The 112,840-nt window shown below is 70.9% G+C and carries 106 protein-coding genes, 1 tRNA gene and 2 pseudogenes; 50 read left to right on the top strand and 59 right to left on the bottom strand.

The annotated features are described in order from the left end of the window. Positions 1–646 precede the first annotated feature (646 nt). Complete coding sequence (locus AB0I73_RS06820) at positions 647–973, top strand: HNH endonuclease (protein WP_363034479.1); 327 nt, start codon at positions 647–649, stop codon at positions 971–973. 331 nt (positions 974–1,304) lie between these two features. Continuing rightward, positions 1,305–1,565, top strand: a complete 261-nt coding sequence (locus AB0I73_RS06815; RefSeq protein ID WP_363034477.1) for a hypothetical protein — start codon at positions 1,305–1,307, stop codon at positions 1,563–1,565. Positions 1,566–2,338: 773 nt separating this feature from the next. Here the strand turns inward: AB0I73_RS06815 and AB0I73_RS06810 are convergent. Continuing rightward, complete coding sequence (locus tag AB0I73_RS06810; RefSeq protein WP_363034560.1) at positions 2,339–2,920, bottom strand: DUF5919 domain-containing protein; 582 nt, start codon at positions 2,918–2,920, stop codon at positions 2,339–2,341. A gap of 288 nt (positions 2,921–3,208) precedes the next feature. Here AB0I73_RS06810 and AB0I73_RS06805 point away from each other — a divergent pair, with 288 nt between their 5' ends. Further along, positions 3,209–3,409 carry a hypothetical protein gene (locus AB0I73_RS06805; protein ID WP_363034475.1) on the top strand — a complete coding sequence of 67 codons (201 nt, stop codon included), beginning with the start codon at positions 3,209–3,211 and terminating at the stop codon, positions 3,407–3,409. On the opposite strand, the gene AB0I73_RS06800 is transcribed toward AB0I73_RS06805, so the two are convergent. Continuing rightward, on the bottom strand, positions 3,378–4,691 hold the full coding sequence (locus AB0I73_RS06800) for a TadA family conjugal transfer-associated ATPase (protein ID WP_363034558.1): 1,314 nt from the start codon (positions 4,689–4,691) through the stop codon (positions 3,378–3,380). The genes AB0I73_RS06805 and AB0I73_RS06800 overlap by 32 nt on opposite strands. Before the next feature lie 140 nt (positions 4,692–4,831). Beyond that, positions 4,832–5,938 carry a septum site-determining protein Ssd gene (ssd, locus tag AB0I73_RS06795; RefSeq protein WP_363034473.1) on the bottom strand — a complete coding sequence of 369 codons (1,107 nt, stop codon included), beginning with the start codon at positions 5,936–5,938 and terminating at the stop codon, positions 4,832–4,834. Between the two features lie 568 nt (positions 5,939–6,506). On the opposite strand from ssd, the gene AB0I73_RS06790 reads away from it, so the two are divergent. Then, positions 6,507–7,352 (top strand): HAD family hydrolase, encoded by an 846-nt coding sequence (locus AB0I73_RS06790; protein ID WP_363034471.1) that lies wholly within the window; start codon positions 6,507–6,509, stop codon positions 7,350–7,352. 378 nt (positions 7,353–7,730) lie between these two features. Here AB0I73_RS06790 and AB0I73_RS06785 read toward each other — a convergent pair whose 3' ends face one another. Together AB0I73_RS06785 and AB0I73_RS06780 are read right to left on the bottom strand one after the other, a co-directional pair. Further along, positions 7,731–8,594, bottom strand: a complete 864-nt coding sequence (locus AB0I73_RS06785; protein ID WP_363034469.1) for an oxidoreductase — start codon at positions 8,592–8,594, stop codon at positions 7,731–7,733. 94 nt (positions 8,595–8,688) lie between these two features. Beyond that, positions 8,689–9,954 (bottom strand): hypothetical protein, encoded by a 1,266-nt coding sequence (locus AB0I73_RS06780; RefSeq protein WP_363034467.1) that lies wholly within the window; start codon positions 9,952–9,954, stop codon positions 8,689–8,691. Positions 9,955–10,321: 367 nt separating this feature from the next. On the opposite strand from AB0I73_RS06780, the gene AB0I73_RS06775 reads away from it, so the two are divergent. The 6 genes from AB0I73_RS06775 (at position 10,322) to AB0I73_RS06750 (ending at position 18,705) form a co-directional block, all read left to right on the top strand. Further along, entirely contained in the window at positions 10,322–12,862 is a 2,541-nt protein-coding gene (locus AB0I73_RS06775) for a SulP family inorganic anion transporter (RefSeq protein WP_363034466.1), read from the top strand. A gap of 220 nt (positions 12,863–13,082) precedes the next feature. Beyond that, a complete protein-coding gene (gene acs, locus AB0I73_RS06770) occupies positions 13,083–15,038 on the top strand; it encodes an acetate--CoA ligase (RefSeq protein WP_363034464.1) in 1,956 nt (651 codons plus the stop codon). A gap of 247 nt (positions 15,039–15,285) precedes the next feature. Further along, positions 15,286–16,722 carry a Na+/H+ antiporter NhaA gene (nhaA, locus tag AB0I73_RS06765; protein WP_363034462.1) on the top strand — a complete coding sequence of 479 codons (1,437 nt, stop codon included), beginning with the start codon at positions 15,286–15,288 and terminating at the stop codon, positions 16,720–16,722. 220 nt (positions 16,723–16,942) lie between these two features. Then, positions 16,943–17,437 (top strand): phage holin family protein, encoded by a 495-nt coding sequence (locus AB0I73_RS06760; RefSeq protein WP_363034460.1) that lies wholly within the window; start codon positions 16,943–16,945, stop codon positions 17,435–17,437. Next, positions 17,434–18,399 carry an alpha/beta hydrolase gene (locus AB0I73_RS06755; RefSeq protein WP_363034458.1) on the top strand — a complete coding sequence of 322 codons (966 nt, stop codon included), beginning with the start codon at positions 17,434–17,436 and terminating at the stop codon, positions 18,397–18,399. The genes AB0I73_RS06760 and AB0I73_RS06755 overlap by 4 nt, the downstream gene beginning before the upstream one ends. Before the next feature lie 123 nt (positions 18,400–18,522). Continuing rightward, on the top strand, positions 18,523–18,705 hold the full coding sequence (locus AB0I73_RS06750) for a hypothetical protein (RefSeq protein ID WP_363034456.1): 183 nt from the start codon (positions 18,523–18,525) through the stop codon (positions 18,703–18,705). Positions 18,706–18,840: 135 nt separating this feature from the next. On the opposite strand, the gene AB0I73_RS06745 is transcribed toward AB0I73_RS06750, so the two are convergent. The 3 genes from AB0I73_RS06745 to nth form a co-directional block, all read right to left on the bottom strand. Next, positions 18,841–20,040, bottom strand: a complete 1,200-nt coding sequence (locus tag AB0I73_RS06745) for a MarP family serine protease (protein WP_363034454.1) — start codon at positions 20,038–20,040, stop codon at positions 18,841–18,843. A 117-nt stretch (positions 20,041–20,157) separates the two neighbouring features. After that, complete coding sequence (locus AB0I73_RS06740) at positions 20,158–20,853, bottom strand: CoA pyrophosphatase (RefSeq protein ID WP_363034556.1); 696 nt, start codon at positions 20,851–20,853, stop codon at positions 20,158–20,160. Between the two features lie 118 nt (positions 20,854–20,971). After that, positions 20,972–21,973, bottom strand: coding sequence for an endonuclease III (gene nth, locus AB0I73_RS06735; RefSeq protein WP_363034452.1), 1,002 nt, complete (start codon positions 21,971–21,973; stop codon positions 20,972–20,974). A 249-nt stretch (positions 21,974–22,222) separates the two neighbouring features. Here nth and AB0I73_RS06730 point away from each other — a divergent pair, with 249 nt between their 5' ends. Continuing rightward, complete coding sequence (locus AB0I73_RS06730) at positions 22,223–22,897, top strand: Crp/Fnr family transcriptional regulator (protein ID WP_109377225.1); 675 nt, start codon at positions 22,223–22,225, stop codon at positions 22,895–22,897. Positions 22,898–23,011: 114 nt separating this feature from the next. Here AB0I73_RS06730 and AB0I73_RS06725 read toward each other — a convergent pair whose 3' ends face one another. The 4 genes from AB0I73_RS06725 to AB0I73_RS06710 form a co-directional block, all read right to left on the bottom strand. After that, positions 23,012–23,842: an MBL fold metallo-hydrolase gene (locus tag AB0I73_RS06725; protein ID WP_363034449.1), complete on the bottom strand. Its 831-nt coding sequence runs from the start codon at positions 23,840–23,842 to the stop codon at positions 23,012–23,014. Continuing rightward, on the bottom strand, positions 23,839–24,720 hold the full coding sequence (locus tag AB0I73_RS06720; RefSeq protein ID WP_363034447.1) for an NUDIX hydrolase: 882 nt from the start codon (positions 24,718–24,720) through the stop codon (positions 23,839–23,841). The genes AB0I73_RS06725 and AB0I73_RS06720 overlap by 4 nt, the downstream gene beginning before the upstream one ends. Before the next feature lie 224 nt (positions 24,721–24,944). Further along, complete coding sequence (locus tag AB0I73_RS06715) at positions 24,945–25,415, bottom strand: RidA family protein (protein ID WP_363034445.1); 471 nt, start codon at positions 25,413–25,415, stop codon at positions 24,945–24,947. After that, positions 25,412–25,573, bottom strand: coding sequence for a DUF4177 domain-containing protein (locus AB0I73_RS06710; protein ID WP_019355547.1), 162 nt, complete (start codon positions 25,571–25,573; stop codon positions 25,412–25,414). Before AB0I73_RS06710 ends, AB0I73_RS06715 begins: the two co-directional genes overlap by 4 nt. A 157-nt stretch (positions 25,574–25,730) precedes the next feature. Here AB0I73_RS06710 and AB0I73_RS06705 point away from each other — a divergent pair, with 157 nt between their 5' ends. Both AB0I73_RS06705 and AB0I73_RS06700 read left to right on the top strand, forming a co-directional pair. Continuing rightward, positions 25,731–26,708: an ArsA-related P-loop ATPase gene (locus AB0I73_RS06705; protein WP_363034442.1), complete on the top strand. Its 978-nt coding sequence runs from the start codon at positions 25,731–25,733 to the stop codon at positions 26,706–26,708. A 148-nt stretch (positions 26,709–26,856) separates the two neighbouring features. Continuing rightward, positions 26,857–28,233: an ArsA family ATPase gene (locus AB0I73_RS06700; RefSeq protein ID WP_363034440.1), complete on the top strand. Its 1,377-nt coding sequence runs from the start codon at positions 26,857–26,859 to the stop codon at positions 28,231–28,233. Between the two features lie 96 nt (positions 28,234–28,329). Here the strand turns inward: AB0I73_RS06700 and wblA are convergent, their stop codons facing one another. Beyond that, the gene (gene wblA, locus AB0I73_RS06695; protein ID WP_363034438.1) at positions 28,330–28,668 is read right to left on the bottom strand and encodes a transcriptional regulator WblA; all 339 of its coding nucleotides are present in this window, start codon (positions 28,666–28,668) and stop codon (positions 28,330–28,332) included. A gap of 418 nt (positions 28,669–29,086) precedes the next feature. Here wblA and AB0I73_RS06690 point away from each other — a divergent pair, with 418 nt between their 5' ends. Further along, entirely contained in the window at positions 29,087–31,426 is a 2,340-nt protein-coding gene (locus AB0I73_RS06690; RefSeq protein ID WP_363034436.1) for a transglycosylase domain-containing protein, read from the top strand. A 133-nt stretch (positions 31,427–31,559) separates the two neighbouring features. Here the strand turns inward: AB0I73_RS06690 and AB0I73_RS06685 are convergent, their stop codons facing one another. After that, positions 31,560–32,024 (bottom strand): GatB/YqeY domain-containing protein, encoded by a 465-nt coding sequence (locus tag AB0I73_RS06685; protein WP_109377217.1) that lies wholly within the window; start codon positions 32,022–32,024, stop codon positions 31,560–31,562. Between the two features lie 153 nt (positions 32,025–32,177). On the opposite strand from AB0I73_RS06685, the gene AB0I73_RS06680 reads away from it, so the two are divergent. From AB0I73_RS06680 to AB0I73_RS06665, 4 genes are all read left to right on the top strand, one after another. Then, positions 32,178–33,104 carry a metallophosphoesterase gene (locus tag AB0I73_RS06680; protein ID WP_363034433.1) on the top strand — a complete coding sequence of 309 codons (927 nt, stop codon included), beginning with the start codon at positions 32,178–32,180 and terminating at the stop codon, positions 33,102–33,104. Positions 33,105–33,236: 132 nt separating this feature from the next. After that, positions 33,237–33,310 (top strand) — tRNA-Pro (locus AB0I73_RS06675). 243 nt (positions 33,311–33,553) lie between these two features. Beyond that, complete coding sequence (locus tag AB0I73_RS06670) at positions 33,554–34,234, top strand: DUF488 family protein (protein WP_363034554.1); 681 nt, start codon at positions 33,554–33,556, stop codon at positions 34,232–34,234. Positions 34,235–34,322: 88 nt separating this feature from the next. After that, complete coding sequence (locus tag AB0I73_RS06665; RefSeq protein ID WP_363034431.1) at positions 34,323–35,153, top strand: hypothetical protein; 831 nt, start codon at positions 34,323–34,325, stop codon at positions 35,151–35,153. Between the two features lie 30 nt (positions 35,154–35,183). Here AB0I73_RS06665 and AB0I73_RS06660 read toward each other — a convergent pair whose 3' ends face one another. The 5 genes from AB0I73_RS06660 to AB0I73_RS06640 form a co-directional block, all read right to left on the bottom strand. Next, the gene (locus tag AB0I73_RS06660) at positions 35,184–35,636 is read right to left on the bottom strand and encodes a DUF5615 family PIN-like protein (protein WP_055629466.1); all 453 of its coding nucleotides are present in this window, start codon (positions 35,634–35,636) and stop codon (positions 35,184–35,186) included. Continuing rightward, positions 35,633–36,262 (bottom strand): DUF433 domain-containing protein, encoded by a 630-nt coding sequence (locus tag AB0I73_RS06655; RefSeq protein WP_363034429.1) that lies wholly within the window; start codon positions 36,260–36,262, stop codon positions 35,633–35,635. The genes AB0I73_RS06660 and AB0I73_RS06655 overlap by 4 nt, the downstream gene beginning before the upstream one ends. A 119-nt stretch (positions 36,263–36,381) precedes the next feature. Then, positions 36,382–37,902, bottom strand: a complete 1,521-nt coding sequence (locus AB0I73_RS06650; RefSeq protein WP_363034427.1) for a LacI family DNA-binding transcriptional regulator — start codon at positions 37,900–37,902, stop codon at positions 36,382–36,384. Positions 37,903–37,941: 39 nt separating this feature from the next. Next, positions 37,942–38,319 carry a helix-turn-helix domain-containing protein gene (locus AB0I73_RS06645; protein ID WP_363034552.1) on the bottom strand — a complete coding sequence of 126 codons (378 nt, stop codon included), beginning with the start codon at positions 38,317–38,319 and terminating at the stop codon, positions 37,942–37,944. A 75-nt stretch (positions 38,320–38,394) separates the two neighbouring features. Then, positions 38,395–38,652: a helix-turn-helix transcriptional regulator gene (locus tag AB0I73_RS06640; protein ID WP_363034425.1), complete on the bottom strand. Its 258-nt coding sequence runs from the start codon at positions 38,650–38,652 to the stop codon at positions 38,395–38,397. Positions 38,653–39,156: 504 nt separating this feature from the next. Between AB0I73_RS06640 and AB0I73_RS06635 the strand changes: the two genes are divergently transcribed. The 7 genes from AB0I73_RS06635 (at position 39,157) to AB0I73_RS06605 (ending at position 46,481) form a co-directional block, all read left to right on the top strand. Next, positions 39,157–40,113 (top strand): hypothetical protein, encoded by a 957-nt coding sequence (locus tag AB0I73_RS06635; RefSeq protein ID WP_363034423.1) that lies wholly within the window; start codon positions 39,157–39,159, stop codon positions 40,111–40,113. Then, entirely contained in the window at positions 40,110–40,802 is a 693-nt protein-coding gene (locus AB0I73_RS06630) for an ATP-binding protein (RefSeq protein ID WP_363034550.1), read from the top strand. The genes AB0I73_RS06635 and AB0I73_RS06630 overlap by 4 nt, the downstream gene beginning before the upstream one ends. 682 nt (positions 40,803–41,484) lie before the next feature. Next, complete coding sequence (locus AB0I73_RS06625; RefSeq protein WP_363034421.1) at positions 41,485–41,976, top strand: mobilization protein; 492 nt, start codon at positions 41,485–41,487, stop codon at positions 41,974–41,976. Further along, positions 41,973–43,676, top strand: a complete 1,704-nt coding sequence (locus tag AB0I73_RS06620; protein WP_363034419.1) for a relaxase/mobilization nuclease domain-containing protein — start codon at positions 41,973–41,975, stop codon at positions 43,674–43,676. Before AB0I73_RS06625 ends, AB0I73_RS06620 begins: the two co-directional genes overlap by 4 nt. 847 nt (positions 43,677–44,523) lie before the next feature. After that, positions 44,524–44,766, top strand: coding sequence for a hypothetical protein (locus tag AB0I73_RS06615; protein WP_363034417.1), 243 nt, complete (start codon positions 44,524–44,526; stop codon positions 44,764–44,766). Positions 44,767–45,131: 365 nt separating this feature from the next. Continuing rightward, complete coding sequence (gene rpmF / locus AB0I73_RS06610) at positions 45,132–45,302, top strand: 50S ribosomal protein L32 (RefSeq protein ID WP_261708872.1); 171 nt, start codon at positions 45,132–45,134, stop codon at positions 45,300–45,302. Between the two features lie 6 nt (positions 45,303–45,308). Further along, positions 45,309–46,481 (top strand): GTP-binding protein, encoded by a 1,173-nt coding sequence (locus tag AB0I73_RS06605; protein WP_363034414.1) that lies wholly within the window; start codon positions 45,309–45,311, stop codon positions 46,479–46,481. A 232-nt stretch (positions 46,482–46,713) separates the two neighbouring features. Here AB0I73_RS06605 and AB0I73_RS06600 read toward each other — a convergent pair whose 3' ends face one another. The 11 genes from AB0I73_RS06600 to AB0I73_RS06550 all read right to left on the bottom strand — a co-directional run bounded on the left by AB0I73_RS06600 (position 46,714) and on the right by AB0I73_RS06550 (position 58,959). After that, complete coding sequence (locus AB0I73_RS06600) at positions 46,714–48,444, bottom strand: ABC transporter ATP-binding protein (RefSeq protein WP_363034412.1); 1,731 nt, start codon at positions 48,442–48,444, stop codon at positions 46,714–46,716. Then, on the bottom strand, positions 48,441–50,168 hold the full coding sequence (locus AB0I73_RS06595; RefSeq protein ID WP_363034410.1) for an ABC transporter ATP-binding protein: 1,728 nt from the start codon (positions 50,166–50,168) through the stop codon (positions 48,441–48,443). The genes AB0I73_RS06600 and AB0I73_RS06595 overlap by 4 nt, the downstream gene beginning before the upstream one ends. Then, on the bottom strand, positions 50,165–51,334 hold the full coding sequence (locus AB0I73_RS06590) for a hypothetical protein (protein WP_363034408.1): 1,170 nt from the start codon (positions 51,332–51,334) through the stop codon (positions 50,165–50,167). The genes AB0I73_RS06595 and AB0I73_RS06590 overlap by 4 nt, the downstream gene beginning before the upstream one ends. Further along, positions 51,334–52,683 (bottom strand): YcaO-like family protein, encoded by a 1,350-nt coding sequence (locus AB0I73_RS06585; RefSeq protein ID WP_363034406.1) that lies wholly within the window; start codon positions 52,681–52,683, stop codon positions 51,334–51,336. Before AB0I73_RS06585 ends, AB0I73_RS06590 begins: the two co-directional genes overlap by 1 nt. Next, positions 52,680–54,065, bottom strand: a complete 1,386-nt coding sequence (locus AB0I73_RS06580) for a CocE/NonD family hydrolase (protein WP_363034404.1) — start codon at positions 54,063–54,065, stop codon at positions 52,680–52,682. Before AB0I73_RS06580 ends, AB0I73_RS06585 begins: the two co-directional genes overlap by 4 nt. Further along, complete coding sequence (locus AB0I73_RS06575) at positions 54,062–54,850, bottom strand: hypothetical protein (protein ID WP_363034402.1); 789 nt, start codon at positions 54,848–54,850, stop codon at positions 54,062–54,064. The genes AB0I73_RS06580 and AB0I73_RS06575 overlap by 4 nt, the downstream gene beginning before the upstream one ends. A gap of 92 nt (positions 54,851–54,942) precedes the next feature. Then, positions 54,943–55,071 (bottom strand): streptamidine family RiPP, encoded by a 129-nt coding sequence (amiA, locus tag AB0I73_RS06570; protein WP_267882400.1) that lies wholly within the window; start codon positions 55,069–55,071, stop codon positions 54,943–54,945. 60 nt (positions 55,072–55,131) lie between these two features. Then, positions 55,132–55,947: an ABC transporter ATP-binding protein gene (locus AB0I73_RS06565; protein WP_363034548.1), complete on the bottom strand. Its 816-nt coding sequence runs from the start codon at positions 55,945–55,947 to the stop codon at positions 55,132–55,134. A gap of 29 nt (positions 55,948–55,976) precedes the next feature. Beyond that, entirely contained in the window at positions 55,977–57,002 is a 1,026-nt protein-coding gene (locus AB0I73_RS06560; RefSeq protein WP_363034399.1) for an iron ABC transporter permease, read from the bottom strand. Beyond that, positions 56,999–57,961, bottom strand: coding sequence for an iron ABC transporter permease (locus AB0I73_RS06555; RefSeq protein WP_363034397.1), 963 nt, complete (start codon positions 57,959–57,961; stop codon positions 56,999–57,001). The genes AB0I73_RS06560 and AB0I73_RS06555 overlap by 4 nt, the downstream gene beginning before the upstream one ends. Positions 57,962–57,975: 14 nt before the next feature. Continuing rightward, on the bottom strand, positions 57,976–58,959 hold the full coding sequence (locus AB0I73_RS06550) for an ABC transporter substrate-binding protein (RefSeq protein WP_363034395.1): 984 nt from the start codon (positions 58,957–58,959) through the stop codon (positions 57,976–57,978). A gap of 146 nt (positions 58,960–59,105) precedes the next feature. Here AB0I73_RS06550 and AB0I73_RS06545 point away from each other — a divergent pair, with 146 nt between their 5' ends. Further along, positions 59,106–60,332, top strand: coding sequence for a hypothetical protein (locus AB0I73_RS06545; RefSeq protein WP_363034393.1), 1,227 nt, complete (start codon positions 59,106–59,108; stop codon positions 60,330–60,332). Positions 60,333–60,384: 52 nt separating this feature from the next. Here the strand turns inward: AB0I73_RS06545 and rpsR are convergent, their stop codons facing one another. The 4 genes from rpsR to rpmG form a co-directional block, all read right to left on the bottom strand. After that, a complete protein-coding gene (gene rpsR / locus AB0I73_RS06540; RefSeq protein WP_363034391.1) occupies positions 60,385–60,627 on the bottom strand; it encodes a 30S ribosomal protein S18 in 243 nt (80 codons plus the stop codon). 77 nt (positions 60,628–60,704) lie between these two features. Beyond that, the gene (locus AB0I73_RS06535) at positions 60,705–61,880 is read right to left on the bottom strand and encodes a GTP-binding protein (RefSeq protein ID WP_363034389.1); all 1,176 of its coding nucleotides are present in this window, start codon (positions 61,878–61,880) and stop codon (positions 60,705–60,707) included. Then, a complete protein-coding gene (locus AB0I73_RS06530) occupies positions 61,877–62,134 on the bottom strand; it encodes a type B 50S ribosomal protein L31 (RefSeq protein ID WP_363034387.1) in 258 nt (85 codons plus the stop codon). Before AB0I73_RS06530 ends, AB0I73_RS06535 begins: the two co-directional genes overlap by 4 nt. Positions 62,135–62,139: 5 nt before the next feature. Then, positions 62,140–62,304 carry a 50S ribosomal protein L33 gene (rpmG, locus tag AB0I73_RS06525; protein ID WP_026252351.1) on the bottom strand — a complete coding sequence of 55 codons (165 nt, stop codon included), beginning with the start codon at positions 62,302–62,304 and terminating at the stop codon, positions 62,140–62,142. 127 nt (positions 62,305–62,431) lie between these two features. On the opposite strand from rpmG, the gene rpmB reads away from it, so the two are divergent. From rpmB to AB0I73_RS06480, 9 genes are all read left to right on the top strand, one after another. Further along, the gene (gene rpmB / locus AB0I73_RS06520; protein WP_363034384.1) at positions 62,432–62,668 is read left to right on the top strand and encodes a 50S ribosomal protein L28; all 237 of its coding nucleotides are present in this window, start codon (positions 62,432–62,434) and stop codon (positions 62,666–62,668) included. Next, positions 62,668–62,973 (top strand): 30S ribosomal protein S14, encoded by a 306-nt coding sequence (rpsN, locus tag AB0I73_RS06515; RefSeq protein ID WP_363034382.1) that lies wholly within the window; start codon positions 62,668–62,670, stop codon positions 62,971–62,973. Before rpmB ends, rpsN begins: the two co-directional genes overlap by 1 nt. A 213-nt stretch (positions 62,974–63,186) precedes the next feature. Continuing rightward, a complete protein-coding gene (locus AB0I73_RS06510) occupies positions 63,187–63,429 on the top strand; it encodes a hypothetical protein (RefSeq protein ID WP_363034380.1) in 243 nt (80 codons plus the stop codon). A 153-nt stretch (positions 63,430–63,582) separates the two neighbouring features. Further along, complete coding sequence (locus tag AB0I73_RS06505; RefSeq protein WP_363034378.1) at positions 63,583–64,518, top strand: zinc ABC transporter substrate-binding protein; 936 nt, start codon at positions 63,583–63,585, stop codon at positions 64,516–64,518. An 80-nt stretch (positions 64,519–64,598) separates the two neighbouring features. Continuing rightward, positions 64,599–65,414, top strand: a complete 816-nt coding sequence (locus AB0I73_RS06500) for a metal ABC transporter ATP-binding protein (protein WP_363034546.1) — start codon at positions 64,599–64,601, stop codon at positions 65,412–65,414. Continuing rightward, entirely contained in the window at positions 65,411–66,292 is an 882-nt protein-coding gene (locus AB0I73_RS06495) for a metal ABC transporter permease (RefSeq protein ID WP_363034376.1), read from the top strand. Before AB0I73_RS06500 ends, AB0I73_RS06495 begins: the two co-directional genes overlap by 4 nt. 150 nt (positions 66,293–66,442) lie before the next feature. Then, on the top strand, positions 66,443–66,754 hold the full coding sequence (locus AB0I73_RS06490; RefSeq protein WP_363034374.1) for a DUF1490 family protein: 312 nt from the start codon (positions 66,443–66,445) through the stop codon (positions 66,752–66,754). Between the two features lie 2 nt (positions 66,755–66,756). Next, a complete protein-coding gene (locus AB0I73_RS06485) occupies positions 66,757–68,943 on the top strand; it encodes a cation-translocating P-type ATPase (RefSeq protein ID WP_363034372.1) in 2,187 nt (728 codons plus the stop codon). An 808-nt stretch (positions 68,944–69,751) separates the two neighbouring features. After that, a complete protein-coding gene (locus tag AB0I73_RS06480; RefSeq protein WP_363034370.1) occupies positions 69,752–71,119 on the top strand; it encodes a YibE/F family protein in 1,368 nt (455 codons plus the stop codon). Between the two features lie 107 nt (positions 71,120–71,226). On the opposite strand, the gene AB0I73_RS06475 is transcribed toward AB0I73_RS06480, so the two are convergent. The 4 genes and pseudogenes from AB0I73_RS06475 to AB0I73_RS06460 form a co-directional block, all read right to left on the bottom strand. Then, complete coding sequence (locus AB0I73_RS06475; protein WP_363034368.1) at positions 71,227–71,985, bottom strand: TIGR03943 family protein; 759 nt, start codon at positions 71,983–71,985, stop codon at positions 71,227–71,229. After that, positions 71,982–73,015: pseudogene (locus AB0I73_RS06470) on the bottom strand (permease). Before AB0I73_RS06470 ends, AB0I73_RS06475 begins: the two are co-directional and overlap by 4 nt. 142 nt (positions 73,016–73,157) lie before the next feature. After that, entirely contained in the window at positions 73,158–73,358 is a 201-nt protein-coding gene (locus tag AB0I73_RS06465; RefSeq protein ID WP_363034366.1) for a hypothetical protein, read from the bottom strand. A gap of 610 nt (positions 73,359–73,968) precedes the next feature. Continuing rightward, positions 73,969–74,472, bottom strand: a complete 504-nt coding sequence (locus AB0I73_RS06460) for a YrdB family protein (RefSeq protein WP_363034364.1) — start codon at positions 74,470–74,472, stop codon at positions 73,969–73,971. Positions 74,473–74,699: 227 nt separating this feature from the next. Between AB0I73_RS06460 and AB0I73_RS06455 the strand changes: the two genes are divergently transcribed. Beyond that, positions 74,700–76,004 carry a sodium:proton antiporter gene (locus AB0I73_RS06455; RefSeq protein WP_363034362.1) on the top strand — a complete coding sequence of 435 codons (1,305 nt, stop codon included), beginning with the start codon at positions 74,700–74,702 and terminating at the stop codon, positions 76,002–76,004. 152 nt (positions 76,005–76,156) lie between these two features. Here the strand turns inward: AB0I73_RS06455 and AB0I73_RS06450 are convergent, their stop codons facing one another. After that, positions 76,157–76,435 carry a hypothetical protein gene (locus tag AB0I73_RS06450; RefSeq protein ID WP_363034360.1) on the bottom strand — a complete coding sequence of 93 codons (279 nt, stop codon included), beginning with the start codon at positions 76,433–76,435 and terminating at the stop codon, positions 76,157–76,159. A gap of 323 nt (positions 76,436–76,758) precedes the next feature. Between AB0I73_RS06450 and AB0I73_RS06445 the strand changes: the two genes are divergently transcribed. Next, positions 76,759–78,438, top strand: a complete 1,680-nt coding sequence (locus tag AB0I73_RS06445; RefSeq protein ID WP_363034358.1) for a PA14 domain-containing protein — start codon at positions 76,759–76,761, stop codon at positions 78,436–78,438. 271 nt (positions 78,439–78,709) lie between these two features. Here the strand turns inward: AB0I73_RS06445 and AB0I73_RS06440 are convergent, their stop codons facing one another. Together AB0I73_RS06440 and AB0I73_RS06435 are read right to left on the bottom strand one after the other, a co-directional pair. Then, on the bottom strand, positions 78,710–79,117 hold the full coding sequence (locus tag AB0I73_RS06440) for a PIN domain nuclease (RefSeq protein ID WP_109377210.1): 408 nt from the start codon (positions 79,115–79,117) through the stop codon (positions 78,710–78,712). Continuing rightward, positions 79,114–79,341: a type II toxin-antitoxin system VapB family antitoxin gene (locus tag AB0I73_RS06435; RefSeq protein WP_109377209.1), complete on the bottom strand. Its 228-nt coding sequence runs from the start codon at positions 79,339–79,341 to the stop codon at positions 79,114–79,116. Before AB0I73_RS06435 ends, AB0I73_RS06440 begins: the two co-directional genes overlap by 4 nt. A 566-nt stretch (positions 79,342–79,907) precedes the next feature. Here AB0I73_RS06435 and AB0I73_RS06430 point away from each other — a divergent pair. Beyond that, complete coding sequence (locus tag AB0I73_RS06430; RefSeq protein WP_363034355.1) at positions 79,908–80,318, top strand: DUF4396 domain-containing protein; 411 nt, start codon at positions 79,908–79,910, stop codon at positions 80,316–80,318. Positions 80,319–80,335: 17 nt separating this feature from the next. On the opposite strand, the gene AB0I73_RS06425 is transcribed toward AB0I73_RS06430, so the two are convergent. Then, positions 80,336–81,889 (bottom strand): PH domain-containing protein, encoded by a 1,554-nt coding sequence (locus AB0I73_RS06425; RefSeq protein WP_363034353.1) that lies wholly within the window; start codon positions 81,887–81,889, stop codon positions 80,336–80,338. A gap of 185 nt (positions 81,890–82,074) precedes the next feature. On the opposite strand from AB0I73_RS06425, the gene AB0I73_RS06420 reads away from it, so the two are divergent. Beyond that, positions 82,075–82,377 (top strand): zinc-ribbon domain-containing protein, encoded by a 303-nt coding sequence (locus AB0I73_RS06420; protein ID WP_363034351.1) that lies wholly within the window; start codon positions 82,075–82,077, stop codon positions 82,375–82,377. Between the two features lie 36 nt (positions 82,378–82,413). On the opposite strand, the gene AB0I73_RS06415 is transcribed toward AB0I73_RS06420, so the two are convergent. Then, positions 82,414–83,367 carry a M56 family metallopeptidase gene (locus AB0I73_RS06415; protein WP_109377204.1) on the bottom strand — a complete coding sequence of 318 codons (954 nt, stop codon included), beginning with the start codon at positions 83,365–83,367 and terminating at the stop codon, positions 82,414–82,416. Between the two features lie 6 nt (positions 83,368–83,373). Beyond that, the gene (locus tag AB0I73_RS06410; protein ID WP_363034349.1) at positions 83,374–83,775 is read right to left on the bottom strand and encodes a BlaI/MecI/CopY family transcriptional regulator; all 402 of its coding nucleotides are present in this window, start codon (positions 83,773–83,775) and stop codon (positions 83,374–83,376) included. A gap of 135 nt (positions 83,776–83,910) precedes the next feature. Between AB0I73_RS06410 and AB0I73_RS06405 the strand changes: the two genes are divergently transcribed. Both AB0I73_RS06405 and AB0I73_RS06400 read left to right on the top strand, forming a co-directional pair. Beyond that, positions 83,911–84,171 carry a twin-arginine translocase TatA/TatE family subunit gene (locus AB0I73_RS06405; protein ID WP_363034347.1) on the top strand — a complete coding sequence of 87 codons (261 nt, stop codon included), beginning with the start codon at positions 83,911–83,913 and terminating at the stop codon, positions 84,169–84,171. A 214-nt stretch (positions 84,172–84,385) separates the two neighbouring features. Further along, positions 84,386–86,404 (top strand): NAD(P)-binding protein, encoded by a 2,019-nt coding sequence (locus AB0I73_RS06400; protein WP_363034544.1) that lies wholly within the window; start codon positions 84,386–84,388, stop codon positions 86,402–86,404. Positions 86,405–86,497: 93 nt separating this feature from the next. On the opposite strand, the gene AB0I73_RS06395 is transcribed toward AB0I73_RS06400, so the two are convergent. Next, positions 86,498–88,351, bottom strand: a complete 1,854-nt coding sequence (locus AB0I73_RS06395) for a prolyl oligopeptidase family serine peptidase (RefSeq protein ID WP_363034345.1) — start codon at positions 88,349–88,351, stop codon at positions 86,498–86,500. Between the two features lie 209 nt (positions 88,352–88,560). Here AB0I73_RS06395 and AB0I73_RS06390 point away from each other — a divergent pair, with 209 nt between their 5' ends. After that, positions 88,561–89,379, top strand: coding sequence for an SURF1 family protein (locus tag AB0I73_RS06390; RefSeq protein WP_363034343.1), 819 nt, complete (start codon positions 88,561–88,563; stop codon positions 89,377–89,379). A 52-nt stretch (positions 89,380–89,431) separates the two neighbouring features. Here AB0I73_RS06390 and AB0I73_RS06385 read toward each other — a convergent pair whose 3' ends face one another. The 7 genes from AB0I73_RS06385 to AB0I73_RS06355 all read right to left on the bottom strand — a co-directional run bounded on the left by AB0I73_RS06385 (position 89,432) and on the right by AB0I73_RS06355 (position 96,465). Further along, entirely contained in the window at positions 89,432–91,039 is a 1,608-nt protein-coding gene (locus tag AB0I73_RS06385; protein WP_363034341.1) for a hypothetical protein, read from the bottom strand. Continuing rightward, positions 91,036–91,710, bottom strand: coding sequence for a SigE family RNA polymerase sigma factor (locus tag AB0I73_RS06380; protein ID WP_363034339.1), 675 nt, complete (start codon positions 91,708–91,710; stop codon positions 91,036–91,038). The genes AB0I73_RS06385 and AB0I73_RS06380 overlap by 4 nt, the downstream gene beginning before the upstream one ends. A gap of 392 nt (positions 91,711–92,102) precedes the next feature. Further along, on the bottom strand, positions 92,103–93,158 hold the full coding sequence (locus tag AB0I73_RS06375) for an aspartate-semialdehyde dehydrogenase (protein WP_363034337.1): 1,056 nt from the start codon (positions 93,156–93,158) through the stop codon (positions 92,103–92,105). Then, positions 93,158–94,435 carry an aspartate kinase gene (locus AB0I73_RS06370; RefSeq protein WP_363034335.1) on the bottom strand — a complete coding sequence of 426 codons (1,278 nt, stop codon included), beginning with the start codon at positions 94,433–94,435 and terminating at the stop codon, positions 93,158–93,160. The genes AB0I73_RS06375 and AB0I73_RS06370 overlap by 1 nt, the downstream gene beginning before the upstream one ends. Before the next feature lie 380 nt (positions 94,436–94,815). Next, positions 94,816–95,475, bottom strand: a complete 660-nt coding sequence (locus AB0I73_RS06365; RefSeq protein ID WP_363034333.1) for a DUF5063 domain-containing protein — start codon at positions 95,473–95,475, stop codon at positions 94,816–94,818. Then, positions 95,468–96,067, bottom strand: coding sequence for a recombination mediator RecR (recR, locus tag AB0I73_RS06360; protein ID WP_109377195.1), 600 nt, complete (start codon positions 96,065–96,067; stop codon positions 95,468–95,470). Before recR ends, AB0I73_RS06365 begins: the two co-directional genes overlap by 8 nt. A gap of 59 nt (positions 96,068–96,126) precedes the next feature. Then, a complete protein-coding gene (locus AB0I73_RS06355) occupies positions 96,127–96,465 on the bottom strand; it encodes a YbaB/EbfC family nucleoid-associated protein (protein WP_363034330.1) in 339 nt (112 codons plus the stop codon). A 267-nt stretch (positions 96,466–96,732) separates the two neighbouring features. Here AB0I73_RS06355 and AB0I73_RS06350 point away from each other — a divergent pair, with 267 nt between their 5' ends. Continuing rightward, positions 96,733–97,479: an SLATT domain-containing protein gene (locus AB0I73_RS06350; RefSeq protein ID WP_363034328.1), complete on the top strand. Its 747-nt coding sequence runs from the start codon at positions 96,733–96,735 to the stop codon at positions 97,477–97,479. Positions 97,480–97,506: 27 nt separating this feature from the next. Here the strand turns inward: AB0I73_RS06350 and AB0I73_RS06345 are convergent, their stop codons facing one another. Then, a complete protein-coding gene (locus tag AB0I73_RS06345; RefSeq protein ID WP_363034542.1) occupies positions 97,507–99,525 on the bottom strand; it encodes a serine/threonine-protein kinase in 2,019 nt (672 codons plus the stop codon). Between the two features lie 304 nt (positions 99,526–99,829). Between AB0I73_RS06345 and AB0I73_RS06340 the strand changes: the two genes are divergently transcribed. The 3 genes from AB0I73_RS06340 to AB0I73_RS06330 all read left to right on the top strand — a co-directional run bounded on the left by AB0I73_RS06340 (position 99,830) and on the right by AB0I73_RS06330 (position 102,880). Further along, the gene (locus AB0I73_RS06340; RefSeq protein ID WP_363034326.1) at positions 99,830–101,185 is read left to right on the top strand and encodes an aspartate aminotransferase family protein; all 1,356 of its coding nucleotides are present in this window, start codon (positions 99,830–99,832) and stop codon (positions 101,183–101,185) included. Between the two features lie 150 nt (positions 101,186–101,335). Continuing rightward, positions 101,336–102,070 carry a GntR family transcriptional regulator gene (locus AB0I73_RS06335; RefSeq protein ID WP_363034324.1) on the top strand — a complete coding sequence of 245 codons (735 nt, stop codon included), beginning with the start codon at positions 101,336–101,338 and terminating at the stop codon, positions 102,068–102,070. 159 nt (positions 102,071–102,229) lie between these two features. Then, positions 102,230–102,880 (top strand): hypothetical protein, encoded by a 651-nt coding sequence (locus AB0I73_RS06330; protein WP_363034322.1) that lies wholly within the window; start codon positions 102,230–102,232, stop codon positions 102,878–102,880. 111 nt (positions 102,881–102,991) lie between these two features. Here the strand turns inward: AB0I73_RS06330 and AB0I73_RS06325 are convergent, their stop codons facing one another. Continuing rightward, positions 102,992–104,275 carry an adenylosuccinate synthase gene (locus AB0I73_RS06325; RefSeq protein WP_363034320.1) on the bottom strand — a complete coding sequence of 428 codons (1,284 nt, stop codon included), beginning with the start codon at positions 104,273–104,275 and terminating at the stop codon, positions 102,992–102,994. A gap of 185 nt (positions 104,276–104,460) precedes the next feature. On the opposite strand from AB0I73_RS06325, the gene AB0I73_RS06320 reads away from it, so the two are divergent. Next, the gene (locus AB0I73_RS06320) at positions 104,461–105,318 is read left to right on the top strand and encodes a diacylglycerol kinase family protein (protein ID WP_363034318.1); all 858 of its coding nucleotides are present in this window, start codon (positions 104,461–104,463) and stop codon (positions 105,316–105,318) included. A 9-nt stretch (positions 105,319–105,327) separates the two neighbouring features. Here the strand turns inward: AB0I73_RS06320 and AB0I73_RS06315 are convergent, their stop codons facing one another. After that, positions 105,328–105,918, bottom strand: a complete 591-nt coding sequence (locus AB0I73_RS06315; RefSeq protein WP_363034316.1) for a Uma2 family endonuclease — start codon at positions 105,916–105,918, stop codon at positions 105,328–105,330. Between the two features lie 86 nt (positions 105,919–106,004). Next, on the bottom strand, positions 106,005–106,502 hold the full coding sequence (locus AB0I73_RS06310; RefSeq protein ID WP_363034314.1) for a MarR family transcriptional regulator: 498 nt from the start codon (positions 106,500–106,502) through the stop codon (positions 106,005–106,007). A 103-nt stretch (positions 106,503–106,605) separates the two neighbouring features. Between AB0I73_RS06310 and AB0I73_RS06305 the strand changes: the two genes are divergently transcribed. Continuing rightward, complete coding sequence (locus tag AB0I73_RS06305; protein ID WP_363034312.1) at positions 106,606–107,622, top strand: ABC transporter ATP-binding protein; 1,017 nt, start codon at positions 106,606–106,608, stop codon at positions 107,620–107,622. Beyond that, entirely contained in the window at positions 107,619–109,280 is a 1,662-nt protein-coding gene (locus AB0I73_RS06300) for an ABC transporter permease (RefSeq protein WP_363034310.1), read from the top strand. Before AB0I73_RS06305 ends, AB0I73_RS06300 begins: the two co-directional genes overlap by 4 nt. Positions 109,281–109,774: 494 nt before the next feature. Here the strand turns inward: AB0I73_RS06300 and AB0I73_RS06295 are convergent, their stop codons facing one another. Beyond that, positions 109,775–110,995, bottom strand: a complete 1,221-nt coding sequence (locus AB0I73_RS06295; RefSeq protein ID WP_363034308.1) for a cytochrome P450 — start codon at positions 110,993–110,995, stop codon at positions 109,775–109,777. 100 nt (positions 110,996–111,095) lie between these two features. After that, positions 111,096–111,998 carry an aminoglycoside phosphotransferase family protein gene (locus AB0I73_RS06290; RefSeq protein ID WP_363034306.1) on the bottom strand — a complete coding sequence of 301 codons (903 nt, stop codon included), beginning with the start codon at positions 111,996–111,998 and terminating at the stop codon, positions 111,096–111,098. Between the two features lie 91 nt (positions 111,999–112,089). Between AB0I73_RS06290 and AB0I73_RS06285 the strand changes: the two are divergent. Continuing rightward, positions 112,090–112,482: pseudogene (locus tag AB0I73_RS06285) on the top strand (MOSC domain-containing protein); the annotation flags it as partial. A gap of 82 nt (positions 112,483–112,564) precedes the next feature. Here the strand turns inward: AB0I73_RS06285 and AB0I73_RS06280 are convergent. Then, positions 112,565–112,840 (bottom strand): transposase (locus AB0I73_RS06280; protein WP_363034304.1); only part of this gene is annotated, 276 nt, incomplete at its 5' end.

Here is a 112,840-nt window from a genome sequence, read left to right as displayed (position 1 = left end):
TTTGCCGCCCTTGCCACGAGCGCATGAGACAAAGGATTTGGTTTGATGACTAGCTTTCGTTCCCTCGTCTCTCGCGTTCGCTTTCAATCGTTCGATCCTGCGGCGGACCCAACCCTTAACGAGCTAGCTAAGCGTGCCGTGACCTTTGCCGCCAACGGCCACCTAGTCCGCTGCAATCACTGCGGCGGTCACGGTCCCGTTAACGGTGTGGCAGTTCTTTTTGTGCAGCCTCTCAACGAGGGTGGGCAGCGGGATCTAGACAATGCCGCTGCGTGGTGTGTGGGGTGTGTTCGAGAGTCCGGGCGGACCGATTACCTGATTGTATCCCGGGTCCCGGTTGAGCGGCCCAAGACTCCAATATCTGTCATCGAATGCTAGGGGACACCATGACCGACGAACACGTTACCCGTGCCCTCAGTGTCATAGAGCGGCACGCAATTTGCCCGCGTGATACGAACGAGCGAACCGCGCTGTTTCACGCGCTACACCTACTGCGCAAGCTGGGTAGTCAGCGCAACGAGGACGAGGACTAAGCACCTACTCATTTGAGTAGGTGGGGGTACCCCCTCCCTTGAGGGGAGGGGGGTGTTTCGGGGGGAGGGGGTGTAATCCCTCTGCCCCCTGGTATGGATTGGGGGGTGTCCTCATGGCACTACGCATGCGCTGCCTTGACTGCCGCGCGTTTGCCGAGCCTGGATATAGCAGGTGTGCCGAGCATGACCGCGAGAGACGCGCCGAGAAACGGCAGGGCCGCACCGGGCCAAGCCTTGTGCTGCGTAAGCGGCTCAACGCAAAGGGCTACTCACACTGTCGGGAATGCGGTAAGGACTTCCCCGCTGCACTGCTGAGGGTCGACCACGTGGTGCCCCTCGTCGACGGTGGCAAAGATGAGTGGTCAAACCTCTCTATCGTCTGCACCAATTGCCATAACAAGAAGTCAGCGCGTGAGGCACGCGAACGATCCGGACGGTAGGGGTATCTGGGTCGGAAGTTGGGCCGAAACGATGTCCTGGCGATCCCGCCTAGCTCGGAAAACGCACGCGTGACGCCCTGGTCCCCCGGGGCTGTCCGCCACCTCGTCCACCTCGTCACGCCACCCGACAGGAAGTCCACCCATGCCAATAAGCAAGTGCCAGCACGCCCCCTGCGGCAAGCCGTTCCCGCCGGGCAGCGATAGACGTAAGCGGTTCTGTGATGACCGGTGCCGTAAAGCCCACAATCGCGCCGTGAGGGCCGCTGAGGGTGCACCCCTAGCCCTCGTTCACCCAATCTCGCCTAAGGCGGGAGAGGGGCACTCAAACCCTTTGGCTGAGGACGTCGTGAGCCTTTGGGAAGCGTTCGTAACCACCCTCAAGACCGATGGCCTAATGGTCACCGGTTCAGCCGGCACACCGGTAAGTCACCCGCTGTTGCGCCATTTTTCGGCCCTGTATGGCGCTGCCAAGGATGCCCTAGGCGCTGCCCCCGGGGACGAGGACGAGGACGAGCTTTCCAAGCTCATGGCAGCGGCACGCAAACGCATTGACGCAATCAACAACGAGGAAGCGGCACGCTATGGCGGATGAGTACATTGCAGACCTCGTGTGCATCGTGGTCCGCTCCGGTGGGGACCCCATGGGCCATGAGCTATGGCCCGTGTTTGAGGCTTGGTTTATGGACGTGCACGGCCGTTTCCCGGTTGCCGCTGACTTGTATAACGCTGCCACTTGTCCGTGCCACTACTGAGGCACCTACTCATTTGAGTAGGTGGCCACGCTCGTTGGTCGGTACCCGCTGAAACCCTCAACATCCTTGCCCCTGTGGCTTGTTGGCTCACGCTGACAGGCTGCGGGGGCTTTCTGCGTTTGGGGGGTCCGGGAGGTGGGGGCTCCCTGCACATGTCCGTTTCGTCGCATTGCCAGTCGAGATCAAATGATCTTGCTAGATCTCTTGACTTTATCAATCCTGTGTGATCAGTCAGTTTTTAACGTTCACTCAGATTCATTGACAAACGCAGATCTGACGGAATTGAAGATTTACAATCACTTTGCTTTAGGGATTGTCCGGTTCGGCCGGCAGGGGTCACTAAAGCTCTGACCTGCATGTTTGGCAAAGAGCCACACTTGTGCATCTAGCGTACGCGTGCTTCGCGGAGCAAAGTTGACTCAGCCACCCGACAGTGATAATGGATCACTCTCCGCTGAGGATGCGAGGCGATATGTTACCGTGCGTGAGTATCGAGTTTATTAACGACGAAACGGACATTAGCCACTCCCGCCCTCGTCGCCGTCCCGCCTCGCTGCGGGCCCCCTAGGTGCTATCCGCCCTCGTGTTCGCCTAGCCCTCGTCTGCCTCGTCCTCACCCGCCCGTGGGTAGCGCGCGGCTCCATAGTTCCTCGGCATGTTCGGTGAACCGATCGAACATTCCCCCGTCCCCATGCTTGCGCAGATGCAACAGCGGGGAGTCGTGGCCGACGAGACGCGCCAAATGTGGCGTGACTAGTGCTTCACTGTCGAACCGGAACACAGACAGGCTCACGTGATTGATTGCGTCCAGCGGGACCGAGAATCGCGCTTCCACGTTGCCCAGCGGGCCGAGGCGTTCGAGATGTTCCAACGTGACCCGAATGCGCGTGGAGACGGACAGCGCCACATCCTCGATTTCCTCGCGCTGTCTGGTCACTTCTCCGGCAGGGTCCCCGAGTAGGAACCGGACCCGGCATCCTGATTCCGCTTTCCGGCGCAGAGTTTCGGTGAAATGCGGAACCTGAGTCCAGAAAAAATAGTTCGTATACCCAGCGAAGAAAAGTTCATCGGTCGCCGACTCGACTAGCTCAGTCCAAACCGTCGACGGGCACGCGGACCGGTAGGGGTAGCTGTGCACCAATTCCCGGTCATTCCCTGTCTTGACCCTTTCCTGCACAAGCTTTGGCCAAAGCATTTCCTCATCTACTCCCAGTGCTCGGCAGGCGTCCGCTCGGTTTCTCGCGTGCGGGGTGAGTTCCGCATTGCCCAACCATCGTTCCACTTGCTTAGTGGATACCCCCACCCGGTATGCCAACTGACGTGGCGTCAGCCTGGCGTCATCCATGGCGGACCTCAACGCGGCGTTCACTGTCAACCCCCCTGCACCGTCCTTTTGGGCCGTCTCTAACCCTAGTCAGGAGAGGGTCCAAGTGTCCCTAGTTCGATGGGGGAAACGTCCGGCGGGGTGGCTCACGATCAGCGCATGAGCGAGCCGACTAGGTACAGCACATCCCCGGTTGAACTCCCATTGCAGGAACCGATGTTGGAGCCAACGCCCGTTCAAGGCTGCGCCGGATGCGCCGAGTTGGCGAACGTGCGCGACCGCGCCCGCGCTGGCGATGACCAGACAACCGTGACCGACTGCAACGTGCTCATGGCCCGGCACCCCAAGGGGCACCAGTGATCACCCCGGACGACGTGGGCCAGCGGGTGAGGGACGGCGCGGGAAGGGTCGGCATCCTGCGTGACGTCATCGAGGATTGGGAGGACCCGGCCGACCTACCGGGGGAACGTCCTAAGCGGCCCACGGCGTTCCTGCGGCCGGTGGGTGGGGGTCGGGAGTGGACGGCCCGGCCGGACAGTGTGGAGCGCATCTGAATACTGCATCTACGCAGGTCAGACAGGGCGCATACGCCGTGCGAGACACCTTGGCTCACAGGTGCGTTAGACAGGTCGACCGACAGGGCGGCCGCCAGTTGGCTGTGCAGCGCGAACCGGTCGAGCCCGGCCGCCGTGCCGAGCGCCTCCAGCCGGGCGGGCACGTCCGCGGCGGCATTGGCGTGGACTGTCCCCGAGCCTTCGTGTCCCGTGTTGAGGGCGGCCAGGAGGTGGACCACCTCGGGGCCGCGCACCTCCCCCACGACCAACCGGTCCGGCCGCATCCGCAGTGCCTGGCGCACCAGGTCCTCGAGCGTGACGAGTCCGGCACCTTCCTGGTTCGCGGGCCTGCTTTCCAGGCGTACGACGTGTGGATGGTCGGGCCGCAGTTCGGCCGAGTCCTCGGCGAGGACGATCCGCTCGTCCGGCCCGACCAGCCCCAGCAGAGCGCTGAGCAGGGTCGTCTTCCCGGTACCGGTACCGCCGCTGACCAGGAAGGACAGTCGCGCGTCAAGCAGTGCGCGCAGGATCCGGTCGCCGCCCGGTGGCACCGTTCCCGCCGCCGTCAGTTCGTCCAGGGTGAAGGCGCGGGGCCGTACGACCCGCAGCGACAGGCAGGTGCAGCCGACGGCCACCGGGGGGAGCACCGCGTGGAGCCGTGTCCCGTCGGGCAGCCGCGCGTCCACCCACGGCCGGGCGTCGTCCAGGCGCCGGCCGGCCACGGCGGCGAGCCGCTGGGCGAGCCGCCGTACGGCGACCGCGTCCGGGAAGGAGACGCGGGTGAGCTCCAGCCCGCCGCCGCGGTCCACCCAGACCCGGTCCGGTGCCGACACGAGCACATCGGTCACCGACCGGTCGGCGAGGAGCGGATCCAGCGGACCGCTGCCGATCAGCTCGGACCGCAGGTGTTCGGCGGCCCCCAGCACTTCGGCGTCGCCGAGGACTCGCCCCTGCTCCCTCAGTGCCTGCGCCACCCGCGCGGGCGTCGGCTCGGAGCCGCTCTCCGCGAGCCACCGCCGTACCCCGTCGAGCAGGCCTGGCGGCGCCCCCGAGCCGCCCACCGGTGTGCCGGACGCCCCTCCCCTCATCGGCGCCCCGACCGAGGCCACGCCCCGCAGGCCCGTCGGCGGCGCACCGTGTGTTCCGTCGAGGGCCGCGCCCTCCGGGCCGCCCATCGGCACGCGACGCGGCCTCTCCGCTCTCTTGGTGCTCCTGGTGCTCCTGATGCTCATGCCGCCCTCGCCTCCACCAGCGCCCGCTCCCAGAACTCCTTGCAGAAGCGGGCCAGCGGGCCCCGGCCGGATGCCGCAGGTGGTTGTCCCGACCCGGACGGACGCTGCAGGGCGGGCTCGACGGGTACGTCGCCGGCGAGGGGCAGTCCGAGCAGCCGGGCGACCTCCCGGTCGTCGAGGCCGGGCATGTACGGGCCGCGCACCGCCACTCGCAGGTCGCGCAGGACCATGCCGACGGCGGAGGCGACCCGTCCGGCCGCCGCGACGGCGCGCAGCTCGGCGGGGACGACCAGGAGCCCGAGGTCGAGCTGCGCGAGGGCCTCGGCCACCCCGCTGTCGACGCGGCGGGGCAGGTCGACCACGACCGTGCCGCCCCCGCGCCGGGCCGCGGCGAGCACCGCCCGTACGGCCTGGGGCGGTACGGCGACGCAGTCGCCCCGGTCCCAGCTGAGCACCCGCAGCGAGTGCAGTTCGGGCAGCGACTCCTCCAGCGCACCACCCCCGACCCGCCCCCGTGAGGCGGCGAACGCAGGCCAGCGCAGCCCTTCCGCCGTTTCTCCTCCGAGGACCACGTCGAGTCCGCCGCCCAGCGGATCCGCGTCCACCAGGAGGGTGCGCAGTCCCTCCCGCGCCGAGGTGACGGCGAGCGCGCATGCCAGGGTGGAGGCCCCGGCCCCGCCCCGGCCGCCGAGGACGCCGACGGTCAGGGCCGGCCGTCCGACGCCCTCGGCCACGTCGGCGATACGGTCGACCAGCCACTGCTCGCCGTCGGGCAGCATCAGCACATGGTCGGCGCCGATCTCCACGGCCCTGCGCCAGACCCCCGAGTCGTCCTGGTCGCGGCCGACCAGCACCACTCCTCGTCTGCGCGCGGCACCGCGTACACGCCGAGCGGCGTCGTCGCCGACGAGGACGAGCGGCGCGGCCTCCCAGCTGCCCCTCGACTCCGGAACTCCGTGGTGGACCTCCGGGGTGGCGCCGGCCGCGGCGCACAGACGCAGCAGATCGTCGAGAAGTCCGGGGTCCTCGGTGACGATCAGTGGTCCGCCCTGCCTGCCTCCTCCGGCGGCGGGCGGTGGATCGTGTGTGACAGTTCCTGCCATTTTCGTCCCCCTTCGCTACATCGCGCGGAGCCCCTGCGACCCCGCGATTCCCAAACGTGTGAAGAACCGGCAAGCGGTCTCCATATGAACGGCCGCCAGAAACCGGCCATACGCGACTCGCCGAAACAGAACCGACGATGAACTCGCCGCGAGCGGGACGCGTGGGAATCACGGTGCAGCGATCCGAGAAATCATGTGGATCTTGGTCAAAAACTGTGGACGGACCAACGGTTGTGAATATCTCCGTCACCCATACCGGCGAGCCCGGCACACCCCCGCACGACTCCCGCAGAGCAATCCCGCGACTACGCAGAGTTGAAGATCATGCCCATGCCAAGCATTGACCGGTCTCGGTCGGCCGATCACGCCTCGGCCATGGAGAGAAGAGGAAAAACCCACCCGGACATGCGACGACCCCCGCCGGGGGGGAGAGCGGGGGTCGTCCCCACGGCCGACTCGGGGGGGGGGAGGAGTCGGACCGGGTTAGCACGGTCGCGAACGATCCGTGACTTCCATGGTGTACCCGAGAGGCCTCTCAGGCAAACCCACGCGCCACACCTTACGCCGAATGGGCTGCACCTATGCTCAAGGCGTGGAAAACCACTCACTGCCCCGCACAGCCGCCTTCTTCGATCTGGACAAGACGGTCATTGCGAAGTCGAGCACGCTCACGTTCAGCAAGTCGTTCTACCAAGGCGGCCTGATCAACCGCAGGGCGGCCTTGCGCACCGCGTACGCCCAGTTCGTCTTCCTGGCCGGCGGCGCAGACCACGACCAGATGGAACGGATGCGCAAGTACCTGTCCGCGCTGTGCCGCGGCTGGAACGTCCGACAGGTCAAGGAGATCGTCGCAGAGACCCTGCACGACCTGATCGACCCGATCATCTACGACGAGGCCGCCACCCTCATCGAGCAGCACCACACCGCCGGCCGCGACGTGGTGATCGTGTCCACCTCGGGCGCCGAGGTGGTCGAGCCGATCGGCGAGCTGCTCGGCGCGGACCGGGTCGTGGCCACCCGCATGGTCGTGGGCGACGACGGGTGCTTCACCGGGGAGGTGGAGTACTACGCGTACGGCCCGACCAAGGCCGAGGCGATCAGGGAGCTGGCCGAATCCGAGGGCTACGACCTCGCCCGCTGCTACGCCTACAGCGACTCGGCGACCGATCTGCCGATGCTGGAGTCCGTGGGCCACCCGCACGCCGTGAACCCGGACCGGGCACTGCGCCGCGAAGCGGCCGCACGCGAGTGGCCGGTCCTGGACTTCCACCGGCCCGTCCGGCTCAAGCAGCGCCTGCCCGCACTCTCCGTACCTCCTCGCCCGGCCCTCATGGCGGCTGCCGCCATAAGCGCCGCCGCGGCCACCGCGGGCCTGGTCTGGTACGCGAGCCGACGCCGGGCGCCGGCGGCCTGACCGGCCACCCCGCACGACGCACCGACAGGCCGGTTCCCCTTCGCCGGACGGGCGCCCGATTAGCTCGTATTTGAACCTAAAAGTAAAGAAGCGGGTCCAGCACTTCCGCTTGCTTCGAACCTGGAGTACAAAGGACTCAACGGCCCGCGAGACCAAGGACATCCGAGAGGATCCCCTTTAGAACGCATTTGGCCCCACGGACCGAGCATGGCCACAGGGCACCCACGCGACGTCGACCCGTCGATTACGGGCCAGCCGCACCAGGGACGGGCAAATGCTCCCGACCTGATGGGCATATATCGAGGACGCTTGGTAACCAGGTGGACATGCCAGCGGCGGTACGAGTTCTCGTACCGCCGCATCTCTGCGCGCCCGCGGCTACGCCGCCCCGCGCTGCAGCGCCTCGCACACCGCCGTGGACTCGCGTGCCCCCAGTTCGACCGCGCGTCCGCAGTGGGCGATCCAGGAGGCCACGCCCTCGGGGGTGCCCGAGACATAACCCTCCAGAGCGGCCAGATAGGCCTCCTGCCCCAGTTCGGCATGGCCGACCTCGGCCGGGCAGACCGACTTCGGGTCCAGCCCGCTGCCGACCAGCACGATGCGTTCGGCCGTACGCGCGAGAAGGCCGTTGTGGGAGGTGAAGGGGCGTAGTGCGAGCAGTTCACCGTGGACGACGGCGGCAGTCACCAGCGCCGGGGCGGAACTGCCCGCGATGATCAGTTCCGACAGGCCCTCCAGCCGGCCGTGTGCCTCCGCCGCGGCGGGCAGCGGAAGCCCGATCAAGGGCTCGTCGACCGGCTCGCCCTCCTTCCGCGGACGCCCCACCTGGTCGGCCTGGTCGGCCGCCGCGACCAGATGCAGCCGGGCGAGTACCCTCAACGGCGACTGGCGCCAGATGGACAGCAGTTGCCCCGCCTCGGCGGACAGCCGCAGGGCCGCACCCATCGTGCGCGCCTCGTCGCCGCTGCCGAAGTCGCTGCGCCGACGCACCTCTTCCAGGGCCCAGTCCGCCCCGGACAGCGCCGCCGAGCCACGGGCGCCGCGCAGGGCCGCCTCGGAGGTGATCTCGTTGCTGCGCCGCCGCATGACCCGGTGCTTGTAGACCCGGTCCACGGCCTTGCGGACGGATTCCACGGAGTCGGACACACCGGGCAGCGAGCCCAGGGCCGCAAGGGGGTCCCCACTGCTCGAACTCTTCCGAGAGCTCGGGGGAGGATCGGCGGTCGCGCCTGTCGTACTCATGAGTACGACATTACGCACCCTGGGCGCCCGCCCTGCGCAAGAGTGGCCTTCCTCACTCCGGACCGCCGCCGGATCCGCGGTGAAGTCCGCCCGCTCACCCCTTCGCCGCGGGCGCCCCGGGCACACCCTTGGGGGCCGGGGCGGGGGCGCTGGCCAGGAAGGACTTCCAGCCCTGCTTCGGGGCCTCGCCCACGGTCAGGGTGCGCAGTTTCGCCAGGGTCTTGGGGTCCTGGACATCCAGCCAGTCCACGAGCTGCCGGAAGGAGACACAGCGCACGTCGGATTTGGTGCACACCTCCTTGACGACCTCCTCGACGGCCCGCATGTAGGTGCCTCCGTTCCAGGACTCGAAGTGGTTGCCGATGATCAGAGGTGCCCGGTTGCCGTCGTAGGCCCGCTCGAAGCCCGCGAGCAGGCCGTCCCGCATCTCGTCACCCCACCGTCCGTGCTCGGCGGGGTCGCCCTGGGTTTCGGTGCCGGACTGGTTGACCATGAAGTTGTAGTCCATGGCGAGCTGCTCGAAGGAGCGCCCGGGGAACGGGACGAGCTGCAGCGACAGGTCCCACAGACCCTGCTTCCTCTCCGGCCACACCTGGTTGTTGACACCACTGGTGTCGTAGCGGAAGCCCAGCTCTCTCGCCGCCTCCATGAAGTTCTCCTGACCTTCCAGACAGGGGGTGCGGGCGCCGATCAGCTCCTTGTCGTAGTCGAAGGGGAGGGGGGCTTCGTTCTTCATGCCGGTGTGGGTCTTCCATGCCTTCACGAACGATTTGGCCTGGGCGATCTCGTCCTTCCACTCCGCCACCGACCATTCGCCGACCCCGCCGTCGGGGCCGCAGAAGTGACCGTTGAAGTGGGTGCCGATCTCGTTGCCCTCGAGCCACGCCAGGCGCAGCTGCTCCACGGTGGCGGCGATGCCCTCGGCGTCGTTGAAGCCGATGTCGGACCGGCCCGGTGAGTGCTGCGGCGGGCGGTACAGGTCACGCTTCTCCTCCGGGAGCATGTACACGCCGCTCAGGAAGTACGTCATGGTCGCGTCGTTCTCCTTGGCGACCTCGCGGAAGTGGGAGAAGAGCTTCTGGCTGTCCTCGCCCGAGCCGTCCCACGAGAAGACGACGAACTGCGGGGGCTTCTCGCCCGGCTCCAGCCGCTCGGGCTCGGGCAGGTGCGGCTGGGCCCCGGTGTACGCGGTGGAGCCGTCGCCGATCAGCCGGACCACGTTCTTCGGCGCCGGCTCCGCCTTCTTCTGATCCTGAGATTCCTCGCCGAAACCGTCGGTGCCGGTCCCGCAGCCGGCGAGCGGGACGGCACAGACCGCGGCGATCACGGTGCTCACGGCGATCCTTCGGGTGGCGGCCATGCCCACCCACCTTCTTCCTTCTCTCGGGCCGGCCCCGTGGACGGCGATGTCGGGTGCCTGCCGGTCCGCGCCGACAGCGCCGCCAAAGTCGCACGGGACCGAGAAGGAATTAACACGACAAGCCGATAAACCATATATTTCGCCCGCGAGAAGTACTCATTAGGCCATTTGCTCGAAAAGCAAAGACTCACCCTTTACTCTGAATTGCGATTCGTTTACTAATGGTTGGGGTTCTTGCCGTCGAGGCTCCTCGCCGCCGTTGACCGATCCCGCCGTTCTGACGCCGTGACCCACGGCCGCGACCACCCCGCCGCCGAACGAGTCACCCCACTTCCGCGACCGCGCAGCCCCGGAGGAGACGGGAAGCATGCCAACCTGTGTTCCCACCACCCACGCCGGCGACCCGAACCGGACCGGGCATGCCCACCCGCCCCACAGCCCGCCGCCGATCGGGCCCCGTCGGATCCGTATCGCGGGCGCCGATCTGTCGGCCGCCGTCGCGGTCTTCCTGATCGCTCTGCCCCTGTCCCTCGGCATCGCTCTCGCCACCGGCGCGCCGCTTCAGGCCGGCCTGGTCGCCGCCGCCGTGGGCGGCCTCGTCGCCGGACGGCTCGGCGGCTCCCCGCTCCAGGTCAGCGGTCCGGCCGCCGGGCTCACCGTCGTCACCGCCGACATCATCCAGCAGTACGGCTGGCGGACGACCTGCGCCATCACCGTTCTCGCCGGACTCTCCCAACTCGGCCTGGGCTGTCTGCGGGTGGCGCGCGGCGCACTCGCCGTCAGCCCCGCCATCGTGCACGGGATGCTCGCCGGTATCGGCGTCACCATCGCCGTCGCCCAGGTGCACATCGTCCTCGGCGGCACCCCGCAGAGCTCCGTCCCCGACAATCTCCGGGCGCTTCCCGCCCAGTTGGCGAACCTGGACCCCGCTGCCGTCGCGGTGAGCGTGCTCACCCTGGCCCTGCTCCTGCTGTGGCCCCGGATCCCCGGTGGGGCGGGGCGCGTTCTGCGCAGGGTCCCGGCCGCGCTCGTCGCCGTCACCGGGGCCACCGCGGTCGCGGCCGCGGCCGGCCTCGTCCTGGCCGAGGTCGACCTGCCGTCCTGGCGCAGCCACGCGCTGGCCGGACTGCCCGAGGGGCCCGTGCTCGGTCTCGTCGCCGCTGTGCTCACCACCACGCTGGTGTGCAGCGTGCAGTCGCTGCTGGGCGCGGTCGCCGTGGACAAACTGGTCTCCCGCCGCCCCGGTCCGGGCCACGGCCCACGCTCCGACCTGGACCGCGAACTGCTCGGTCAGGGCACCGCGAACATCGCCTCCGGCTGCCTCGGCGGACTGCCCGTGGCCGGGGTGGCCGTGCGCAGTTCCGCGAATGTGAACGCGGGTGCCGTGAGCCGGAACTCCACGATGCTGCACGGCGTTCTCGTAGTGGTCGCCGCGTTGCTGATGGTCCCGATCCTGGAGTTCATCCCGCTCGCCTCACTCGCCGCCCTGGTGATGGCTGTCGGCATCCAGATGGTGTCCCTGCACCACATCCGTACGGTGACCCGACACCGTGAAGTCCTCGTCTACGCCGTGACCGCCCTCGGCGTGGTGTCCGTGGGCGTCCTGGAGGGCGTCGCCCTCGGCATCGCCGCGGCCGTCGGCGTGGCCCTGCACCGCCTCACCCGCACCCGGATCACGCATGAGGAGAAGAAAGGAATCCATCACGTACATGTCCGAGGGCAGTTGACGTTCCTCGCCGTACCCCGGCTCAGCCGGTCCCTGCATCTCGTACCCCAGGGGGCCACCACCGTCGTGGCGCTGGACGGGTCGTTCATGGACCACGCGGCGTACGAGGCCTTGCAGGACTGGCAGAACACGCACACCGCCGGGGGCGGTGCGGTCGAGATCACCGGCCGCCGGCCCGGGACCGGAGTCCGGATGGCCGAGCCCGCGGTCCTCGCCGCCGCACCCGCTTCGGACAGCACCGACGCGGCGGGCCCGGCACCCGGCGCCGGGTGCCGTCGCCGGCCCTGGACCGCCTGGCGCAACCACCGGTGCGAGCCCTCACGATCCACACCCGACGGCGAGTCCGCACCTGACGGCGACTCTGCACCTGACGGCGACTCCGTACCGAACGACGACCGCGGCGTCCACGACGTCCCCGGAGCTCCCAACGCCCCAGGCGGCCTGGGGATCCACAGTAGCTCGGACACACGGGCGATCCTCTCCGGCGCAGGGAGCCCACCCGGTGAGGACCGCGCGTCCCGTGCGGCCGACGCGTCCGGTGCGGGCGCGCCGGAGTCGTCCCGCGCCGGAGTCGGCCAGGAACCGGCGCGGCCGACGCGCGAGGGCGAGCGTCCGACCCGGCTGTTCCTCACCTGTGCCGACTCCCGGCTGGTCACATCGATGATCACTTCCAGCGGTCCGGGAGACCTCTTCGTGGTCCGCAATGTCGGCAACCTCGTGCCGCCGCCCGGCGAGGAGAGCGGTGACGACTCGGTGGCGGCCGCCCTCGAGTACGCCGTGGAGGTGCTCGCGGTGCGGTCCATCACGGTCTGCGGGCACTCGGGGTGCGGTGCCGTGCGGGCCCTGCTCGACCCGGAACCGGACGGTGCCCGCACTCCGCTGAGACGGTGGCTGCGGCACGGGCTGCCGAGCCTGGAGCGGGCCGGCGACGGGCACGGGCCCCGGGCACGCCTAGGCGGACGGACACCGGCCGACCCGGCCGAGCGGCTCTGCCTGGCCAACGTCGTCCAGCAGCTCGACCACCTGCGCGCCCACGAGCCGGTGGCCCGTGCTCTGAAGGACGGGAAGCTGACGCTCCACGGCATGTACTTCCATGCGGGTGAGACGCAGGCGTATCTCCTCACCGAGACGGCGGGAGAGGGCACGTTCGACCGGGTGAGGGCGGCGGACCTGGCGCGATGAGGGGCCGTCGCGGGTATGAGTGGTGTGACGGAGGCTGAACCGCGTGCCCTCGGCGTCCGTGGGTACGGATGACCCCCGGGCCACGGAAGCGATCGGTTGACCTCAGAGAGCTGACCTCAAAAGGTCTAAACCACTTTGCCATCGGCCCTTGTCAGCCCACCCCCGGGTCTGATGAGCTGTGGCCCGGGACACAACGGACACTCCGGGAAAGGCAGATGCCGTGAGCAACGAAAGCCTGGCCAACCTGCTCAAGGAAGAACGCAGGTTCGCACCCCCCGCCGACCTGGCCGCCAACGCCAACGTCACCGCGGAGGCGTACGAACAGGCCAAGGCTGACAGGCTCGGCTTCTGGGCCGAGCAGGCCCGCCGACTGACCTGGGCCAAGGAGCCCACCGAAACGCTCGACTGGTCGAACCCGCCGTTCGCCAAGTGGTTCAAGGACGGCGAGCTCAACGTCGCCTACAACTGCGTGGACCGGCATGTGGAGGCCGGGCACGGCGACCGGGTCGCCATCCACTTCGAGGGCGAGCCCGGCGACAGCCGCACGATCACCTACGCCCAGCTCAAGGACGAGGTCTCCCAGGCCGCCAACGCCCTGCTGGAGCTGGGCGTCCGCAAGGGCGACCGGGTGGCGATCTACATGCCGATGATCCCCGAGACGGCGGTCGCCATGCTGGCCTGCGCCCGGATCGGCGCCGCACACTCCGTCGTCTTCGGCGGTTTCTCGGCGGACGCGCTCGCGACCCGTATCCAGGACGCCGACGCCAAGGTCGTCATCACCGCCGACGGCGGCTACCGGCGCGGCAAGCCGTCCGCGCTCAAGCCCGCCGTGGACGAGGCGGCCGACCGCGTCGACACCGTGCGGCACGTCCTCGTCGTCCGCCGCACCGGCCAGGACATCGCCTGGACCGAGGGCCGCGACCTGTGGTGGCACGAGGTGGTGGGCCGCCAGAGCACCGAGCACACCCCGGAGGCGTTCGAGGCCGAGCAGCCGCTGTTCATCCTCTACACCTCCGGCACCACGGGGAAGCCGAAGGGCATCCTGCACACCTCCGGCGGCTACCTCACCCAGACCGCCTACACGCACTGGGCGGTCTTCGACCTCAAGCCGGAGACCGACGTGTTCTGGTGCACGGCCGACGTCGGCTGGGTCACCGGGCACTCGTACATCGTCTACGGGCCGCTCGCCAACGGCGCGACCCAGGTCATGTACGAGGGCACTCCCGACACCCCGCACCAGGGCCGCTTCTGGGAGATCGTGCAGAAGTACGGCGTGACGATCCTCTACACGGCGCCCACCGCGATCCGGACGTTCATGAAGTGGGGCGACGACATCCCCGCGAAGTTCGACCTGTCCTCGCTGCGGGTCCTCGGCTCCGTCGGTGAGCCGATCAACCCCGAGGCGTGGATCTGGTACCGCAAGAACATCGGCGCGGACCGCACCCCCGTGGTGGACACCTGGTGGCAGACCGAGACCGGCAGCATCATGATCTCGCCGCTGCCCGGCGTGACCGGCGCCAAGCCGGGCTCCGCCCAGACCCCGCTGCCCGGCATCGCCGCGACCGTCGTCGACGACGAGGCGCGCGAGGTGCCCGACGGCGGCGGTGGCTACCTGGTCCTCACCGAGCCGTGGCCGTCGATGCTGCGCACCATCTGGGGCGACGACCAGCGGTACATCGACACGTACTGGTCACGTTTCGAGGGCAAGTACTTCGCCGGCGACGGCGCCAAGAAGGACGACGACGGCGACATCTGGCTGCTCGGCCGGGTCGACGACGTGATGCTGGTCTCCGGGCACAACATCTCCACCACCGAGGTGGAGTCGGCGCTCGTCTCCCACCCGTCGGTCGCCGAGGCGGCCGTGGTCGGCGCGGCGGACGAGACGACCGGGCAGGCCATCGTCGCCTTCGTGATCCTGCGCGGTACGGCGGCGGAGACCGAGCAGCTGGTCGCCGAGCTGCGCGACCACGTGGGCGCCACTCTCGGCCCGATCACCAAGCCCAAGCGGATCCTGCCGGTCAACGAGCTGCCGAAGACCCGCTCCGGCAAGATCATGCGCCGGCTGCTGCGGGACGTCGCGGAGAACCGCCAGCTCGGTGACGTGACCACGCTGACCGACTCCACCGTGATGGACCTGATCCAGGCGAAGCTGCCCCAGGCGCCCGGCGAGGACTGAGCACGTGCCGGCCGTCACGGGGCGGCCGGTCACAGGAACACGGGGAGGGCGCCCGGCGCCGCACGCGCCGGGCGCCCTCCCCGTGACATCCGTCACCAAAAGCCCTCGGTGCGGCCCGGAAGCACGTTGGTTAGAGTGGACACGAGGGTGGCCGCCGCAGGCCACCCGCACACACGCTGTCTCATGGAGCGCCGGGAAGTCTGGTCGGCACACGATTCGTGCTGCCCGACGACCAGAGGACCACCCCGTGACCGCCCCCCGCACCCCCAGCCCCCGCAAGGCCCTCGGCCGCCTCTCCCTGCCCGAGCGGAACTTCGTCGCGGACGCACTGCGCACCGAGACCGTCGGTGGCATGCTGCTGCTCGTCGCCGCGGTCACCGCGCTGATCTGGGCGAACGTGCCCGCCCTGCACGACAGCTACGAGAGCGTCAGCCACTTCCGCTTCGGCCCCGAGGCGCTCGGCCTGAACCTGTCCGTCGCGCACTGGGCCGCAGACGGACTGCTCGCGGTCTTCTTCTTCGTCGCCGGAACGGAACTCAAGCGCGAACTCGTCGCCGGCGATCTGCGCGACCCCCGGGCCGCCGCGCTTCCCGTCGTCGCCGCCCTGTGCGGCATGGCCGTACCGGCGCTCGTCTACACGCTCACCAGCGGCATCGGCGGCGGCTCACTGGCCGGCTGGGCCGTGCCCACCGCCACCGACATCGCCTTCGCGCTCGCCGTGCTCGCCGTCATCGGCACCTCCCTGCCGAGCGCGCTGCGCGCCTTCCTGCTCACCCTCGCCGTCGTCGACGACCTCTTCGCGATCCTGATCATCGCGGTCTTCTTCACCGCCGACCTGGACTTCGTCGCGCTCGGCGGTGCCGTGGTGGGTCTGGCCGTCTTCTGGCTGCTGCTCCACAAGGGCGTGCGCGGCTGGTACGTGTACGTGCCGCTCGCCCTCGTCGTCTGGGGCCTGATGTACAACAGCGGCATCCACGCCACCATCGCCGGTGTCGCCATGGGCCTGATGATGCGCTGCCACCGCCACGAGGGTGAGGAGCAGTCCCCCGGTGAGCGCATCGAGCATCTGGTCCGGCCCCTCTCCTCGGGCCTCGCCGTGCCGCTGTTCGCCCTGTTCAGCGCGGGTGTGGCGGTTTCCGGCGGCGCGCTCGCGGACGTGTTCACCACGCCCGAGACGCTCGGCGTCGTCCTCGGCCTCGTCGTCGGCAAGACGGTCGGCATCTTCGGCGGTACGTGGTTGACCACACGCTTCACCAGGGCCTCGCTCAGCGAGGAGCTCGCCTGGGCGGACGTCCTGGCGGTGTCGACGCTGGCCGGGATCGGGTTCACCGTCTCGCTGCTCATCGGGGAACTCGCCTTCGAGGGCGACGCGGCGATGACGGACAGCGTCAAGGCCGCCGTGCTGACCGGTTCGCTGATCGCGACCGCCGTGGCGACCGTGCTGCTGAAGATCCGGAACGCCAAGTACCGCAGGCTGTCCCAGGAGGAGGAGCGCGACGACGACCTCAGCGGCATCCCCGACGTGTACGAGGAGGACGACCCGGCCCACCACCTGCGCATGGCGGAGATCCACGACCGCAAGGCCGCCGAGCACCGACGGCTCGCCCGGGAGAAGGCCGAACAGCGGCGCGGGCTTGCCGAAGTGCCGAACGGGGCAGGCGAGGACCACGACGGTCCGGCATGATCTGACGAGACGGTACAAAAGTCAGGACAGTCGGGCGCCCGCGGACACACACGGACGCCCGCGGACACACACGCCCGGACGCGCCACGCCCGACCCACGGGGCCGGCCACACGCGGTCGGACGTGGCGGCCGACCGGACGGGAACCGTCAGACGGCAGACTGAACCGTACGCAGCGACACACAGTGGCACGCGATACGTACGCAGAAGAGGGAGACCGCGATGAGCGCACCCGACGGCAGCCCGGTCGGCGCCGAACGCAGCATCGGCGAACTGTTCGCCTCGGCGACGGAGAACATGTCGGCGCTGGTGCACGACGAGATCGCGCTGGCGAAGGCGCAGCTCAAGCAGGACGTGAAGCGGGGGGCGACGAGCGGCGGGGCGTTCACCGCGGCCGGTGTGCTGCTCCTGTTCTCCCTGCCGATGCTGAACTTCGCCCTGGCCTACGGCATCCACACCTGGAGCAACTGGAACCTCGCCCTCTGCTTCCTGCTGTCCTTCGCGGCGAATGTGCTGATCGCGCTCGTCCTCCTGCTGATCGGCGTCGTCTTCGCGAAGAAGGCGAAGAAGAGCCGGGGCCCGCAGAAGGTCGCCGCCTCCATGAAGGAGACCGCGGGCGTGCTGCAGAAGGCCAAGCCGCACCCGCGTCCCGAACTCGACCTGTCCAAGGACCGGGCCCCCGCGGCGATCGAAGCTGTGGGACGCTCGTCCTCATGACGGGCTCCTCCCTCCCCTCGGGGCAACCTCCCTCGGCGCACCCCCTCTCGGCCGTACGCCTCGACATCCCGGGCGGCGCCGAGGTGACCCACCGGGACGTGGCCGCCAACGGCGCGCGCTTCCACATCGCGGAGCTCGGCGACGGACCGCTGGTACTGCTGCTGCACGGCTTTCCGCAGTTCTGGTGGACCTGGCGGCACCAGCTGACGGCACTCGCCGACGCCGGGTTCCGCGCCGTCGCCATGGACCTGCGGGGTGTCGGGGGCAGCGACCGCACACCGCGCGGTTACGACCCGGCCAACCTCGCGCTGGACATCACCGGGGTGGTCCGTTCCCTCGGCGAACCGGACGCCGCGCTGGTCGGGCACGACCTGGGCGGCTACCTGGCCTGGACGGCGGCGGCGATGCGTCCCAAGCTCGTACGGCGGCTCGCGGTCGCGTCCATGCCGCATCCGCGGCGCTGGCGGTCGGCCATGCTCGCGGACGTCAGGCAGTCGTCCGCCATGTCCCACATCTGGGGGTTCCAGCGGCCCTGGGTCCCGGAGCGGCAGCTCACCGCCGACGACGGGGCGCTGGTGGCCGAACTCATCCAGGCCTGGTCCGGGCCGCGCCCGCCCGAGGAGAAGGCGCTGGAGAACTACCGCCGCGCCATGTGCATCCCGTCCACGGCGCACTGCTCGATCGAGCCGTACCGCTGGATGGTGCGCTCCATGGCCCGGCCCGACGGCATCCAGTTCAACCGCCGGATGAAGCGGCCGGTGCGGGTGCCGACGCTGCATCTGCACGGCTCGCTGGACCCCGTGGTGCGCACCCGGAGCGCCGCCGGGTCCGGACAGTACGTCGAAGCGCCGTACCGCTGGCGGCTGTTCGACGGGCTCGGGCATTTCCCGCACGAGGAGGACCCGGTCACGTTCTCCACCGAGCTGATCAACTGGCTGAAGGACCCGGAGCCCGACCGCTGAACCAGGACATCCTGATCATCGGAATTGAACACCTGTCCTACGAACGGCCACTTGCCTGGCGCATAGGCCAATTGGCTGCCCCAGAAGCGGTTATCGACCATGAGGCGGGGGCACCGTCGGAATATGGGCTGGACGCACGACTACAGTGACGCAGGCCGCGACCGCCGCTCGGCGGGCGGCAAGGGACCCCACCAGCGAGGCGGTGCACCGCACATGACGGGCACGGACCTCAGGGTGGGGATCCCCCACATCCTCCGCCGCCGGGCCCGCTGGGTCTCGGTACGACTGCTTCACCCACGCGGGTGACCGGACGCGGCGCGACGGCCGTATCCCGCGCGCCGCGTCCCGCACCGAGTTCACGCGCCCGGTTCACGCGTCGCGTTGCCGCACCGCGCGTCACGCCGTAGGCAGCTCTCGCCGCCCCCGTGGGCCTCGCGCCGTTCAGAGCGCGCAGTTGTCGCTGTCCACCTGCTGGTTCGCGGCACGGCCCTTGGTGATGTCGTCCTGGATCTCATCCACGGTGAGCGCGTACCCCGTCTCGGCGTCGTCGAGGGACTTGGCGAACACCACGCCGTAGACCCGGCCCTCGGGTGTGAGCAGCGGGCCGCCGGAGTTGCCCTGACGGACCGTCGCGTACAGGGAGTAGACGTCACGGCGGACCGTGCCCCGGTGGTAGATGTCCGGGCCGTTGGCCGTGATCCGCCCGCGGACCCGCGCGGACCTGACGTCGTACGCGCCGTTCTCCGGGAAGCCGGCGACGATCGCGCTGTCGCCGCTGCCCGCGTCCTCGGTCGTGAACCGCAGCGCCGGCGCCTTCAGGTCCGGGACGTCGAGGACCGCGATGTCGCGCTTCCAGTCGTAGAGGACGACCGTCGCGTCGTACTTCCTGCCCTCGCCGCCTATCTGCACGGTCGGTTCGTCGACGCCGCCCACGACGTGCGCGTTGGTCATGACGCGGCGTTCGGAGAACACGAAGCCGGTGCCCTCCAGCACCTTGCCGCACTGCGGGGCGGTGCCCATGACCTTGACGATGGACCGCTGGGCCCGGGCGGCCACGGGACTGCCGACCAGGGCGGGGTCGGGGGGCTGGACATCGGTGATCGGCTCGTTCGCGAACGGGCTGAAGACCTGCGGGAAGCCGTTCTGCGCGAGGACGGAGGAGAAGTCGGCGAACCAGGTGTCGGCCTGGTCGGGCAGCGCGCGGGAGACACCGAGCAGGACCTTGGAACCGCGGACCTCCTTGCCGAGCGTCGGCAGCGTCGTACCGGCGAGGGCGGAGCCGATCAGCCAGGCGACCAGGAGCATGGCGACGACGTTGACCAGGACACCACCGGTCGCGTCGAGCGCCCGGGCCGGGGACCAGGTGATGTGGCGGCGCAGCTTGTTGCCTAGGTGGGTGGTCAGCGCCTGGCCGACGGAGGCGCAGACTATGACGACGACGACCGCGGCGACGGCCGCGGTTGTGCCGACCTCGGCGTTGTCCGTCAGGACGTCCCAGACGACGGGGAGCACGTAGACGGCGACGAGACCGCCGCCCAGGAACCCGATCACCGACAGGATGCCGACGACGAACCCCTGGCGGTAGCCGACGATCGCGAACCAGACGGCGGCGACCAGCAACAGGATGTCCAGCACGTTCACTGCTTCCAGCCTCGCCTCGTCATTCCGGTCGCTCCCACTCGGCCGGAGTCCGGGGGCGTACGGCACGAACCACCGTCGTCACCTGCCCTCGTACCGCACGGCACGGCGCCCACCCTGTCATGACCTCTGGTCCAGCGGGACCCGCTTGTCCCGGTCCCAGGGCCGCTCCCACCCCGCGTAGTGGAGCAGTCGGTCGATGATCCCGGCCGTGAAACCCCAGACGAGAGCCGATTCGACCAGGAATGCCGGACCCTGGTGGCCGCTGGGATGGACCGCGGTCACCCGGTTGTCCGGATCGGTGAGATCCGCCACCGGGACCGTGAAGACCCGGGCGGTCTCGTTGGGATCCACGACGCCGACCGGGCTGGGCACCCGCCACCAGCCCAGCACCGGGGTGACGACGAAGCCGCTGACGGGGATGTAGAGCTTGGGCAGGACACCGAAGAGCTGGACACCGGCCGGATCGAGTCCGGTCTCCTCCTCGGCCTCGCGCAGCGCGGCCCACAGCGGCCCGTCGGCCAGCGGGTCGCCGTCCTCGGGGTCGAGGGCGCCACCGGGGAAGGCCGGCTGCCCGGCATGCGAGCGCAGCGCCGTCGACCGCTCCATGAGCAGCAGTTCCGGGCCGTACGCGCCTTCGCCGAACAGGATCAGGACCGCGGACTGGCGCCCCGAGCCGTTCGCCGGCGGCAGGAAGCGGCTCAGCTGTCCCGGTGCGACCGTCTCCACGGCCCGCACCACCGGGTCCAGCCAGGTGGGCAGACCCTCCTGACTGAGCGTCGCCCGGCCACCCCGGATGTTGCCCGCCCGCGTCATCGCCACCCCCGTCGTCCTGCCCCCTGCCCGTCCGTCCCCGGCGACAGGTCCAACGCCCGGCGGCCCCTGGAACGTTCCATCGAAGATCGTTCCACCTGCGGCCGCCGGATGTGCCCTGTCACCCGGCCCCCAGCGGCGGGGCCGGTCGGCCGCCCGCGTCGAGGTAGGCCTGCGGGGGGTTCAGACGCTGGCCCGGGAAGCCGCCCTTCTCGTACTTCAGCAGCTTCCGCGCCTTCTCCGGGTCCGTCTCCCCCTCGCCGTACGCCGGGCAGAGCGGGGCGATGGGGCAGGCTCCGCAGGCGGGCTTGCGGGCGTGACAGATGCGGCGGCCGTGCCAGATCACGTGGTGCGAGAGGTCGGTCCAGTCGCTCCTGGGGAAGAGCCCGCCGACAGCCGCCTCGATCTTGTCGGGGTCGGTCTCCTCCGTCCACTTCCAGCGGCGCACCAGGCGCTGGAAGTGCGTGTCCACAGTGATCCCCGGGCGGCCGAAGGCGTTGCCGAGGACGACGAAGGCCGTCTTGCGGCCCACGCCCGGCAGCTTGACGAGATCCTCCAGCCGGCCCGGCACCTCGCCGCCGAACTCCTCCGCCAGCACCTTCGAAAGCCCTATCACCGACCTGGTCTTGGCCCGGAAGAACCCGGTGGGGCGGAGGATCTCCTCCACCTCCTCCGGGTCGGCGGCGGCCAGGTCCTCGGGGGTGGGGTACTTCGCGAAGAGGGCGGGGGTCGTCTGGTTGACCCGCAGGTCGGTGGTCTGGGCGGACAGGACCGTGGCGACCACCAGCTGGAAGGGGTTCTCGAAGTCCAGCTCGGGGTGGGCGTACGGGTACACCTCGGCGAGCTCCCGGTTGATCCGCCGGGCCCGGCGGACCAGCGCGGTACGCGACTCGGCCTTGGGCTGCCCGGCGGCGGCCTTACTCACGGACGCGGGACTCTTCACGGACGCCGCCTTCTTCGCGGGTGCGGAGCCCTTCGCGGACGCGGGCCTCACCTCGGCCGCCGCTTCGCTCGCACTCGCGGTCGAATCCTTCTTCACCGGTGCCTTCTTTGTCGGTTTCGCCGTTTCCCTGTCGCCGCCGGGACCCTGTTCGCCCACAGCGGAATCATGATGTACCGCCACCCGTGCAGCCCCTAGGAGCGTGCTCTCACCGGCGATTTGGACACCCGACCAGCCTACGGCTCGGCACCGACATCCGCCCCGGCCCCTGCGGATCGGCGCCCAATTGGACCCCTGCCGCTTACCCGGGCACGCCTGTGCGGCATCCTTGTGACAGATCACACTGTTTGGACTGTCCGGCAAAATGGGCACCTCGGTCCCCTGGTACGCGGGGAACAAGATCCCCTGAGCAGGTCGACAAGGAGAGAACACGTGGACGACGTTCTGCGGCGGAACCCGCTCTTCGCGGCGCTCGATGACGAGCAGGCCGCGGAGCTTCGCGCCTCGCTGAGCGAGGTGACCCTCGCACGGGGCGACTCCCTGTTCCACGAGGGCGACCCCGGAGACCGGCTCTACGTGGTCACCGAGGGCAAGGTCAAGCTCCACCGGACCTCCCCCGACGGCCGCGAGAACATGCTGGCCGTCGTCGGTCCCGGCGAGCTCATCGGTGAGCTGTCGCTCTTCGACCCGGGCCCGCGCACCGCGACCGCCACGGCGCTGACCGAGGTCAAGCTGCTCGCCCTGGGCCACAGCGACCTCCAGCCCTGGCTGAACGCCCGCCCCGAGGTGGCCACGGCGCTGCTGCGGGCCGTCGCGCGCCGGCTGCGCAAGACCAACGACGCCATGTCGGACCTGGTCTTCTCCGACGTCCCGGGCCGGGTCGCCCGCGCCCTGCTGGACCTCTCCCGCCGCTTCGGGGTGCAGTCCGAGGAGGGCATCCACGTCGTCCACGACCTCACGCAGGAGGAACTGGCCCAGCTGGTCGGCGCGTCCCGCGAGACGGTCAACAAGGCCCTGGCGGACTTCGCACAGCGCGGCTGGCTCCGCCTGGAGGCCCGCGCGGTGATCCTCCTGGACGTCGAGCGCCTCGCGAAGCGCTCCCGCTGACGGGATTCCCGGCACGCGTGCCGACGGCCCCGGTGCCCCGCAGGCCTCAGCGCCTGCCGGGCACCGGGGCTTTCGGGTGAACCCGTGTCACCGCCGGACGAGCCCGTGCCCCCGCTAGATGAGCCCGTGCTCCCGCAGGTATTCCAGCTGCGCGCGGACCGACAGTTCCGCGGCCGGCCACAGGGAGCGGTCCACGTCGGCGTAGACGTGGGCGACGACTTCGGACGGGGTGAGACGGCCGTTCTCGACGGCCGTCTCCACCTGGGCGAGGCGGTGGGCCCGGTGCGCCAGGTAGTACTCGACCGCGCCCTGGGCGTCCTCCAGTACGGGGCCGTGACCGGGCAGGACCGTGTGGACGCCGTCGTCGACCGTGAGCGAGCGCAGGCGGCGCAGGGTGTCCAGGTAGTCGCCGAGGCGGCCGTCGGGGTGGGACACGACGGTCGTACCGCGTCCCAGCACGGTGTCGCCGGTGAGGACGGCCCCGTCGGCCGGCAGGTGGAAGGACAGGGAGTCGGCGGTGTGGCCGGGGGTGGGGACGACCCGCAGTTCCAGACCGTCCACGTCGACGACGTCCCCGCCGGACAGTCCCTCGTCCCCCAGCCGCAGCTCCGGGTCCAGCGCCCGTACCTTCGTGCCGGTCAGTTCGGCGAAGCGGGTAGCGCCCTCGGCGTGGTCGGGGTGACCGTGCGTCAGCAGGACGAGGGCGACGCGCTTGCCGGCCCGCTCGGCCGTGTCGACGACGTTGCGCAGATGCCCCTCGTCCAGCGGGCCGGGGTCGACGACGACCGCCCGCGCGGAGTCGGGTTCCGAGAGGATCCAGGTGTTGGTGCCGTCCAGGGTCATGGCCGAGGCGTTCGGGGCCAGGACGTTGACCGCGCGCGCGGTGGCGGGTCCGGAGAGGACCCCACCGCGCGGTTGGCCGGGAAGGGCTGCCGCGTCCGTCATGCGGGTGCTCCACCGGTCGGGATGTGCTTGGTGAACTCGTCGTGCCCCGGCCAGGACAGCACGATCTTCTCGTCGTCCAGGCGCGCGGTGGCCAGTACGGGCGTGAGATCCCGCGCGGATGCCGCGTCGAGCGCCTGCGCCGCCGCCGGGTACGCCGTCAGCTGGCGCAGGGTCGCGATCGTCGGCGGCATCATCAGCAGCTCGCCCCGGTCGTACGCGGCGGCCGCCTCGCGCGGGGCGATCCACACCGTGCGGTCGGCCTCCGTGGAGGCGTTGCGGGTGCGCTGTCCCTCGGGGAGCGCGGCGACGAAGAACCAGGTGTCGTAGCGGCGGGGCTCGAACTCCGGGGTGATCCACCGGGTCCACGCGCCGAGCAGGTCCGAGCGCAGGACCAGTCCTCGGCGGTCGAGGAACTCCGCGAAGGACGTCCTTCGCGCGACGAGTGCCGCGCGGTCCGCCTCCCAGTCCGCGCCCGTCGTGTCACCGACCACGGAGTCGGGCGTCGGACCGGCGAGCAGCACGCCGGCTTCCTCGTACGTCTCGCGTACGGCGGCGCAGACGATCGCCTGGGCGGCGGTCTCGTCGACGCCGAGCCGGTCCGCCCACCACGCGCGCGTGGGGCCCGCCCAGCGGACGTGGTGGTCGTCGTCCCGCGGGTCGACGCCACCGCCGGGGTAGGCGTAGGCGCCTCCGGCGAAGGCCATGGAGGCGCTCCGACGCAACATGTGGACGACGCAGCCGTCACCGGTGTCCCGCAGGAGCATCACGGTGGCCGCCCGCTTGGGCGGGACCGGGGTGAGGGTGCCCTCCGCGAGCGCGCGGATGCGAGTCGGCCACTCGGGTGGGTACCACTGCCCACCAGCCTGCGCATTCACCATGGCCGGAGGCTATCTCGGGACGGGCGGATGTTCGAGTGCCCAGCGGGAGAAGGTGGGCACAAGGGGACGCGCGACGCCGGGAAGCGGCAGGGGGCACGGCGAGGAGGGGTGGCGGACCCGGCGGCCGGCACGGGCCACACGGCCCTCCGCCGGGCACCGGCCCGCCTCCGCCTCCGTCGGACGCCGACCGCTCCTGCCTGTCCGCGTCCGCCGGCGCGCGTCCGTCAGCCGGCGTCCGTCAGCTCCACCTGGATCTCGACCTCCACCGGTGCGTCGAGAGGCAGTACCGCGACGCCCACCGCGCTGCGGGCGTGGACGCCCTTGTCGCCGAGGACCTCGACCAGCAGCTCGCTCGCACCGTTGAGGACGCCCGGCTGGCCCGTGAAGTCCGTGGCCGAGGCCACGAACCCGACGACCTTCACCACGCGCGCGACGCGGTCCAGGTCACCGGCGACGGACTTCACGGCGGCGAGGGCGTTCAGCGCACAGGTGCGCGCCAGCTCCTTCGCCTCCTCGGCCGTGACCTCGGCACCGACCTTTCCGGTCAGCGGAAGCTCGCCGCCCACCATGGGAAGCTGGCCGGCGGTGTGGACGTACCGCCCCGACAGCACGGCCGGACGGTACGCGGCCAGCGGCGGAACGACCTCCGGCAGGCTCAGCCCGAGTTCGGCCAGTTTGGCCTCGACCGCGCTCACGCCTGCTTCTCCCGCTTCAGGTAGGCGACCAGCTGCTCGGGGTTGTTCGGGCCCGGCACGACCTGCACGAGCTCCCAGCCGTCCTCGCCCCAGGTGTCCAGAATCTGCTTCGTGGCGTGGACCAGCAGCGGAACCGTGGAGTACTCCCATTTCGTCATGCGGCGACTCTAGCCGCTGCCGTCCCCCGCACGGGAAGCACGGGAAGCCTCGAAAGCCCGGGAAACCGGGGAATCCCGGGTACTCAGGAGCACGGGAAGCCCGGCAACTCGCACCCGGAGCCGCCGGGGCGCACGGGGAGGAATTAGGCTCAAAGGCGTGAGCAGGCTTCAGGTGGTCAGTGGCAAGGGCGGAACCGGCAAGACCACGGTGGCCGCGGCCCTCGCGCTGGCCCTGGCCACGGAGGGGAAGCGGACGCTTCTCGTCGAGGTCGAGGGCCGCCAGGGCATCGCGCAGGTCTTCGAGACGGAGGCGCTGCCGTACGAGGAGCGGAAGATCGCCGTCGCTCCCGGGGGCGGGGAGGTGCACGCCCTCGCCATAGACGCCGAGCGGGCCCTTCTGGACTACCTCCAGATGTTCTACAAGCTGGGCAGCGCCGGGCGGGCGCTGAAGAAGCTCGGCGCGATCGACTTCGCGACCACCATCGCGCCCGGCGTGCGGGACGTCCTGCTGACCGGCAAGGCGTGCGAGGCGGTGCGGCGCAAGGACAGGAACGGGCGGTTCGTCTACGACTACGTCGTGATGGACGCTCCACCGACCGGGCGCATCACCCGTTTCCTCAACGTCAACGACGAGGTCGCCGGACTCGCGAAGATCGGCCCGATACACAATCAGGCCCAGGCCGTGATGCGGGTGCTGAAATCACCGGAGACGGCGGTGCACCTGGTCGCCCTGCTGGAGGAGATGCCGGTCCAGGAGACCGTGGACGGCATCGCCGAGCTGCGGGGGGCCCGGCTGCCGGTGGGGCGGATCATCGTGAACATGGTGCGGCCCGAGGTGCTGGACGCGATCGACCTGGAACTCATGGGGACGGTCGAGCGTTCCTCTGTCGCGCGGGCATTGTCGTCCGCCGGTCTCGGCGGCGCACGGCGCGGCGGGCACGCCGAGCAGCTGGTGGACCCGTTGCTCGCGCAGGCGAAGGAGTACGCCGAGCGGTACACGCTGGAGGCCGAACAGCGCGCCGCACTGGCCGAGGTGGGCCTGCCCCTGCACGAGCTGCCGCTGCTCGCGGAAGGCATGGACCTGGCGGGTCTGTACGAACTGGCCGAGGAACTCCGCGCACAGGGTGTGTCATGACCGGCGGAAACCTGCCCGTGTCCGTACTCGTGCCCGGCGGGAGCCCTCCCGCCGGGCACGCCGCTCCCGGTGTTCCCGCCGTGCCCGCCACCCCCATCAGGCCCGTCACGCCCGTCACGAGTCGGAAGTATCGGAAGCAGGGGATGTCATGAGTCGTCATCCGGAACCGGCCCACCCGGCCCGCCACCACCTCTCCCCCGTGCGCACGCTCGACATCGACCCACTGATCGAGGACCGGACCACCCGGATCGTGGTGTGCTGCGGCTCGGGCGGGGTCGGCAAGACGACCACCGCCGCGGCCCTGGGGCTGCGCGCGGCCGAACGGGGACGCAAGGTGGTCGTCCTCACCATCGACCCCGCCCGTCGGCTCGCCCAGTCCATGGGCATCGACTCGCTCGACAACATCCCCCGCCGGGTGAAGGGCATCGACGACTCCGCCGGCGGCGAACTGCACGCCATGATGCTCGACATGAAGCGCACCTTCGACGAGATCGTCGAGGCGCACTCGGACCCGGAGCGCGCCTCCGCGATCCTCGGCAACCCCTTCTACCAGTCCCTCTCGGCGGGCTTCGCGGGCACGCAGGAGTACATGGCGATGGAGAAGCTGGGTCAGCTGCGGGCCCGCGACGAGTGGGACCTCATCGTCGTCGACACACCGCCCTCCCGCTCCGCGCTGGACTTCCTGGACGCGCCCAAGCGGCTCGGGTCCTTCCTCGACGGCAAGCTCATCCGCGTCCTGCTGACCCCGGCGAAGGTCGGCGGCCGTGCGGGGATGAAGTTCCTGAACGTCGGGATGTCCATGATGACCGGCGTCCTGGGGAAGGTGCTCGGGGGGCAACTGCTGCGGGACGTACAGACGTTCGTCGCGGCGATGGACTCCATGTTCGGCGGGTTCCGTACGCGCGCGGACGCCACGTTCAAACTGCTCCAGGCGCCCGGGACGGCGTTCCTGGTGGTCGCGGCCCCGGAGCGGGACGCGCTGCGCGAGGCCGCGTACTTCGTGGAACGGCTGGCCGCGGAGGACATGCCGCTGGCCGGTCTGGTGCTCAACCGGGTCCATGGCAGCGGCGCCGACCGGCTGTCGGCCGAACGGGCACTCGCCGCTGCGGAAAATCTTGAGGACTCCCGCATTGTGGATCAGGAGGACGGGAAAGCTGGAGTTCGTAACTCCACCGACACACACGCCAGTTCAGACGTCCCTGCCGGAGGCTCCCCCGCCACCACGGACGACACGGACACGGACACCAGCACCACCGACACCGGCGGGGCGGGCGCGGAGTGGTCCGTCGACCAGCTCACCGCGGGTCTGCTGAGACTGCACGCCGAGCGGATGCGGCTGCTCTCACGCGAGCAGCGCACACGTGACCGCTTCACCGCGCTCCATCCCGAGGTGGCGGTGACGGAAGTGGCCGCGCTGCCCGGTGACGTGCACGACCTCGCGGGCCTGCGGCAGATCGGCGACCGGCTCGCGACCAACAGGCCGGAGCTGCCCGAGACACCCGCTTCACCCGAGGCAACCGCCTGACGCACACCGACCTGACGCACACCGACGCGGCCTGACGGACGAACAGGCAGTGCCGACACAGCCCGAGACGCCCCGCCGAGGACCCCCCGAGAGCTCTCAGCCCACCGCCGCGTAGTTCGCGTACACCTCGTCGTCGTCGAGGGGCACGACGCCCGTCCCCCGCTCGTACTCCGTGCGCGCGGTCTCCAGCAGCCGACGCCAGGACGTCACGGTGGGCCGTCGGCGCAGCAGTGCGCGGCGTTCACGTTCCGTCATGCCTCCCCACACGCCGAACTCGACGCGGTTGTCGAGCGCGTCGGCCAGGCACTCCGTACGCACCGGGCATCCGGTGCACACCGCCTTGGCCCTGTTCTGCGCTGCTCCTTGAACGAACAGTTCATCCGGATCAGTAGTGCGGCAGGCAGCCTGCGCACTCCAGTCGGTAACCCAGCCCATACCGGCGCCGTCCTCTCCCGAATCGAGGCTCCCCCACGGCGGCAGCGGCATATTCACCGCCGCCAGTTGAGGACGTTACGGAAGGTGGGCACAGCGCAACACCCCCAGCGGGCCCAATCTTGAATGGCCCGAACGGACTATGGGTAAGCGGCAGATCACCCGGGGGAGTGACCTGACGACATGCGCGACAATCCCGACGTTTCGGGTCAGCTCTATTGCGCCACAACGGACACCGAGTGACACACAAGGCGGATCCGGACACGCACCCACCACACCCCGACAAAGAAAGTCGAGAAGATCCGGAACGATTCCGGGTCACCGGACGTATTGATACGTGGCCCCACTGCTGTGACAGTTGTGAGCAGCTTAGGCCAAGGCCTGTACGCCTGTCCGGCAAACGAGAACGTAGGCTGCTCCCATGCCAAAGAAGCGCTCGGGCGGTGGTCTGTCGCCAACGCAGCAGGCCGCCAAGTTCCTCGGTGTCAGTGTCCTCGCGGGTGCCGTCCTGGCCGGTATCGCACTGCCCGCCGTGGGTGCGCTGGGCCTGGCCGCCAAGGGTTCGGTGGAGAGTTTCGACGAGCTTCCCGCCAACCTCAAGACACCCCCGCTGAGTCAGCGCACCACCATCCTGGACGCGAAGGGCGGTCAGATCGCCACCGTCTACTCGCGCGACCGCACGGTGGTCGACCTCAAGGACATCTCGCCGTACCTCCAGAAGGCGATCGTCGCGATCGAGGACTCCCGTTTCTACGAGCACGGCGCGGTGGACCTCAAGGGCGTGCTGCGCGCGCTCAACCGCAACGCGCAGAGCGGCGGTGTCTCCGAGGGCGCGTCCACGCTGACTCAGCAGTACGTGAAGAACGTCTTCGTGGAGGAGGCCGGCGACGACCCGACGAAGGTCGCGCAGGCCACCCAGCAGACGATCGGCCGCAAGATCCGCGAGCTGAAGTTCGCGATCCAGGTCGAGGAGGAGCTGGGCAAGAAGAAGATCCTCGAGAACTACCTGAACATCACGTTCTTCGGCCAGCAGGCCTACGGTGTCGAGGCCGCCGCCCAGCGCTACTTCTCCAAGTCCGCCAAGGACCTCAACCTCCAGGAGTCCGCCCTCCTCGCCGGCCTCGTCCAGTCGCCGAGCCGGTACAACCCGGTCAACGACGAGACGGAGGCCACCAAACGGCGCAATGTCGTCCTGGCGCGGATGGCCCAGGTCGGCGACGTCTCCGAGGAGGAAGCCGCCGAGGCGTCGAAGGCACCGCTGGGACTGAAGGTCAGCAAGCCGAACAACGGCTGCATCACGGCGGTCGCCGATGCGGCCTTCTTCTGTGACTACGTACGTGAGGTGTTCCTGAGCGACCCGATTTTCGGGAAGGAGAAGGAGGACCGGGCCAAGATCTGGAACCAGGGCGGTCTGACGATCCGGACCACCCTCGACCCGCAGGCACAGCAGTCGGTCCACACCTCGCTCAAGGGCCACGTCAACAAGAGCGACTCGGTCGCCGCGGCGATCACCCTGGTGGAGCCCGGCACCGGCAAGATACTCGGCATGGGCCAGTCGAAGCCCTACGGCTACGGCAAGAACGAGACCGAGATCAACTATTCGGTCAACCACAGCATGGGCGGCTCCAACTACGGCTTCCCGACCGGTTCGACGTTCAAGCCCTTCGTCGCGGCGGCCGCGCTCGAGGAGGGGCGACCGCCCTTCCAGGAGTACTCGTCGCCGTACGAGATGCCTTACCCCGACCCCGTCCAGACGTGCAGCGGCAAGCCCTGGGTGAACCAGGAAGGCGCCACCGTCCCCAACGAGGACAAGTCGGAGGTCGGACCGTACCGCTTGAAGGAGGCGATGGCCCTTTCGGTCAACACCTACTTCGTGCAGATGATCGCCGACATCGGTCTGTGCCCGTTGGTGAAGATGACGGACGCCCTGCACGTCGTGGAGGGCAACGGCGAGAAGCTTCCGGAGGTCCCCGCCGTCTCCCTCGGTTCCAGGGGCGTCGCCCCGCTGACGATGGCGTCCGCGTACGCCGCCTTCGCCTCCCGGGGCATGTACTGCACGCCGGTCGCCATCGAGTCGATCACCCAGAAGGTCGGCGACCAGCAGAAGTCGCTGGAGGTACCGAAATCGACGTGCTCGCGGGCGATGAGCGAGCAGACCGCGGACACGGTGAACACCCTGCTGCAGGGTGTGGTCGACTCCGGTACGGGCCGGGCGTCCGGTCTCACGGACCGCGCCAACGCCGGCAAGACGGGTACGACGGACGAGCGCAAGAACGCCTGGTTCGTCGGCTACACGCCGAACCTGTCGGGAGCGGTCTGGGTCGGCAGCGCCACCCAGCAGGTCAAGATGGTCGACATCAACGTCGGCGGCGCCTACCACGCCAAGGTCTACGGCGGCTCGGTGCCGGGCCCCATCTGGCGGGACGCGATGACCGGCGCCCTCTCGGGCAAGGACTCCCCGTCCTTCAACCTCGTCGACATCCCTGACCCCGATAAGCGCGACGAGGACCGTGACCGTGACGACGAGGACCGTGACCGTGGCGACGACAACCGCGGTGACAACGGCGGCAACGGCAACAACGGCGGTTTCATCGGCGGCCTGACCGGCGGCAACGGCGGCAACGGCGGCCAGAACGACAACGGTGGCCAGAACGACAACGGTGGCCAGAACGGCAACGGCGGAGCCGAACCGGACCCGACCTTCTCCCTCCCGGAGGGCTTCATCCAGGGATCGGGCAACGGTCCTGGAGGACGGCGCTGACGGCCTGCGCCCCTGGTCGGACGAGAGTGGAGGGCCCCTCGATCCCGTGTTGGGATCGAGGGGCCCTCCACTGTCGTCCGCCGTGTCCGACCGACCGGACCGGTTGACCGGGCCATCTGCCCGGACCGGCAGATCAGCCGGCGAGCAGCTTCTTCACCGCGGCGGCCACCCGGCCGCCCTCGGCCTGCCCGGCCACCTTGGGGTTGACGATCTTCATGACCGCCCCCATGGCCCGCGGGCCCTCGGCGCCTGCCGCCTTCGCCTCCTCGACGGCCTGGGCGACGATCGCGTTCAGCTCCTCGTCGGACATCTGCTGGGGCAGGTACCGGGCCAGCAGCTCGCCCTCCGCCTTCTCCCGCTCGGCCTGCTCGGGACGCCCGCCCTGCGCGAAGGCGTCCGCCGCCTCACGGCGCTTCTTCGCCTCGCGGGTGATCACCTTGAGCACCTCGTCGTCGGAGAGCTGACGCTTCTCCTTCCCCGCGACCTCCTCCTTGGTGATCGCGGTGAGCGTCAGCCGGAGCGTCGAGGAGCTGAGCTCGTCGCGCTCCCTGATCGCAGCGTTGAGGTCGTCCTGCAGCTTCGACTTGAGCGTGGTCATGTCTTGATTGTCGCAGGAACAGGCGCAAAGGCGCCCGTACATTTAACCCCCGCCGCTCCAGGGGACGTTCGGACCGACCCTCAAGCCCCGCCGCATCACCGGGGAGGAGGGACCGCAGGACACACCCTGCCCCGGATCTGACACGATGGGCGCATGCGCGCGCGATACGGAATCCCCCTGGGAATCACGGCGGCCGGCGCCGCCGGGCTGGTGTACGCGGCGGGCTTCGAGGCCCGCTCCTTCCGGCTGCGACGGGTGACGATCCCCGTCCTGCCCGCCGGGATGCGCCCCCTGCGTGTGCTGCAGGTCTCCGACATCCACCTGGTGAGCGGCCAGCGCAAGAAGCAGCGCTGGCTGCGCTCGCTGGCGGGACTGCGCCCCGACTTCGTGATCAACACGGGCGACAACCTCTCCGACCCCGAGGGCGTGCCGGAGGTCCTGGACGCGCTGGGCCCGCTGATGGAGTTCCCGGGCGCGTACGTCTTCGGCTCCAACGACTACTACGGCCCCAAGCTGCGCAACCCCGCCCGCTACCTGATCGAGAAGGCCACGGGTCGGCACGGCCTGAACGGCAACGCCCCGGCCGTCGGCGTGATCCACAACCCGTGGGAGGACCTGCGGGACGGCTTCGACGGCGCGGGCTGGCTGAACCTCACGAACACCAGGGGCACCCTGAAGGTCGAGGGCGTCACGGTCGAGCTGACCGGCCTGGACGACCCGCACATCAAGCGGGACCGCTACACGGAGGTGGCGGGTGGCCCGTCGAGCGCGGCGGACTTCTCGATGGGCGTCGTCCACGCCCCCTACCTGCGCGTCCTGGACTCCTTCACGTCCGACGGCTACCCCCTGGTCCTGGCCGGCCACACCCACGGCGGCCAGCTCTGCATCCCCTTCTACGGCGCCCTGGTCACCAACTGCGACCTGGACACCGACCGGGTGAAGGGCCTGTCCACCCACACGTCCGAGGGCCGCACGTCCTACCTCCACGTCTCCGCGGGCTGCGGCACCAACCGCTACACCCCGGTCCGCTTCGCCTGCCCCCCGGAGGCGACGCTGATGACCCTGGTGAGCCGGGAGTAGCGGAGCACGTGCGTCCCGCGGGGGCCGACCGCACCGGTCGGTGCCGTCGGCCCCCGCGGCACCGAAACCGGATTTCGCCTCCAGCCACCAGTGGGCTAAAGTAAACGTCGTCGCCGCGAGAGCAGCGACGATCGGGGTGTGGCGCAGCTTGGCAGCGCGCTTCGTTCGGGACGAAGAGGTCGTGGGTTCAAATCCCGCCACCCCGACAGTGAAGTACCAGGTCAGGGGCCTGATCCGCAGCGCGGGTCGGGCCCCTGAGTGGTTCCTGGAGATCGCTTGGGAGAAATCTGGGAGAAGATCTTGGTCGGCTTCTCCCAGGAGCAGTCTCCAGTGCCGCAGGAAGAGCGGTGCCTACGCGCCCTCGGACCTGCGCGTTCGCGAATACAGGGCTCGTGGCTGACCAGGAACACCGCGGCGGGCCGCCCCAACGGTCGTTAGGAACACCGCACATGGCAGGTCATCGCTCAGCGTCTCCCCACGACCACGCCCGTGCGCTCGCCCAGCGGGTACGGGCGTTGAGGGAGGACCGCGGGTGGACGCGTGAACGGCTGGCCAAGGAGGCAGGCATCGCCGCCGGGACGCTGGGCCGTCTGGAGAGCGAGGGGGCTATCCAGCCAGGTTTCTTCACCGTCGGCGCGGTGGCCAAGGCTCTTGCGGTCTCCCTCGATGATCTGTTCCAGGCAGCCCAGGTCCCGCCCGGTCTCTGGTCAGCCGGATACGAAGGGCGAGACATTGACTCATTCATCGCTTCGCTCGTCGACAGCCGCATCGGTGTCGTGGCGGATGTACGGCTCACCCCGATCAGCCGCAAGAAGGGCTTCAGCAAGACCCGCCTCGGGGAGGCTCTGGCCGAAGCCAACATCGAGTACACGCACCTGCGTGGCCTGGGCAATCCGAAGGACAATCGGGAGCCCTTCTGGGACGGCCGCGTCGAAGTGGGGCGGGCGCGCTTCCGTGGCCTGCTGCGGTCCGAGGAGGCCCAGGCCGACCTTGACCGCCTCGCAGGGCACGCCCGAGCGTCGCGGGTCGCGGTGCTGTGTTTCGAGAAGGACGAGAGCCGCTGCCACCGGCAGGTAGTCCTGGAGACGGTCCGCAGCCGGGTCTCAGTGCCGGTGAATCCCTTGGCCTGACTTCGTCCCCGGCTTTCGCACGCGCCCTTGCCAGCGGTGCATGCCTCTCTTCCAATCAGATCGGGGAGATCGATGGAGGGGGCACACCATGGCGTCGTCGGCATTCGGGAAACGGCAGCGCGCACGGATCATGATCACGGTCAAGACGTATCCGGAGCTGTCCAACAAGTACCACGAGACCAGCTGTGTGGCGGGCATACGACTGGATCAAGGAACACCCCGGCACGTACGCCTCTTTCCCGTGCCCTTCCGGCTACTGAAGGAGGAGGAGGATCAGTTCCGGAAGTACTCGATCATCGAGGTCGACGTGGCGCCGCACGGCAAGCGGGACTCTCGGCCCGAGAGCCTGCGGCCGGACCTCGACACTCTGAAGATCGTGGGCGAGGTGCCCGCGGGCGGCGACTGGAAGCAGCGCTACAAGCACGTCGAGCCTCTCGTCGCGCCATCGCTGTGCGCCATCAAGAGGGACCAGGAGCAGCGCAGCACCTCGCTGGGCGTCTTCCGGCCCATCGACGTCAGTTTCCGGTTGACGCCGGCTGAGCCCTGGTCCGCGTCGAAGGCCGCACTGGCCAACCAACTCGATCTCATCGAGCAGGATCTGGCTCCGCTCGAGTGGGTGCCGTTGGACTTCCGCTACCGCTTCCGCTGCGCGGACGACGCCTGTCCCACGCACGACATGGCGCTGAAGGACTGGGAGGCCGGCGCGTCGTACCGCAAGTTCCTGCGCACGTACGGCGAGCAGGCAGTGCACGACAAGCTGCGGCAGCGCTGGTACGACCTGGCCTTCGCCTCTGACCGTGCCGTCCACTTCTTCGTCGGTAACATCGCGGCCCGCCCCAAGACCTTCATGCTGCTGGGGCTGTTCCGCCCGAAGGCGCATGTCGTCCAATACATCCAGGACAGCCTGTTCGGTGACTGACTGAGGAGCTGTCGCCGTCAGGGGCCGTGCTCAAGAGGTGGGCCAGTGCTTCGGCGGGGACGTCTGCGGATCGGTGATCTGCAGTCGGTTGTGGCGCGAGGGGTCGATGGCCGTCAGGGACACCAGGCGCTGCCCGTCGGCCCCTTCGAGTTCGGTGATGGCGTGCGGCAGCGCGGCGCACACAGTGGCTATGGCAGTGCCGAGGCCGACCAAACCACCGTGCTTGTTGTTCTGGCGGTACTGGATGCGGTGGAGCCCCGACCGCGCGATCGCCTCCACCTCCATGGGTCGGCTGAGTTGCTTGGCGTCATTGGTGATGATCGCCTGGAAGCCTCCCGCCTTGGCCTTCGCGTACAGCTCGATGTCCTTCGTGCCGGCCCAGCCGTCCAGTTCATGGACGTGCACCACATCGTGCGCAGTCAGCAGAATGCGCACGATCTCTGCCATGGGTCTGGGGACGTTCTCATCGAGCAGCAGCTTCAAGCGGCAACCTGCCCGTAGCTGTCCACATAGTCACTGAAATCGACCGCGTCACGTGCAGCTACAGCACTGACCCCCGGGTAGAAGTCGCTGACCCGGTCCGGAGGGACGCCATCCCTGACCAGGGCGGCTACCTCCGCCGCCGGGATCCGTGTCCCCTCGATGACCGGCTCACCGCCGCGCACCGCGGAGTCGACCGCAACATGGTCGCGGGGCTGCAGCAGGTCGGGGATGTGGCGGCCGTCCTTGTAGAAGGGCGCGAGCACGTCCACCAGCTGGTGGATGACGACGTTGCCGCCCCTGATCAGGTCGACTGCTTGGTCGCGCTCCGCCAGGTAGATCGTGTCCGGTCCCGCGACCAGCGCGTAGGAAGACAGGTGCTCGCGCTCGCCCAAGTCTCCTCGGAGCGTGTCCACTGCCCTGCGGATCTTCTGCAGCGACGTCTCCTTGCGGAGCTTCACGCAGGCCCGCAGGGCCACCACGTCGCGGAAGGAATAGAGAATCGGGCGTGAGTCGGAGACTTCTGGGACGAGAAGCGCGCCCTGTTTGCTAGAAGCGCGGCGCCAGTGGGAGAGCTGCCGCAGCGTGGCACCGGAAAGGGCCGCGGCGAGCTTGGGCTCATATGACACCGCGTTCCTCCTCTCCGCCCCCGTCGAGCACGTCCTGACCGTACTTCATTCTCCGGTGCGCGGCGGTAAAGGGAAGAGGACGGCTCCGTCCGCGGGAATCGCGGCCCCTGACCCCCCTCTCATAGAGTCGCCAGGAAGCCACGTGCTCGCAGAAGCCGGTCCACGACGGCGACCGACGACCGCGGATGCATGCTCCTGCGAGCATCCAGCGACGCCTCCCACTGCTCGGTCAGGCCGAGCATGAGGCGCTTGCGCATGCCAGGGGTGACATGGGCGTACCGCGCCGAGATCGAACCGTCGATGTGGCCCATGCGCTCGTCCATGAGGACCTTCTCCGTACCAAGGTCTTCCATGTGGGTGCGGTGGGAGTGGCGCAGGCCATGAGGCGTCAGGCCCGTGGCGATGGGGAGCCAGCAGGCATCCGCACGCTTCTGCGCGTTGCGGCCACGGACCGGGATGCCGGGCCGGGGCTCACCCAGCAGAGGGACGGGGCGGGCTTCCTGCGGCGCTTTCTTCGGGTACCAGCCGGACGCGGCCGGCGTGAAGAGCCACGTGGCGAAGCCGTTGCGGCGCCAGTGAGCGGCGTTCTCCGTCGGTGTGCCGCCGCGTACGAAGTTGAGCTCCTCGATGGCGCGTTCCACACGGAGACGGGTTTCCTCGCGTACGCGATCGGGGTGGTTGAGGACGTTGGACACCGTGCCGGTGGAGACGTCCGCGCGGCGAGCGACGTCCACGAGCTTGGCGCCTTGGTGACCGCCTGTGCGGGCGGTCCCCTGACCGCGGAAGACGTATCGCTTGCCGTGGCAAGGGCAAGGAGTCGGCTTCGTGCGAGCCACGTGGTCGGAGACCAGGGCCGAGAGCCAGTCCATGGCGTCGATGCTGCGGTAGCTGTCGTCCTTCGGCGGGCAGCGGATCAGCTCGCCCGAGTCCAGCTCGTACAGCTGGTGCTCCACACGTATGGCGTCCGGACGCGCGAAGGCGGTCTCCAAACCTACGATCTCGCCCCAGCGCATCCCCGTGTAGCCCATGAGGACCACCGCCACGAACTCGTCGTCGCGACCGGACAGCAGAGCCGCTCGCTCGGCGACGAGCAGCAGTCCGAGCGGATCGGTGATGACCTTCTCTGGCCCCCGGCCGCGGGAGCGGCCGGCGCGCTTGCCGCGACCTCGCCGCTTGGCGGCAGGGTTGGAGGCGATGAGGCCCTCGTCCACCGCGTCGGCCAGGATGAGGTGGAACGTCGAGCGCCACGTCTTGACGCTGGATGCGGCGTAGGTGGTCCTCTCCCGCTTCTCCCAGGCATCCACGTCCGAGCGGAGGATGCCGGCCAGGGCCTTGTCCTCGAACCCGGGGAGCAGGTGCTCCTCGATGTGGCGCCGGTAGTTCTGCATGGTGGACGCCGCCAGGTCCTGGGCGTCGTACCAACGGCTGGCGTACTCGCCGAAGGTCTCCTGTCCGGCGGCCGGATCGCGCCAGGTACCACGCCGGATCCTGGCCTCCTCCTCGTCCGCCGCCTGCTTCGCCTCACGCTTGGTGGCGAATTTGACCACTGCGCCTGCGGGGTCGACGACCGTGCCGTATTTGCCCTCGCTGACCTTGAACCTGCCGCGCCAGTAGCTGCCGCGTTTCTCGGCGTAGCCCACGCCTCGTCTGCCCTCCGTTCTGGTGTCTGTCGAGTGCTGCTAGGCGGCGGTGCCGTATTGGGACCTGCGCGGCGGACGGGCGCGAAGGCTCCGCGCGGGGAGAGCTGGCTGGCCCTGCCGCCCCGTGCGCGGTGACGTCGTGGTCGGCCGGGGCGGAGGCGTCGGCGAGAGAGTGCGCTGCGTGGTGGGCTGCGCCACCGGCTCCTCGTGAAGGCGGATGATTGCTGCGAGGTGCTCCGCGGTGAACCGGTAGGCACGGCCGACTCGCGTGTGCGGGATCAGACGCCGCCGTGCGCGGTCCTTGACCCACCAAGTGGAACAACCGAGCGTCTCGGCGATTTCCTCCGGACGGTAGAGACGAGCCAATGCGTCTTCGCCCTCGTTGCGGGGAAAGGGGCGCGGCAGGGCAGGGGGCATCGCAGCGTGGGGCAAGGGACGTGGCTCCTTGATCGGTGATGGGCGTGCTCGGTCAGCGTCGCTGGGCGAGCTTCGTCACGCGGCGCTCGGCCCCTGTAGCAATACGAGGGGCGAGACGAGGAGGGCTTCGGCGATCACAACGAGGTCGTCGATGTCGCAACGTCGCTGGGCGCGTTCGACGCGGGACAGCATCGTGTTGGACATCGGCCGGCCGAGGGCGGTGACGCGAGCAGCGAGCTCGCGTTGGGCGAGGCCGCGCTCGGTGCGGAGAATTTCAATGGTGCGGGCGACCCTTATCCCGGCTGGGCCGATTTCCAGTGAACGTGCTGCCATGGCTCCAATTCTCAGCTGCATTCGCCGGTTTGGTTAACCGGTGATCGTCGGCTATGTTGCGCCCTTCGCGCTTGACAGACGGGTAGCTATTTCGTCGATACGTTTCCCGTTCCATTGGGCCGAGTAGCGCTCAGCAACGTTTCAGGCGTGGGGTGTTGTGTTGTAGCTTCGCCACTCGCAGGACGTCAACGGCTTGCCGATGTGATCCTTCTGACTCGACGTCAGAACAACTATTTGGTCAACCGGCGATCGTGACCTACCGTTTTCACGCCGCCCTCGCCGACCTGATCCTCGACGGCCTTTCTGCCGTCAGAGATTCGGTCGGACAGGGCTGGATTTGTGCTGCCTGGGTGTGGCTATGTTGACGACACCCCCGAAAACGCGACCGGCTCTCAGCAAGCCCGGCGCCAACGGCCAGCCAACTCCCCTACGCCCGTACCGTCACGATCGACGGTGAGCCGTGGGTACCCGCCCATCGGCCACCGAGTGAGGACCGCCCCACTCTTGGCACGCATCCGCACCATCAAGCCCGAAGCCTTCGTCTCCGAATCCCTCGCCGCCGTCTCCCTGACCGCCGAGCGCACCTTCTTCGGCCTGCTCACCCAGGCCGACGACCAGGGCCGCTACCGCGACCACGCCGCGATCGTCGCCGGACAGCTGTGGGTATTGCGTCCGGAGCACACGCCCGCCGAGGTCGAGAAGGACCTCGCCCAGCTCGCCGACGCCGGCCTGATCTGCCGGTACAAGGGGCCGGACGACAAGTGCTACCTGCACATCGTCACCTGGCACCAGCACCAGAAGATCAACCGGCCCAGCAAGAGCCGTCTCCCGGCCTGCCCGCGCCACAACAATGCAATCGGCGCCCTGGCCAGGACCGAAGCGGTCGACGTCACGCAGGCTGTGCCGTCCGTATCGCACGGAGCCGTCCCGGACGATGCGCTGAACCGTCACGGAGGTGGCAGTGAAAGGGCACGGGACCCTCAAGGCTCCTCAGTCGATATGGACACCGTCGACAAACCCGCAGGTCAGGAGGCATTCAGTGAGCTGTCCCGGAAACCTCGGGGAGACGTGCGCGAGCCTGCGGTGACACCTCACAGTCCGGATCTAGGACCTAGGATCATGGATCTAGGATCTACCCCTTCGGGGGGCGCAAGCGCCCCCGCGCCTGACACCGTCTCGGCTCAGCAGCTCATCGCCGAGTACATCGCGGCATGCCCCCACCGCCCGCCCCAGGACGTCCTGGGCCACCTCGGCCGGGAGGTGCGCAAGCTGCTCGCCGAAGGCATCGCCCCCGACCACATCAAGGCAGGACTCGTCCTCCACCGGACCAAGGGCAGGCACCCCAGCATCCTGCCGAGCCTGGTGCACGAGGCCATGAACGCCGCCCCTGCCCAGCCCGTCATCCACAGGGCGTGGACGAACCCCACCGACGTCGAAGCCGCCTACGGAGAACAGCTCTGACCGCCACCCTCACCCGCGCACCCCAGCCCGTCGGCCCCCTCGCCGACCGCCTCAACGGCATCCTGGCAGGCCGCGGCATCGACCCCGGCACCGTAGCCGCAGAGCCGCCCACCGAGCCCATCACCGCCCTGGAGCTCGCCGACGCCCGCATCCCCGCCCGCTACCGCCACGCCCTCGCCGACCACCCCCAGATCACGGCCTGGGCCGACCAGATCGCCCACGCCGGACGCCCCGGCCCCAGCGGACCCGGCATCGCCGAAGGCCCCTCGCTGCTGATCGCCGGCCCCACCGGCACCGGCAAGACCCACCAGGCGTACGGCGCCGTCCGCGCCCTCCTCTCCCGCGGCGTCCGCCTGCGCTGGGAGGCCACCACCACCGCCGACCTCCACGCCCGCCTGCGCCCCCGCGCCGGCCACGACACCGAACGCGACCTGCAGGCCCTGGCCCGCAGCCCGCTGCTGCTCCTGGACGACCTCGGCGCAGCCAAGACCAGCGAGTGGACCGAGGAGCTCACCTACCGGCTCATCAACCACCGGTACGAGCACATGCTCCCTACCCTCATCACCACCAACCTCCCCACCGCCGAGCTGCGCACCACCCTCGGCGACCGCGTCGCCTCCCGCCTCGGCGAAATGACCGACCGCGTCATCCTCACCGGCCCCGACCGACGACGTCACCGCCCCGCCTGACCTTCAACGGGGTACGGCGGCCGCAAGGCCGGCGGTCTCGGAGCGCGCAGTCATCCGGAACGGGGACCGGCCTCGTCCCCCAACGGGACCGAGCGAGGAAAACGGGGACCGGTCCCCAAGGCAAGTGGGGACCATTCGGGGACCGACGCAGCGACCACGCGGGGACCGGTCCCCGCCAAACACCGACCGGTCCCCATTCGAATTGGGGACCGGTCCCCAAGAATCGCAACGGCTGCGGGACCGGTCCCCGGCAAAGCCGCAGGTCACTGTCCTTATGCGGTCACAGATAGCGGTCCTGCAACGCGGATGGAAGTCAATCGCCAGGGGACCGAGCCCACTGTGTCCCTACCCTTCCGGGACCAGAGAGTCGGGGAATGACGGCACGCGGTCCCGAGCGTGATGAGCCGAGGAATGGGGATCGGTCCCCGCGAACCCGATCCGGCCTGCGGGACCCACCACGCATGGTCCCGTACCCAGCCCCGCCCCGATGCCAGCCCCGTACGGCCGCCACACAGGTCATCGCCACAGAGCACCCACCCAGAAGGCACCGATGCACCGACCACGACACCACACGCCCGACGACACGCGTCGGGCGACCACCATCCCAGCCCCAGGCGGAGCAAGTTGGAGGTTCGGACACTCCCCCGCAGGGGGAGCACCCGAACCCGACCTCGCCCCGGGGGTGGCGGGGCCCGTCCGGCACCAGGGGTCGCCGGACGGGGAGGCTGCGACCGAGGGCGGACCGCAACCAGGCAAGGCCGTCCCGAAGGGCAAGGCCAAGAAGGGGAAGTCACGTCCGCGCGACAAGAAGCAGCGCCCCGCCCACAGCGTCCGCCTCAACGAGCACGAGCTCGCCATCATCCGGTCCGGCGCCGAGCACGTCGGCATGAGCGTGGCCGGGTTCCTGGCCTACTCCGGTCTGGCGGCCGCCCGCGACCAGTCGCGCACCGCGGCGGCCATCGCCACCGAGCGGGACGTCCTGACCGCGCTGTTCGGCGTACGCCGCCAGCTCGGCTGGGCCGGCAGCAACGTCAACCAAGCCGTCAAGGCCCTCAACTCCGGCGTGGACGCACCGCACTTCGCCGCCGCGCTCGCCGACCTACAACGTGCCGCGCAGGCCGTCCAGCGGGCGGCCGACAGGATCACCAACCGACAGGAGGACGAGGCGGCTTGATCCCCCGGATCCACAAGCAGGGCAGCCGCACCCTCGGACTCCTGCACTACCTGTACGGCAAGGGCACCCACGAGGAGCACATCGACCCGCACCTGGTCGCGTCCTTCGACGGCATGGCCCCCGATCCCGGCCGCGATCCTTCGGTGACGAAGAAGGACCTCCGGCACCTCCTCGACCAGCCCCTGTCCCTCCTCGACCCCGGCCGGCGTCCCGAACAGCACGTCTGGCACTGCTCCGTGCGTGCCGCCCCCGAAGATCCGCTCCTCAGCGACGAGCAGTGGGGCGACATCGCTCGCCGCATGGTCGCCGCCACCGGCATCGACCCCGGCGACGGCGCCGGCTGCCGCTGGGCCGCCGTCCGCCACGCCGATGACCACATCCACATCATCGCCACCCTCATCCGGGAGGACGGCCGACGCCCTGACCACCACCGCTCCGGCAAGCGTGCCCAGGCCGAGTGCCGCCTCATTGAAAAGGAACTCGGCCTGCGCCAGGTCGCACCAGGGGATGGCACCGCAGCAAAGCGTTCCACCAGCGCCGAACGCCACAAGGCCGAACGGCAGGGGCGCGAGCGCCCTGCACGCGAGGAGCTGCGCGAAACCGTACGTCGCGCGGCAGCCGGTGCCACCAGCGAGAAGGAGTTCTTCGACCGCCTGGCCGCCGCCGGCGTACTGATCCGGCAGCGCGTCGCGCCCTCCGGCGACCCGCTCGGATACAAGGTCGCCCTCCCCGACGACCGTAACGGTGATCAAGAGCCGGTCTTCTACGCGGGCTCCACGCTCGCTCCCGACCTGTCCTTTCCCCGTATCCGCGAGCGCTTCTCCTGCAACGCCCCGCCCCGGAACCGCAACACACCTGCGGACGCAGCGCCGAGTGGCCCCGCGACGACGCGGCGCCGGGCGGCCACGGCCGCGTGGCAGGCGGTGCTCGTCATCGACCACGGTGAGGATGCCCAAGTGGCCGCGCACATCGCGGCGGCCGGGGAGGTCCTGGACGCGCTCGCCAAAACCTCCGCCGCCCACACCCGCACTGAGCTACGCGAGGCGGCCTTCGCGTTCGAGCGGGCCACCCGCTCCCACGTGAAGGCCGAGCGCGGGCACGACCGTGCCCTGCGCCAGGCTGCCCGCGACCTCGTCCACAGTGGACCCGCCCTCGGCCGCGCAGAAGACGGCGCCACCACGGCGATGCTGATCGACATGGCGTTCTTCCTGGTCACCGCCGCCGCCCACTGGCACGCCAAGAACGAGCACGCCCAGCAGGCCGCCGCCTCCCTCAAGGCCGCCGCGCACCTGCGCGCCGCCTACCGGGCCGCGGCCGACACCCCGTTGGCTGTGCTGTACCAGCGGGGCCGACGTGTGTCCCACCTCCTGCGCCAGAAGCAGGCTGCCCATCTGCGTCAGGCGGTGCCGGAGCTCGTGGAGCGGGTCCTGGCCGAGCCGGGCTGGTATGCCCTGGCGGCCACCCTCTCCGACGCCGAGGCCGCCGGGCACGACCCGGCCGCGCTCCTGGCCGAGGCCGCTGGCCGACGAGAGCTTCAGACCGCGGACTCGGTCAGCGACGTGCTGGTGTGGCGGCTGCGGCGCATGGCCGGCCTGCCCGCCGATGCGGGCACACAGTCTCCCCTTCCGCCGTCGCACCGTGAGGTGGCGACGGCAGCTCCCCTCTCCTCCCCACCTCCTGGTCCTGGGCATCACAGGTAGTCCCACCGCGCGAAGGCGACTTTTGGTCATTTTTCGATCGGAGCGCCTCTGTGCGCGTCTTGTGAGGGTTTGCGGTATGGCGACGCTTCCTGCACCCGAGGACGATGCCCCTCTGTGTCCGCCACTGGCCGTCGTCGTGGCCGACGCGGAGACACGGGGGTGGGAACTTGTCATACACGGAGCACCAGTCGGTGTTCTCGGCGCCCGCAGTGCCCTTGGGGACGGCGACCGACCCCGGCCGGGGCGGCACTCCCTGTCCCCGAGCACCCGAGGAACCGCGCGTGTCCATGTCCCGTATCCCCTTCGAGCAGCTTCCCGCCGACGTCCGACAGGCCGTCGCCGACAAGACCGGCGCCGTGCACCAGGCGGAGAACGTGCAGGGCGGCATGAACTCCGGCATCGCCTCCGTCCTGGAGACCGAGAGCGGCAGCGTCTTCGTGAAGGGCATCCCGGCCGACCACCCGCAGGTCGGTGCGCAGCGTCGTGAGGCGGCGGTCGCCCCGCACCTGTTGGCGTCCTGCCCGCGCCTGTACTGGCACCTGGAGCTCGACGGCTGGAGTCTCCTCGGCTACGAGGTGGTCGACGGCCGCCATGCCGACTACACACCCGGCTCGCCGGATCTGCCGCTCGTCGAAGCCGCGCTCACCGAACTGCAAGGGATCACGGCCCCGGCCGACATCGAGATCAAGGACGCCGTGGGCCGGTGGGCGGAGTACGCTCCACCGGGAACGTTGCAGTACTTCAGCGGCGACGCACTGCTACACACCGACTTCGCCCCGGACAACGTCCTGATCGTCGGCGAGCGGGCCCGGCTCGTCGACTGGGCATGGCCGACGCGAGGTGCGGCGTGGATCGACCCGGGTGTCTGGCGCTGCGGCTCATGGAGGCCGGTCACCCGGTGGAGGAGGCCATCGCCTTCGCCGGTCGATTTCCCTCTTGGCGGGCCGCCGAGCCGGAGGCCCTCACCGCGTTCGGCGAGGCCACGGCGGCACTGTGGCGGGAGATCGCCGAGGGAGACGGGACGCCGTGGAAGCTGGGTATGGCGGAGCGCGCGGCAACACTTGCACGCGTCCTCGGCGGAAGGCTGTAGGCGCTCTCAATCGTGTGACCCGGCTGCTGGCCACACCGGGGAACTCGGTGACTGCCGTGCGCCCCGCCAGCGCATGCGGGACCTCGGGGGAACTTCACCGTCAGGCCGCCCCGGCGCTTTCGGCTTGGCATCCGCGTGCCGCTGTCCAGGTCTTCCGCCCGGACCGCTGACCATGCCCTTGATCAGCGAGTCACGCCGAGCGTGGCATCCTCCGCGCCGTCCGCGTCCGTGGCGTCGCTGAGCCCGAGGCGCGGGTGCTCGATGTGGTGGACGGCCTGGTCGAGGAGTTCGGCACCCCAACACCAAGTAGTAATGGGATTCGTTTTCATGTAGCTTCTGCATGTTCACCGACCTAGGAGGACCCCATGGCCGTTCCCAAGCGGAAGATGTCCCGCAGCAACACCCGTCACCGCCGCGCCCAGTGGAAGGCGGCCACGCCGACGCTCGTGCCGATCACCGTCGACGGCGTCCCGTACCTGGTGCCCCAGCGACTGGTGAAGGCGTACGAGCGCGGGCTGCTGCGGCCCGAGGACTGACCGTTCATGCCTTACGAGCGACTGCCCGTCACCGTCCTGTCCGGATTCCTCGGTGCGGGCAAGACCACCCTCCTCAACCACATCCTCGGCAACCGCGAGGGACTGCGCGTCGCGGTCATCGTCAACGACATGAGCGAGGTCAACATCGACGCCGCCCTGGTGCGCGGCGGCGAGGCCGCCCTGTCGCGCACCGAGGAACGCCTGGTCGAGATGACCAACGGCTGCATCTGTTGCACCCTGCGCGACGACCTGCTCGAGGAAGTCGACCGGCTGGCCCGCGAGGGCCGCTTCGACTACCTGCTCATCGAGTCGTCCGGCATCTCCGAACCCATGCCGGTGGCCGCGACCTTCGCCTTCGCCCGCGACGACGGCGCCACCCTCGGCGAGATCGCCCGCCTGGACACCATGGTCACGGTCGTCGACGCCGCCAACTTCCTGCCCGAGCTGACCAGCGGCAACGAGCTCGTCGAGCGCGGCCTGGACCAGTACGAGGACGACGAACGCACCGTCAGCGACCTGCTGATGGACCAGGTGGAGTTCGCCGACGTCATCGTGCTCAACAAGCTCGACCTAGTCGACCAGGAGTCGGCGGACCGGCTGCGGGCGACACTCACCCGCCTCAACCCGGTCGCGCGCGTCGTCCCGGCCGTTCACGGCCGCGTGAAGGCCGGCGACGTACTGGGCACCAGGCTGTTCGACCTGGAACGCGCCCAACAGGCCCCCGGCTGGGTGATGGAGCTCAACGGCGACCATGTCCCCGAGACGGAGGAGTACGGGATCTCCTCGACCGTCTTCCGCTCCGAGCTGCCGTTCCACCCCGACCGGCTGTGGACGTTCGTGACCCAGGAGCTCGACAGCGGCGCGTACGGGCAGATCCTGCGCTCCAAGGGGTTCTTCACCCTGGCCAACCGCCCGCAGGTGACGGGCCTGTGGTCACAGGCCGGCTCCGTCGCGCGCTTCGAGCCCTCCGCCGCCCGCGACACCGACAGCCCCGGCGGCCAGGAACTGGTCTTCATCGGCACGCACCTGCACGCGGACGCACTGCACGCGGCACTGACCGACTGCCTCATGGCCGACGGCGAGAGCCTGCCGCCCGTCGATCCGTTCCCCTCCTGGGACTCCTACGGCATCGACGACAGCTGCGAGCACGAGCACCCCGAGCTTGTAGCGGGGGCCTGAAGACCCCGGGCCGGGCGGTGAACGCAGCCACGGCGCCGCCCGGCCCGGCAGCCGCCCGGTCACCCAAGCTGCCCGAGCATCAGTTGGAGCGCGCGACGTACCGGGAGCAGCCCCGGGCGTACTGCCGCCCTCACGTCGTGACATCCCGGTTCGCCATCATCGCCCCGGCGGGCGGCGAGGACGCCGCGCACCGCTTCGCGGACCCGTCAGCCGTCGGGTGGCCTTCCCCTGCTCACCGGGTGAGCACTCGGGAAAACGCCCCGCCCGCACGGGAGAGTTCGTCCCATGTGCCGGTCTCCGCGATCCGGCCGTTCTCCAGGACCGCTATCCGATCCGCTCGCTGCACGGTCGTCGGCCGGTGAGCGATCACCACCGTCGTACGCCCCCGGGACGCGGCCGCGAGCGCCGCGGACAGCTCCGCGTCCCCCGCCGTATCCAGGTGGGCCGTCGTTTCGTCCAGGACGAGGACCCGCGGGTTCGTCAGCAGCGCCCGTGCCAGGGCAATGCGGGAGCGCTGCCCGCCGGAGAACGTCGCGCCGCGCTCGCCGACCTGCGTGTCGTACCCGTCGGGCAGGGCCTTGGCGATCCGGTCGACGCCGCAGACGCGGGCGGCCGCGTGCAGCTCGTCCTCGGTCGCGTCCGGGCGGGCCAGGCGGAGGTTGTCGGCGAGCGTGCCGTGGAAGAGCGGCGTGTCCTGACCGACGACCGAGATGGTACGGCGCAGTTCCTCCTCCGCCAGCTCCCGTATGTCGACGGGCGAGCCACAGACCCCGACCAACTCGACGGAACCCTGCATCGGATCCCAGAAGCGCGCCAGCAGATGCGCGCAGGTGGACTTGCCGGTGCCGGACGCCCCCACCAGTGCGAGGGTCTCACCGGAGTGGACCGTCAGGTCGAGGCCGTCAAGCACGGGCGCCCCTCCGTAGTCGAAGCGAACCCCCCGCATCCGGACGCCCAGGGGTCCGGCCGGCGCCGGGCGGGGCGAGGCGGGCGTGGGCGCCCCCGCCCGGGCGCGGATCGCCGCGCCGACGCGGGAGGCCGCCGCACGCAGCCCGGCCGCCTGGCCGAGCGCGGCGGCGGAGTCGGCGACCGGGGCGAGGACGCCGAGCGCCAGTGCCATGGCTGCCGGTGCCCATGCCCCGCTGAGCGAGTGCGCGGCCGTACCGACCACCCCGACGACTGCCGCCACCACGAGCAGGTCGCGCACCGCCGCCGCGCCCGCCTCCCACGCGTGCTCCGAGCTCTGTGCCTTCCCCAGCCGCTCACCCTGCTTGCGCAGACCGGCGCGCCGCTGCTCCAGCGCGCCGAAGGCGAGTAGTTCGCGTAGCCCGTCCACGGTCTCGACCGCCTCTGCGGACAGCTCGGCGGCTGCCTGGCGCGTGCGGGCACCGCGCGTCGCCCGCGCCCGGCCGTCCAGCAGCGGCGCGAGGACCAGCAACCCGGCCGCGGGGACGATCGGGGCCAGCAGCCAGGTCTCGACCACGGCCAGCACTGCCGTGCCGGCCGCGAAGACGGTGCCGGAGGCGAGGATCTGGGCGACGGCGTGCGCGTAGAAGAACTCCAGCGCCTCCACGTCGGCCTGTGCCGCCGCCGCGAGGTCGCCGCTGCGCCGGCCGGCTATGCGCGCGGGCGCGCTGCGGGCCAGCCCGTCGAAGACCCGTACCCGCAGCTCGGCCAGCACCCGGTACGCCAGGTCGTGCGACAGGTCCATCTCCCGCCAGGTGGCGAGCGAACGCAGCAGAACCAGTGCGATGAGAGCGATGACGGTGGCCGGTGCCGGGACGGAGTGCTCCATGACTGCGGTACCGACGGTGTGCGCGGCAAGAGTCACCAGCGCGACGAGTGCCGCCTGATCGAGGAGCGCCGCACCGAAAGTCCGTGCCGTCATGGCCTTGTGCGCCGCCAGCACCGGCAGCAGGGCCCGCAGGGCACCGCGCTCGGTCCTGGTCACCGTGGTGGTCATGCCGCCTCCTGAACGCGTCCCGCGGCCACCAGCCGCGCATACAGCCCGTCTTGCGCCAGGAGGCTCATGTGCGTCCCGACCCCGTCGATGCGACCGCCGTCCAGGACGACGATCCGGTCGGCGTCCCGTACGGACGCGAGGCGGTGGGCGACGATCAGGCAGGTGCGGCCGCGCGCCGCACGGAGCAGCTCGCGGCCGATGCGCGACTCGCGGTGCTCGTCCACCGCACTCGTGGCCTCGTCCAGAACCAGGACCGGCGCGTTCGCGAGCAGGGCCCGGGCGAGCGCCAGGCGTTGGCGCTGACCGCCCGAGAGCGTCGCACCGCGCTCGCCGACCTGCGTGTCGTAGCCGTCGGGCAGCCGCGTGATCTCGTCGTGTATGCCGGCGGCGCCGGCGGCGGCGTACAGCTCCTCGTCGGTCGCGTCGGGGCGGGCCAGACGGAGGTTGTCGGCGACGGAGGCGTGGAAGAGGTAGGTCTCCTGGGAGACGACCGCGATGCCGCGTCGAAGAGAGGCGAGAGTGAGGGCGGTGTGGTCCGTGCCGTCGAGGGTGATGTTCCCGCCGTCCGGGTCCCACTGGCGCAAAAGGAGCGCGAGGAGCGTCGACTTGCCGGCGCCGGAAGGACCGACGATGGCTGTGGTGCGGCCCGAGTCGGCGGTGAACGTGATCCCGCGCAGTGCGGGACGTGCGGCGCCCGGGTAGGTGAAGTGCACATCGTCGAAGCGGATCTCGGGCGGTTGGTGCGGAGTCGGCTCAGTGCCTTCGTCGCGTACGGCGGGTTGCGCTGTGCGGAGCTTGGTGATGCCGTCGGCGGCCGAGAGGCCGAGGTAGCCCGCGTGCCACTCGCGCGACAGGTCCCGGATCGGGCGGAAGCACTCGGAGGCCAGCATGAGGACGAGGTAGGTGCCGGTGGCGGCGGTCCGGCCGGATGCGGCAGAGGCGCATGCGACGAGCGCGGCGGCGACCGTGCCGCCCTGGACGGCCAGGTCCGTGATGCCGGTGTCGACGAGTGAGACCCGCAGCTTGGCGACGGTGGCACGGTGCAGGGCCGCCGAACGCTCCTCCAGGCGCGCTCGGGTGCGGGTGACCGCGCCGGCGGCCCGGAGCGCCGGCATGCCCTGGAGCGCCTCGAGGTAGTCCGCGGACAGCGCCTCGTACGAGCCCCAGTGCTCTTGACCGCGGCGGGCGAGCAGCTTGTCCCACCAGCGCGGGACGAAGAGCGCCAGGAGAAGCGCCGGAGTGAGGGCGAGCAGTGCATACGGTTCGACCGCTGCGACGGCGGCGAGGAGCGGGAGCGGCAGCACGCAGGTGACCAGAAGTTGTGGGAGGTAGCGGGAGACGTACGCGTCGACACCCTCGACACCGTCGACCAGTGTGGCGCGTACGGCTCCTGCGCGGTGGTCCGTGCCGCGCAGGGGCCCGAGGGCGGCGAGGCGTTCGAGGAGCTCGTCGCGCAGGCCGATCCGTACGCGTGCCCCGGCGCGGACGGCGAGGACGCGCTGGCGGTGACCCAGTACGGCGCGGACGGTGACGGCGGTGAGGACCGCGGCCAGCAGGGCGGGCAGGCCGGAGATCTCACCGCGCGCGATGCGGGCCAGGGCCAGAGCGATGAGCACCGCCTGGGCGAGGTGGGTGACGGCCACGGCGCCGAGCAGAGCGGTGGCCCCGAGGAGGGGGCGTCGCGCGATCCGTGCGGCGCGCAGCAGTTCCGGGTGGAACATCATGGCCGGTCGGTCCCTTCTGTGTGCTGTGTGCGGACGCCCAGCGCGAGGGCGTGGATGATGTGGGGCGGGCCGCAGGGGCCGTGCTGCCAGGAGCCGATGGGGCGCGAGGCCAGACCGAGATGGGTGGCGACCGCTTGGGCGAGGCCGACACCGTGGCCCGCGAGCACGTGGTCCTGGCGCACCTGGGCAGGCGGTACGTCGTCGGGGCAGCCGTGCGCGACAAGCAGGGCACCGACGTGCCCGAGCAGTGACTGGCCTGCGGCCCGGGCGGCCAGGTCCGCGGGGGCGGCCTCGTCTGCGAGGGCGGCCGCTGTACCGGGGTGGCGGGCGGTCAGCAGGCGCCACGGGACCGGGGCTGTGCGGCGGGCGGTTGTCAGGACCTGTTCCAGCAGGGTCCTCTCGGGAACGCCCGGGAAGGGCGGCTGCGCGCTGCGGCGGGACGTCAGGGCGGTGTCGGGCAGTCCGGGAGCCGCCGTGGGACACCAAGTCGTCGTGCCAGGCAGGGAACTGAGGATGCGCCACGCCTCCTGGAGGACGGGCGGCGGGGTGTGGGATGTCGGGAGGGGCGGGGCGCCGGGGGCGTAGGCCGCCCAGTGGTCGAGGGCGTCGGCCGGCCCGGGTGTGAGTCGTACGGCCGCGAGCGGGTGTTCCGGCTCGGCTCCGTGCCAGTCGGGCGGGAGGCCCACCGCTGCGGCGAGGAGGGTGATGTCCGCGTCCGGGCACCATTGCGGCGCGCCTGCGAGCGCGAGTGCGGCGGTCGCGTGCCCGGTGTCCAGGAGCAGCAGCGGCCATGCTCGATGGCCGTAGTGGGACACCGTGCGCCGCGCGGTGACGGTGAGGACGGCGATCGCGCCCGGCGGCGCGTCGGCGGATACGGTGCCGCGCGCGAGCAGGCGGTGCCGTACGGGGTCGTACGCGTATCGGCCGGGCGGGACCGTGTTGTCGGGGCCCAGGAGGAGGTGGGTGTTGACCGGGTGCAGTGCGCCGGCGGAGGCCGCGGGCCGCAGGCGGTTGCCCCCGAGGGACAGGCGCAGGAGCCGGTCCAGGTGCGACGGGACCGGGTGAGGCTCCCCGGGCCACGGAGTGACCTGGTGGCCTGCCGGGATGTCAGGGCCGGGCGACTGTGGGGAGCGGGCGCGGGCGAGGGCGGCGTGGAGGGACGTCATCACATGTGGGGCGGTGGCGCGAGGGTGAAGTCGGCAGCGGTGGTGGGCGCGCTGGTGCGCCACTGTCGTGACAGCGCCTGCTCTGCGAAGCGCGGGCAGCCTAGGTAGGCGAAGGCCGCGGGCTGGTTCGGAATGAGGCCGGACACGAGGACGCGGGCGACGCGGAGGGGCGTTTCGAGGATGTCCTCGGTGGTCAGGTCGAAGGTGATCACACGGTGGCCGGCAAGGCGGGAGCTGAGGACGGATCGTGTGGTGGGTTTGATGTCGGTGATGGGGACGGTGCCGAGCGCAGGGTCGGTGAAGCGGCGGGCGTGGGGAGCCATGCGCGGGTCGAGCCACACCTGGACGTGGGCCCCCAGGTCGCGTACGGCTGCGAAGTCCTCGCCGCAGGCGTCGAGGTAGCGCCGGTCGGGGCGGTGGTCGAGGTAGAGGCCGCGGGCCAGCATGCCCGCGTCGATGGCTTGGAAGACCCAGCCGTCGGCGTCGGTGGTGCCTTGGGTGAAGACCCAGGTGTGGACCGCTTCGAGGACCGCCTTGCGGGCGGCTTCGGCGGGGTCGTAGCGGCAGGCGAAGCCGGCGGCGTGGATGCCGCGGGCGGGATCGTGGACGAGTGCGGCCATGCACGGGGCGAACTCGGAGGGCATCTCGACGATCCACACGTCGAGGGTGGTGCCGGCGAGGTCGTCGAGCAGGCCGGGCACGCTGGCGGGGTCGATGCCGCGGGTCGGGCCGTCGAGGTGCCACCACAGTTCGAGGGCGTCGCGTTCGACGATTTCGAGGAGCGCTCGTTCGACGGCGTCGTCCAGGCCCTGTCCGGTGGCGATGCCCGCGTAGTTGAGGTGGTGGGTGCGCGGGAGCAAGCGGTGCTCGCCCTGGCGCCAGTTGAGATGGGTGAGGGCGACGGGGGCCCAGCACTCCTCGCCGTCCTCGGTGCCGCGGGCCCACAGGGCGGGGGTGTCGGGGGTAAGAGGGCGGTAGGGGAAGTTCTCGCGTGCGTACTGCCAGGGGGCGTAGGCCGGGACGTCGCTCGGGCCGTACAGGCGCTTTCCCTCGGCGGTGAGTTCGGCGGCGGTGGCGCGACGCGGCGCGTCGGGGTGGCCCTGCTGGGGCACACGGTTGCCGCAGTACCGTTCGACTGCCTCGGCGATGGCGGCGATCCGCGCGCCGGCCGGGTCGCCGAAGGTGGTGCCGAGCGAGACCCGGTCGGCGGGCCACGCGCCGAACCGGCGGGCGTCACAGACGTCGGCGGTCATCGCGGTGTAGCGGGGCGGGGCTCCGGTGGGGTGCGGTACGGGCTCGACGCCGCGTATCAGCCCGCAGACGGGGTCCACGAGGGATTCGATGGTCACGTCTGGATCTCCTGGGCGGGATCGAGGGGATGGACGCCCCGGACAACGGGGAGGCAGAGGGCGCTGCCGCGCGTGCGGACGGCGCGGCGGGAGGGCAGTAGGCGGATGGCCGCCACCGGGTCCTCGCCGGTGTGCGGGTTGCGGGCGTGCGCCGGGAAGTGGTGGCCCGCGACTTCGAGGCGGAGCCGGGTCCCGGCGCGCAGGCGACGGGCCAGGTGTCCGAGCGGGACGGTGAAGGGCCCGGGTTCCGTGCGGCGCACGATGCCGGTGGCGAGCGGTTCGGCCCGGCCGGCGGGGTCGAGCGCGACGAGCCGTACGGCCCAGTCGGCACAGGGCGCGTCGGCGACGGCGTCCAGTCGGGCTTCGGCGGGGCCGAGGATGTCGAGGGGACGCGGCAGGGGTGGCGAGAGCAGCAGGCAGCGGTCCGGGGTGCCCTGGACGGGGACGTTCAGGTCGTCGGAGCGAACCGGTTGGTGGGGATCGGCGACGAAGTCGGCGCCGTTCAGGAGGCGCAGACGGGTGCCGAAGGCGAACGTGGCGGGGTGGCCCGGTCGGGGGCGACACCAGTGATCGCTGCCGCCGAGCGCGACCGCGCCGGTCCGGCCCGCGAGGATGCCGGCGAGTGCGGCGCGGGCCCAGCCGGCGTAGAGCTCACCGAGGTTGAGCCGGTGGCCGGGGCGTGCCCCGGGTGCCGGCTCCGCGGTGAGCCGGTGGCCCCAGGGGCCGAGCAGCAGCCGGGCGGGGCCGGGCCAGTTCCGCCAGAGCCGGATGGTGTCCTCGGCGAACGGGTCGCGGCTGCCTCCGACGGAGAGCAGGGGCACGCGGGCCCCGGGCATGGCGCGGCGGGGTGCGTGCCACAGGGCGGGCCACGCCGGGAGGTCCAGGATTTCGCTGACCGGGAGGTGTTCCAGCGCCCTCGGGGTGCGGGTTTGGCGGGCGCCGTGCTGGGACCACCAGCCGACGCGGGCCTGGAGGCGTTCGGGGCCGGTGGTTTCGCGGGCCGTCTCGGCGAGTCCGAGGGCGGGAACGGCGGCGATCACCGCGTCGGCACCGGGCGTGACGAGGGCGCAGTACGCGGCGTACGAGGCGCCTGCGGCGACCACGTGGCCGTTGCTCCAGCGCTGGGCGCGGATCCAGTGGAGGGTCGTCTCGCCGTCCTTGGGTTCGTGAGCGCCGTACGGGTGCCAGTCGCCCTGCGATGCGTGTCGGCCGCGTACGTCCTGGGCGAGGGCGGCGAAGCCCCGGGCGGCCCAGCCGCGCAGCTCGGCACGGTGATGGCGGCGGTCGTAGGGAGTGCGGATGACCACGGTGGGGTGGGTGCCCGGCGCCGGGGGAAGGCAGACGTCGGTCGCCAGGCCGTCGATGGGGACGGTGGTGGTCATCGGCGGGGGTCCAGCGGGGCGACGCGCGGTACCGGCAGGACGGGGTGTTCGGTGACGGTGAGGTCGCGCAGGTCGATGCGGCGCAGCCGACGCCGTACGGGTAGGGACGCGCCGTTCGCCCAGGCGATGAGGTCCCCGGTGAGCAGTGCCGCGGTGAGCGCGGCTGACGCCTGCGAGTGGCCGGGGGCCTCGTCGGGGGTGGCGTGGCCGGCCCAGTAGGCGGCAAGTTCGCGGTACGCGGGGGTCGCGGCGAGCCGGCGGAGCCGTACGTGCGCGGAGGTGACGTCACCGGGCGCGCAGGCAAGCGGCTCGAGCCAGGCGTGGGCGCCCTCCCGGTGGCAGCGAAGCCAGGCCGTACCGCGTTGGGGCAGCTCGTCGGCCTCCTCCCAGATGCCTTCGGTGGCGGGCCTGTTCAGGCACCAGACGACGGCGGTGCGGTGGGGGTCCTCGATACGGAAGTGGCTGCGCACGGTGGCTCCCGCGTCACGGACGCACCGGGTGAGCGGCCCTGTGAGCTCGGGATCGCCGAGCACGACCACGGTGCGTCCGTCGAGCGGGGCGGGTGCCGGTGTGCGGGTGGCGTAGCCCGCCTCCTCGAAGGCCCGTGTCAGGGCAAGGAGTTGGGGGTTGCCAGGACCACCGTCGGTGAGGTGGGAGAGGAGCTCCTTCTCGTCCGCCGTGCCCGTGTTCACCCGCAGGAACCTCCCGTCGGGCGTGCGGACGGCGAGGCCCCGCCTGGGGACGGTGACGAGGACGACGCCGGGGGCAAGCCGCACGGTGGCCACGAGCATTCCTCCAAGGGGGAACAAGGGAGAAGGGGGCTGGACGGGCCCGCCCGGGAAGGCGTTCCGGGCGGGCCCAGGTTCGGTAGGCGGGCTTACTTGTCCGCGTCCACCTCGACGGCGTCGTCGAAGGGGTTCTCGACGAGGGCGTTGGAGTGGGTCGCCGACAGGTGGGCGAGCTGACCCTGCTCCGCGATCGGCGTGAACACCTTGTCCTGCTCCATGAATGAGCCTCCGTTCAGTACGGGTGACCGCGCCGCCGGACCGGCGACGCACCACCGACACTAGTGAAGATGATTATCATTTCGCAAGGCCCCGGAGAGCGGGTGATCCGGGTAACACACCGGCCAGCCGCCCTCCGGGTCGCGCCCCACCCGGCCTGCCACGCCCAGGACTTCGGCCAGCAGAGCCGGGGTGACCACCTCGGCCGGGGGGCCGTCCGCCGCCACGCGGCCGTGCCGCAGCGCCACGATCCGGTCCGCGAACCGCGCCGCGTGCCCCAGGTCGTGGAGCACCATCACGACCGTCAGCCCGCGTTCCTCGCGCAGCCGTACCACCGTCTGCATGACCTCCAGCTGGTGACGCAGGTCGAGGTACGTGGTCGGCTCGTCGAGCAGCAGTACGCGGGTGTCCTGGGCGAGCGCCATGGCCAGCCGGACGCGCTGGCGCTCACCGCCCGAGAGCGCGTCCACCGGCCGGTCCGCCCACTCGGTCACTCCGACGTCGGCCATGGCCCGGGCGCACACCGCGTCGTCACCGTCGCGGAGCATGCCGAGCGGCCCCCGTGCCGCGTACCGCCCTTGGCGCACCAGGTGACGCACTGTCATTCCCGGTACCTGGGGGGCCTGCTGGTGCAGCAGGGCCACCCGGCGGGCGGCCGCCCGCCGCGAGAGGCGGGGCAGGTCGTCACCGTCGAGCAGGACCCGTCCGGCGGCCGGTTTCAGCAGGCCGGCGCAGAGCCGCAGCAGGGTGCTCTTGCCGCAGCCGTTGAGGCCCACGAGGGCGACCAGCTCGCCGGTGGCGATGCCCAGGTCGATCCCGTCGAGGACCTCCCGGCCCGGGTAGCCGAAGCGGAGCCCTTCGACCCGTATCGCACCCATGGTCCCGGCTTCCACGACAACGTCCACCTTCACTCCTCACTCGCCGTGCGGCGGCGTGCCACGATCAGCAGCAGCGCCGCGCCACCGCAGGTCGTGAGCGCCCCGACGGGGATGCTCAGCCGGTCCATGTCCAGTGCGGCGGCGGCCATCCGGGACAGCCACTGGGCACCCGCGTCCGCGGCCCCCACCACGATGGCGCCGAGCAGCGCCGCCCCGGGGAGCGCGGCGCGCAGGTCCGCCCCGAAGAGGGCGAACGCGAGGTGGGGTACGAGCAGCCCGACGAAGCCGAGCGCGCCCACGGCCGAGACCGCCCCGGCGGTGAGCGCCACGGCGCACACGAGCGCCGCGACCCGCGCCCGTCCGGTGTTCAGCCCGGTCGCCGCGGCCTGTTCCTCCCCGCAGCGCAGCAGGGTCAAGGGGGCCGCCATCGCGCAGGCGGCGACGGCCCACGCGGTCGCCCAGGGCCACAGCAGGTGCCAGTGGGCCCACACACGGCCCTCGGTGGAGCCGACCAGCCACTGGACGACACTGCCGAGCTCGCCGGGGGCAACCAGCAGCACCATGGCGGTCATTCCGGCGAGCACCGCCGAGACGAGCACGCCGTTCACGGCCATCTGCGTGGAGTCGCCCCTCTCACGCCCGGCCAGCAACCACAGCAGCACCGCCCCCGAGAACCCGCCCAGGCACGCGGCCGCCACCACCGCGGCCGGGGATTCCCAACCCGCCAGGCCCAGCCCGGTCGCGGTCACCGCGCCCAGAACGGCGCCCGGTGTGACGCCGGTGACCTCGGGTCCGGCCAGCGGATTGCGCAGCGCCGACTGCAGAACCGTGCCGGCCAGGCCCAGCGAGGCGCCCGCCGCCAGCGCCACCAGGGTGCGCGGCAGGCGCAGGTGAAGAACGATGTGCCGAGCGGTGGGGTCGCCGCCGCCGTTCAGCACCTCCCAGACGCCGGAGGCCGGCAGCGCGCGTCCGGCACACAATCCGGCAGCCGCGACGGCCGCGACGAGCAGCATCAGAACGGCTGTTCGGCGGGCGTACGTCCGCGTGTACGTCATCGGCGGCTCGCTTTCAGCAGGGCGACGCCCGCCGGGACGCCGAGCAGGGCCGTCCAGGCGCCGACCGGGGTCTCGGTCGGCGCCAAGGCGAGCCGCGCCGGCTGGTCCGCGCAGGCCACCACGAGCGCGCCCCACGCCGCCGACCACGGCAGCCAGCCCACCGCGTCCGAGCCTGGACGCAACCGGCGTGCCAGGTGGGGTGCGAGAAACCCGACCCAGGCGATCGGCCCGCACACGGCGACGACCGGCGCGATGAGCAGCACGGAGATGGCGAGCGCGGCCAGCCGTGCCCGTCGTACCCGTACACCCAGTGCCTGGGCGTCGTCGTCGCCGAGCCGCAGCACGCTCAGCACCGGGGCGCACAGGACCAGCGTCGGGACGGCGACGAGAAGCCAGGGCCCGAGGCCCGTCACGTCGTCCCAGGTCCGGGCGGAGAGGCTGCCGAGCAGGTAGCGGTAGATGAGCTGGAGGTCGAACTGGTCGGCCAGGACCATCAGCACGAGCAACGCGGCCTGAAGGGCGGCGGCGACGGCCGCCCCGGTGAGCAGCACGGCCGAGGGGCTGCGCCCGAACCCGGCCGCGAGCAGCGTCAGGACACCGCCGAGCGCCGCACCGCCGATGGCGAGCAGTGGCTGCACCGCGAGCGGCACGGACAGGGCGAGGACCAGCGGGGCCGCGACGCCGAGCGCGGCCCCGCTGGAGACGCCGAGCATCTCGGGGACGGCGAGCGGATTGCGCAGGGCCTCTTGGAGGACCAGCCCGGCGGCGCCCAGGCAGGCACCGGCGACGAGCGCCAGCACGAGCCTGGGCAGCCGCAGTTCGGCGATGACGACGCCGGCGAGGCCGTCCCCTCCGAGCGCGTCGGCGAGTGCGGAAGGCGGCACATACGGCGTTCCCAGGCACAACGCGCTGGAGACGACCGCCACCAGCACCGCGGCGGCCACAGTGACATGGCGCACGGTCCCTTGCCCGGTCACTTCAGTGCTGCCGTCGCCTCGTCGAGGACGATGCCGAGCGACCGGGTGCCGCGGCCCTTGGCCCACACCTCGGAGTCGACCTCGTGGACATCGCCGTTCTTGACGGCCCGGATGCGCGACCAGAGCGGGTTCTTGGCGAGCTTGTCGGAGAGCTTGCCCTCGGAAGAGCCACCGAAGGAGAGCGTCTCGACGAACAGCACGTCGACGTCGGCGGCGAGGATCTCCTCCATGCTGTACGTCCCGTCGACGCCGCGACTCTTCCACGGGTAGTGCGCGATCTTGGGAAAGAGCCCGGCGACGACGTCATTGCCGGGCGTGGCGACGCCGAAGTTCTCGTCGCTGCCGAAGATGATGAGCGCGGTCTTGTCGCTCCTGGCACTCTCGGCCTCGGCGAGCTTGGCACGGAACGCCTTCTCGGCCGCCTCGCCCTGCGAGGTGCGTCCGGTGAGCGCGGCGAGGTTGCGCAGGTAGCCGACGCTGTCCTCCCAACTGCCCGGCTGAACCGGCCAGAACACCGTCGCACCCTTCAGCGCCGACGCGAGCTTGCCGTGCGTGTCCTCCAGGCCGATCACCAGATCCGGCTGGTGGGAGAGGATCGCCTCGGTCTCGGGCGCGAGGAAACCGCCCGGTACGACCGGTATCTTCGCGGCCTTCTCCTTACCCAGGAACTTCGGGTGGGCGAGCAGCTCGGAGTTGGTGGCGGCAGGCGCCATGCCCAGTTCGGCGAGCATGTCGTCGCAGAGCGCGACGAGACAGACCACACGCCGCGGCGCGGCCTTCGTGGCGACGGTGACGCCCTTGACATCGGTGACGGAGCGGGCGGCGTCGATGGGCTCCACCTTCACATCGGTCCTGGCCCCCGCACCACCTTCCCCCTTGTCGCCGGTCTCGGCGGCGGTGGATCCGCAGCCGACGAGCAGCGCCCCCATGACGGCCGCGGCGGCACAGCGGCGAACGGTCCGCAGCATTCTGCGTGACATATGACTCTCGGCTCTCCGTGTCGTTCCCGGGGCGGATCCGGATGTGAGGCAGAGGCGCCCCAGGCCGTTCCCCCACCACACGAATAGGCACATGATAATCATTACCGATAACCCGTTCACCCCGCCACCCCTCCAGGAGTCCCGCCATGCCGCTCGCCCCGCGCCTGCTGACAGCCGACCAAGTCGCCGGATCCATAAGGGTGCTGAACCTGCCGGACGGCCGGGTGACGGGTGTCGTGGAGGGCCGGCACCTCGCCGAGCACGCCGGCTTCCTCGCCCTTCCGGGCGGCCACTGGGCGTTCGTCGACGACCTCGCGGGCGAACTCGTCGTCCTCGACCCGTACGGCCCGGACGCGGGACGCCCGCTGATCGCGGCGACGGCGCCGGTGGCCACTCCGGCCGAACACCTGGCGGCCGACGCGTCGGGCCGCCGGCTCGCGGTCACCACGGGTCTGGGCCGCAACTGGGAGCCGTGGTCGGATCTGCTGACCACGGTCGACCTCGACCGCGGCAGGTCGGTCCGGGTGCGTACGCGGGCCGGCGAACCGGGCGTGACGGTGATGTGCGGCTCCGGCGGCCCGCTCGTCGTCCTGCGGCACCGCGAGCCCGGCACGCTGACCGCGTACCGCTACGACGACCTCCAGGGCGCCGTCCCCGCCAGTCCCCCCGCGCCCCCCGCGTACGAGACGGAGCTGCCCGACCACGACGGCCATGGCGACGCCTACGACCGGCTCACCGGGCGGCTGTTCGCCGCCGGGTCCTCCGGAGTGCATCGGGCCCGGCGCGACGGCGACCGGCTGCTCATGGAGGAGCCGATCCCCTGGGCCGGGCCCGGACGCGGCTACTACCTGCGGCTCGATCCCGTGCGGCGGACCCTGTGGTCGTGTGTACGCGGCGGCCCCACCGATCCGGGGCGATGGCCGGAGTGGACCAACGACGCCTGGTTCCACACCCTCGACGGGGGCCGCACCGGCCGCCTGCCGCTCGGCCCCGGGCTGGTCTTCCGGCTCGCGGTCGCCGCGCACCACGTGGCGTACGCGCGTGTGCACCCCGACGGCGACGAACTGATCCTGCTGACGGCCGAACTCCCGGGCGACGAGCCCCGAGTCATCGCCCGTCACCCGCTGCCGCCCATGGACGGCGCGCCGAGGCCCGGCGGAACGCCGTGGGACGGAGTGCAGCGCCGAGCGATCGCCGCCTCGCCGGGCGCCCCGCTCACCGCCGTCACCCGCGGCGGCCACGGCGAGGTCCACCTCTTCGACGGAACCGGGCACGTGGCCACGCTCACCGTGCCGACCCCCCTCGACGACGGCGGCCACCTGGCCCTGACGGCTCCGGAGGACCGCGCCTGGGAGGACCCGGTGGGCCGCTGACGGCGGACGTGGGGACGACCGGCGGCGCGGGCCGCCCCGGCCGTCCGTACGGCTAGCGGGAGCCGTACGGGAGGAGGGCCATCTCGCGGGCGTTCTTGATGGCCCGCGCCACCTGTCGCTGCTGCTGACGCGTCACGTGGGTCACCCGACGGCTGCGGATCTTTCCGCGGTCGGATATGAACTTCCTCAGCAGGTCGGTGTCCTTGTAGTCGACGTACGTGATGCCGGCGGCGTCCAGCGGGTTGACGCGCGGGCGCTTGACGGTCTGCCGTCGGGTACTTGTGCCTCGGGGCATGGTCAGTTCGGTCCTCTCCAGCGGGGTGTGGGGGCGACACGCCTTCGGGGCGGGGCGTCGCCGGGACGGTTCACGGTTCAGGCAACGGGGTCGAGCAAATCGTCGAAGGCGTGCGGTAGTTCCTTCCAGCCCTCCCTGCCCGCCGCGTACTCCTCGTCGGTGAGCAGGCAGGAGTCGAGCAGGGCCAGAAGACCGTCGCGGTCCAGGCCGGGCGAGGTGAAGGTGAGGTACTGGCAGCGGTCACCGTGTTCGGGATGCCAGTCCAGGGAAGCGGCGACGCGGCGTTCGGCGGGCACCATCTCCCAGGCGGCATCCGGCAGGGCCGCCAGCCAGGGGCCCGCGGACTCCACACACAGCGCGCCGCCCGCGGCGTCCCACGACAGCAGCGTGTCGGGATGGTCGGCCAGCCAGAACCGCCCACGGCTGCGGGCGGCCGCGCAGGTCAGGTCCTCCAGTGCCGCGTGGAGACGCTGTGGGTGGAAGGGCCGTTCGCGCCGCCAGGCGAGGGTGCCCACGCCGTGCTCATCGCACTCCTGCGGCAGCAGCGCGCACGCAGGATGCTGGCGGGCGGCGGCCGCTGCCACGTCGAAGCCCGCCAGCAGGGCGGTCCCCAGCGCACCGCCCTCGACGCGTACCGCTCGTGCGCCCGGTGTGAGCTGGTGGAGCAGCGCGTGGTCGCTGTCGTCGGCAGTCTCGTCGGCCTCGCCGCACGAGCTGCCCTCGACGAGGGCGATCACCGTGGGGTACTCCAGTTGCCGGGCGAAGGTGTCGGCGACGGTGCGCTGGTCGGTCGGGGCGGCAGCGAGGCCCACGTCGGCCAGGTCGTCGCCGTTGGACAGATACGGCAGCATGAGTGCCGGATCGACCGCGGTGGCGACCCCGGTCAGCGCCAGCGGTGCGCCCGCGCCGGCGATGACCGCGGCCATGGCTTGAGGTTCGACCGAGTCCCACAGTTCCACGACGGCCAGCCGATGCCGGCCCTCCTCCGCGAGCCGCAGCAGTTCGGGGACGAGGTCCTCGCGCAGCGCGCAGCACGCACAGTCGTTCACCAGCGGTGCGTCGCCGCTGCCCAGCAGGCCGCCGGCATCGCGTACGGTGCGGTGCACCGCGCTGTCGGCGGCGGACGTCAGGTCGTGGTGCAGCGCGACCGAGCCGGGCACCGTGCGCAGGATCTCCTCCACGGCGGCCCGGCGGGCGTCGGCGTGCAACCCGGCGACGAGCGCGACCGGCAGCCTCGCCCGGTCCCCGCTCACCGCTCGCTCCGTCCGCGTCCGTAGCGCCGCTCGAAGCGCTCGACCCGCCCCGCGGTGTCCAGGACCCGCTGGGTGCCGGTGTAGAAGGGGTGGCTCGCCGAGGAGATCTCGACGTCGACGACCGGGTAGGTGTTGCCGTCCTCCCACTCGACGGTCTTGTCACTCGTGGCCGTCGAGCGGGTGAGGAAGGCGAAGTCGGCGGCCCGGTCGCGGAAGACGACCGGGCGGTACTCGGGGTGGATTCCGGGCTTCACGGCTCTCAGCGCTCCTCACGGAAGTCGACGTGACGGCCGACGACCGGGTCGTATTTGCGCAGCGTCAACCGGTCGGGGTCGTTACGGCGGTTCTTGCGGGTCACGTAGGTGTAGCCGGTGCCGGCGGTGGACCTCAGCTTGATGATCGGGCGGAGTTCGTTACGGGCCATGCACAGCACCATACAAGAGATTGGTTTTCATTTTCATCTAGCTGCTACTGTGCTGCCGCGCAGAACGTCAGCACCGGACGACCGCGCGAACGCAGCCCCGACCGTGACCCACGCACGAAGAGGAAACATGTCCGCCCACTGCCAACTCACCGGTCGCCGACCCGGCTTCGGCCACCACATCTCCCACTCGCACCGGCGCAGCAAGCGCCGCTTCGACCCGAACATCCAGCGCAAGCGCTACTGGCTGCCGAGCGAGGGCCGCCACGTCCGGCTCGCTCTCTCCGCCAAGGGCATCAAGACGGTCGACGCGATCGGCATCGAGGCCGCGGTGGCCCGCATCCGCGCCCGGGGAGGGAAGGTCTGATGGCGAAGAAGAGCAAGATCGCGAAGAATGAGCAGCGACGCCTCACCGTGGCCCGTCATGCCGCGCGCCGCGCCGAGCTGAAGGCGATCATCTCGTCCCCCCGTACGTCCGACGACGCACGCGCCGCCGCCCAGCGGGAACTGCGCCGACAGCCCCGCGACGCCAGCGCCACCCGCCTCCGCAACCGCGACGCCGTGGACGGACGCCCCCGCGGCCACCTGCGCGCCTTCGGCCTGTCCCGCATCCGCGTACGCGAGATGGCCCACGCGGGCGAACTCCCCGGCGTGACCAAGAGCAGCTGGTGACCTGCACCGAATCCGCTCACCCCACGAGGCCGCACCGCAACCAACGCGGCTCATCCCCACTGCGCTGCCCGCGCGTGCGGCCTCACCAGGGCGACGAACGGACCGTGAGCGATCCGCCGATCGGCAGGTGGAGTTCGCGGACGTGCTCGTGCTCGACAAGCTGGACCTGACCGACGAGGCCGACACCGACCGGGTGCGCAGGGCGCTGACGCGGTGACCCACTGGAAGATCGCCCACTCGACCTGGTCGACGTCCCGCCACGGCCCTTGCATCTCGATCCGCCACCGCCCGGGCCGTGGCGGCGTCACCGACAGCCGCCCCGTGGACGCGGAGAGCGTGGAGCGCTGGACCGAGACCCTGGCCGCAACCACCGGATTCGCCGAGATCAAGCACACCCTGGAACTCACAGGCGTCTGCAGCCTCTGCCAGTCACGGGCGACGCCCTCGCACGAGTAGCCGGTGCGTCAATTCTCCGCAACGATTGTCATATCGATGCGATTCATGACTTTGACATTCACTTCCATCCAGCGTGGTGTACATGCCCGACCCGATCTGGGTCGGACCAGCCGCTTTCGCGAAGGCTCCTGCAGCACGCGTCGTGGAGGATCCATGCCCCCGTTCCCGTCCTGCCGTCCCGCTCTCCTCACGGGCGCCTGCCTGGCTCTCGTGGCCGGTTGCGGCAACTCCTCGGACGCCAAGAGCGACGAGAACGTCTCACAGACCCCGGCCGCCTCCTCCAAGGTCACGGTGGTCGCCTCGACGAACGTGTACGGCGACATCGTCGAGCAGATAGGCGGCGGCAAGGTCGCCGTCACGTCGGTCATCAGCGACCCCGACCAGGACCCGCACTCCTACGAGGCCAACACCCAGAACCAGCTGGCCCTGTCCAAGGCGAAGCTCGTCGTCGAGAACGGCGGCGGCTACGACGACTTCATCGACCGGATGCTCAAGAGCAGCAACTCCTCCGCCGAGGTCATCAACGCAGTCAAGGTCTCCGGCAAGACCGCCCCGAAGGGCGGCGAGCTCAACGAGCACGTCTGGTACGACTTCCCCACCGCCGCCAGGATCGCCGACCGCACAGCCACGGCCCTGGGCAAGGCAGAACCCGCCGACGCGGCCACCTTCACCAAGAACGCCGAGATCTTCAAGGCGAAGCTCAAGCCGCTCGAGGCGAAGGAAGCGCAGATCAAGAAGGTCCACGGAGGCGAGGCCATCGCCGTCACCGAGCCCGTGCCGCTGTACATGACCGAGGCCGGCGGGCTGGTGAACAAGACTCCCGAGGAGTTCAGCAAGGCCGTCGAGGAAGGCAGTGACGTCTCTCCCGAGGTCTTGCAGGCCACTCTCGCGTTGTTCACCGGCAAGCAGGTCAAGGCGCTGGTCTACAACGCACAGACCTCCGGTCCGCAGACCGAGAAGATCGAACAGGCGGCCAAGGCGGCCGGCATCCCCGTCGTTCCCGTCACCGAGACCCTGCCCAAGGGCAAGGACTACATCGGGTGGATGACCTCCAACGTCGACGCGCTGGCCGACGCTCTGAACAAGTGAGGTGACCAGAGGTGGCTCCCGTACCCCGGGCCCGCGCGAGCAGGACGGAAACCAGCGTCGTCGGCGCAGACACCGCCCCGCTGATCAGCCTCAGCAGCGCCGCCGTGGCCTACGGCACGCGGACGGTATGGCGTGATCTGGACCTCGAGATACGGCCCGGGGAGTTCCTCGCCGTGCTCGGGCCGAACGGGTCGGGCAAGACCAGCCTGGTGAAAGCCCTGCTGGGCCGACAGCCGCTGTCCGCGGGAACGCTGACCGTCCTCGGCCGCCCTCCCCGCGACGCCGGACGGCACATCGGGTACATCCCTCAGCAGGCGGCACTGTCCGCGCAGGCGATGCTGCGCGCCCGCGACCTGGTGCGCTTCGGGATCGACGGCCGCCGCTTCGGCCCGCGGCTGCGCGCGAACGCCGTCCGCCGGCGGGTCGACGAGATCCTGGAGCAGGTCGGGGCCTCCTCGTACGGCGACGTCCCGCTCGGCCTGCTGTCCGGTGGCGAACGCCAGCGCGTCCGCATCGCGCAGGCACTGGCCACCGACCCGCGCATCCTGTTGTGCGACGAACCGCTGCTCTCCCTGGACCTGAACCACCAGCGGGCCGTCACCGAACTGATCGACGCCCGCCGCCGCTCCCACGACACGGCGGTGGTCTTCGTGACCCACGAGATCAACCCGGTCCTCGACCTGGTGGACCGGGTGCTGTACCTGGCACCGGGCGGCCATCGCGTCGGCACGCCGGAGGACGTCCTGACCTCCGGCTCGCTCTCCCGCCTGTACGGCACGCAGATCGACGTCGTCCGCGTCCACGGCCGGATCGTGGTGGCAGGCGTACCCGACGAACCGGCTGCCCAGCTTCACCACAGCCACGAACTCCACGAGCCCGGCGGGGCCCGGCCATGACGCTCGCCGACGGGATCTGGCAGCAGATCTTCAACTTCGACAACTACGGCGAACTGCTCGCCCTGGTCCGCAACTCCCTCGTCGCCGGCGCCGCACTCGGCCTGGTCGGCGGCCTGGCCGGGGTCTTCGTCATCATGCGCGACCTGCCCTTCGCTGTGCACGGCATCAGCGAGCTGTCCTTCGCGGGCGCCTCGGCCGCGCTCCTGCTGGGGACGAACGTCGTGGCGGGCTCGATCATCGGCTCGCTCGTCGCGGCCGGCGCGATCGGCGTTCTGGGAGCGCGGGCCCGGGACCGCAACTCGGCGATCGGCATCCTCATGCCGTTCGGCCTGGGGCTGGGTGTCCTCTTCCTCGCCCTCTACAAGGGCCGGGCGGCCAACAAATTCGGCCTGCTCACCGGCCAGATCGTCGCCGTCGACACCCCGCAGACAACCTGGCTGCTCAGCACCTCCGCCGTGGTCCTGGTGGCTCTGGTAATGATGTGGCGGCCGCTGTCCTTCGCCAGCGCCGACCCGGACGTCGCCGAGGCCCGCGGCGTCCCAGTGCGAGGACTGTCCTTCGCCTTCATGATCGTGCTCGGCCTCGCCGTCGCCCTGTCCGTGCAGGTCGTCGGCGCCCTGCTGGTCCTCACCCTCGTCGTCACCCCCGCAGCGGCCGCCGCCCGCGTCACCGCCTCCCCCGTACTGCTACCGCTGCTCAGCATCGTCTTCGCGGTGATCTCCATCGAGGGCGGCATTCTCCTCGCCCTGGGCAGCAGCATCCCCATCAGCCCGTACGTCACGACGATCTCGTTCACGATCTACGCCGTCTGCCGCTTGGTCGGCACGTACCGCACCCGCCGGCCGGGAGCCAGGAGAACGGCCCCGCAGCCCGCCTGACCGAGCAGGTGACGGCGGCAGTCGCGGCGTGCAGTGGCCGACGTCATCTGCCGAGGAAGCCTGTGCGTCGGCCTCCGTTCGACCGGACGCACGGTATGGGCACACACTTGAAGGGGGTCCGTCACTCAGCAGCGGCGGAAGGAGTCCTTCATGCATCCCCTCACCGTCGCCAGTGCCGCAGCCGGGCGTCTCGCCCACTACGCCGTCTCCGGAGTGGTGGGCGGCCTGATCATCCGAGGAGTCACGAAACGCACACCTGACGGCCAACCCGCCGTCCGGAAGGCCCTCGTCGGTGGTATCGCCCGCGGCATCGTCGTCGGCCGCTGGGTCGCATCGGCCGCCGAAGAAGCACGGCTCAAAGCAGGGGACGTGATCGCGGAGGCCCGCACCACGCTCGGTGAGGAGGCACCGCCGCCCTCCGCGGTGAGCGTCGCGGACGACGATCACGGGCACGAGCACTGATCATGTCCGGCGTGATCGTACGCTCCGTCGCCGCGGGCCGGGTCCGGCTGGTCGTCCCATGGGTGCGGGCCCGCCCCGGCAGCGCGGGGCTGGTCGACGAGCGGCTGATGGGCATCAGCGGGTTCAGGTCGCTGCGGATCTTCCCGCGTACCGGAAGCGTCGTGGTTTGGGTGGCGCCGGACCTCATCGACGTCGAGCGGCTCGTCGCGGCACTCGAAGAGGCTCCGCCCGCGACCGCGCCGGCGAAGCCCACCCGGTCCACGCCCGACTCGTCCACCGGTGAGGTGGCCCGGCTGGTCGTCGGCGGCGCGGTCCTTGCCTTCGTGGCGCTGCGACGCCTGCTGGGCCGGCCGAGGATCACGCTCGGTTCGTCCGGCCTCCTCGGCGTGGTCACCGTCTTCACCGGACTGCCCTTCTTCCGGGGAGCCCTGCGCTCCCTGCGCGGCCGCAGCCATCCGGGCACGGACACCCTGGTCACCGCGGCAACCGTCATCTCCCTGCTCCTACGGGAGAACGTGGTGGCCCTCACCGTCCTGTGGCTGCTCAACATCGGCGAGTTCCTGCAGACCCTGACCCTGCACCGTACTCGGCGCGCCATCGAGGAGCTGCTCACCATCGGTGAGGAACGCGTCTGGCTCGTACGGGAAGACGGCGTCGAGGCCGAGGTGGCCCTCGAAGACGTCGCGCCGGAAGACGTCGTCGCGGTGTACGAACACCACCGCGTCCCGGTCGACGGACATGTCGTCTCCGGCGAGGCCCTCGTGGACCAGGCCGCGATCACCGGTGAGGCCCTGCCCGTTTATGCCCGGGAAGGCACTCACGTCTACGCCGGGACCATCGTCACCTCCGGATCGCTCACCGTCCGGGCCACCTCGGTCGGCCGGGACACCACCGTGGGCCGGATCATCAGCCGGGTCGAAGAGGCCCAGTCCGACCGGGCGCCGATCCAGACCGTCGCGGCCCGCTTCACCCGGCGCTTCGTCCCCGTCTCCTTCGCCCTGGCCGCACTCACCTACGCCATCACCCGCGACGCCCGCCGCGCCATGACCATGCTCCTGATCGCCTGCCCCTGCGCCGCCGGCCTGGCCACACCCACCGCCATCAGCGCCGCCATCGGCAACGGAGCGCGCCGCGGCACCCTCATCAAGGGCGGCACCCACCTGGAGGGCGTCGGCCGCGTCACGGCCGTCGTCTTCGACAAGACGGGCACGCTCACCTTCGGCCGTCCTTTGGTCACCAGCGTGGTCACCCTCAGCGACCGGTTCACGGCCGACGAGGTGCTCAGCCTCGCCGCATCCGGAGAGCTGCACGCCCGGCATCCGCTCGCCCAGGCGATCGTCGCCCGCACCGAGCAACAGCACCTGAACGTGCCCATCCATCAAGCCTGCGAGGTCGTCCTGGGCATGGGCATGCGCGCCGAACTCGACGGCACCCGTCTGCTGGTGGGCAGCCCCGCCCTGCTTCGCCGACACGGCGTCGAACTCACCGACGGGGCGCAGGACTGGACCGAACAGCTCCGACGAGGCGGCGAAACCGTCATCTGCCTGGCCCAGGACAACGACCTGATCGGGCTGCTCGGGGTCTCCGACGCCGTACGCTCCGGGGCCGCAACCGTCATCCGGCAACTGCGCGACCTCGGCGTCTCACGACTGGTGCTGCTCACCGGCGACGCACCCGAGACCGCCCAGGTCGTCGCCGACACCCTCGGCATCACCGAGGTCCACGCTCATGCCCTCCCGGAGGGCAAACTCCAGCTGATCCGCGACCTGCGGAGCGAGGGCCACACCGTCGCCATGGTCGGCGACGGCACCAACGACGCTCCAGCTCTCGCCCTGGCCGACGTCGGCATCAGCATGGGCGAACACTCCTCACACGTCGCCCTGGAAACCGCCGACATCGCCCTCGCGGGCAACGACCTGCGCCAAGTCACCGCCGTCGTCGAACTCAGCCGCCACACCCTGCGCGTCGTCCGCCAGAACTACGGCCTCGCCATCGGAGTCAATCTGCTCGGCCTCCTCGCCAGCGCCGGCGGTTCCATGAACCCCGTTCTCGCGGCCCTGCTGCACAACCTGAGCAGCATCGCGGTCGTCGGCAACTCGGCCCGGCTGGTCAACCACACGCCGCATCTTCCGCGGGTGACCGACGGAGAGTTGAAGGCGGCTCCGTTGGAAGACCGTCGGGTGCATTGATGCCGTGCTGCTTTGACGGGCGTAGCCGAGTCGCCGAGCGACGAGGACAGGACCCCTCGGGTGGTCTCGGCGAGAGTGGCGGTTGCCAGAGGACGCCCTGTTCTCCCGCCGGGTTGGACCTGGGTCGGGTCGCGTCCGGGCCAACTTCACGTCCGGCGTCTGCTGTTGCGTGTCTTGGACCGGCTGTGCGCCGACTCAACGCAACCCGGCTTCCAGGCCCGTACGACGGACTGCCTCGGCCCCCGCGGCCAGGCCAACGTCATCCTCGTCCAGTCGTCGGCCGCCGGGCACCACTCCAACTCCTCCGCCCGCCGCGCGAGGCCCAAACCAACAGATCACGCCCATGACATTCATTTCCAATCAGGAGTGGCTAACCACGCACGTTGCCTGTGTGGATGTTGCGACTGGTGGCGAGGTCCATGATCCAGTACACGGCGAACAGGCGCCTCGATGTTCTCGCGATGATCGGGCTGAGCCCACAGCACAGCGGTTTCCGTATCCTTCCTTAGAGCCGCCGCGCAAGCCTGGTTTCGGAGGGGGGTACGGACAACCGCGAGGGAGACGGCATGGGAGCCGCTGAACGACAGAGTGCCGGAGACTGGAACGGGGTCGGCAACAGGCCCGGAGCCAGGGGTGGTCGCGTGAGCGAGTACGGCCACGACTACGCGTACGGGGATTCTCCCGAGTCGGCGCCTCACCTCGAGTCGGCGCCTCGCCCCGGCTACGGACCCGATGCTGGCGCGGGCCATATTCCCTCTCCGGCCATGGGCCACGGGTCCAATCCTGTGACGGCAACGGGCGCGCCACAGTGACTGGCACCGGACATGGCCCCAAAGCGGGCGTCAGCGATCACGGACACGCGCACAGCCACAGCCACGGGCCTGCCGCACCCGTCTCCAAGCACCTCCGCAAGGTCATCGCGGCAATCCTGATCCCGTTCGCCGCCGCGGTGGTGGTCGGTCTCGCCGTGCTGTGGCCGGGCGGCGCCCCGGGGCACGAGCGCACCGGCGTGGGTTTCGACCGGCAGACGCAGCAGGCCACCGTCGCCCAGGTGGTCGAGGTGAGCTGCAAATCGGTGAACGCCTCCGCGGCCACACCGACCGGCGACACCTCCACCGCCGAGGGCTCCTCCGCACACCAACAGGCGTCCGGTACCTGCAAGAAGGCCACGATCCGGGTGGACACCGGCAAGGACAAGGGCCGTACGTTCACCGAGATCGTGCAGCCCAACCAGTCCCGCCAGTTGCACCAGGGCGAGAAGGTCGTGGTCGCCTACGAGCCCTCCGCACCGAGGGACCTGCAGTACTCGGTCGCCGACGTCAACCGGCGCTTCCCGATCGCGCTGCTGGCCGGCGTCTTCGCACTCACCGTCGTGGTCGTCGGGCGGATGCGGGGCGTCATGGCGCTGATCTCGCTGGCCATCAGCTTCCTGGTACTGAACCTGTTCGTCCTGCCCGCGATCCTGCAGGGCTCGAACCCGCTGGCCGTGGCGGTCGTGGGGTCGAGCGCCATCATGCTGATCGCGCTGTACATGTGTCACGGCCTGTCCGCCCGTACGTCGGTGGCCGTGCTCGGCACACTGATCTCGCTGATGCTGATCGGCGCGCTGGGCTCACTGTTCATCGGCTGGGCCGCGCTCACCGGCAACACCGACGACAACACCGGGCTGATCCACGGTCTGTATCCGTCGATCGACATGAGCGGTCTGCTGCTGGCCGGCGTCATCATCGGCTCGCTCGGAGTGCTCGACGACGTGACGGTCACACAGACGTCCGCGGTCTGGGAACTGCACGAGGCCAATCCCTCCATGGGCCGGCGCGGACTGTACCGCGCGGGCATCCGCATCGGGCGCGACCACATCGCCTCCGTGGTCAACACCCTCGTCCTCGCCTACGCGGGTGCCGCGCTTCCGCTGCTGCTGCTCTTCTCCATCGCGCAGAGCAGCGTGGGGACCGTCGCCAACAGTGAACTGGTCGCCGAGGAGATCGTGCGCACGCTGGTGGGCTCGATCGGCCTGGTCGCCTCCGTCCCGGTCACCACGGCCCTGGCCGCGCTCGTGGTCGCGGCCGACCGGCCCGGTCCGCAGACGGAAACGGCGACTGCGGGCGCGGTGGCAGCCGGCGGAGCGTCTGCGGGCCGGGGTGGGAGAGGGCGTCGGCGGAAGCGTTGCCGGTGATCTGTCCAAGGTGGACCCGGCCCGCATGGTGCACTGCCCGGTCCACCGCGGCATGGAGGCGCTGCTGACGACGGTCCACGTCCGTTCGTACGGCGGAGAACGTTGGTTCATCTCGTAGGGGTGAGCGGAAGGGCGTCGGTGTACGCGTTCACCGGCTTGGCGATCTTCTCTACGGAACGGGCGTCGAGCGCGGCAGGTGCGGAGCTCGTGCCCAGAGTTCCGCCGGGGTGCCAGGTGCCCGTGACGGCCACCCAGGTATTGGCCGGCGGGGCCGAGGTACGGTGGATTCGTACCTTCACGGACTGGGCGTCCGCCGCGCAGCAGGAGATGACGATCCGGTTCAGAAACCAGCTGTCTCCCTGCTCGTCGGAGGTGACGAAACCGGTCAACTGGACCGTACGCCCCTTGATGACCCGCGTGCGGTCCTGCTGCACGCGGCGGGTGAAGTCCGAAAGGGTCATCGGAAGCGGCGAGGTCGCGGGCAGCGGGTCGAAGTCGTCCTCGTGCGTGATGGCCTTGGGCGGCTGACGGGAGGCGGTGTACGCGCCGAGAGCGGGCGGAGCATAGAACAACAGGCTCAACGCTGGAAGGAACAGCAGCCACGCGGTACGAGGTGCGCCGGAGTGGCTGTGCCCGTGGCCGCTGTCGCCGTGGTCCGCGTGTTCGTCGTGTTCGTCGCCCTCGCGCCGTCGCGCGTACGACACCGCGTCCGCCACGCCGAGCAGGATCAGCAGGGCGCCGGAGGCGATGAGCAGCGGGCGCATCCCCTCCTTGACGTACCGCAGGTACAGGTCGGTGAACAGGGACACGCGCAGCAGGCCGATGCCGCTGAGGACAAGCAGGGTCGCCTGGAACGGACGTCTCACAGCAGGGCTCCTCCGACCAGCACGCTGAGCAGAACCGCCACGACCACAGTGGCGGCGGAGAACCGGATCGCGAAGGCCCTGCCGAAGGTACCCGCCTGCAGGGCGATCAGCTTCATGTCGACCACCGGGCCGACGACCATGAACGCCAGCCGCGCGGTCGGTGAGAACCCGCTGAGCGACGCGGCCACGAACGCGTCGGCCTCCGAACACAGCGCCAGCACGATCGCCAGCCCGGCCAGGAACAGCACCGACAGCCAGGGCGAACCGGAGAACGCGTCCAGCACGGAACGGGGCACCGCCACATTGAACGTGGCCGCCGCCATCGCACCCACCACCAGGAAACCGCCCGCATGCAGGAAGTCGTGCTGGAAGCCGGCCCGGAACTCCCGCCACCGACTGCCACCCGCCTGGTGCCCACCGTGCCGCACGACCGGCTTCAGCCACTCGGCCCGTCCCAGCCACAACCACAGCCAGCCCATCACCAACGCCGTCCCCAGCGAGGCCAGCAACCGGGCGGCGACCATGGCCGGGTTCCCCGGAAAGGCCACCGCGGTGGCCGTCAGCACCACCGGGTTGATCGCGGGCGCCGACAGCAGGAACGCGAACGCGGCCGCAGGCGTGACGCCCCGCCCGATCAGACGGTTCGCCACCGGAACCGACGCGCACTCGCAGCCCGGCAGCACGACTCCCGCCGCACCGGCCACCGGCACGGCGAGCACCGGCCGACGTGGCAGCACACGGTTGAACACCCGTGCCGGCACGAACGCGTTGATGGCACCGGACAGGGCCGTACCCAGCAGAAGGAAGGGCAGCGCCTGAACGGTCACGGCAAGACAGATGGTCCGCCACGCCTGCATCACAGGCGTCTCCAGCCACCGGCCCCGAGGTAGAGCACCACGCCGGGAACGGTGGCCGCTCCCAGCAACAGAAGCGGCCAGAACCGGAGCCAGCCAGGGGCGGCATCGTCCCCCACCGCTCCGCCCGCGTCGGCTGCCTCGGCTTCCCCGGCCCGTTCTTCTGTTCTCTGCACGCCCACCCTGCCTGTCAGATGTTCCGATCAACACAACGGGCGCCGACGCACACGGAATCCGAACGCGCCAAGCCCAGCGAGGACAAACCCCGCCGTGTGGCCGGTGCGGGCAGGCTCGGCGGTTCCGTCTCACTTCAGGCTGTCAGTCAGGTCTTTCTTCCTGCAGCTCGGCAACGACGGTTCCCAGGTGCAGTCCCTCCATGACCTGCACCAGCGCATCGGGTGCGTAGTGAGTGCCAGTGATGCGCATACAAGGGAAAGAGACGTCACCGCGTCGGAGCCGGTCGCCGAACCGCTGAAGCCACTCCGAGCGCGCCTCGGGGTCGTCGGCGCCGACCGTCACCGACGGTACGTTCCCCGGCGGTACGCTCACCCGCGGTACCCGCTGGTCGGTCCCGGCCGTCCGGTGCCCGTACCGTCGTGTGTCACGGTCGTCAGCCCCGGTGGTGGGGGCTGGTTCCGTGGTGACCATGGGTGCGATACCTCCGGCGGGCCACGCTTGTCGGTCCCCTGTCACTCTGGCGAGACCTTGGAAGACAGCAGGTCTCTGGTCGCACGGTTCCCAAACCGAGGCCCGCTGGCCCAGGCCGCCACGTCGGTAAGAACGCACCCCGCCCTTGCGGGTCAGGGCGCAAGGCCCGTCGATGCCACCCTGCAGGGGTACCTGAATCGCGGTAACCGGCGTGCAAACTTGCCTCCGCGAAGCGGCCAGCGGGTGCGGTGCGGATGCGAGCGGCGGTCAGAGCACCAGACGTTGGGAGAACCCTGGGAGATGATCTTCTCCCAGAGACCGATCGAGACCCCGCCGCGCCAACCAAGACCAAGCCTCTGACCTGCTCGTTTGGCGAGACAAGCAGGTGTCGATCTTGACCGAACCTCATTCGGGACGAAGAGGTCGTGGGTTCAAATCCCGCCACCCCGACAGGGAAGTACCACTCAGGGGCCTGATCCGCTTAGCGGGTCGGGCCCCTGAGTGGTTGTGGGGGCCGTTTTGGGAGCCGTTCGGGAGCCGGCTTCATATTCCGGCTCCCGAACGGCTCCCGTCGCCCCGCCGCAGCCGGTTCGGCGCCACAATCGGCGGGGAGTGCGCGGAAGGTCTCGAGCACCGTGGTGTCGGCGATCGTCACGACCGCCATGGCGCCTGCCGCGGTGGGGTGTCCCACTCCGTACGGAGCGGCGGCGCCACCGCCGAGCACCAGCGCCTTCACCACCAGGACGAGCGGAAGCCGCGGCCGCCACCGTGCCCGGGGTGCGGCGAACAGCGCCCAGACCACGACGGCCAGCAGAGGTGTTCCCACGCCGAGCAGGATTCGAAGGACACCCTCGGGACCCGTGTGGAATCCCCACCAGCCCAGGCAGACCAACGCGGCAAGCTCCCACAGGAACGCCGGGGCTTCGTTCGCGGCATACCAGGGCCGCGCGTCAAGCCCCGCCACACCACCACTGCCCCCCGCCATCTGCCCCTCCCGCTGCTCCGGTGCACCCGGCAGGACACCGCCCGGAGCGTGAACACCGCGTTCACGGGACTGCGGCCGGACCGAGGGTTCCCAGCCCGACCGAATTGACACGTAGAGTGAGAGATCGTGGCACTGTGTGACCGTGATGGTGGCGTGGTCGGGCATGTGGTGCGCCGCCCCGGCACAGATGCCCGGGCGGTCACCCGGGTCCCGGGTGAGGAGTACGGATGAGCCAGTGGGGTGTGGTGGTGGCCGGTGGCGTGGTCGTCGGCTACGGGGCGCTCTCGCGGTGGCTGTCGACGACGGTGCTGTCCGGGCCCCTGGTGTTCCTCGTGTGCGGGCTGGCGATCGGGCCTCCGGGCCTGGACCTGCTGAACGCGGACCGGGATCCGGAGGTCATCCGGACGCTGTTGGAGAGCGCGCTCGTCCTCGTGCTGTTCACGGACGCGGCGGCGATCAGGATCGAGGACCTGCGCAGGGAGGGGTTCCTGCCGTTGCGGCTGCTCGTGGTCGGGCTGCCCGTCACGATGGCGCTGGGGTGGCTGGTGGCCTGGCCCCTCCTGCCCGGTCTGGGTGTGTGGGAGCTGGCGCTGGTCGGCATCATCCTGGCTCCGACGGATGCCGCGCTCGGACAGCAGGCGTTCTCCAACAAGCGGGTCCCGGCGCTGGTCCGAGGCGGCCTGGGCGTCGAATCGGGTCTGAACGACGGTCTGGTGCTCCCGTTCTTCGTGCTGGCGCTGGCGGCGGCGGGCGAGGGGGAGGGGCATCCGGGCGTCCTCGTGACGTTCCTGCGTGCACTGCTGCTGAGCGGTGCGATCGGCCTTGCCGCCGGTTGGGTCGGGGCGGGCGTGTTGCGCCGGTCGGTCGCTCGGGACTGGAGCACTCCTGCGTGGCGGCAGTTCCTGACACTCGCCGTTCCCGTGATCACCTACGCGCTGTGCGACGCGGCCGAAGGCAGCGGCTTCATCGGCGCCTGGGCCGCCGGTCTGGCCTTCGGAAGCCGGCTGCGTGGCGCGCCGTCAGGACATGTCACTCACGCCGAAGGCCCGAGTCCCACGCAGAGCGCGAAGTTCAGCGAGCGGCTCGGGCTCCTGCTCTCCTCGGTGAGCTTCCTGGTCTTCGGCGCGGTCATCCTGGGGCCGGTCCTTCAGCACCTGACGTGGCGGATGGTGGTCTACGCGCTGATCAGCCTGACCGTGGTCCGGATGCTGCCGGTCGCTCTGGCCATGGCCGGCACCGGTCTGCGGGCCGCATCCGTCGCCTACATCGGGTGGTTCGGTCCGCGCGGGCTCGCCTCCCTGGTCTTCGGCCTGCTGGCCTTCGGGGAGCACCTGCCCGGGACGACGCTGCTGAACGGCGTCATCGCCGTGACCGTGGGCCTGAGCGTTCTCCTCCACGGCGCCACGGCCCCGTTCCTGGGAAACCGCTACGGCGACTGGTTCACCAGGACGCTCCGTACCGAACCGGACCTGCGGGAGAACGCACTCAGCGCCGACAACGCCCCGGACATACGAGGCCCCCACAGCCCCTGACGAACACGGCGACCGTGCCACCCGTGGCGTTCGAGCTCGCCGATGGCGGACCCGGGTCGTGCCGGACGGCCCCGCTCCGAGTGCTTCCGCAGGCGCCGGTGGTTGCAGCAGCTCTCCTTCCGCACCTCACACAGCCATGGGCCGGGCCTGGGCTAGGGGGCGAGCGACCCGTGCTGGTTGCCGGAAGCGGAATGCCAGGCCTGCATGCCCGCTCGGGACGCCTCCTTGGCCTGCCGCCATTTCATGGCCGCCTGCTGGGCCGGAGGCACGTCCATGGCGCGGACCATGCGCCGACCTGCGGCGAACACGGCGACGGCCGCGATGGCCATGCCGGTGCACGCCACCACGGCACCGGCCGCGGTGAGCACGGCACCGATCGTGACGAGCCGGGTGTCGATGTCGATCGAGTGCAGGGGCTGGTGATGGTTCATGTCTCCACCATCCACCAGCAGGTGACCACCTCGCATCCCGGGCAACGGCACCAGCAGCAGGATCGCCCCAGTACTGGGTAGGTGCGGCCCTGGCGGCAGGCGAGGGGTCGCCGGTGGCCGGGGCCGGTGGCGACGTGCTGCCGATCGTCGTGGTGCCGATCGTCGTGGTGCCGGACACCACCACCGGCGCGGTCGTCGCACAGGAACCCCGTCCGGCGTGAAGTCCCGGTCGTCGGACCGCGAAGATCGGTACAACCTCATCCCGACCTCGCGTGTCGTGGTCATGAACGCCCTTCCGCGTCCTGATCCGATCAGAGGACCGAATGAACCCAGTCAGACGCACGACCCCCGCGGCCGCGATCGTGCTCGCCACCGCGGGCGGCCTGCTCACCGCCGTCACCACGCCCGCCTCCGCCGCGACCAGCTGCGCCTCGCCGGTCTACAAGCGGCAGTTCTTCGCGAACACCACCTTCTCCGGCAAGCCGAAGAGGACCGACTGCGACTCCAAGATCGACCAGAACTGGGGCACGAAAGCCCCGGCTTCCGGTCTGCCGTCGAACCACTTCGGTGTCCGCTGGACGGTGACCCGCGACTTCGGCTCCGGCGGCCCCTTCTCCTTCCCTGTCGAATCGCGTGACGGCATCCGCGTCTACCTCGACGGCGTCCGCAAGGTCGACCTGTGGAAGGACGTCTCGACGACGGTGAAGAAGACGGTCAACGTCACCATTCCGTCCGGCAAGCACACCCTGCGCATCGACTTCGTCAACTGGACCGGCGCCGCCAACGTCAAGTTCAGCTACACGCCGCGGACTTCCTCCACCGTCGACAAGGTCAAGCCGCGCACCCCGACGGGCACCACCGCCACGTACGACACGGCGACCGGCAAGGCCAAGGTCACCTGGTCCAAGAACAAGGAGATGGACCTCGCCGGCTACCGCGTCTACCGCCGACTCAAGGGCAGCGCGTACCCCGCCAAGCCGCTGGCGACCACGACCTCCACGTCCTACACCGACACCCCGCCGCCCACCGGCCAGACGTACTACTACGAGGTCCGCGCGGCCGACAAGGCCGGCAACGAGTCCACCGGCACCGCCGACCAGGCGGTCACCACCGTCGACCGCACCGCGCCGCCCGTGCCGACCGGAATGAGCACCGTCTCCGAACCGAAGGGTCTGCGGGTCGGGTGGAGCGCCGTCCAGGGAGCGGTGTCGTACCGGGTGTACCGGGCGGCCGGTGCGGACGGGGTCTACACCCGCGTGGGCAGTACCGAGCAGGTCTCGTACGTGGACGCCTCGGCCGCCGAGGGCACCACCTACCACTACCGGGTGACCGCTCTGGACGCCGCGGGCAACGAGTCCGCGCGGTCCGTCGCCGTCAGCGGCAAACGCCGGGACCTCACCCCGCCGCCCGCCGTCACCGGGGTGACCGTCACCCCGACCGAGTACGGCTTCGAGGTGCACTGGGACGCCAACCCGGCCGCCGACCTGGCGAGCTACGTGGTCCGACGGGGCGAGCTGCTGGGGGACGAGGAGGAACAGATGTGCTCCCTCTACCCGGGCTACCACGTGTCGGCCCGCACCACCTCGTACGCGTACACCACCCTCCCGGACGGCGAGGAGTCCTGCTTCATCGTCGACGCCGTGGACGACGCCGGGAACTCCTCCTTCCAGTGGACCCGCGAGGCCCAGATCGTGACCGCGACCGAGCTCGACATGACGCCGAGCGTGGCGACGCCGGAGGGTTCGCCGGTCCGGCTGACGGCGACTTCCGGAGAGGCGGGCGTCGAGCTGTCCTGGTCCCCGGTGGCCGACGCCACCGGCTACCAGGTCTACGGCTGGAACCCGCACGCCAAGGCGTACGAGAAACTGGCGGCCACGACGGGGTCCTCCTACGGGGACACCGGTGCCGCCAGGGGCACCACTCACTTCTACCGGGTGACCGCCCAGTACGCGGACGGCACCGAGTCCGCGCCCGACGCCGACTGGGTGGTCCTGGCGCCCTGACCTTGTTCGGGACGAAGAGGTCGTGGGTTCAGATGCCGCCACCCCGACAGGGAAACACCAGGTCAGGGGCCCGATCCGTGAGAGCGGGTCGGGCCCCTGAGTGGTTGTGGGGGCCTTTGGGGAGCCGGACTCGGAATGCGGCTCCCGGACGGCTCTTGGGGCCCTCCCAGGGTGGTCCCGTTGTGCCCTGCGGGAGGGCTTGAAGGGTGCGGCCATCGGAACGGCGGGGGTCGGGCTGCCTGCCGGGACGGTGGCGCTCGGAGCTGACCGGCTACTTGAGGTCGATCATTCGGACCGGCTGCCCGGTGGTGCGGGCGATGGTTTCGAAGTCGCGGTCGTAATGCAGCAGTGTGAGTCCCGCTTCTTCCGCGGCTGCGGCCACGAGAAGGTCGACGGCTCCGGCACTGCGGTGCTCGCCCTTGGCCGTGAGCTCACGCTGGACGACACGGGCGCGCCGGTAGATGCCGTCGGGCATGGGGCACCAGGTGAACTGGTTCAGTCGCCCCTGGATGGCCTCACGGTCTTTCTCGGAACGTGCGGAGTAAAGCATCTCCAGTTCGGTGAGGTCGCACAGGGCGACCAGGCCGGCGCCCATCCGCTGCTCCCATTCTTCGGTTGCCTGACGCAGCAGAACGCGAGCCAGGGCCGACGTGTCGACGAGGTAGTCGGCTACGCTCACCGGGCGGTACCACCTCGATAGTTGCGCTTGTCCAGGAGAAGCTCGACATCGAGCGCGCCTTCGTCCGCGAGATCCTGCAGTTCGTGCAGGGCGCGCAGACGACGGTTGCGGGCCACGATCTCGCGCAGGGCGGTGTTGATGGTGTCCCGCTTCGTGGAAGTGCCCAACTCCTTCGCTGCGGCTTCCAGGGCGTCGTCGTCGAGGTCGATGACGGTTCTGCTCATGAGCCCCACCTCCGTATACATCGAAGAATGTATCAATATACATGATCGAATGTATCGCGGGACGGGGTGGACCGGTCCTGAAGCCTGCGGACCGAGGAACGTGCCATGGACAGCAGGAGACGCGCTGGGGCTCGGCTCAGCCCCTGTGCAACGGGCCGCAGGACGCGGTCCGTCACAGTGGGACGCCGGGACCCTCCCGTACGGCTCCGGAGCCGAGCCTCTCCTCGAGTCCTCCCCGCACCCCGTTCGGGACGAAGAGGTCGTGGGTTCAGATGCCGCCACCCCGACAGTGAAGTACCAGGTCAGGGATCTGGTACTCGCAGCGGGCCGAGTCCCTGATCGCTTGCCGGTGATCGTTCGGGAGGGAATTCGGGGGAGGGCTCTGATCGAGCTCTCCCGGATGTTCAGCCGCCGGTCCGCCCTGCGGAAACCGCAGGGTGCGGGGTGTGGGGAACCGTACTTGTTCGACGGCAACCCTCATACCGGCGCTGAGCTGCGATTTCCAGTGTGGTCGTGGAGCGCGGCAACTGCCCGCGACGGCCCGCCCCGCAGCCTGGAGACTTCGAATGGACCTCATGCCCCTGGCTCTGCCCCAGGAACCCGCCGGCGGCATCGCGGAGTGGGCAGCCGACCCGGTGGACACCATGGGCGGCCCCGGCGCGGGCCTTGCCATCGCCCTGGCCTTCGTCTTCGGCTACTCCCTCACGCTCTTCGTGGTGATGCGCGCCGGGCTGTCCCTGAAGGCCGCGGTCGAGGTGGCGCCGGCCGCCGACACCGTCTCCATCGCGGTGATGGAACTGGTCGACAACGCCGTCGTCGCGCTGACGCCGGGAGCGATGGAGGCGCAGCTGTCGGACGGGGTGTTCTGGTACGCGCTGCTCGGTGGCTTCGCCGTGGCGTTCGTGATCACCACGCCGGTCAACAAGTGGGTGATCGGCCGCGGCAGGGGCCACGCCGTGGTCCACGCCCACCACTGACCTGCGGCGGACGCGGTTCAGCTTTGCCCGAGCACTTGTGGTGGTGCTCCCGGCGAGGGCCGGCCCGGGGTCAGGTGGCGGAGGATCCGGGGCAGGTCCTCGGGGGACGCGGTGAGGCGGACCGGGGTGCCGGCGTCGTCGAGTTCGGCGACGTGCCAGGTTCTGGGGACCAGCTCGCCGTCACTGCCCTGGGCGGGGCGGACCTTCTTGAGGGTGAGGCGTTCCGCGGGGATCGGCTTCGCCGCGAAACGGTCCGGGTGCGGGACGACGGCGGGCGGGCCGCCGCCCAGGGCGATGTGGGTGCCGAAGCGGTGCGGGTTGTAGTCGGTGGCCTCCAGGAAACGGGCCGGGAGGAACACCTCCTCGTCACCGTCCGGGCCGACGGGCTCCGTCCCCTCCTCGGGCACCCGGACGCGGGTGGCCCGCCATGCCCAGGCGAAGAGGGCCAGCGATGCCGCTGTGCCCGCGACCGGCCACACCGTCGTCAGCGGTGAGGTGAACAGCGTGGTGGGGTGCAGGTAGCAGAGCGGGATCAGCCACAGGGCCGTACCGACGAGGACCACCACGAAGGGCAGGACCTCGGGAAGGACCTCGCCGTCGGGGCGCCGACGGCTCCGCAGCGTCAGCAGCACCCGGGCGGCCGGGTACCCCGCGATGAGGGCGACGACGGCCGCGGCGACCGTCACGCTGCCGGCGGTCGGGATGTGCTCGTGCCAGACGTGGCGCTCACCGGCGACCTCCATCACCCTGCCGTGCCAGAAGGTCAGTTCGACGTCGTCACCGGCGCGGAACGCCTGCGCGGCCTCCCGGGAGACCTGCAGCCGCTCCAGCGGGCGGGCGTCGGTGAAGTACAACCAGCTTGCCTTCTTGGGGCGTTGCACCTCGGTGTGCTCGATCACCGCCGGGAGCGTCGTCAGGCACGCCTCTCCGCGCTCCGCGGCGGGGGTGTCGGCGGTGCACGGTACGGCCGAACTCCAGGCCTGTCGGTTCTCCTCGGCACCCGGGACGAACGACGCGACCAGGCCCGCGGCCGCGAGCAGCAGCACACCCGCGAGGAGGGAGCCGGCAAAGCCGCGCCCGGCGGTCCGGGACGAGATGACGACGAGGTGACTCGACTCCGGAGTGCCGTACTGCCGGTGCAGCTCCCGGAACGTTTCCAGCGTCTCGTCGAACTCCGGGTCGGGGGTGGTGTAGCTCATCGGCAGGGAAAGAGCCCACTTGCGCCCGACACGCGGCACCACGATGAGACGGCGGACGTCCTGGGCCCGTGGAGTGTCCGCGTACTTCAGGCGTACGCGCAGATCGGTGATGTCGCTCCAGCGCACGCTCCTGCGGTGCACGAGGCTGCGGGAGTGCACCCCGTGGGCGTCGGCACGGACCCACACGGTGACCTTGTGGAGTGCCGTGACCGTGGCCAGGGCGGGCAGCAGGGCGATGCCCGCCCATACGGCCGGGCCCGCGAGGGCCCACATCAGCACGGCCGCGGCCGTTCCGATCGCACCGAGTCCGACGAGGGTCCACCGGAAACCCGTCCACTGGGGCCGACAGGTCACTTCCCGGGGATCGCTCATGTCCGGAATCCTGCCCACCGTACGGCCGTGCCCGCAGGGGCGGAGCCCGGCAGTTTTCCGGCAGGACACATTGCCGATCGCTCATCGGGGCAGCCGGTGACATGGTGGCAGCAGAAGCAGCGACGACAGCAGCGGCAACAGCGGTAGCGGCGGCGGCGAACACCGTTCACGGGAAGGGGCACCACATGATCATCTTCGGCACCAAGGGATATCTGTACCAGCTCGCGATACTGACCCTGGTGTGTACCCAGTGCGGGAATCCCTCCGCGCACGCGCTCAGGAAGCGGGTCACGAAGTTCACCCTCTTCTTCGTGCCGCTGTTCCCGGTCTCGACGAAGTACTCGACCCAGTGCACCTTCTGCGGCGCGGAGTCGAAGCTCTCCCAGGAGCAGGCCGAGCAGTTGCAGGCGCAGGACGCGGGCGGTCCCGGTGGCGGGCAGCCGTACGGGCAGCCGCCCCAGCAGCACCAGCAGCCGTACCGGCCGTGAGGGGGTCGGAGAACGCGAAGGCCAGGGCCGGCGCGCTCACAGCGGTGTCGCCGTGCGGAGGATCCAGAACAGGGTCACGGCCGCGTTGGCCGAGGACATCGCCGACACGGCCGTACCGGCGGCCGCTCCCCAGGCGGCCAGGCCCACCGAGGTGAACACCGTCGGCCAGGGACCCGTCGCCGGAGCCGGGGCGAGCAGCGCGGCCACCCGGCGGGGAACCGGTCCCGGCGCCGCGAACGGCGCTCCGGACGCCGCGAACGCCGGCGGGGGCGGGCCGGACCGGGAGGCGAGCGCCGCCTTGCCGATGGCGGTGGCGACGGTACGGCGGTCACCGACCGTACGGGCCGCCTCCTCGTCCGCCCAGCGTTCCGCCGCGTACGACACCGCCGTGCGCAGCGGGCGCAGGAACGGGTTGGCGTGCGCGGCCAGCCGGACGGCCAGCAGGAAGCGGTGGTGGCGTGCGGTCAGGTGGGCGCGCTCATGGGCGAACAGGGCACGGCGTTCACCGGAGTCCAGACGGTCGAGGAGAGCGGTGGTGACCACGACCCGGTCCCGGCTCGGTCCGCCGCCCGGGAGCGCGTACGCGTACGGGGTGCCGTCGGGCAGGACCGCCACCTCCGTGTCCGGCAGGCCGGCCAGGGCTCGGTGGGCGCGCCGACGGGCGCGGCCGTGCCGCCACAGCGTGCGCGCACAGACCAGCAGGACCACGCACAGGGCCGGGATGGCCGCCTTGCCCACGACCTCGTCGTAGGGGACCGCCGCCCGCACCTCCGGGTCCGACCAGCCGTCGGGCAGCGGATTGCCGGGCAGGGTGGCGGTGCCGACCACCATCACCAGGCACAGGCACACCGTGCTGCACACCGCCATCACCGCCGCGACCCAGGTCAGCATCCGGGTCGCGGTCCGCGGGTGCAGATGCTGTTCGGCGAGCCGGGCGATCGGCCACGCCGTCAGCGGCAGGACGAGCGGAAGGAAGACGAACACCCCCATGAGGTTTCAGTCTTCCCCATCGCCCCGGGGCTGACCCAGCAGTTCCCGCAGCAGCCGTTCGTCGTCCGGGCCGAGACCGGTGACGAAGCTGGCCAGGACCGCCTCCCGGTCGCTCTCGGCGTCCAGCACCCTGCGCATCCGGTGCGCCGCGAGGCCGGCGTGGTCGGAGGCGGGCGTCCAGGCGAAGGAGCGGCCCGCGCGTTCACGGGTGACCGCTCCCTTGGCCAGCAGCCTGGTCAGGATCGTGATGACCGTCGTGTAGGCGAGGTTCTGGCCCAGACGCGCCTGCACCCAGCCGGCCGTCGCCGGGCCGTCCGCCTCCCGGAGCGCCGACAGCACGAGTGCCTCCAACTCGCCCTGCCCCCGACGCCGGTGGCGCTGACCGCGCCCCTGATCGCCCTCGACCACGGCCCGTCTCCCTTCCGCCGCCTTCCCGTTCCCGGGCAGTCATCGTATAGACGCGTGGACACCGTCAAATTCTCTACATTGCTGTAGATTCTACGGGCGGCATCCGGCAACGGCTCACGAGAAGGACGGACCCCCATGTTCGGGTTGAGCGAACTCGCGATCATCCTCATCGTCGTCATAGCCGTTCTCGGTGCGAAGAAGCTGCCCGAGCTGGCCCGCTCGGCCGGCAAGTCCGCCCGCATCCTCAAGGCCGAGGCCCGCGCGGCCAAGGAGGACGAGCGGGAGGAGCAGGCGCGGGAGCAGGGCCGGCAGCCGGACGCCCCCCGTGTCGTCCAGGGCGAGACCGTCACCCGGGACACGGCCGCCGACGGCCACACCCCGCAGCACCGACCCTGAACCCTCTCAGCCGTTCCAGGCCTCGTCGCACGGGTCGCGCGGGGACGGTCGGCCGTGGCCCCGGGCCCGGTCCCGACCCTGCCGGGAAGCGAAGTGCGGCCCCGTTGGACGCCGTTCGCCGAACGCTCCTGGAACCGCCTGCGTGTATACGGCAGTCTTTCCTCTCGTGCTGAGCCTTCCGAATCAGATCCCGCCGGACGATCCCCCCGCGCACATGGTGGTGTGCGGGGACGACGGACTCGCACATCGGCTCGCCGCCGAACTGCGGGGCGTGTACGGCGAGCAGGTCACCCTCGTCGTGCCGCCGTCCGGACTCCGGGTGCGGGAACCCGTGGTCGGGCGGGCCCGCGCGGCCTCCGCCGCCCTGCTCGACCGGTTCGTGAACGCCACCGTCAACCGCGGCAACGGCAACGGCGGTTCCGACGGCACGTCCGACCAGCGGCTGGTGGAGGCCGCCGAGCCGACCGACGCCGTGCTCGCCGAGGTGGGCGTGGCGCGGGCCGCCGCACTGGCCCTGGTGTACGACGACGACGAGACCAACATCCGCGCCGCCCTCACCGCCCGCCGGATCAACCCCCGGCTGCGCCTCGTGCTGCGCCTCTACAACCGCCGCCTGGGCCGGCACATAGAGGAACTGCTCGACCAGGCTGCCGGGTTGGCCGGCGGTGACCCGCACGGGCGCGGGGACCCCGTCGTCGACACGTCCACCACCGTGCTGTCCGACGCCGACACGGCCGCGCCCGCCCTGGTCGCCACCGCGCTCGTCGGCACCAGCAAGATCGTCGACACCGACGGACTGATGCTGCGCGCGGTGGAACGGCGCCCGCCGCGCCCGGGCGAGGTGGCCGATCCCGGGTTGTGCACCCTGGCGTTGCTGTCCGCGACGAGCAACGACCCGGGCGGGTCCGAGGGGTCGGAGGACAGCGGCGACCAGGGACCGCAGATGCTGCCCGACGCGGACGCCGTCGCGGCGGCGACCGGACGCGGCACGGTGGTGCTGGAGCAGGTGTCGTACTCCGGACCGCCGTTGCCGGTGGTGCGGGCCCAGGTGCCGCCCCTCGCCTCCCTGTTCTCGCGGCGGCTGCGGTGGTCGCTGGCGGGGCTGGCGGCGGCCGTGGTGGCGCTGGCGGTGACCCTGACCCTGGTCACGAAGGACAATCCGCTGCACGCCACCTACGTCACCCTGCTCGACCTCTTCTCGATCAACGATCCCGCGCACAACGCGTCCAGGAGCGAGCAGATCCTGCAACTGCTGTCGGGGATAGTCGGGTTGCTGATGCTGCCGGTGATGGTGGCGGCGGTGCTGGAGGCGCTGGGGACGTTCCGTACCGCCTCCGCGCTGCGGAAGCCGCCGCGCGGGCTGAGCGGGCATCTGGTGCTGCTGGGGCTCGGCAAGATCGGCACCCGGGTGCTGACCCGGCTGCACGAGTTGCACATCCCCGTGGTGTGCGTCGAGGCCGACCCGGAGGCACGGGGCATGGCCACGGCGCGGCGGCTGGGCGTGCCGGTGGTCCTCGGGGACGTCACGCAGGAGGGCGTGCTGGAGGCCGCGAAGATCCAACGGGCCGACGCGCTGCTCGCGCTGACCAGCGCCGACACCACGAATCTGGAGGCCGTGCTGTACGCGCGGTCCGTGCGGTCCGATCTGCGGGTCGTCCTGCGGCTGTACGACGACGAGTTCGCGACGGCCGTGTACCGCACCCTGCGGGCCGCGCACCCCGATGCGCTGACCCGGAGCCGCAGCGTCTCCCACCTGGCCGCGCCCGCGTTCGCGGGGGCGATGATGGGCCGGCAGATCCTGGGGGCGATCCCGGTCGAGCGGCGGGTGCTGGTGTTCGCGGCACTGACCGTGGGCGGGCATCCGCAGCTGGAGGGAAGGACGGTCGGTGAGGCGTTCCGGGCCGGGGCGTGGCGGGTGCTGGCCCTGGACACGGCGGCCACGGCGGTACGCGCGCCGGGCACGGGCGGGGACGGAAGCCGCGACGGGAACGGGCACGGGACCCCCAGAACCCTCAGAACTCCTGGCACCCTCGGAATCCCCGGAATCCCCGGAACCAGGGACAGGGGCGCGAACGGCGGCGCCGGCCCGGCGGAGGCGGGGCCGTCGGGGCTGATCTGGGACCTGCCCGACACGTACGTCCTGCGCAGCGAGGACCGGGTGGTGCTGGGCGCCACCCGGCGGGGGCTGGCGGAACTGCTCCGGCGCAGGGGGAGGGAGCGGACCGGGGCGTGACGTGAACGGAGGGGGCGACCGGTGCTCCCCGGGCCGCAGCCCGGGAAGCACCCCCTCAGCCGTCCCAGCCCTCCCAATCCTCTCCCTACCTGCTCAGATCTGCTTCCCCAGGTACCGTTCCGCGAAGTCCAGCTCCAGGCGTACCTGCTTGATCCGCTCGTCGACCACCAGGGAGCCGTGGCCCGCGTCGTAGCGGTAGACCTCGTGGGGGGCGTCGCGGGACTGGAGGCGGTGGACGTAGTTCTCGATCTGGCGGATCGGACAGCGCGGGTCGTTCACCCCGGCCGAGATGTAGACCGGTGCCTTCACCCGGTCGACGTAGGTGATCGGGGAGGACGCCTCGAACCGCTCGGGAACCTCCTCGGGGGTGCCGCCGAGGAGCGTGCGGTCCATGGCCTTCAGCGCCTCCATCTCGTCGTGGTACGCCGTGACGTAGTCGGCGACCGGGACCACCGCGATGCCCAGGGTCCACGCGTCGGGCTGGGTGCCCAGGCCCAGGAGGGTGAGGTAGCCGCCCCAGGAACCGCCGGTGAGGACGAGGCGGTCCGGGTCCGCGAGGCCCGAGCTGATCGCCCACTCGCGGACCGCGGCGATGTCCTCCAGCTCGATCAGGCCGACCCGGTGCTTCAGCGCGTCGGTCCAGGCGCGGCCGTACCCCGTGGAACCGCGGTAGTTGACGCGGACCACCGCGTAGCCGTGGTCGACCCAGGCGGCCGGGCCCGCGGCGAAGGAGTCGCTGTCGTGCCAGGTGGGACCGCCGTGGATGTCGAAGACCGTGGGCAGCGGGCCGCTCGCGCCCGCGGGCTTCTGGACCAGGGCGTGGATCCGACCGCCGGGGCCCTCCACCCACACGTCCTCCACCGGCACCGAACCGGGCGACTTCATGCCCGGCGGGTCCAGGACGACCCCGCCGGCCGTGGAGCGGACCGCCGACGGCTCCGCCGACGACGACCACAGGTACTCCACGCTGCCGTCCGGGCGGGCCGTCGCGCCCGAGACCGTGCCGGGCGGGGTGTCGATCTCCAGCAGCTCGGGGCCCGCCAGGTCGTAGCGGAACAGTTCGCTGCGGGCCTCGAAGCTGTGCGCGATCAGCAGGCCCGTGCCGTCCGGGAACCACTCGGCGCTCACGTCACCCGGCAGCTCCAGGGCGAGGTCCGTCTCCTCGCCCGTCGCCACGTCCCACACCAGGGGCTCCCAGCGGCCGCGCCGCTGGTGACCGATGAGCAGACGCGTGTCACCGTCGATCGGGGCGAAGCCCAGTACCTCCAGGCCCAGCTCCTCGGTGCCGCCCCTGGTGTCGTCCAGCTCGGCGACCGGCGTGCCGTCGGGGCGCAGCACCCGCAGCGCGGAGTGCATCGCGTCGCCGTGCTCCGTGTGCTCGACGGCGATGAGCGAGCCGTCGTGGGAGAGGTCGCCGACGCCCGCCGACTCGCGGTGCCGGTAGATCTCCACGGGCTCTTCGCCGGTGCGCACGAGGTGGATCGTCGTACCGTCCTCGTCCGTGGAACGGCCCACGACCGCCGTGCGCCCGTCCCGGGCGAGGGCGAGGCCGGCCGGGTACGAGGGGTTCAGGCCCTCGGCGGCGAGTTCGTCGGCGCCGCCCGCGAACCGCTGCCGGCGCCAGACGCCGAACTCGTCGCCGTCCTTGTCGTCGAACCACCAGATCCACTCGCCGTCCGGCGAGAGCACACCGTCCGTGGTGCCGTTGGGCCGGTCCGTCACCTGACGCTGCTCGCCCGTCGACCGGTCCCAGGCATACAGCTCGTACGTCCCCGTCGCGTTCGACACGAACAGGGAACGGTCGGGGGCGTCCTCCGCCCAGTCGGGCAGGGAGACCCGGGGCGCCCGGAAGCGCTTCTCCCAGTCGGGCATCAGCTCGCCCTGTCGTACTCGCTCGGTCCGGTCCGTCCGCCGCGCCGGTGCGCCGGACTCGTTGCTCTCAGTCATGGCCCCATACTGCCCGCCCCGGAGGGTGTCGCGCCGCCGAGGTCCCCAGCCTGTGGACAACCCGCACCGGATCTCCCACCGGGGCCGACACGACCGCTACCACCACGGGTCACCCGGGCCTCCCCCGCCCCAGTGACCACGGGGCCACGGGGGCCCGCGAGGGCCGCCCCGCGAACCGGTCTTTCCACGCGGCCCCGTACCGTGGGAGCGTGTACCGGTTTCTGCTGACGCCCCGATGGTGGGGGATCAACGTCTTCGTGCTGCTCGCCATCCCCTTCTGCATCTTCATGGGTTCCTGGCAGCTGAGCCGCTTCGAGGACCGCGTCGACAACCACCGCGGCGCCGAGGAACAGGCCGCCTCCGCCCAACAGGAGGAGGCCCGGCCGCTGGACACACTGCTGCCGGTGACCAAGGCGACCTCCGGCAAGCAGGCCACCACGAGCGGCCGCTACGAGGAACAGCTCCTCGTGCCCGACCGGGACCTCGACGGCGCACCCGGCCACTACGTCCTGACCCTGCTGCACACCGACAACGGCAAGGTGCTGCCCGTCGTCCGCGGCTGGCTGCCCGGCGAGCCCGACCCGGCCGGGGCGCCCGCGCCGCCGGACGGCGAAGTCACCGTCACCGGGGCGCTCCAGGCGTCCGAGACCCCCGGCAGCCACGGCGTCAGCGGCCGCAGCGGCCTGCCGGAGGGGCAGACCGCCGCGATCAGCGCGGCGTCGCTGGTGAACCTGGTCCCCCACGACGTGTACGAAGCGTGGATCACCCTCAACGAGGGCGATTCGGGGATGCGGGCGGTGCCCGCGGTCGCGCCGGGCGGTACCGGACTGGACCTCAAGGCGTTCCAGAACCTCGGCTACACCGCCGAGTGGTTCGCCTTCGTGGGCTTCGTCGTCTTCATGTGGTTCCGCCTGCTGCGCCGCGAGGTGGAGCTCGTCCGGGACGCGGAACTGGGCCTGGCCCCGGAGGAGGGGCAGGAGCGCGAGCCGGAACCGGACGGGAAGCGGTCCAGCCCGTCAGGGGTGTGACCGGGACCGGGACCTCCGTCCCGGTCGGCCCGCCGGCACCGGCTCGTCGGCGTCAGCTCGTCAGCGTCGGCAGCAGTCCCGTCCAGTAGACGGTGCCCGCGCAGGCGTTGGCCACCGTGACGGTCGCCGTGCCCCCCGTCGCCGCGGTGTACGTCACGGTCACACTTCCCTCGGCCGGGCCGTCCGCCTTGAGGAGCTGGGCCGCCGTTCCGATGTCGCCGCCCGTGGGCGGGCCGCTGTTGGGCGTGGGGTCTTCCTGCGAGGGGCTCGGGTCGGGTGCGGGCTCCTCGGTGCCGCCCCCCGTCTCGCCGCCGGTCCCGCCGCCGGTTCCGCCGCCGGTTCCGCCGTCCGTGGAACAGGTCTCGGAAGGCACCCAGGCGAACTTCACGTCGTACGTCTCACCCGGCTTGAGCACCAGCGGCACGGACTCCAGGGACGGGTCGGGCAGGCCGGCCGCCGCGTCCCCCGCCACGTGCCGGGCCGAGCCCACCTTGGCGGGGTCGGCCGCACCCAGCGGAGTCACGCTCACGCTTCCGGACCTGCCGACGGTACAGCTCGCCGTGGACACGTTGCCGACCCGGAAGGAGCCGTAGACCGCGCCGGTCGAGTCGGGGGCGACGCTGCTCGCGACGGCCGGTCCGAGCTGCGCGGCCGTGCAGGCGGTCACCCCGGCCGCCGCGCTCGACGAGGGGCCCGCCTTCTCGGGCTCACCGGTGCGCGAGCCGGGCTTCGAGGTCTTCTCCTTGTCCTCCTTGCCCTTGCCGTCCTTGTCGGTCCCCTCGACCCGGTCCGAGGTGCCGCCCGCGGTGGTCTCGCCGCCGCCGGTCTTCTTGTCCTCGCCGGTGCTGCCCTCCGTCTCCGAGGCGTGACCGATGGCGAACGGGTTGGCGTCCGAACCGGTGATGTTCGAGACGTGCACGAGGGCCGGGACGGCCGTGCCGAGGAAGAGCGCCGCGGCCGCCGCGCCGACGAGGAGCTGCCGCTTGCGCGCCCTGCGGGCGGGGACCGCGCGCTGCAGGTACTCCAGCGAGCCCTCGCGCGGCTCCATCTCGCCCACCGAGCGGTGCAGCAGGCTCCGTACATCAAGCTCGGCCGGTTCAGCGGGCTCGGCCGACTCGGACGGCTCGACCGACTCGGCGAGCTCGACCGACTCGGTCGACTGGTCCGACTCTGCCGCCTGGTCCGACTCTGCCGCCTGGTCCGACTCTGCGGGCTCGGTCGACCGGTCAGACTCTGCCGGTCGGTCCGAGTCGGCCGACTCGGCCGGCTGGTCCGGCCGGTCCGAGTCCGTCAGCCGGTCCGGGCCTGCCGACTCGTCGGACTCGTCGGAGTCGAGCCGCCCCGCGCCCTGGTCGGGCCCCTGGTCGTCCAGGCCGTCGTTCACAGTTCCGTTCCCAGCGTGCGATTGCTTCGACTGCTGCCCGGTCGGGGACACCGACCCACGCAGTACGCGCAGGCCGTCACCGTCGGACGGACCCGGGCCGTCGGCCCCGGACACACGTTCGTCAGGCTCACGTTCCTCAGCCTCGGCCGCGCTCTCCTCGGCCGCGCTCTCCTCGGCCGCGCTCTCCTCGGCCGCGTGCTCCCCGGCCGCACGCTTCTCGGGCCCATCCTCCTCCGGCCCGCGCTCCTCGCCGCGCGTGTCCCTGTCGCCGCTCATACCGGCGCCTCCATGGCCACTCGCAGCGCCGCGATCCCGCGCGAGCCGTACGCCTTCACCGAGCCCAGCGAGATGCCGAGCGTCGCCGCCACCTGCGCCTCGGTCATGTCCGCGAAGTACCGCAGCACCAGCACCTCGCGCTGACGGCGCTGCAGCCCTTTCATCGCCTTGATGAGGGAGTCGCGCTCCAGCTGGTCGTAGGCGCCTTCCTCCGCGCTCGCCATGTCGGGCATGGGCTTGGAGAGCAGCTTCAGGCCGAGGATGCGGCGGCGCAGCGCGGAACGGGAGAGGTTGACGACCGTCTGACGCAGATACGCCAGGGTCTTCTCCGGGTCCCGCACGCGTTTACGGGCGGAGTGGACGCGGATGAACGCCTCCTGGACGACGTCCTCGCAGGAGGCGGTGTCGTCGAGGAGCAGCGCCGCGAGACCCAGCAGCGAGCGGTAGTGCGCGCGGTAGGTCTCGGTGAGATGGTCGACGGTCGTACCGGCCGCCACGATGTCGTCGGCACCGCCGTCACGCTGACTCGGTATGCGGGCGGGCCGCGCTGCTGGCATCGGCGCGATCACCGGCATGCCACCGGACGCACCGGCCTTGCGGGGTCGGAGAACTTGGCGGGGCGGGCGTAGAGCCGTGCCACGCGGCGTTGCGAAGTCGAGTACCTCAGCCACGCCAGTTGGACACGCTTCCCCCCATGAGGGTTGTACGTGCCGCGCGTCACGTTTGCCGCGCCCGGCGCCGGCCGACCGCCGTCCGTGCCGGGCAGGACTCTCGACAGCACACCGAATACCCTCATGTGTCTGCTCTTCCCCTATGTCTCATATCAACGGACGTCCCCACGTCCGATTCCGGACGTCCCCACGCCCGGAAAGACCACCGCGTCCCCACACGCCCAACAACAGGGGTGACCGCAAAGACGCTTCCCGCCCCACGCTCGGTTGCGTGGGGCGGGAAATTAAATCTTCGACTGCCGACCGGGCAGGATCAAGGGATCTGAGCCATCCTGGCCGGATCGCATGGTGCACGGAGATCCTACAAACTCATCCCCGTGACCAAGGATTATTTACGCCTCGGCCAGCACCAGTTCGGCTGTCTGTGCGCTGTTGAGCGCGGCACCCTTGCGCAAGTTGTCGCCGCAGACGAAGAGTTCGAGCGCCGTCGGATCGTCAAGCGCCCGCCGTACCCGGCCCACCCACGTCGGATCGGTGCCGACGACGTCGGCGGGCGTGGGGAACTCGCCCGCGGCGGGGTTGTCGTACAGCACGACGCCGGGTGCCGTGGCGAGGATCTCGCGGGCCGCGTCGACGGTGACCTCGTCCTCGAAGCGGGCGTGCACGGTGAGCGAGTGCGTGGTGATCACCGGAACCCGTACGCAGGTCACGGCGACCGGGAGCCGCGCCAGGCCGAGGATCTTGCGGGACTCGTCGCGGATCTTCATCTCCTCCGAGGACCAGCCGTCCTCGCGCAGCGACCCGGCCCACGGCACGACGTTCAGCGCGACCGGCTCCGCGAAGGGGCCCGTGTTGTCCCCCACCGCCCGCCGTACGTCACCGGGGCCGGTCCCCAGTTCCGTACCCGCGACCAGGGACAGCTGCTCCCGCAGGGTGCGCACGCCCTCGTGTCCGGCGCCGCTGACCGCCTGGTACGAGGAGACGACCAGCTCGCGCAGCCCGAACTCGGCGTGCAGCGCGCCCACCGCGACGATCATCGACAGGGTGGTGCAGTTCGGGTTGGCGACGATCCCGCGCGGGCGCATCCGCGCGGCGTGCGAGTTGACCTCGGGGACGACGAGCGGCACCTGAGGGTCCATCCGGAAGGCGCCGGAGTTGTCGACCACCACCGCACCCCGTGCGACGGCGACGGGCGCCCACCGCTCGGCGACCTCGTCGGGGACGTCGAACAGCGCGACGTCGATCCCGTCGAAGGCCTCCTCGGTGAGCGCCACGACCTCGACCTGCTCCCCGCGCACGGCCAGCTTGCGGCCGGCCGAGCGCGGGGAGGCGATCAGTCGGATCTCGCCCCAGATGTCCGCCCGCTGGGACAGGATCTGGAGCATGACCGTGCCGACGGCCCCGGTCGCTCCCACGACCGCGAGTGCCGGCCGTCCGGACCGCCCCATCAGCGGCCGGTGCCCCCGTAGACGACGGCCTCGTCGCTGTCGGAGTCCAGCCCGAAGGCGGTGTGCACGGCGCGGACGGCACCGTCCACGTCGTCCTTGCGGGTGACGACCGAGATACGGATCTCGGAGGTCGAGATCAGCTCGATGTTCACGCCCGCGTCGGACAGGGCGGTGAAGAAGTCGGCGGTGACCCCGGGGTTGGTCTTCATACCGGCGCCGACCAGCGAGATCTTGCCGATCTGGTCGTCGTAGCGCAGGGACTCGAAGCCGATGGCGCCCTTGTTCTTCTCCAGGGCGTCGATGGCCTTGCGGCCCTCGGTCTTCGGCAGCGTGAACGAGATGTCCGTCAGGCCCGTGGAGGCCGCCGACACGTTCTGCACGACCATGTCGATGTTGATCTCGGCGTCGGCGATCGTACGGAAGATCGAGGCCGCCTCGCCCGGCTTGTCCGGCACACCGACGACCGTGACCTTGGCCTCGGAGGTGTCGTGCGCGACACCGGAGATGAGCGCCTGCTCCACCTTCTTGTCCCCTCGCTGAATCGGCTCGCTGCTGACCCACGTGCCCGGCAGTCCGCTGAAGGACGAACGGACGTGGATCGGGATGTTGTACCGGCGGGCGTACTCCACACAGCGGTGGAGCAGCACCTTCGACCCGGAGGCCGCCAGTTCGAGCATGTCGCCGGTCGAGATCCAGTCGATCTTCCGGGCCTTCGGCACCACGCGCGGGTCGGCGGTGAACACGCCGTCGACGTCGGTGTAGATCTCGCACACCTCGGCGTCGAGGGCGGCCGCCAGGGCCACCGCGGTGGTGTCGGAGCCGCCACGGCCGAGCGTGGTGATGTTCTTGCCCTGCTGGCTGACGCCCTGGAAACCGGCGACGATGGCGATGTTGCCCTCGTCCACCGAGGCACGGATCCGGCCGGGTGTGACGTCGATGATGCGGGCTTTGTTGTGGACCGAGTCGGTGATGACACCCGCCTGGCTGCCGGTGAAGCTCTGGGCGTTGTGGCCCAGGTTTTTGATCGCCATGGCCAGCAGGGCCATGGAGATCCGCTCTCCCGCGGTCAGCAGCATGTCGAGCTCGCGCCCGGCAGGCATCGGGGAAACCTGCTCGGCGAGATCGATCAACTCGTCCGTCGTGTCGCCCATCGCGGAAACCACGACGACCACCTGGTGGCCGTTCTGCTTGGCTTCCACGACCCTCTTCGCGACGCGCTTGATGCCTTCGGCATCGCCTACGGAGGAGCCTCCGTACTTCTGCACGACAAGGCCCACGTGCGCTCCTCGCTCAATCCGTCGTTGTCCCACGTTTTGCGCACATGTGTGCACACCGTGGTCGGCTCATTCTATCGGGCACCCGAAAAACGCCTCGTCGATACCGCATCGTGAGATGCCCGGGCACCCGTGCAGGAGGGCTCATGCCCAGCCCGAAGCCGACCACTCGGAAAAGCGACCTGCGTCACACGCCGGAACATCGGACGTCTCGTTCTTCCGGCACGCAGCCGTCCGTGCCGCGCACCCGTCCCGAAAACCGTGAGCACTTCGGCCGGAGCTGTTCGCAGGTGCTCGTGCGGGCACCGAAGTGACACCGGACTGCCGCCTGCTCACGTGTTCGGCGAAGGGGCCCCGCCCGCCGTTTAGGAAAACCGGTGCCGTCAAGTGACCGGGCGCATGCCCAGGGGGGTGCCTATTTCCTCCGCCATGACCTTGCCCGCCTCGAACTCGAGGGTGTCGTCGCCCATGCCCTGGTCGGTGTCGAGGCCGTCGAGGGCGGCCAGGGGCTGGTCGAGGCGGACGTGGGCGACGACGGACTGGAGGGCGCGCAGGGTCGCCGACGCGGTGGGACCCCAGTTGGAGAAGTAGGAGAACTGCCACCACCACAGCGCTTCCGTGGTGCGACCGGCCCGGTAGTGGACCATGCCGTGGCGGAGGTCGGTGATGACGTCGGTGAGGTCGTCGGAGATCCGGGCCGGGACGGGCGCCGTACGGGGCTCGTAGGGGTCGAAGACCTCGGAGTAGACGTCGACCGGCTCCAGCAGCCGGGCGAGGTTCTCGCGGAGTTCGTCCACGTCGGCCTCCGGGCCCCCGTCGGGCTCGTACCGTTCCTCGGGGACGATGTCCTCGTGGGCGCCCAGCCGACCGCCGGCCAGCATGAGCTGGGAGACCTCCAGCAGGAGGAAGGGGACCGTCGAGTCGGGCTCGTCGCCCTTGGCGACCTCCGTGACGGCGACCAGGAAGCTCTCGATCTGATCCGCGATCTGGACCGAGAAGTCGTCCGGGTTCCGGTTGGCCGCGTGCAGCGTGGCATCAGACATCTAGGAGTCGTCTCCCCTCGAAGGCGCGCCCGAGGGTGACCTCGTCCGCGTACTCCAGGTCGCCGCCCACCGGGAGGCCGCTGGCCAGACGGGTGACCTTCAGACCCATGGGCTTGATCATGCGGGCGAGGTACGTGGCCGTGGCCTCGCCCTCCAGATTCGGGTCCGTGGCCAGGATCAGCTCGGTGACCGTGCCGTCGGCCAGCCGGGCCAGCAGTTCCCGGATGCGCAGATCGTCGGGGCCCACCCCGTCGATCGGGCTGATCGCGCCACCCAGGACGTGGTAGCGGCCCCGGAACTCGCGGGTACGCTCGATGGCCACGACGTCCTTGGGTTCCTCCACGACACAGATGACCGCGCGGTCGCGGCGGGTGTCACGGCAGATGTTGCAGAACTCCTCCTGCGCCACATTGCCGCAGGTCGCGCAGAAACGGACCTTCGCCTTCACTTCCATCAGGGCGTGGGCGAGACGCCGTACGTCCGTCGGCTCCGCCTGGAGGATGTGGAAGGCGATCCGCTGGGCGCTCTTCGGACCGACGCCGGGCAGCCGCCCGAGTTCGTCGATGAGATCCTGCACCACGCCTTCGTACAACGGACTGCCGTCCTTCCTGGGTTTTCTTCAGTACGTACCGTAGAGGCCCGCGCCCCGTCTTAGAAGGGCAGACCGGGAATGCCGCCGCCCAGGCCCTGGGCCAGCGGGCCGAGCTTCTGCTGCTGGAGGGTCTGGGCGTTCTCGTTGGCCGCCTGGACGGCCGCGACGATCAGGTCCGCGAGGGTCTCGGTGTCCTCGGGGTCCACCGCCTTCGGGTCGATCTTCAGCGCCCGGAGCTCGCCACCGCCGGTGACGGTCGCCGTCACCAGGCCGCCGCCCGCCTTGCCGTCGACCTCCGTCTGCGCGAGTTCCTCCTGCGCCTTGGCCAGGTCCTGCTGCATCTTCTGGGCCTGCTGGAGCAACTGCTGCATGTTGGGCTGGCCACCACCGGGGATCACGATTCAGCTCCTTGGTCGGTCCGTCCGTACGGGATTTTCCCGTTCGGCACGAGCCTACGTGGTCCGGGCGGCCGTCGCCCCAGCACTCTTTCGAGTGACTCCCGGTCGGGTCCTCCACCTGATCACGGCCCTCTTTCGGGCGGAAGAGGAGCCGAACCCCCGACGCCCCCACCCGTTGGGCGGTAGGAAGGGCCGGGCACGTCCGCGCCGACCGTCGCGCAGACGTCGAGCAGGAGTCGGTAGGGGCCGGTCAGTAGGGAGTACGGGGTGGGTCAGCCGGAGATGCAGCCCGAGGGCCGTCCGCAGGACGGCCCCGGCGAGGGGGCGACCGGGCTGCGGCCGGGCGATCTGGCCGGGCGGGTGTTTCCGCTCGGGGACTGGGGCGAGCCCGCGCTCCGGCTGGACGAGCTGTACCGGTGGGTGGAGCGGGGGGCGTTGGACACCGCCGCCTGGTATCTCGCGGACCGGGTGTGGAAGCGGCGCTGCGCACGGGCCCTGCGCACCGGGACCGCGGCGGGGACGGTCACCGGGGCGGCGCTGCTGCTGCTGGATCTGACCCGGGTGGCCGTCGGGGCCACCCCCTGGGGGTACCTGGCGTTGCTGCTGGCGGTCGCGTGTGCGGTCGCCGACCGGTTCTTCGGGGTGACGTCCGGCTGGATGCGGGACGTGGCGACCGCGCAGGCGGTGCAGCGGCGGCTCCAGGCGTTCCAGTTCGACTGGGCGTCGGAGTGCGTCCGCGAGGTGCTGGGCCCGGCCGAGGGCACCGCGAGCGAGGCGGCCGAGCGGTGCCTGTCGGTGCTGCGGCGGTTCTCGGAGGACGTGAGCGAGCTGGTGCGGGCCGAGACGGAGGACTGGATGTCGGACTTCCGCGGCGGGATCGTGCCGTTGGGCGTCCGGGGGGCCGCGGCGGGCGCGGGCCGCCCCGATGCGGGCGCGCCGTACGGCCGCTTCCCCGTCCCTCCGGGCGCGGCCCGCCCGAACATGCCCCGGCAGCGCCCGCCGGAGCCGAGGTGAACCGAGGCAGGGGGACGGCCGGGTGTCTCAGTCCCGGGTGTAGACGAGCTGCTCGCCGTTGCTGGTGTTCACGCGCTGGAGGGAACCGTCGGGGCGGAGGGTGATCTCGGTGGCGGACCCCGGGGTGCAGGCGCTGCGCGGCTGGCCGACCGTCACGCTGGACGGGCCGATCCGCAACCGGTCGCCGGAGCCCGGGGTCTCGGAGAGGCCGGCCTCGAACACGCAGTGGTAGGTGCCGTCGCCGGCGGGCCCGTCGGCGACGAGGGACATGACCGTGTCCCCCACCTCGCCCTGCTGGATGGTCAGCGTGCGGGTGTGCAGACCGCTCGCGTTGTCGATGGTCGTGGACCAGCTGCCCAGGTAGCCGGTCGGGATCACCCCGTCCGTCGGCGCGGGGGTGCCGGACCGGGCCGGGTCGCCCGTGCCTCCTGTACCGCCTGCCCCGGCCGATCCGTCCGGCCCGGTCGAGGCCTTGCCGTCGGTGGTCGGGTCGGTGCCCCGGGACGTGCCGTCGGTCGCCGTGGCCGTGGGGTCGCCGCCGGCGCTGTCGCCGCCGGCGCCGCTGCTCATCAGCGCGTACACCGTGCCGCCGGCGGCGATCGCGACGACCAACGCGATGACGACGAGCAGCGCGGTGGAACGGCCGCCCCACGGTGTCCGCGCCGGGCCGTACGGGGGCGGGTTCGAGCCGAAGGGCGGCGGGCCGTGGGGCGGGGTGGAGCCGACGGCCCCGTAGGCGTTGTACGGGTGGCCGTAACCGGAGGGCTGGGGGTGCGGTTGGGCGTGCGGCTGGGGATGGCCGTACGCGGCGGGGACCTGCCCGGCCGCCGGGTTGCCCGGGGGCGGTGCGGTGCTCTGGCCGGCCACCAGGGTGGGCAGGTGGTCCACCGGCGCACCGGCACCGGGGGTGCCCGGCGCGGGCGGGGCGAGTGCGTGGGGCGGGGGCTCCGGTGGGGCGGAGCCGTCGGGGGCGGGGGCGTGTTCGGGGGTGGCGGCGGGAGCGGAGCCGTCCGGTCCGGGGAGTGCGGGCGGCGTGGGCGGTACGGGCTGCCCGGCGGCCCCTGCCGCACCCCCCGCCCCCGCCGCCGCTGCCGGGGGCGTCTCCGGGTCCTCCGCGTCCAGCAGCCGCACGGCGTGCCGCCCGAGCTGGGCGACCAGGACGCCCGGCAGCCAGGGATCGCGGGAACGGCCGTCGACGACGGTGTCCTCGGCTCCGGTGCGTTCCAGGATCCGGTCGAGCGTGGGCCGCTGGGCGGGGTCCTTCTTCAGGCAGTCCCTCACCAGGTCGGCGAGACCCTCGGGGACCCGGCCGAGGTCGGGTTCCTCCTGGGCGATGCGGAACATCAGGGCGTGCACCCCGCTGTCGGCGGTGCCGAAGGGAAGCTCGCCGGTGGCCGCGTAGGCGAGCACCGCGCCGAGGCAGAAGACGTCGCAGGCGGAGGTGATGCGGTCGCCGCGCACCTGCTCCGGCGCCATGAACCCGGGCGAACCGACGAGCGCGCCGGTGCGGGTGAGTCCTCCGTCGGTCACGGTCTCCATCGCCCGCGCGATCCCGAAGTCGATGACGCGCGGCCCGTCGATGGTGACGAGCACGTTGGACGGTTTGAGGTCGCGGTGCACGATGCCGGCGGCGTGGATGTCCTTCAGCGCGTGCGCGAGACCGGCGGCGAGGATGCGTACCGAGCGCTCGGGCAGCGCGCCGTGGTCCTGCCCGACCACCTGCTGGAGGCTGGGCCCCGCGACGTACCCGGTGGCGACCCACGGCACCGGGGCCTCGGTGTCCGCGTCCAGCACCGGCGCGGTCCAGGCGCCGCCGACCTGCCGTGCGGCCCGCACCTCCTGGCGGAAACGGGCCCGGAACTCCTCCTGCCGGGCCAGCTCCTCACGGACCAGCTTGACGGCGACGGTGCGTCCCCGGTCGGAACGGGCCAGGTAGACGCACCCCATCCCGCCGGCCCCGAGCCGCGCGAGCAGCCGGTACGCGCCGATCCTCCCCGGGGGCCGGTCGCCCGGCGTCCCCGGCACGTCGCCCCCCGGCCCGTGCATCTCCATCGTTGCGCCGCCTTCCCCCACAGTGAGCAACAGCCCGAGGATAGACCGGGCTTGGTCCGGGGTGACCAGGGCTTCGTCCACGGTTCCGTAACAGGTGGGCCGAGTCCGTCGAGCACGGTGGACAGGCGCTCAACGAGTGGACCGCCTGTCCGAACTCCGCCTCACCGAATGCCTTCACCGGTCGTCGGCGACGGGCTTCCCCGTCGTGACGGCCGTCGACACTCTGTCGCGGAAAGCGGCGGACCGCAGACAGGCCGCCGATGTCGGGCGGCCCGTGCCACGGCCTACCCTCACCCCCATGACTCCTCAGCCGAACCCCGAGGTCGGGGCCGCCGTGAAGGCCGCCGACCGTGCGCACGTCTTCCACTCCTGGTCCGCGCAGGAGCTCATCGACCCGCTCGCCGTCGCCGGGGCGGAGGGGGCGTACTTCTGGGACTACGACGGCCGGCGCTACCTCGACTTCACCAGCGGCCTCGTCTACACCAACATCGGCTACCAGCACCCGAAGGTCGTCGCCGCGATCCAGGAGCAGGCCGGGCGGATGACGACGTTCGCGCCCGCGTTCGCCGTCGAGGCGCGGTCGGAGGCGGCGCGGCTGATCGCCGAGCGGACGCCGGGGGACCTCGACAAGATCTTCTTCACCAACGGGGGCGCGGACGCCGTCGAGCACGCCGTGCGCATGGCGCGGCTGCACACCGGGCGGCCCAAGGTGCTCTCCGCGTACCGCTCGTACCACGGCGGCACCCAGCAGGCCGTGAACCTCACCGGTGACCCGCGCCGCTGGGCCTCGGACAGCGGCACGGCCGGGGTCGTGCACTTCTGGGCGCCCTTCCTGTACCGCTCCCGCTTCTACGCCGAGACCGAGGAGCAGGAGTGCGCGCGGGCGCTCGAGCACCTGGAGGCGACGATCACCTTCGAGGGGCCGTCGACGATCGCGGCGATCGTCCTGGAGACCGTTCCGGGCACGGCGGGGATCATGCCGCCGCCGCCCGGCTACCTCGCCGGGGTCCGCGAGCTGTGCGACACGTACGGCATCGTCTTCGTCCTGGACGAGGTCATGGCCGGGTTCGGCCGGACCGGCACGTGGTTCGCGGCGGACCTGTACGACGTCGTGCCGGACCTGATGACCTTCGCGAAGGGCGTGAACTCCGGGTACGTGCCGCTCGGCGGCGTCGCGATCTCCGGGGCGATCGCCGACACGTTCGGGAAGCGGCCGTACCCGGGTGGGCTGACGTACTCCGGGCATCCGCTGGCCTGTGCCGCGGCCGTCGCGACGATCGGCGTCATGGCCGAGGAGGGCGTCGTCGAGAACGCCTCGCGGCTCGGCACGTCGGTGGTCGGGCCCGCGCTGCACGAGCTCGCGGAGCGGCACCCCAGTGTGGGCGAGGTCCGCGGGGTCGGCATGTTCTGGGCGCTGGAACTGGTGCGGAACCGGGAGACCCGGGAGCCGCTGGTGCCGTACAACGCGACCGGCGAGGCGAACGCCCCCATGGCCGCCTTCGCGGCGGCCGCGAAGGCGGGCGGGCTGTGGCCCTTCGTGAACATGAACCGCACCCATGTGGTGCCGCCGTGCAACACGACCGAGGCCGAGCTGAAGGAGGGCCTGGCGGCACTGGACTCGGCCCTGTCGGTGGCGGACGAGTACGTGGAGTGACCCGGCGCCCCGTGCCCGCCGAGTGCCCGCCGGGGGTCGGCGACCCCCGGCGGGCACTCGAACAGGCCGGGAAGGGTGAACGCGTAAGGTGGCGGCACCGTGGACAGATGTGTGCACGTCATTCGAACGCGATGAGGGAGACGCCCGACCATGCCCGGCACCAGCGGCAACGGTGCGGTGACCCGCAGCACGCTGCGGCAGCAGATCGCCGACGCGCTCCGTGACGAGGTGCTGGCCGGGCGGCTCCAGCCGGGGCAGGAGTTCACCGTCAAGGAGATCGCCGACCAGTACGGGGTGTCCGCGACCCCGGTGCGGGAGGCACTGGTCGACCTGTCGGCGCAGGGACTGCTCGACGCCGACCAGCACCGGGGGTTCCGGGTGCACGAGTACTCCGTCGACGACTTCCGCGGCATGATCGAGGCCCGCGGTCTGGTGGTCGACGGGATGTTCCACGCCCTGACCGATCCCGGCGGGCGCCTGGCCTCCCTGCGGCCCGAGGAGCCCCGGGTCGCCGCCGCGCTCGCCGGGGTCCGGCGGCGCGGCGAGGAGGCACAGCGGTCGGCCCTCGCCGGGGACCTCACCGTTCTGATCGGCTACGACCTGCGCTTCTGGCGCGAGCTCGGGGCCCTGTTCGGCAACTCCTACCTCACCGCCTTCCTGCACCGGCTCCGGGTGCAGACCTGGGTGTGCGCGGTGCAGCATCTGCGTCGGCTGCCCGATCTCCGGGGACGGCTGTGGTCCGAGCACACCGATCTGGTCGATTCCCTGTCGCGCCGTGACACCGATTCCGCTCGCGCGATCATCGACTCGTACAACGCCCACTCCCTGAGCCTCATCGAGCGGCTCCCCCCGGACCGGCCGGACCGACCGGACCGACCGGACTGACCGCGGGGCCCCGGGCACGGGGTTCCGGGGCGCGGCGCCCGCGTCGCCCGTGTTCGTACGGGTAGGGGCCTGCACGAGGGGAGCCGCCCCCGCCCCGCGCCGATACCCTTCTCTGACGACCTACGTGTCTTCGACCCACGTGCTGTGCGAGGAGCCCTCTTGGCCTGTGACCTGTGGCTGGTACCGCTCGTCGACGTGTTGTGCCACACGCCCGACAATCCGTTCGCCGAGGAGATCGCGCAGTACGACAAGGTGCTCTCCGAAGCCGGGCTGCCGCCGGTGCCGGTGTACCAGTACATGCCGGGACTGTCCGGCGAGGTCGCCCCGGTCGCGGGCTTCGACTACGACGCGCTGCACTTCCTGCGGCGCACGTACCTGCTCCAGGTGTGCGGGCTGCCGGTCACGCCGGTGGGCGAACTGGGCGGTGACTACGAGCAGTTGCTGGAGATGTTCGAGGCGACGGCCCAGCAGTCGCACCTGGTCTGGCACTACGACCACGCCGGGGCGTACGTCCCCGTGGACTTCCCGACCCCGCTCTCCAGCGACGAACTCCTCGTCGGCGGCGGCCCGCTGGGCTCCTCCCACGCACTGCTGCGGGAACTGGAACTCGTCGCCCCGGCCCTCGGCATCGACCCCGCGAACCCCCCGGCCGCGCCGGAGCCCCCGCGGGGACCGACCGAGCTGGAGGAACCCGCCGTCCCGCCCCCGTACGACCCCAGCCCCTTCGCCCGCGAACGCCACGTCTGGCTCGGCCTGCACGCGGCGGCGACCCGGAGCCTGGCCCAGGGCTCGATGATCGTCTTCAGCTGACCCCCGGGCGGGTACGGGCTCGCCACGAAAGCCCCGAACGCCCCGGAGACGAGAACGTCCCGGCGACCCTGGACGGGTCACCGGGACGTCGGGGTACGGCAGGGCCGGCCCTTACAGGAACGAGTTGATCTCGATCGTCTCGTCGCGGCCCGGGCCCACGCCGATCGCGGAGATCGGGGCGCCGGACATCTCCTCCAGGGCCTTGACGTAGGCCTGGGCGTTCTTCGGCAGGTCGGAGAAGGACTTCGCCCCGGTGATGTCCTCGGACCAGCCGGGGAGCATCTCGTAGACCGGCTTCGCGTGGTGGAAGTCCGACTGGGAGTACGGGAGCTCCTCGACGCGCTTGCCGTCGATCTCGTAGGCCACGCAGACCGGGATCTGCTCCCAGCCGGTGAGGACGTCGAGCTTGGTGAGGAAGAAGTCGGTCAGGCCGTTCACGCGGGTCGCGTAGCGGGCGATGACCGCGTCGAACCAACCGCAGCGGCGGTCGCGGCCGGTGGTGACGCCCCGCTCGCCGCCGATGGTGCGCAGCGCCTCGCCGTCCTCGTCGAACAGCTCGGTCGGGAAGGGGCCGGCGCCGACGCGGGTCGTGTACGCCTTGAGGATGCCGATGACCCGGCTGATCTTCGTCGGGCCCACGCCGGCGCCCGTGCAGGCACCGCCCGCGGTCGGGTTGGACGAGGTGACGAAGGGGTACGTGCCGTGGTCGATGTCGAGCAGGGTGCCCTGGCCGCCCTCGAAGAGGACCACCTTGTCCTGCTCCAGGGCCTCGTTGAGGACCAGGACGGTGTCGGTGACGTAGGGCGCCAGCTTCTCCGCGTAGCCCAGCAGCTCCCCGACCACCTGGTCCACGGCGATCGCGCGCCGGTTGTAGAGCTTGGTGAGCATCTGGTTCTTGACGTCGAGGGCCGCCTCCACCTTCTGGGTGAGGATCGACTCGTCGTACAGGTCCTGGACCCGGATGCCGACGCGGTTGATCTTGTCGGCGTAGGTCGGGCCGATGCCGCGACCGGTCGTCCCGATCTTGCGCTTGCCGAGGAAGCGTTCCGTCACCTTGTCGACGGTCACGTTGTACGGCGTGATGATGTGCGCGTTGCCGCTGAGCAGGAGCTTGGACGTGTCGACGCCCCGCTCGTTCAGCCCACTCAGCTCGGAGAGCAGGACGGAGGGGTCGACGACGACGCCGTTGCCGATGACCGGCGTGCAGCCGGGGGACAGGATTCCGGAAGGGAGCAGGTGGAGGGCGTACTTCTGGTCACCCACGACTACCGTGTGGCCGGCGTTGTTGCCGCCTTGGTAGCGCACCACGTAGTCGACGGAACCTCCGAGCAGGTCCGTCGCCTTTCCCTTGCCTTCGTCACCCCACTGAGCACCGAGCAGCACAAGTGCGGGCACGCGCGTACACCCCTTCCGGGCGGGGCATGTCCAGGGTCAGGGGCGTACGCGGTGGATCTCCGCCGCGTGCACCGCGACCACCGTTGGCCGCCAACCGTCGGACCGGGTGCCCCGGAATAGACGAAGCCCCTGCGCAAAAGTGCAAAGGGGCTCTTGCACAAAGATGCTACCCGAGGAAGCGAGGCATGGCCGAGGTGGCGACTTCCCCGACGTCCGATCAGCTCCTGGTGGTCATCGATCCGGTCGCCCGCCGCAGGGACGGTGAGTCCGTGCGCATCGCGAAAGACGTGCTCAGCGGGGGTGCGAGCACGAAGGTCTGCCTGCCGGACGGGCCGGAGGAGTTCGCCCGCGCGCTGGCCCGGCTGGGTTCCCGGCGGCCGGTGGTGATCGGCGACGACCGGGCCCTGACGCGGGCGGTGGGGGTGCTGCACCGGCAGCGCGAGCTGACCGGCTGCGCGCTGTCCCTGGTGCCGGTCGGCGGCGCGCTGTCCCTCGCCCGGTCGCTGGGGGTGCCCACGGGGACGGTGGCGGCGGCACGGGCCGCACTGGACGGCGCCGAGCGGCGGATGGACCTGCTGGTGGACGACAGCGACGGCGTGGTGCTCGGCGCGGTGCGGATCCCGCCGGTCGGGGGTGTGACGCCGGTCCGGGAGACGGTCGGCGGAGTGGGGCGTCCCTGGCTGCAGACGTGCCGGTCCCTGGTACGGACCCTGGTGCCGGCCCGGCCGCCCGAGATGACTCCCGTCACCGAGGCGCATCCCTCCCGGCTGCGGGTGGAGGTCGACGGAGAGACCCTGGTCGACCTGCACCAGCCGGTGGAGGCCGTGTCGGTCCTCCCGGGCGCCTCCGGGACGGCCAGGGTCGAAGTGCGTCCGGCGTCGGTGGGCGCGGAGGCCTCCCCGCTGCTGGCGGAGGGGCGCACGGTGACGATCTCGGGCGCGCACTTCCGCTACCGCGCGGACACGGTGGTGTCGGGGCCGGTGCTGACCCGGACGTGGGTGGTGCTGGAGGGGGCCCTGGGGCTGACTCTGCCGAAGAGCTGACCGACCGGCTCAGGGGGCGCTGAAGCCGGTCGTGTCCAGCAGGCAGTCGAACGGCTCGGGAATCGGGAGCTTCTCACCGAACGGCCTGGTGCAGTGCGACTCGTAGCCCTTGGCGGAGGGCGTCCACAGGACGGTGGCCTGCTCCTCCTGCATGTCGAGGATCAGGTAGACGGGGATACCGGCTCGTCCATAGACCTCGACCTTGTCCGTCAGGTCGTCGTCCCGGGTGGAGGAGGAGGTCAGTTCGGCAACGAAGGAGAGGGCTTCCCCGTCCAAGTGGTTGTCGGCTGTCTCCATGGCCTTCGCATGCGCCGCGTGGATATCCGGCCCGTACGCCCGCTCAACGTTCGGGAAAACGTACAGATTCGGCGCCCGCTCGATCTGGTGCCCCTCAGGAAGGTGCGGTTCCAGCTGCTGGCATACCAGGCGCATTACACGGGTGTAGTACCCCCTCGACCACGGCGACACGACGATGTTCCCCCTGATGATCTCGGCTTTGTAGCCGTCGGGCACGTCCAGCTCGTCGAGGGTGTCCAGCAGCTCCTCGAAGTCGTGGGGCTCGGTGCCGTTTGCCGTCGGTCGCTCTGCCATGACTGTCATGATGCGCCCTCCCCTTGAGACGGACCAGCCATCACTCAGAGCATCTGATCGCTCACACTGATACGGCCGCCTCGAGAGAACACCCCTCACCCCCGCCCGAAGCGCTCCTCACGCTGCACCCGCCAGCGCGCCATCATCCCCTCGATCTCCTTCTCCACGAACTCGAAGAAGGCCAGGGTCTCCGCCAGCCGGCTGCCCGCCGGGGTCTCGGGCCCCAGGCTGGTGACGCCCTCGCGCAGGGCGTCCTCCCAGCGCCGGATGACGGCCTCGCGGTTGGTGAGGGCCTCGTACCACTGGTCGCCGCGCACCCGGTACCGCTCCCGGCGCGAGCCGGGCTCGCGCTCGCGGGAGACCATGTGCTGCTGCGCCAGATAGCGCACCGCGCCGGAGACCGCGGCGGGCGAGATCCGCAGCCGCTCCCCCAGTTCGGCGGAGGTCATGACACCGGTGTCGGAGGAGAGCAGCGCGGCGAAGACCCGGGCGGGCATGCGCGGCAGTCCGGCCTCCACCAGCTGCGCCGCGAAGTGCTCGACGAACCGCGAGACAGCCTCCGGATCCCGGTCCGCCGCGCTCGGTTCCGCCATGTCCCGATCATCTCCCCTGTTCAGACGCCGTTCGCCAGTCTAGCCACCGTTCATACGGTTCCTTAACTTCACAAAATTCTGAAAGAAATGTACGTTCGCCGTCATGACGAAGGCAATCAGCGTCTCCGGACTCCACAAGTCGTTCGGTCGCACGCGCGCACTCGACGGCCTCGACCTGGACGTCGAGTCCGGCGAGGTGCACGGCTTCCTGGGCCCGAACGGCTCCGGCAAGTCCACCACCCTCCGCGTCCTGCTCGGTCTGCTGCGTGCCGACTCGGGCGCCGCCCGGGTGCTCGGCCGCGATCCGTGGGCGGACGCCGTGGAGCTGCACCGCCGCCTCGCCTATGTCCCCGGCGACGTCGAACTGTGGCCGGGCCTCACCGGCGGCGAGGCCATCGACCTGCTGGCGCGGCTGCGCGGCGGCCTGGACAGGAAGCGGCGCACCGAGCTCATCGAGCGCTTCGACCTGGACCCGACCAAGAAGGGCCGCGCCTACTCCAAGGGCAACCGGCAGAAGGTCGCCATCGTCGCCGCGCTCGCCTCCGACGCCGAGCTGCTGCTGCTCGACGAGCCGACCGCGGGACTGGACCCGCTCATGGAGGTCGTCTTCCAGGACGTCATCGGCGAGGCCAAGGCGGCGGGCAAGACCGTCCTGCTCTCCAGCCACATCCTGGCCCAGGTGGAGAAGCTCGCCGACCGGGTGAGCATCATCCGGCTGGGCCGCACCGTCCAGTCCGGCACCCTCGGCGAGCTGCGCCACCTGACCCGCACCACCATCGAGGCGGAGACCGAGCGACCCGCCACCGGTCTCGCCGAGCTGCCCGGCGTGCACGACCTGCGGACCCTCGACGAGGCCACCGGTCGGGTCCGTTTCGCCGTCGACGGCGGTCAGGTCGACGGAGCGGTCCGCAGGCTCACCGAGTTCGGCATCCGCAGCCTCGTCAGTCACCCGCCGACCCTGGAGGAGCTGATGCTCCGCCACTACGGCGGCGAGCTCGCCGCCAACGGGCACGGCACCGGACAGGCCGGACTGTACGAGCAGGACGAACGGGTCGGGCAGGCCGGACAGGGCGAACAAGCCGGACAGGCCGGACAGGGCACGAACGGAGATCCGCGATGACCACCGCGACCGCCGCCCCCGGGGCGCCGGCCCCCGCCGGACCGGTCGCGGGCGGCAACGCGCTGGCCGGGACGCGGACGCTGATCCGCTTCGCCCTGCGCCGGGACCGTATCCGGCTCCCGGTGTGGATCCTGGCCCTGTTCCTCGGCACGCTCTCCACGGCGAACAGCTTCAAGACGCTCTACAGCTCCCCGGAGGACCGGGCGAACGCCGTCCGGAGCATGGACAGCCCGGCCGGCCTCGCCATGTCCGGCCCCCGCCACTACCTCGACGACCCCGGCTTCGGCTCCATGCTGAGCCACCAGATGCTCGGCTTCATGGCCGTCCTGGTCGGCCTCATGAGCGTGCTGATCATCACCCGGCACACCCGCGCCGAGGAGGAGACCGGCCGTGCCGAACTGGTGCGCTCGACGGTGGTGGGCCGCCACGCCCACCTCGCCGCCGCCCTGTCCGTCGCGGTCCTGGCCAACCTCGCCCTGGCGCTGCTGCTGGCCTTCGGCCTGGCCGGCATGGGGCTGGAGGACGGCGGCACGGCGGGCTCACTGCTCTACGGCTTCGCCCACGCCGCCGTCGGTCTCGTCTTCGCCGCCGTCGCCGCGGTCACCGTCCAGTTCACCGCGCACACGCGCGGCGCGTCCGGCACGGCGCTCGCGGTCATCGGCGTCGCCTACGTGCTGCGCGCCGCCGGCGACAGCGGCGAGAACGGCGCCCTGTCCTGGCTCTCCCCGATCGGCTGGGTACAGCGCAGCTACCCGTACGTCGACGACCGCTGGTGGCCGCTGCTGCTCTGTCTGGCGTTCGCGGTGGTGTGCGCGGCGGCGGGTTTCGTGCTCTCCACCCGCCGCGACGTGGGCGCGGGCCTGCGCCCGGAGAAGCTGGGCAGCCCCACGGCCTCCGACGCGCTCGCCACGCCGGTGGGCCTCGCCCTGCGACTGCACCGCGGCATGCTGATCGGCTTCGGCGCGGGCCTGTTCCTGATGGGCGCGATGTACGGATCGATCCTCGGGAACGCCGAGGAGATGCTGAAGGGCATCGACGAGATCCAGGAGGCCCTGGACCGCATCGGCGGGGCCGGCGTCGCCGAGTCCTTCGCCTCCATGGTCATGGTCGTCCTCACGGTCGTGGCGGCGGTGTACGTCGTCATGGCGGCCCTGCGGCCCCGCTCCGAGGAGACGGCGGGCCGCGCCGAGCCCCTCCTCGCCACCGGCCTCTCGCGCACCCGCTGGGTCGGCGGCCACCTGGCCGTGGCCATGGGCGGCGGTACGGTCGTGCTGCTGCTGGCCGGGCTCGGCTTCGGCCTCGCGGGCGCGGCCTCGACCGGTGACGGTTCGCTGCTCCCGAAGCTGGTGGGGGCGGCCCTCGCCCACGCGCCCGCCCTGTGGGTCACGGTCGGCGTGGCCGTGGTGCTCTTCGGCTGGTTCCCACGGGCGAGCCAGGCGGCCTGGATCGTGCCGGTGTACGCCTTCGTGGTCGGCTACCTCGGCCAGATCCTCCGCTTCCCGGGCTGGATGAACGACCTCTCCCCGTTCGGCCACGTCCCCCGGCTCCCCGCCGCGGACATGGACTGGCTCCCCCTGCTCCTGCTCTCCCTCGTCGCCGCCGGCCTGGTGTGGCTGGGCCTGGCGGGCTTCCGACGACGGGACCTGGAGACGAAGTGACCGCGCCGCGGCCCCGCCCGGCGGGACGCGCCCCCGGCGGGCGGGGCAGGGCCGGCGCGGCATGGGCCGGTGCAGGGGTGTCCCTCCGGAGGGGACAAGGGGTCTGAAGGTGGCGTCGCGGGTCGGGGCCGGCGGTGCTGCCCGGCGGGCGTGGGATCGAGTGACGGTGTATCGGGCCTCGTCAAGGGCGGTCGGCTGTTCGTGCGGACGGTGTCCCGCGACCGCCCGCGGGGTGCGGCCTCGACGTGGCGGTGCCGAAACACTCGCCCACGCCCCGGGGAGGACACACCGTTCCGAAACCGTGAGCACTTCGGCCACCACTGTCCTGATCCCGCTCGTTTGAGCGCCCACGTGACACATGCCCGCCGACTGCTCACGGTTTTCGGCACAGCACCCGTCTCCGGCCCCGCAGCCCCGGAACCGCGGAGGTCCCCTTTGCGGAGCGGGCCCGGTGCCCCGTCCGCCCAGGGACGACGCGGTTCGGGGCGGTGGACTCAGACCTCGACCGCCAGCCCCTCCAGCCCCCTGATCACGAAGTTCGGCTTGCGCTTCGGTTCCTCCGCCGGCCGCAGCGTCGGGGCCTGCTCCAGCAGCGCCGTCATGGACGCCGCGAGTTCGATACGGGCCAGGGGCGCGCCGATGCAGTAGTGGATGCCGGCGCTGAAGGAGATGTGCGGGTTGTCCGCGCGGGTGAGGTCCAGGCGGGCGGGGTCGGCGAACACGGCCGGGTCGTGGTTGGCGGAGCCGAAGAGCAGGGCGGTCTCCGCACCCCGGGGGATCACCGTGCCGTCGATCTCGATGTCCTCCAGGACCCAGCGCTCGAAGAGCTGGAGCGGGGTGTCGTAGCGCATCAGCTCCTCCACTGCCGTGGGGACCAGGGAGTGGTCCGCGCGGAGGGCGGCCAGCTGGTCCGGGTTCCGGAACAGCGCCCACCAGCCGTTGACCGTGGAGTTCACCGTCGCCTCGTGGCCCGCGTTCAGCAGCAGCACGCAGGTGGAGATCATCTCCTGCTCGGTGAGCCGGTCGTCGTCCTCGTCGTGGGCCGCGATCAGCCCCGAGATCAGGTCGTCCCCGGGCTTCGCGCGACGCTCGGCGATCAGCTCCCGCAGATAGTCCGAGAACTCGACCGACGCCTTGACGGCCTTCTCCGCCGCCTCCCCCGAGGGGTTCAGTTCGTACATCCCGCAGATGTCCGCCGACCAGGGGCGCAACGGGGCCCGGTCGGACTCCGGGATGCCCAGCATCTCGGCGATCACCGCGACCGGCAGCGGTTCGGCGACGTCCGTCAGCAGGTCACCGCCGCCGGCGTCGACCAGCGCGGCCACCAGGTCCGCCGCCAGCCCCTCGACGTACGGCTTCAGCCGCTCCACCGTGCGCGGGGTGAACGCCTTCGACACCAGCCGCCGGATCCGGGTGTGGTCCGGCGGCTCCAGGTCGAGCATGCCGTGGTCGTTGAGGGTGTGGAACGGCTCCTGCTCCGGCGGCGGGGCCGTCCGGCCGAACTCCTCGTGGGTGAAGCGGTGCTGGTACGTCCGCCCCAGCCGCCGGTCCCGCAGCAGCGCCGAGACGTCCGCGTGGTGCGGCACCAGCCACTGGTTCGTCGGCTCGAACCAGTGCACCCTCCCCCGCTCCCGCAGCTCGGCGTAGCCGGCATACGGATCGGCGACGAACGCCGGGTCCCAAGGGGCGAACACAAGGTCGGATTCAGCCATCATGCCCGGACCATAGAACGCCGACCGGCCCCGTGCCCAGAGCCCTCATGGAAAGCGGCTTCCCCTGACTGCGGTACGGGGACCGCCCCAGTCGGCGGGCGGATCAGCCGCCGGCCAGGGTCATGAGGAACCGGGTTTCCGCGTCGTCCCGCCCCGCGCACACCCTGGGGACCGCGACGAGGGCGGACAGGGCCCCGCACCAACCCAGCACGCGCTCAGGAGACATGCCGGGAACCAGCGCCGCCAGCTTCTCGATCCTCCGCTCCAGCACGGCTGGATCCGCAGCCCCGTCGAGCACCCAGTCCACGGCGTCGAAGTCCGGGTCGCCCCACGCCGGCCTCGGGTCGATCGCCACCATGCGGGCGTCCGGACCGGACAGCACGTTGGCCGGATGGAGATCACCGTGCACGAGTGCCACGGGTCCGCCGGCGGCAAGTTCCAGGGCGCTCGCGCGGGCCCGCCCCAGCACCGCGGAGGCATCCGGGCCGTTCACGCGGGCCACCGCCGGCCTGCGGTCGACCAGGTCGAACAGGAAGCCGATCCGGTGCGAGAGAGGACGCAATACCGAGCGCTCCCCCGGCCCGGGAGGCGCGACCCGCAGGTCTCGCAGCAGGGCCGCGACCTCGGGCAGATTCCGAGCCGACTGCCGCACGGGTGCTCCCGGCTCCACGTCCTCCAGCAACAGGGCCCCGGCGGCCACGTCTTCTGCCAGCAGCGTGACGACCGACGGCGTCCCTGCCCAGGCCCGCAGCGCTTCGGCCTCCTCGCGGGCGAGCGCGGACTCCGGCGTGAGCTTCAGCCACACCGAGGTACCGGCGTCACGTCTCACGCAGCGGAACACCCGCGAGGTGCCTCCGCCACCCGCCGCGACCGGCTCCAGATCCCAACGCGCAGCGAGTTCGCCGACGAGGTCGGGCAACTCGTCACACCAACCGAGCACCTCGGATCCGAACCGGACGACGAGCCGCTCCCGGACCTCCGGAGCGACGTAGGCCAACTCTCTCAACGCGCCTCCTGCGGATGGTTCCGGGCCGCTGTGCTCGGGTGGCCCAGGAGTCAGGGTCGTGGCTCAGCATTGTCGCTGGGGGGATCCGAGGATGCGCGGGACGGTCACGGCAGTCAGCAGCAACGGCGAGTACTCGTTCACCAAGCCGAACCGGGACGGCATCACGCTGCTCGCCGGGCTCGGGGTCGAGGGGGACGTACACGCCGGCGTAACGGTCAAGCATCGCTCACGGGTCGCGCAGGACCCCACCCGGCCGAACCTGCGCCAGGTCCACCTCATCCATGAGGAGCTCTTCGCCGAGGTCGGGGCGGAGGGGTTCAAGGTGGTGCCCGGTGACCTCGGCGAGAACATCACCACCCGGGGCATCGATCTGCTCGGTCTGCCGGTCGGCACGCTGCTGCGCATCGGTGATGACGCGGTGCTGGAGGTGACCGGCCTGCGCAATCCCTGCCTGCAGATCGACACCTTCCAGGACGGGCTGGTCAACTTGACCCGGCCCTGAAGGACCGGGCTTGGAGGTAGCGCCCAACCGGCTGCTGGGTGGGCTCCTCCGTCCAGACACCCCGTTATGGGGTGGCAGGGACGCGTGACTCACGCCCCGCATTCCACACGCTCTCGCCACGGGTGGCGATGTTGTGGGAAGCATTCCGGTCGGCGTGGGCAACGACCCCGCACCCCCGGCAGATGAAAAGCCCCTGGCCGACACGGTTGCGCTTGTCGACGTGGCCGCACTCGGCGCACGTCTGCGACGTGTACGCGGGATCAACGAAGACCAGGGGCACGCCCGCCCGCTTGGCCTTGTAGACGATGAAGTCTCCGAGCTGGGCAAAGGCCCAGCAGTG

Origin of the sequence: Streptomyces sp. NPDC050388, assembly GCF_040655635.1 — a bacterium.
GTDB lineage: Bacteria > Actinomycetota > Actinomycetes > Streptomycetales > Streptomycetaceae > Streptomyces.
This window is presented reverse-complemented; position numbering and strand designations above follow the sequence as displayed.

Excerpts from the sequence above, each read along its gene's own strand:
- AB0I73_RS06820 (WP_363034479.1), top strand. The coding sequence starts at position 647 with ATGGCACTACGCATGCGCTGCCTTGACTGCCGCGCGTTTGCCGAGCCT.
- AB0I73_RS06810 (WP_363034560.1), bottom strand. The coding sequence starts at position 2,920 with ATGCTTTGGCCAAAGCTTGTGCAGGAAAGGGTCAAGACAGGGAATGAC.
- AB0I73_RS06805 (WP_363034475.1), top strand. The coding sequence starts at position 3,209 with ATGAGCGAGCCGACTAGGTACAGCACATCCCCGGTTGAACTCCCATTG.
- AB0I73_RS06800 (WP_363034558.1), bottom strand. The coding sequence starts at position 4,691 with ATGAGGGGAGGGGCGTCCGGCACACCGGTGGGCGGCTCGGGGGCGCCG.
- ssd (WP_363034473.1), bottom strand. The coding sequence starts at position 5,938 with ATGGCAGGAACTGTCACACACGATCCACCGCCCGCCGCCGGAGGAGGC.
- AB0I73_RS06790 (WP_363034471.1), top strand. The coding sequence starts at position 6,507 with ATGGGCTGCACCTATGCTCAAGGCGTGGAAAACCACTCACTGCCCCGC.
- AB0I73_RS06785 (WP_363034469.1), bottom strand. The coding sequence starts at position 8,594 with ATGAGTACGACAGGCGCGACCGCCGATCCTCCCCCGAGCTCTCGGAAG.
- AB0I73_RS06780 (WP_363034467.1), bottom strand. The coding sequence starts at position 9,954 with ATGGCCGCCACCCGAAGGATCGCCGTGAGCACCGTGATCGCCGCGGTC.
- AB0I73_RS06775 (WP_363034466.1), top strand. The coding sequence starts at position 10,322 with ATGCCAACCTGTGTTCCCACCACCCACGCCGGCGACCCGAACCGGACC.
- AB0I73_RS06760 (WP_363034460.1), top strand. The coding sequence starts at position 16,943 with ATGAGCGCACCCGACGGCAGCCCGGTCGGCGCCGAACGCAGCATCGGC.
- AB0I73_RS06755 (WP_363034458.1), top strand. The coding sequence starts at position 17,434 with ATGACGGGCTCCTCCCTCCCCTCGGGGCAACCTCCCTCGGCGCACCCC.
- AB0I73_RS06750 (WP_363034456.1), top strand. The coding sequence starts at position 18,523 with ATGGGCTGGACGCACGACTACAGTGACGCAGGCCGCGACCGCCGCTCG.
- AB0I73_RS06740 (WP_363034556.1), bottom strand. The coding sequence starts at position 20,853 with ATGACGCGGGCGGGCAACATCCGGGGTGGCCGGGCGACGCTCAGTCAG.
- AB0I73_RS06725 (WP_363034449.1), bottom strand. The coding sequence starts at position 23,842 with ATGACGGACGCGGCAGCCCTTCCCGGCCAACCGCGCGGTGGGGTCCTC.
- AB0I73_RS06720 (WP_363034447.1), bottom strand. The coding sequence starts at position 24,720 with ATGGTGAATGCGCAGGCTGGTGGGCAGTGGTACCCACCCGAGTGGCCG.
- AB0I73_RS06710 (WP_019355547.1), bottom strand. The coding sequence starts at position 25,573 with ATGACGAAATGGGAGTACTCCACGGTTCCGCTGCTGGTCCACGCCACG.
- AB0I73_RS06700 (WP_363034440.1), top strand. The coding sequence starts at position 26,857 with ATGAGTCGTCATCCGGAACCGGCCCACCCGGCCCGCCACCACCTCTCC.
- wblA (WP_363034438.1), bottom strand. The coding sequence starts at position 28,668 with ATGGGCTGGGTTACCGACTGGAGTGCGCAGGCTGCCTGCCGCACTACT.
- AB0I73_RS06690 (WP_363034436.1), top strand. The coding sequence starts at position 29,087 with ATGCCAAAGAAGCGCTCGGGCGGTGGTCTGTCGCCAACGCAGCAGGCC.
- AB0I73_RS06685 (WP_109377217.1), bottom strand. The coding sequence starts at position 32,024 with ATGACCACGCTCAAGTCGAAGCTGCAGGACGACCTCAACGCTGCGATC.
- AB0I73_RS06680 (WP_363034433.1), top strand. The coding sequence starts at position 32,178 with ATGCGCGCGCGATACGGAATCCCCCTGGGAATCACGGCGGCCGGCGCC.
- AB0I73_RS06670 (WP_363034554.1), top strand. The coding sequence starts at position 33,554 with ATGGCAGGTCATCGCTCAGCGTCTCCCCACGACCACGCCCGTGCGCTC.
- AB0I73_RS06665 (WP_363034431.1), top strand. The coding sequence starts at position 34,323 with ATGGCGTCGTCGGCATTCGGGAAACGGCAGCGCGCACGGATCATGATC.
- AB0I73_RS06645 (WP_363034552.1), bottom strand. The coding sequence starts at position 38,319 with ATGCCCCCTGCCCTGCCGCGCCCCTTTCCCCGCAACGAGGGCGAAGAC.
- AB0I73_RS06640 (WP_363034425.1), bottom strand. The coding sequence starts at position 38,652 with ATGGCAGCACGTTCACTGGAAATCGGCCCAGCCGGGATAAGGGTCGCC.
- rpmF (WP_261708872.1), top strand. The coding sequence starts at position 45,132 with ATGGCCGTTCCCAAGCGGAAGATGTCCCGCAGCAACACCCGTCACCGC.
- AB0I73_RS06605 (WP_363034414.1), top strand. The coding sequence starts at position 45,309 with ATGCCTTACGAGCGACTGCCCGTCACCGTCCTGTCCGGATTCCTCGGT.
- AB0I73_RS06600 (WP_363034412.1), bottom strand. The coding sequence starts at position 48,444 with ATGACCACCACGGTGACCAGGACCGAGCGCGGTGCCCTGCGGGCCCTG.
- AB0I73_RS06595 (WP_363034410.1), bottom strand. The coding sequence starts at position 50,168 with ATGATGTTCCACCCGGAACTGCTGCGCGCCGCACGGATCGCGCGACGC.
- AB0I73_RS06590 (WP_363034408.1), bottom strand. The coding sequence starts at position 51,334 with ATGACGTCCCTCCACGCCGCCCTCGCCCGCGCCCGCTCCCCACAGTCG.
- AB0I73_RS06580 (WP_363034404.1), bottom strand. The coding sequence starts at position 54,065 with ATGACCACCACCGTCCCCATCGACGGCCTGGCGACCGACGTCTGCCTT.
- amiA (WP_267882400.1), bottom strand. The coding sequence starts at position 55,071 with ATGGAGCAGGACAAGGTGTTCACGCCGATCGCGGAGCAGGGTCAGCTC.
- AB0I73_RS06565 (WP_363034548.1), bottom strand. The coding sequence starts at position 55,947 with ATGGGTGCGATACGGGTCGAAGGGCTCCGCTTCGGCTACCCGGGCCGG.
- AB0I73_RS06560 (WP_363034399.1), bottom strand. The coding sequence starts at position 57,002 with ATGACGTACACGCGGACGTACGCCCGCCGAACAGCCGTTCTGATGCTG.
- AB0I73_RS06550 (WP_363034395.1), bottom strand. The coding sequence starts at position 58,959 with ATGTCACGCAGAATGCTGCGGACCGTTCGCCGCTGTGCCGCCGCGGCC.
- AB0I73_RS06545 (WP_363034393.1), top strand. The coding sequence starts at position 59,106 with ATGCCGCTCGCCCCGCGCCTGCTGACAGCCGACCAAGTCGCCGGATCC.
- rpsR (WP_363034391.1), bottom strand. The coding sequence starts at position 60,627 with ATGCCCCGAGGCACAAGTACCCGACGGCAGACCGTCAAGCGCCCGCGC.
- rpmG (WP_026252351.1), bottom strand. The coding sequence starts at position 62,304 with ATGGCCCGTAACGAACTCCGCCCGATCATCAAGCTGAGGTCCACCGCC.
- rpmB (WP_363034384.1), top strand. The coding sequence starts at position 62,432 with ATGTCCGCCCACTGCCAACTCACCGGTCGCCGACCCGGCTTCGGCCAC.
- rpsN (WP_363034382.1), top strand. The coding sequence starts at position 62,668 with ATGGCGAAGAAGAGCAAGATCGCGAAGAATGAGCAGCGACGCCTCACC.
- AB0I73_RS06505 (WP_363034378.1), top strand. The coding sequence starts at position 63,583 with ATGCCCCCGTTCCCGTCCTGCCGTCCCGCTCTCCTCACGGGCGCCTGC.
- AB0I73_RS06495 (WP_363034376.1), top strand. The coding sequence starts at position 65,411 with ATGACGCTCGCCGACGGGATCTGGCAGCAGATCTTCAACTTCGACAAC.
- AB0I73_RS06490 (WP_363034374.1), top strand. The coding sequence starts at position 66,443 with ATGCATCCCCTCACCGTCGCCAGTGCCGCAGCCGGGCGTCTCGCCCAC.
- AB0I73_RS06485 (WP_363034372.1), top strand. The coding sequence starts at position 66,757 with ATGTCCGGCGTGATCGTACGCTCCGTCGCCGCGGGCCGGGTCCGGCTG.
- AB0I73_RS06460 (WP_363034364.1), bottom strand. The coding sequence starts at position 74,472 with ATGGCGGGGGGCAGTGGTGGTGTGGCGGGGCTTGACGCGCGGCCCTGG.
- AB0I73_RS06455 (WP_363034362.1), top strand. The coding sequence starts at position 74,700 with ATGAGCCAGTGGGGTGTGGTGGTGGCCGGTGGCGTGGTCGTCGGCTAC.
- AB0I73_RS06450 (WP_363034360.1), bottom strand. The coding sequence starts at position 76,435 with ATGAACCATCACCAGCCCCTGCACTCGATCGACATCGACACCCGGCTC.
- AB0I73_RS06445 (WP_363034358.1), top strand. The coding sequence starts at position 76,759 with ATGAACCCAGTCAGACGCACGACCCCCGCGGCCGCGATCGTGCTCGCC.
- AB0I73_RS06435 (WP_109377209.1), bottom strand. The coding sequence starts at position 79,341 with ATGAGCAGAACCGTCATCGACCTCGACGACGACGCCCTGGAAGCCGCA.
- AB0I73_RS06430 (WP_363034355.1), top strand. The coding sequence starts at position 79,908 with ATGGACCTCATGCCCCTGGCTCTGCCCCAGGAACCCGCCGGCGGCATC.
- AB0I73_RS06425 (WP_363034353.1), bottom strand. The coding sequence starts at position 81,889 with ATGAGCGATCCCCGGGAAGTGACCTGTCGGCCCCAGTGGACGGGTTTC.
- AB0I73_RS06420 (WP_363034351.1), top strand. The coding sequence starts at position 82,075 with ATGATCATCTTCGGCACCAAGGGATATCTGTACCAGCTCGCGATACTG.
- AB0I73_RS06415 (WP_109377204.1), bottom strand. The coding sequence starts at position 83,367 with ATGGGGGTGTTCGTCTTCCTTCCGCTCGTCCTGCCGCTGACGGCGTGG.
- AB0I73_RS06405 (WP_363034347.1), top strand. The coding sequence starts at position 83,911 with ATGTTCGGGTTGAGCGAACTCGCGATCATCCTCATCGTCGTCATAGCC.
- AB0I73_RS06400 (WP_363034544.1), top strand. The coding sequence starts at position 84,386 with ATGGTGGTGTGCGGGGACGACGGACTCGCACATCGGCTCGCCGCCGAA.
- AB0I73_RS06395 (WP_363034345.1), bottom strand. The coding sequence starts at position 88,351 with ATGACTGAGAGCAACGAGTCCGGCGCACCGGCGCGGCGGACGGACCGG.
- AB0I73_RS06385 (WP_363034341.1), bottom strand. The coding sequence starts at position 91,039 with ATGAGCGGCGACAGGGACACGCGCGGCGAGGAGCGCGGGCCGGAGGAG.
- AB0I73_RS06375 (WP_363034337.1), bottom strand. The coding sequence starts at position 93,158 with ATGGGGCGGTCCGGACGGCCGGCACTCGCGGTCGTGGGAGCGACCGGG.
- AB0I73_RS06365 (WP_363034333.1), bottom strand. The coding sequence starts at position 95,475 with ATGTCTGATGCCACGCTGCACGCGGCCAACCGGAACCCGGACGACTTC.
- AB0I73_RS06345 (WP_363034542.1), bottom strand. The coding sequence starts at position 99,525 with ATGCACGGGCCGGGGGGCGACGTGCCGGGGACGCCGGGCGACCGGCCC.
- AB0I73_RS06340 (WP_363034326.1), top strand. The coding sequence starts at position 99,830 with ATGACTCCTCAGCCGAACCCCGAGGTCGGGGCCGCCGTGAAGGCCGCC.
- AB0I73_RS06335 (WP_363034324.1), top strand. The coding sequence starts at position 101,336 with ATGCCCGGCACCAGCGGCAACGGTGCGGTGACCCGCAGCACGCTGCGG.
- AB0I73_RS06320 (WP_363034318.1), top strand. The coding sequence starts at position 104,461 with ATGGCCGAGGTGGCGACTTCCCCGACGTCCGATCAGCTCCTGGTGGTC.
- AB0I73_RS06315 (WP_363034316.1), bottom strand. The coding sequence starts at position 105,918 with ATGACAGTCATGGCAGAGCGACCGACGGCAAACGGCACCGAGCCCCAC.
- AB0I73_RS06310 (WP_363034314.1), bottom strand. The coding sequence starts at position 106,502 with ATGGCGGAACCGAGCGCGGCGGACCGGGATCCGGAGGCTGTCTCGCGG.
- AB0I73_RS06305 (WP_363034312.1), top strand. The coding sequence starts at position 106,606 with ATGACGAAGGCAATCAGCGTCTCCGGACTCCACAAGTCGTTCGGTCGC.
- AB0I73_RS06300 (WP_363034310.1), top strand. The coding sequence starts at position 107,619 with ATGACCACCGCGACCGCCGCCCCCGGGGCGCCGGCCCCCGCCGGACCG.
- AB0I73_RS06295 (WP_363034308.1), bottom strand. The coding sequence starts at position 110,995 with ATGATGGCTGAATCCGACCTTGTGTTCGCCCCTTGGGACCCGGCGTTC.